Raw genomic sequence first — 113,993 nt, forward strand, 5'->3', positions numbered from 1 at the left:
GTCGGTGGTCAAGGAAGTGGGCTTCACCAACCCCGCGACCGTGGGATGGATCATGGCCTTCTCGTACCTCTGCGGCGCGGTCGGCATGATCTACAACGGCCTGCATTCCGATCGCCACCAGGAAAGCCGCCTGCACTGTGCCTTCGCGGCAGCGCTCGGCGCGGTCGGCCTCGCGCTCACCGCCCTCTTCATGAAGCAGAGCCCGATGCTTGCGCTTGCGGCGCAGACCCTTGCCATCGTCGGCACCATGAGCGCGATCCCGGTCTTCTGGCAGTTGCCAGGACGGTTCCTCGCCGGAGCCGCCGCGGCGGGCGGCGTGGCGCTGATCAACTCGATCGCCAACCTTGCAGGCTTCGGCGCTCCTTCGATGTTGGGTGCCATCAAGGCCTCGACCGGTCTCCTCTCGCCGGGCCTTTTCATCGTGGCTGCGGTCGAGATCTGCGCCGCGATTCTCATCATCGCGTTCGTTCCGCGCTTCGCGAAGAAGGCGGTGGCCCGATGAGCGCCGTACTCGCCATGGAAACGCCGGCATTGACGCTGGCCGACATCAACCGGCTCGACTGCGTGCGCTTCGTCGCGGCACTGGGCGGCGTGTTCGAGCACTCACCGTGGGTCGCAACCGGCGCATGGGCCGAACGCCCGTTCGTGAACATCGACCACCTGCACCGCGCGATGATGGATGTGGTGCGCGCAACGTCCCGCGAGGTGCGTATCGACTTCCTGCGCATGCATCCGGAACTGGCGGGCAAGGAAGCCCAGGCCGGGACCATGACCGGTCACTCGACCACCGAACAGGCCGGCCTCAACGCGCTCAGCCGCGACCAGTTGCAGACGCTGCGCTCGCTCAACGCGGCCTACGCTGCGAAGCATGGCTTTCCCTTCGTGATTGCCGTGCTCGCCAACACGCGCGCTCAGATCTTCGAGGCGCTGCGTACCCGCACTGCGCGCGACACCGACATCGAGCTCGAAGCCGCGCTGGACCAGATTGCGATCATCACGCGGCTGCGGCTCGGACGCCTGCTGGCGTCGCCGGTCATGTAGTCACCCGGAACGAAGAAGCAGGAGACAAGACACCATGACTTCGCCCGCCCTCACCCGCCGCGCCTTTCTGCCTGCGGGCCTCGCCCTCGGCAGCCTGGCGGCCGGCGGTGCCGCCGCCCAGAACGCTCCCGCCGCACTCGCGACAGCGCCGGTATCGCAGATCAATCTGAGCCCGCGCCTCACGATGCATGCGATCGACACCCACAACGGGTCGCCCGGTGCCGCGATGAAAGTGCAGCTCTCGATGCACGACGGCACCGAATACCGCGTGCTGCGCCGCTTCGAAACCAACCGCGGCGGCCGCACCGACGAGCCGCTGCTCGTCGACCAGAGCTACCAGCCGGGCCGCTACGAACTGCTGCTCCAGGTCGAAGACTATTTCGCGGCGCGCGGCACGGCGCTGCCGAAGCCGAACTTTCTCGCTCAGGTGCCGGTGCGCTTCCTGATCGCAAACCCGGCGGAGCGCATCCACCTCGCGATCCTGTTCACGCCCTGGGGCTACTCGTACTACCGCGGTTCTTGACCCGCACAAGGAGACAACGAACATGGCCGGCATTTCCACCCATGTACTCAACAGCGGCACCGGTCGCCCCGGCGCCGGCATGCGCATCGATTTCTCGGTGCGCGACGGCGACGGATGGAAGCTCGTGAAGAGCATCACCACCAACGCCGACGGCCGCACCGACCAGCCGGTGCTGGCGCCCGACGCGGCCCGCACGGGACAGTACGAATTGCTCTTTCATGTCGGCGACTATTTCCGGCGGCAACCGGGCGCCGCGAACGACACGCCCTTCCTTGACACGGTGCCGGTGCGCTTCGCGATCTTCGACACACAGCAGCACTACCACGTGCCGATGCTGTGCACGCCGTGGAGCTGCTCGACCTACCGGGGCAGCTGAGCGATCCGGCAGCGGCGCGTCAAAGGCTGCGCCAAAAATCCACGAGCAGCTGGGTGAACTCGACCGGCCGCTCGACCGCGCTCAGGTGGGCCGCCTCGATGGTCGCGAGACGCGATCCGGGGATGGCCTGCACCATCGCCTCGGACATCGAGGGCGGCGTGGCCTCATCGCGGGTGCCGGCGATCACGAGCGTTGGCACGGCGATGCGTCGGTTGCTCTCCCGGAAGTCGATGGCGGCGACGGCATCGCAGCTCGCGACGTAGCCGGCCGCATCGGTGCCCACCAGGGTGTCGTGCAGCACCCGTGCGGCGGCCGCGCCTTCCGGCGTAGCTACGTACTCCGGCGTGAGCCAGCGCGCCACGGCCCCCGGAGCAATGGCAGCCACGCCTTGCGCCTGCACGGTCTCCACGCGCGTGCGCCACGGCGCGGCGTCGGGATAGTGCGCCGACGAATTGGCGATCACCACGCTCCTGAGCAGCTTCGGATGATTGGGCGCGAGCGCCTGCGCAGTCATGCCACCCATCGACAGGCCGACGAAATGCACCGGCTCGCCCTGAGCCTCGCGCTCGATCAACTCGGCCGCATCGTCTGCCAGCATCTGCAGCGTCAGCGGGCCGGCGACCTTTTCCGAGGCGCCGTGGTTGCGATGGTCGTAGCGCAGCACCGTGTGGGCGCGTGCCAGCAAGTCCGCGACGCCGTCCCACATGTGGAGGTCGCAGCCCAGCGCGTGGCTCAGCACGACGATCGGGCCATTGCCCTCGCGCACAACGTTCAAACGGGTCATGGTGTTTCCTTTCGTGAATGAGAGACGGGCAGGCGCGGCAGCCAGAGATAGGCGATCAGCACCAGCGTGACACCGGCCAGCGCCATCGGCACCACCATCGGCCACGCACCGTTGCTGAATTGTGGATTGACGAAGCTCGCGGCGATCTGACCGACGACGAACGCAACCGCCATCATCGCAAAGCCCGACCATGAAACGGCACGCCCCGCCAGATGCGGCAGGTCGCCCACGGCGCCCGCCTGCCCGCAAGGCTGGTGAATGCCGTGGCCGACGCAGTAGATCGCGTGGCCCAGCAGCAGCGGCCATGCCGACATCGGCAACAGCCAGCAGCCCAGCGCCTGCACCAGCGGACCGGCCAGGCTCAGCACCGAGCCCATCTGCACCGTGCGGACCGCCCCGTGGCGCGTGAGCAGGCGGCGGCACATCGTGGTGCTGAAGATATAGACCAGCGATCCGCCCGCCGGAATCCAGCCGTACCAGGCCGGCGAAAGCCCGAGAAAGCTGATATAGACCATTGGCGAAAACAGCAGGAAGCAGAACAGCCCGCCGTAGGTCACCGCGGAGACGGAGGCCCAGGCACGAAAGCTCTGGCTGGCGAAGACCTCGCGAACGCTGCCCTTTGGCGCGGACGGATCGGACACCTTGATGCGGGTTTCGGTGAATCCACGAAAGCACAGCGCCCACAGCACCACCGCATACACCGCCATGCCGCCAAGCACCCAGCGCCAGTCCGTGGCTTGCACGACATAGGCGCCCAGCACTGGCGCAACGAGCGCCACCACCCCGAGCCCGGTCAGGCCACGCGCCATGACGTGCGGCCCCTCGTGTGCCGGATAGAGATCACGAACGGCCGCTCGCGCACAGACCAGGATGGCCGCCATCGAAAAGCCCTGCAGCGCGCGACAGATCACCAGCATGGGGATGCCCGTCGACAACGCACAGCCGAGAGCGGCAAGCGCGTAGCAGGCCAGGCCGGTCAAGAGCACGGGACGGCGCCCGAAGCGGTCCGACAGCGGACCACACGGCAACTGCCCAAAACCGAAGGCAAGCACGAAGACCGTGAGACTGGCGCTGGCCGCACCCAGGTCCCGGGCAATGGCCGGCAGCGCCGGAAGATAGCTGTCGGTCGCCACAGGCTGGGCGGCGAGCAGCAGCGGCAACAACAATGCGAAGGAGATGCTGCTGCGCGCAGCAGCTCCTGTCACTTCGGCGCGTCCGCGAGCAGGCCTTTTTCGCGCAGGATGCCCGTCGCGATGCCGAACGCATGGTTGGCGACCGGCACGCCGCAATAGATCGCGGCCATCATGATCACTTCCTTGATGTCGTCCGGCGTGAGGCGCGATTCGGGCGGCCCGTCGAGCGCCGCGCGCACGTGCATCGCGAACTCCTCGTAGGCATGGATGCCCAGCATCATCGACAGCACCATGTAGCGGCGCGTCTTGTCGCCCAGCGCAGGGCGGCCCCAGATGTCATTCCACGCATGGCGCGTGATGAGTTCCTGGAACTCGCTGTTGAAGGCGTTGCGATTGGCGAGCGACCTGTCGACCCACGCGTCGCCGAGCACTCGGCGCCGGTTGACGAGTCCGCTTTCGTAGGTGTCCGAAGAAGCGTTGGTCGGGATTTCGGGGGAAGTCATCTTGCAGTGTCCGGTGTGTTGAGTTGAGCCTGCAGCGCCAATGCCTGCGCGAGCGCGATCGCGCCGGCGGGCTCGGCCAATGCGGGATCGAACCATTCGTCCGCGGCATCGCGGGGCAGTTCGCCGCGCAGGCGGTCGATATTGGAACGCATCCGCCCGGCATCCACCTGCAAGCCGGGCAATGCGCCAGCCAGAGCGCGTGCGCTGCCATGCGCGGACATCAGCAGTTGCGGCCATTCGGCCAGCTCGGCCTGCCAGGCGCCGAGCGCGCGCTCGTGCTCCTGCGGCATCGCGGCCAGCAGCGCCGCCACGCGCTGTGGCGCGCGCTGTGCCGCGGCGAGCGCGACCATCGACGCCACCGGGTTGCGCTTGTGCGGCATCGCCGACGAGCCGCCGCGCCCCGGCTCGCTGGGCTCGGACAGTTCGCCGACCTCGTACTGGCCCATCAGCGCGATGTCCTTCGCGATCTTTCCGAGGCTCCCGACCATGAGACCCAACTCGCATCCGAGCGCAATCCATTCGTCGCGCTGCGTGTGCCAGGTCGCGCCGGGATCGCCCAGGCCCAGCGCCTGCGCCATGTGGCGGCGGACCTCGGGCCCCTGACCTTTCATTTGCGAAAGCGTGCCAACGGCACCGCCCAGTTGCACATTGAGCGCACGCTGTGCCGCCTCGGCAAGCCGCGCCTTGCTGCGCACGAGCGGCGCCGCCCAGCCGACGCACTTGAATCCGAAACTGGTCACCGACGCGGGCTGCATCAGCGTGCGCGCCAGGATCGGGGTGGTGGCGTACCGCTGCGCATGCTGCAGCAGCGCCTGCGCGGCCTTGGCAAGATCCGCCTCGACCAGTGCGACCGCTTCGCGCGTGACGATGGCCATTGCCGTATCGATCACGTCCTGGCTGGTGCTTCCGAAATGCACGAAGCGCACCGCCTCGGCGTTGAAGAGACCCACTGCTTCCTTCAGGCTCTTGACCAGGGGAATCGCGACGCTGCCCGCCCGGCCGCTGTCGCGCACCATCTTGGCAACATCGAACAGTTCGACCTTGCAGCTTCCGACGATGGAATGCGCGGCCGACTCGGGAATCAGCCCGACCTGCGCCTGCGCACGCGCAAGCGCGGCCTCGAAGCGCAGCATGGCGTCGACGAAATTGCGGTCGCTGAACGCGGCCAGCGTTTCGGACGTGGAGAGGAAACCTTCGAAGATGCTCATGGAAATGCTCGTCAGTAAGCGAGCGTTGCCACGGCCCGCAGGTCTTCCGACGTGGCGGTGCCGTAGCCGAAGAATTCAAGATAGGCAGGGATCATCTCGAACAACATGTCGGTGCCGACCTGCACCATGCAGCCCTTGTCGCGCACGGCGCGCAGCAGCGGCGTGTATTCGCTCTTCATCACGACCTCGCCCACAAAGGTCGTCGGCGCGATGCGGCTGACGTCGAAAGGCAGCGGGTCGTCTTCCTTCATGCCGAGCGGCGTGGCGTTCACGATCACGTCGTAGCCGGCCGGATCGCTGGAACCGGTGGTGACCTTCAGCTTGGGGTAGTGCGTGCGCAGCCGCCCTGCAAGCGCTTCCGACGACGCAGTGTTGGCATCGAAAAGCGCCATCTCGGCAACGCCGGCCGCGGCCAGCGATGCGGCGATGGCCGAGCCCACGCCGCCGCTGCCGGAAACCAGCACGCGCGCACCGTCGAGCGCACGGCCCTTGCGCAGCACCCCGCGCACGAAGCCTGCGCCGTCGAACTGGTCGCCCAGCAAGGTGCCGTCGGGCCGCTTGAGGATGGCATTGCAGGCCCCCGCGATCTTCGCGGTCGGGGTCACCTCGTCGACCAGCGACATCGTCGTGATCTTGTGCGGCATCGTCACCAGCGCCCCGCGGATGTTCGTGAGGCGGAACACCGAGGCGAGCACCTCGGCGTAGTCCTCGGCCTTCACGCCCATCGGCATGACGACCGCGTCGATGCCCTGCTTGTCGAACCACGGGTTGTAGATCATGGGAGCCTTGAAGCTCTCCGTGGGGTAGCCCAGATGGGCGATGAGGGTGGTTTTGCCGGAGATCATGATCTTCCTTGGTTAGCGCGCCGGCACACCGCCGGCAACATGCGATTCGCTGATCCAGCGCGCGCTCTTCATCGCTCGCTGGCCGACCACCACGGGATCTGAGTTCACGTAGTCGTCATTGAACACCTCGAAGGTGTAGTAGCCCCGATACCCCTTGTCCTCGAGCAGTTGCACCATGTCGCGCACGTCGTGCAGGCCTTCACCCGGAAACAGTCGCTGGTGGCGCGCGAGTTCGATCATGTCCGCCTGGCGGTCACTGTATTCGAAGAAGTAGTCGGCGAGTTGCACCAGGAAGATCTTCTCCACCGGCACCTCGGCCAGTTGCGCGAGCGTCTCGGACGTGTCGTCGCCGTGCACCGACATGTGGAAGAAATCGAGGTTCAGGCCGACGTTCTCGCGGTCGCAGCGGCGCACGATGTCCCAGGCCTGATGCCAGCGGTTGGTATGCCGGCCCCACGAAAGCGCCTCGTAGCAGATGCGAATGCCGAGTGGCGTGGCCAGGGTCGCGAGGGTGCGCAGATCCTCGGCCGCGCGGTCGGGGTCATCGATGGCAAGCGGCGACGTGGTCGAGCAGCACAGCAGCATGTCGGTACTGACCAGCGACATCTGCCGCAATTGCTCGCGCGCCATTTCGAGCCGGTGCGGGCGCATGGCGTCGGGCGCGCATTCGAAGTCGCGCAGCGGCTGGAAGTCGGTCACCTTCAGGCCACTCTCCTTCACCAGTTGCGCCGCCTTCTCGACGCCCGTCGGATGATTGATCAGGTCCCGCGCCCACAGTTCGACGCCGGCGAACCCAGCCGCCTTCATGCACTCGAGCTTGTGGCCGAGCTCTCCGCCCATGGTGACGGTGTTGAAGCCGAAGCGATCGAGGGCAATGGCCATGAAGTGTTCTCTGTCGTGAAGGCTCGGGTCAGGCCAGGAAGGCGCGGCGGGGCACATCGACGAGTTCGGGCTCCGGTTTCAGTTCGAGCATCGTCGGGGCGGCCGTCGTCGAAGCGTGCGTCAGGCCACGCTGGCCGAGTGGTAACGCAGCGGGTGATGGATTTCATCGGCCATCGCGGCCGGGTAGATGAGTTCGCGCAGGAAGTTCGCGTCGTGGCGCACGCCGTTCGCCGCGTCCTTGTGGCCGAAGAAATCGAGGTAGTGCGGCATCTGCTGGATCAGCATCTCGAAGCCGGCCTGCGCGTTGAGTCCACGCTCTCGCGCGGCACGCACCAGGGGCGTCGGCTGGTTGCGCAGCAGGATGTCGAACAGCGCGGCATGCGGCTCCATGCGGGCCACGTCGACCGGCAGCACGTCGTCGGGCGACAGGCCCAGCGACGTCGCGTTGACGACCAGGTCGTAGCCTGCCGGGTCGTTGCTGTCCACGGCCACCGTGTTCGCATCGAAGAACGAGTCGAGCTTGGCCGCGACACCCGCCGCCTTGCCGGCCGCCGTGTCGTAGAAGGCGATGTGCTCCGCGCCGTTGACCGTGCCGCCTTCGGCCAGCGCCACGCCGATGGCCGCAGCGCTGACCCCGGCACCGAGGATGAGCACGCGCTTGCCGCGGAACGGAATGTTGTAGCGGTCCAGCGCGCCGATCAGGCCCTCGCCGTCGAACAGGTCACCCTCGAGTTCACCGTTGTCGATGCGGCGCACGACATTCACCGAGCCGGCCACGCGGCCGAAGAGACCACAGCCGTCGAGCAGGTCGACCAGCAGGGGCTTGTGCGGCGGCGCGATCGCCATGCCGCGCACGTTCTTCGCGAGAAAGGCGCCCTTGACGAACACCGCCAGATCGCGGCGAGGCACCTGCACCGGCGCCATCACGGCGTCGATGCCGAAGCGCTCGAACACCGCGTTGAACATGCGCGGCAGGCGCACGTTCTTCACGGGGTCACCAGGGAGCAGATAGAGGGCAGTGCTGCCGACGATGGGAGGGAACATGGATCGTGCCTCGCTTGAAGTTTGTTCGACTATCGCGCGATTCCGGAAGAAGCGCCGCTAATGTAGTAGCCGGCGAGTCTAGCCAGTAGATCAGGAGCGCGGAAAAATGCGATCATCGAACCCATCGGTTCGATAAACGGACGAATTCAGGGTTTCTCCCGAAGCACCTCTTCATGAACACAGACCTGTCCCCTGCCCCGCCCGGCCTCGACAAACGCGACTGGATCGCCGGCCTGGAGCGCGGCGTATCGATCATCGACGCCTTCGATGACGCCCATCCCCGCATGACCGCCAGCGAGGCAGGCCAGCGCACGGGCATGACGCGCACTGCCGCACGCCGCTATCTGCTCACCCTGCAGCACATGGGCTATGTGGCGAGCGACGGCAAGCTCTTCTGGCTGACGCCGCGCGTGCTGCGCCTGGGACAGTCGTATCTGGAATCCGCCCGGCTTCCGCGCATCGTGCAGCCCTTTCTGCAGCGTGTCGCGGCCGGCACGCACGAGATTGCCTACCTCAGCGTGATGGACGGCGACGAGGTCGTCTACATCGCGCGCAACGGGCCGAACCGCAGCATGAGCACCGGCTACGTGCTGGGCGCGCGGGTGCCGGCCCAGGTGACCGCCGCCGGCATGCTGATGCTCGCGATGCGCAGCGACGAGGAGCGGGGTGCCTGGCTCGCCGAGCGTGAACTGGCGGTCTTCACGTCGCACACCATTTCGAGCAAGGAACGCATGAAGCTGGAACTCGCGCGCATCCGGGCCCAGGGCTGGGCGCTGTCGGAGCAGCAGTTGGACCTGAACTCTCGCGGCATCGCGGTGCCGCTGCGCGACCGGCACGGCGACCTGGTGGGTGCGCTCAACGTGACCATGCCGATGGGCCATGAAAGCAGTGAAGACGCGGTTGCCCGCGTCTTGCCCGTTTTGCGCGAGACCGCACAGGCCATGCGGAGTCTGATCTAGCTCGCCCCCAGGCTTGCCCACTTCGTGTGGCCGCCTTCCCCCTGCCGGGGGCAACCCCTGCGGCCCGGCAGAGCCGGTTCCGCGGGGTTTCTGGTCCGAACCTGTGCGCTGCACGCTTCAGGCAGTCGCCTTGACCATCCTTGCGTCGGCCAGGGTCTGCTCGCGCATGCGCTCGTAATCCGGCTTGGGCACCGGCACGGCGTTCGGATTGCCGAGGTCTTTCATGTGGACGCGATAGGTTTCGCGTGCGCTCAGGACGGCCAGGGCCGAGATGATCGTGATGCCGAAGGTGAGCGCGCCGATCGTGAGCGGGATGTTGGCCGCGCCGGGAGGCGCCACGGCGACGAAGAGCGCGGGCAGCAGGGCCGTGACGGCAGTGCCGAGGTTCTGCGAGATGGCCATGGCCGAGCAGCGCGAACGTGTCGGGAACAGCTCCGGATAGAAGCTGGGGAACACGGCGTTGTAGCCTTGGTACACGATGCCCCACATGAGCAGCGACATCACGATCGCCAGCGGCACGTGGTGAATGCTGATGGCATAGAGATAGCCGAAGGACAACAGCCCCGCGCCGAGCGCGCCGATGATGATGGGCGGCTTGCGGCCGATCTTGTCCGAGAGGTTGCCGACGTACGGGATGACGAGCACGGCGAGGATGTTGCCGAGCACCGGAATCCAGAGGTAGATGTCCTTCTCGAAGCCGATTCCGTAGGCGGGTTGCACCGCATAGGCAGCGCCGAAGACCGTCGCGACCACGGGGATGACGTTCATCAGGGATGCACAGATCACGCGCAGCATGTCGCGCCAGTTGTTCGTCAGCGCCTCGACGATCGGCGCCTTCTGCACTTCACCCTGGCGGACTTCCTCGGCGAACGCGGGGGTTTCGTCCACTTCACGGCGAATGATGTAGCCCGCGACGATCACCACGAAGCTCAGCAGGAACGGAATGCGCCAGCCCCACGAGAGGAACGCATCCTGCGGCATGTAGTGCGCCAGCGGCAGGAACACGGCGGCGGCGAGGATCTGGCCGGCCTGCACGCCCTGGAGGCTGAAGCTGGCGAAGAAGCCGCGGCGGCCGAAGGGAGCGTGCTCGAGGATCATCGAGCTGGCGCCGGAGATTTCGCCGGCCACGGCAAAGCCCTGGATCAGGCGCAGCACGACGAGCAACGCCGGTGCGACCAGGCCGACCTGCGAATACGTCGGCAGCAAGCCGACTGCGATGGTCGAGAAACCCATCAGGAACATGCACACGATCAGCACGTGCTTGCGGCCGCGCGTGTCGCCCCAGTGGCCAAGCACGAAGGCGCCGATGGGTCGCGCGATGTAGCCGACGCCGTACGTGGCCAGCGACGCGATGATGGCGATCTTCGGGTTGCCCGACGGAAAGAAGATCTGCGGGAAGATCAGCGACGCCGCGGTGGCGTAGATGAAGAAGTCGTAGTACTCCAGCGCGGAGCCGATCCAGCCGCTGGCGGCTGCCTTTTTGGACTGGTGTCGGCCTTGCGGCTCGTGATCCTTGGTGCTGCTCATTTGTCTCTCCGATAGGGATGGGGTCGAATGGGTCTGCAAACAATGGGGAACTGGGTTCAGTCGATTGCGACGCGGTTGACTGAGGACGCGACTTTGAAGGGCAGCCGGCTTCTTCACAACGCCGCGACCCTGCCGCCTGATCGATCATCGAACGCAGCTATTCACTGTTCGCACGCAGTCAGGGTTTATCCCAGCCTTTGACGGCGGGAGAGGGAGCGGTTCAGGCAAAGATCGCCGTGGCGATCGCAGCGGCGCCCGACGCGATCAGCGCCAGGGCCCAGACGACATCCAGATCAAGCCAGGCGGTGCGCAGCGCCCGGAGTCCGAGAAAGCGGTAGACAACCCAGGCGATCGCCAATCCGGAACCGATCATGGCGACGCTGTGCACGAGAGAAACCGTGATGGCGATGCCGACGCTCGAACGCATCAACGTCATCATGGACTCGTGATCGAAGACGCGGAGGGAGGCCGCTTCGGCCATGCCAGCCGAAAGCGGCTCGCACAGCCCGAGGAGGATCGGCAGCAGCATCAGCGCCGCGCCGTGTGCGGTCGCCATCAGGAAGGACCACAGCGCCAGCTGCGTGGGCCGGATGCGCCCGGCCCACCGGTGGCGATGCGGCAGCACCAGCCTCGACACACCGAACAGCATCACCAGCGCGCCCACGCCGATACGGATCTCCTGCCCCCATTGCAGCATCCACGCGAGCATCGCGAAAGGCACCAGCACGAGGGCCATGGCCAGCAGATGCCCAATGCCCAGCGGCACCCAGGTCGCCAACACGGCAGCATTGCGCTTTTCACCCAGGCCGTTGGCTACCGCCAGCGGCCAGCCCATTGCGGGATTCAGTCCGTGGAAGATGCCGATCGCCACCACGCCGGCCCACAGCGACGCAGTTGCGGCGGTGGTCACGATGAACCCCGCATCGGCCCGCCTCAGGCCGATGGATAGCAGAAGGAATCGGTCGAGCAGTCGCCGCCCTGCAGGCGAATCTGGTGCGCGCCGTAGTCCGGGCCGAAATCGACGACGAACTTCTTGTCGAGTTCGATGCCACCGTCCTTGCCGACGTTGCACATCACCTGCCGTCCCGGAATGCCGTCGGGATAGAACTGCGCATCCCAGCGGCTGTAGAGCGAATTGGTGAAGTACACACGCTTGCCGTCGCGGCTGATCTCTGTCATCTGCGGCCCTCCGCCGAAGGCCGAGCCATTGGGGTGCGCAGTGTGCTTCGCGATGCCGCCAATGCGAACGCTGCCGGCCAGGCGCGGATTCATCGGGTCGGTCACGTCGTACTGGCGCAACTCTCCCGTACCCCAGCACGCCACGTAGAGGAACCGGTCGTCCAGCGAGAGGTCGATGTCGCTGATCAGCGGCGGCACGGCGCCGAAGCCCTTCAGCAGTTCAGGCAGGAGCGACGCATCGGCGGGCTCCGGCGGAATGACCGCTGTCTTCTTCGCATGGAACTTGCCGCCTTCACGCCACCAGGTCCATATCGAGCCTTCGAGGTTGGTGGTGTCGACCACCACGCCGACGAATCCGTACTCGCGCGTCGGATCGTGCGCGGGCCGGATCTCCAGCGCCATCTGGTGGTTGGCGCCCAGGTCGATGGTCTGCACATGGCGGCGCGCGCGCAAGTCCCAGAAGTGAAGCTGGTGGCCGTAGCGGTTGCCCAGCAGGTCTTCGGCCACGATGCCGTTCTCGAACTGCGGTGGCAGGCCCCATTCGCTCGACACCATGTAGTCGCGCGGCAGGTTCCACCAGAAGTCGTAGTGAAGCTTCTGCGGCCCACGTTCGATCTCCCATTTGCCAAGGATCTCGAAGCTTTCGCAGTCCATCAGGAACACGCCGGGCGGCCCCTCGGTTCCATCGGCACCTGCACCGCCGAGCGTGCTGATGTAGAGACCTTCCGGCCCGCAATGCACCGTGTGAGGACGCGAATAGCCCGTCTTGCGGACGACCTCCTCGGGCTCGATCACACGCACGATCGTCGGGCGCGTCGGATCGGGCTGCGTGTCGACGACGTACACCCGCGACGAGCGTATGCCCGGGATGATCAGGTAGCGCCGCTTGAGGAATGCGTGACCCGACATCGGCGACAGGGCCGAACTGCAAGCGTTCCAGCCGAAGTGATGGAACTCGTCCCCACGGTTCGGCATGTCGAGCCGGTGGAGCACGGTGCCGTAGGTTGCAGAGGCCGGATCGACATCGACGACAGCCAGGGCGTCGGGCCGCGAGGCGTCGGGCGAGAGCAGCGCCGTGTAGGCAATGCGCTCGGGCTCGGCTTCCATCGCGAGACGCGGCGAGGGGTGGAAGGTGGGGTCGGTTCGCAGAGATTCGAGCATGGCGGGCTCCTCCAGAATTTTCGACGCGACCGGCTTGGCCACACGGCCCGGTCGCGCGACAGTATGCGCGCCGCGGGCGCCCGCCGGTAGTCCCTCGGTGCATCACAAGGTGCGCGCCGATACGGTGATGACGGGAAGCGCCCACCGGCACGCGGCGACGAGCCCGAATACATACTTTCTTGCATTTTTTCGGGTTAACCCTCAACGGTTTGAGAGGCCGCGCTCCTACTATTTATTCAACTTGAATTAATTAATGACGCCGCTTCAGCGAGGTGGCCAGGAGACAGTCAGTGAAATCAGCCGGTCCCGGTCGAGGCACGAATTCAGTCAACCTCCGCCTGTACAACGAGCGCACGCTGCTGCAGCGTCTTCGCCGTGCGGGCGAGGCGTCGAAAGCGGACCTCGCCCGCTGGGCCCAGCTCACGAACACCGCCGTCGGCAGCATCGTGCAATCGCTCGAAGAGTCGCGGCTGATCGAGCCCGCCGGCCGTCGACAGGAAGGCCAGCGCGGTCAGCCCGCCGGGCTCTACCGCATCAACCCCGAGGGCGCTTACGGCATTGGCGTGCGGCTCGACCGCACGAGCATCGAGACGGTGCTGATCGATCTCGGCGGCAAGATCCTGGCGCGGGAAGCGCACGACCTGCTTCTCCCCCACCCCGACCAGGCGCTCGCGCTGATTCGCAAGGATGTCAGCCGGATGCTGACGGCGCTTGATGCAGCGCAGCGCCGCCGCTTGATGGGTGTCGGCCTGGCGCAGCCCTACAACCTCGGCAGCTGGCTGCGCGAACTCGACCTCAAGGCGGACTTCCGTGTCTGGGACGAGGTGGACTTCGGCACCCTGTTGGCGCAGGCCGTGGAACAGCCGGTCTTCAAGGAAAACGACGGCAATGCGGCAGCGATCGCCGAGATGTTCTTCGGCGTGGGGCGCGAGGAAAGCGACTTCCTTTACGTCTTCATCGGTGCGGCGCTCGGCGCGGGCGCGGTGATCGGCGGCGAGAGCCTGCGCGGCAGCAGCGGCAACGCGGCCGACCTCGGGCTGATGCCGGTGCCACCCAGCCGCCTGGCTTCGGCGCCCGTGTCGGGCCGGCCGTGGGACATCCTGCTGTCGCGCGCTTCGCTCAATTCGCTCGCGCGCCATCTGCGGCACCACGGCGTCACGGTGCGGGGCCACGCGGACCTGGAAGCCTGCGTGCAGTCCGGCAGCGCCGAAGTGCGCGAATGGCTGGACGACTGCGTAGATGCGCTGGTGCCCTCGATCCGTGCATCGCTCGCCGTGCTCGACCTGCCCGCGGTGGTGATCGACTGCGACATCGACAACGGCATCGTGAGCGAGTTGATGAAGCGCGTCGACGCCGGCCTGCGGCTGATCGCGCCCGAGGCCCGCCAGACGCCTCGCATCCTGCGCGGCACCTTCCGCGCCGACGCCGGCGCCATCGGCGCGGCGAGCCTGCCCATGTTCTTCAATTTCTCGCCGCGCGCCGACGTGCTGCGCGGCCGTCCGCACCCCGCCAACCAGGAGACTGCCAATGCCTGACTCCCCCGCCGCGCTGCTCGAACTGCGCAAGATCTCGAAGACCTTTCCGGGCGTCAAGGCGCTGCAGGATGTGCGCCTCAGCGCGCGTGCCGGCCACGTGCACGCGCTGATGGGCGAAAACGGCGCCGGCAAATCGACGCTGATGAAGGTGCTCTCGGGCGCCTACATGCCGGACCCCGGCGCCGAGATCCTGATCGACGGCAAGCCGGTCCATATCGACGGCCCGCTCGCGGCCAAGAACCTCGGCGTGTCCGTGATCTACCAGGAGTTGAGCCTCGCGCCCAACCTGACCGTCGCAGAGAACATCTACATGGGCCGGCCCCTGCGCCGCGGCGGCCTGGTGGATCGCGCCGGCATGGCGAACGCCTGCGAGGCGACCCTCCAGCGGCTCGGCGCGGATTTCGTCGCGGCGACGCGCGTGGCGACGCTCTCGATCGCGCAACGCCAACTGGTGGAAATCGCCCGCGCGGTGCATTTCGACTGCCGCATCCTGGTGATGGACGAACCGACCACGCCGCTGTCGACCCACGAGACCGATCGCCTCTTCGCGCTCATCCGCCGCCTGCGCGACGAAGGGCTCGCGATCCTCTACATCAGCCACCGCATGGACGAGATCGACGAGCTGGCGGACGAGGTCACGGTGCTGCGCGACGGCACCTACGTCGGCACGCTGGATCGCGCCGAACTCTCGCGCGACAAGCTGGTGAAGATGATGGTGGGCCGCGACCTCTCGGGCTTCTACCGCAAGGAACACCACGGCCAGCACACCGGCGCCAAGGCGCTCACGGTGCGGGGGCTGAGCGACGGCCGGCGCGTGCATGACTGCAGCTTCGAGCTGCATTCGGGCGAGGTGCTGGGCCTGGCCGGACTGGTGGGCGCAGGCCGCACCGAACTGGCACGACTGATCTTCGGCGCCGATCCACGCACCGGCGGCGAGGTTTCGCTGAACGGTGCCGGCGCGGTGCTCAACATCAACAAGCCGATCGATGCGATCCGCTCCGGCATCCTCTATCTCACCGAGGACCGCAAGGGGCAAGGCCTGTTCCTGGATCTCTCGGTGCGCGACAACATCAACGTGATGGTGTGCCCGCGCGACGCGAATGCCGGCGGCGTGATGGACGGCAAGCGTGCAGCACAACGGGCGCGCGATGCGATATCGCAGCTGTCGATCCGCGTGGCCTCTGCCCGCGTCAACGTCGGCTCGCTCTCGGGCGGCAACCAGCAGAAGGTGCTGCTCGCACGCCTGCTCGAACTCGCGCCTCGCGTGCTGATCCTGGACGAGCCGACGCGCGGCGTCGACATCGGCGCCAAGAGCGAGATCTACCGGCTCGTCGACGAGCTGGCACGGCGCGGTGTCGCGGTGCTGGTGATATCGAGCGAGCTGGCTGAAGTGGTCGGCATCTGCGACCGCGTGATCGTGATGCGCGAAGGCCACCTCGTCGGCGAAGTCGGCGGCGGCACCGGCCAGGCCATCACCCAGGAAAACATCGTCGCGCTCGCCACGGGCGCGGTTCCCACCCACACCCCGACGCTCCACTGAGACGGCCCCCAGGAGACATGCAATGAACAAGCAAGCATCGCCCGCCATCCCGGCGGCGGAGAACCCGGCCCTCCCCTCCGCGCTGCGCGGCGCCACGGGCAAGGAGATCATTCGCGCACTCGGCATGCTGCCGGTGCTCATCCTGCTGTGCATCGGCTTCAGCTTTGCGAGCGAGAACTTCTTCAGCCTGCAGAACCTGTCGATCATGACGCAGCAGGCGTCCATCAACATCGTGCTCGCGGCCGGCATGACCTTTGTGATCCTGACGGGCGGCATCGACCTGTCGGTCGGCTCCATCCTCGCCGCGTCGGCCGTGGTGGCAATGCTGGTGTCGAACTTTCCGCAGTTCGGCATGCTCGGCATCGCGGGCGGGCTGGCATGCGGGCTGCTGTTCGGCCTGATCAACGGCATCCTGATCGCCTTCGTCAAGCTTCCGCCCTTCATCGTCACGCTCGGTTCGCTCACCGCGGTGCGCGGCATCGCGCGGCTGATCGGCAACGACACGACGGTGTTCAACCCGCAGCTGCCCTTTGCCTTCATCGGAAACGGCGAAGTGCTGGGCGTGCCCTGGCTCGTGATCATCGCCTTCGCGGTGGTGGCGCTGTCGTGGTTCATCCTGCGGCGCACGGTGCTGGGCCTGAACATCTACTCGGTGGGCGGCAACCCGGAGGCCGCGCGGCTCGCGGGCATCAAGGTCTGGGCGGTGCTGCTGTTTGTGTACTGCACCTCGGGACTGCTCTCAGGCCTCGGCGGCGTCATGGCCTCGGCACGACTCTATGCGGCGAACGGGCTGCAACTAGGGGCTTCCTATGAGCTCGACGCCATCGCGGCAGTGATCCTCGGCGGAACCAGCTTCGTCGGCGGCACCGGCTCGATCCTCGGCACGTTGATCGGCGCACTGATCATCGCGGTGCTCACCAATGGCCTGATCCTGATGGGGGTCTCCGACATCTGGCAGTACATCGTCAAGGGCCTCGTGATCATCGGCGCCGTGGCGCTCGACCGCTATCGCCGCAAAGACTCGGCAAGAACCTGACTCACCCTGCTCATCAACCCAACCACCCGGAGACTCTCTCATGCGCACCAAGCAACTCTTCACCGTCGTCGCCATTGCCGCTGCCTTCGCCCTGCCGGTGGCACACGCCCAGCAGAAGGAATTCAAGAACGTGGGCATCACGCTCGGCTCGATGGGCAATCCCTTCTTCGTCTCGCTCGCCAAGGGCGCGGAGGCCAAGGCGAAGCAGTACAACCCGAACGCCAAGGTCACGGCGCTGTCGGCCGACTACGACCTGAACAAGCAGTTCTCGCAGATCGACGGCTTCATCTCCGCCGGGTCGGACCTGATCCTCGTGAACGCGGTGGATGCCAAGGCGATCGAACCTGCGCTGACCAAGGCGAAGAAGGCTGGCATCGTGGTCGTCGGCGTCGACGTGGCGGCCAATGGCTCCGACGCGACGGTCCAGACCAACAACGTGCAGGCTGGGGAGATCGCCTGCCAGTTCATCGTCGAGAAGCTCGGCGGCAAAGGCAACGTGATCATCCAGAACGGGCCGCAGGTCTCGGCCGTGGTCGACCGCGTCAACGGCTGCAAGACGGTGCTCAAGAAGAGTCCCGACATCAAGGTCCTCTCGGACGACCAGGACGCGAAGGGTTCGCGCGAAGGCGGCCTCAACGTGATGCAGAACCACCTGACGCGCTTCCCCAAGATCGACGCCGTCTTTGCCATCAATGATCCGCAAGCCATCGGCACCGACCTCGCGGCCAGGCAACTCAACCGCAAGAACATCATCATCACCTCGGTCGACGGCGCGCCGGACATCGAGAACGCCCTCAAGGCCGACACGCAGGTGCAGGCATCGGCCAGCCAGGACCCGTACATGATCGCGCAGAAGGCGGTCGAGATCGGGCATGACATCCTCAACGGCAAGAAGCCGGCCACACCGATGACGCTGCTGCCGTCGACCCTGATCACGCGCGCCAACGTCAAAGACTACAAGGGCTGGCAAGCACCTCGCTGAGCAGGAGATCCGCCATGTTCGTGGTTTGCGGCGAAGCGCTGATGGATGTCTACATGGGTGAGGCCACGCCCACCGGCATGACGCTGGACGCACGCATCGGCGGCTCGCCGCTCAATGTGGCGCAGGGGCTCGCGCGGATGGCGCGGCCGGTGGCCTTCCTGACGGGCCTGTCGACCGACGCGCTCGGCGAGCGGCTGCTCGCATCGCTCCAGTCGGAGGCCGTCGACACCTCGCTCATCCTGCGCAGCGATGCGCCGAGCACGCTGAGCGCCGTGAGCGTCGACGCCAGCGGCGTGCCGCGCTATGCCTTCCACGGCAACGGCGCGGCCGACAGGCAGATCACGCACGACTCGCTGCCCACCCTGCCCCCGGCCACGCGGGTGCTGCAGTTCGGCTCCTATGCGCTGGCGGTCGAGCCGGTGGGAAGCGCCCTGCGTGCCCTGGCCGCACGCGAGCGCGAACGGCGGCTGATTGCCTACGACCCGAACGTGCGCCTCAACGTCGAACCCGACCTCTCGCACTGGCGGGCCGTAGTCGAGCAGATGGTGTCGATTGCGCACCTGGTGAAGGTGAGCGACGAGGACCTCGGGCTGCTTTATCCGTCGGAAACGCCGGAGCAGGTCGCCGCCCGCTGGCTCGCGCAAGGCGCTGCGCTGGTGGCGGTGACGCGCGGGCGGCACGGCGCGAGCGCGTGGACACGCACTGCGCATGCCGATGCGCCATCGCCCGAAACGAAGGTGGTCGACACCGTTGGCGCGGGCGACACCTTTCAGGCAGCGCTGCTGACCTGGCTGGACGAGCACGACGCGCTCACGCCCGATGCGTTGTCGGCCCTGGACGGCGCATCGCTCGGCGCGCTGCTTCGCTTTGCTGCGCGCGCGGCAGCCATCACCTGCTCGCGGCGCGGTGCGGATATGCCTCGGCGGGCAGAGCTGGGTTGATCGGCTCTTTTATGTCGCGCTGAACTGCTCGATGAAGGATTCGACCCCGATGATTCGAATTGGCGTCGAGCCCGCCAGCACGAGAAGGTCCCGGTCACCCGTCACAAGCGTGGCCTTGCCGGCGCTTGCAAGCTGGAGAAACGGCAAGTCGAATGGGTCACGGCAGGCAGGGACGATCGGGAGCGGATCGGGCAGCGTCATGACTTGCGCATAAGGAAGGTAGTCGGCGAGCAGTTCCTCCTGCTCCGACGGCGTCAGTTTGAATTTCGGGTAGGCGAGCACGCGGAGAAGCTCCCGGGCTGTTTCGGTGCTGACCAACGGCGCGCACTCGCCTTCCTGCCAAATTCTTCGAAGGCGACCGGTCGCAGGGCCTCCAAACAGCAACGCCGAAAGAACTACATTGGTGTCGAACACTACACGCCGGGCGCTCACGCGGCTCAGGCCTTGCGTCGAGGCTTTGTGGCCTTCGCGCCTCCGGACCGGTTAGGCGTCACGTGATATGCCGCTTCGGGCTCTGCTGCCACCGGGGCAGGCCGATCATGCGTCTGCCTCGCCCAGTCGATTGCACCCTGTACATCCGCGCTCGTCAGGCCCAGCGCCGCGAGCTTGGCGCGCAGCGCATCGCCCCGCTGAATGCGAACAGGCGTCAGCACGATCTGACCTTCGCGCACCTCGACGTCGAAGTAGTCCGTGGCCCCAATTTGGTCAGTGACGCTGCGAGGCAGCGTGAGCTGATTCTTGGACGTCATCTTGGCGAGCATGGAAAATATCGAAAAGTAAGGAATCCTTACTCTAGCCATGGCCTAGGTCGAGGTCAACCCGGGCGACTCCAGCCGCTGGACTCGCCATGCGCACACGCTGGCGATCGCCGCGAGCACCGTCGCCACCCCGAACATCGCCACGTAGCCGAATCGCTGAGCGATCGCCCCGCCCGCCGGCACACCGAGCACGCCGCCGAAGCCGTAGCCGATCACGGTGAACAGCGCCTGCCCGCGCCCGCGCAGCCGACCCGGGAAGTGGCGCGAGACCATTGCGATGCAGGTGGTGTGGTGCGCCGCGAACGACAGCGCATGCAGCGCCTGCGCCACCACAAGCGCCCAGATCCATTGCCCGCAGCTTGCCGTGATGCCCATGCGCAGCACCGCCGCGAGCCCGCACAACAGCAGCCAGCGCGGCATCGCCATCAGCCCCAGCAACCGCCCCTGCAGGAAGAACCATGCGATCTCGGCCACCACCGATAGCGCCCACAACAGGCCGATCGTGCCTTTGCCGTAGCCGAGCGAATCGAGGTAGAGCGACAGGAATCCGTAGACGGCGAAATGCGCCATCACGTGGAAGAACAGCGAGACGAAGAACCAGCGCACCGCCGGCACGCGCAGCACCGGCCCGACCGGCTCCCGGGCCTGCGCATGGGCCGCCACCGGCTCGCGCACGTCGGGCAGCCGCAAAGTCGCGATCAGCACGATGGCCAGCGTGCCGCCGGCCCACGCCGGGAAGTGCCGCATTCCGAAGCGCTCGAACCATTCGCCGGCAAAGAACACGGTAACGAGAAAGCCTGCCGAGCCCCACAGGCGGATGCGTCCGTAACGGCCCCAGTCCCCGGCAACCAGATGCGCCATCGCCGCTTCTGTGAGCGACATCATCGAGCTCGTGTGCGTGAACATCACGAGCAGCACCAGCCCCAGCCACCAGGCGCCACCGCTCCACCACAGGCCGAAGGACGACACCAGCGCCACGGCCGCACTGAAGCGCAGCAGTTTCACGCGCTCGCCCGTGTGGTCGCTGAGCGCTCCCCACGCATAGGGCGCGAAGACGCGGGTGACCGACTGCACCGACGTCAGCAGGCTGATCACGAAGATCGGCAAGCCCAGTTCCTTGAGCCAGAGCGGAAGGTACGGGTTGAAGAAGCCGATATGGGCGAAATAACTCGCCGAAAGCGCCGCAAAGGCCAGCAGGTGGCCGCGGCCACCCGCCACTTGCGGGGCGGACACTAGAGGAAGGACGCCTGGGGCGACGAGGGGTCTTGCGACACGTTCACGTCGCCGCATTGCGCGCGATTGCGCAGTGCGTGTTCCATCACGACCAGCGCCAGCATGGCCTCTGCGATCGGCGTCGCGCGGATGCCGACGCAAGGGTCATGACGGCCCTTGGTCACGACCTCGACCGGCTGGTTGTTGACGTCGATGGACTGGCGCGGGCTGATGATCGAACTCGTCGGCTTGATCGCGATGCTCACTTCGAGATCCTGCCCCGTGCTGATGCCACCGAGCACGCCGCCCGCATTGTTGGTCACGAAGCCCTCGGGGGTGATGGAGTCGCCATGCGTGGTGCCGCGCTGCGTGACGCTCGCAAAGCCGGCGCCGATCTCGACGCCCTTGACGGCGTTGATGCCCATCATGGCCCAGGCGATGTCGGAATCCATCTTGTCGAAGAGCGGCTCGCCGAGGCCGACGGGCACCTTCGATGCGGTCACGCGGATGCGCGCGCCGCAGGAGTCGCCGGCCTTGCGCAGCGCGTCCATGTAGGCCTCGAGCTGCGAGACGTCGGCGACGGGTGCGAAGAACGGGTTGTTCGGAACGTGGTCCCAGCTTTCGAAGGGAATCACGATGTCGCCGATCTGCGCCATGCAGCCGCGAAACACGGTGCCGTACTTTTCGAACAGCCACTTCTTCGCGACTGCGCCGGCAGCGACCATCGGCGCCGTCAGGCGCGCCGAGGAGCGACCGCCGCCGCGCGGATCGCGGATGCCGTATTTCTTGAAATAGGTGAAGTCGGCATGGCCGGGCCGGAATTGCTGCGCGATCTGGCCGTAGTCCTTGCTGCGCTGGTCGGTGTTCTGGATCAGCAGCGCGATCGGCGTGCCGGTGGTCTTGCCTTCGTACACACCGCTGAGGATCTGCACCGCATCGGGTTCGTTGCGCTGCGTCACGTGGCGGCTGGTGCCGGGGCGGCGGCGATCGAGGTCGCCCTGGATGTCGGCCTCGCTGAGCGCCATGCCGGGCGGGCAGCCGTCGATGACGCATCCGATTGCGGGGCCATGGGATTCGCCGAAGTTGGTGACCGCGAAAAGGGTGCCGAAGGTATTGCCGCTCATGCGGGGATTATCCCAACAAAGTCGCTTCCGCCTGCGCCGAAGCTGGCGCGGGCGGCGTTCCGACCCCGCGCAGCATGATCGCGGCCAGCAGTGCGGCCGCCAGCGCCACTGCTGCGCTGATGGACGCCGTCGTCTCGAAGGCCTGCGCGAACGCCTCGCGGGAAGCCTCCATCAACCGGTCGCCCGCCGGCCCGGCCAGCCCGGCCGCCACGTCTGCTGCTGCACCCAGGCTGGAGCGTGCGGCTTCGGCTGCCGCGGGCGGCACGCCGGCCAGTGGGGACTGCGCCAGTTCATGCCTGTAGACCCCGACGATCACGCTTCCCAGCACGGCGATGCCGAGCGCGCCGCCAAGTTCCGAACTGGTCTCGGAGATCGCCGACGCCGCACCGGCGCGCTCCGGCGGCGCGGTACCCACCAGCATGTCGACCGCCAGAGTGAAGACGAAGGACAGCCCCAGCGACAGGGTCACGTAGCCGGCGATGAGCATCGGCAAGCCGTTCTCCCGATCCAGCCGCGCCAAGAGCCCGAACCCCGCAGCGGCAAGCACCAGCCCTCCCGTCACGACAAAACCCGGACGCACCCGCCGGACGATGCGCGGAACGAGGTTGGACCCCACGATGAAGGCCAGGCTCGACGACACCGACCACAGGCCCGCCTTGAGTGGTGACAACCCAAGCACGAGTTGCAGGTACTGCGCGATCAGCAGAAAGGCGGCAAAGCCGACGAAGAAGCCCATCGTGTTGCTCACCAGCGCCGCACTGAAGGCCGGGGCGCGAAAGAGACGCAGGTCGATCAATGGGTCGGCCAGCTTCCCTTGACGCCGGATGAAGGCGAAGCCGATCGCGACGCCCGCCGCCATCGCCCCGACTGGCAGCGCGCCCACTCCCGCCTCGGCGATGCGCTTGAGCCCATAGATGACGGCCAGCACCGCGACGAGGGACAGCGCCGCGCTGAGCAGATCGAGCCGACCGGCCTTTTCATCGCGATATTCGGGCAGAAGCCAGGGGCCGAGCACGAGCAGCAACGCCATGACCGGCACGCCCACCAGGAACACCGAGCCCCACCAGTAGTGCTCCAGCAACAGGCCGCCGATCAACGGCCCAATGGCGCCACCGACTGCGAAGCTCGCGACCCAGATGCCGATCGCGACGGTGCGTTCCTCCGCGTCCAGGAACATGTTGCGGATCAGCGAGAGCGTCGAGGGCGCGAGCGTGGCACCGGCTACACCCAGCAGCGCCCTTGTGGCGATCAACATTTCCGCACTGGTCGAGAAGGCGGCGAGCACCGAGGCGATGCCGAAGCAGGCCGCGCCGATCAGCAGCAGCTTGCGCCGCCCGATGCGGTCGCCGAGCGTGCCCATCGTGATCAGCGATCCCGCGAGCATGAAGCCATAGATGTCGACGATCCAGAGCATCTGCGCGCTCGTGGGGCGCAGCGCCGCGCTCAGGTGGGGCACCGCCAGATTGAGGACCGTCAGGTCCATCGAATAGAGCAGGCACGGCAGTGCGATGACGGCAAGGCCGATCCATTCGCGCGCCGCCGCCTTGGGGTTCGCGTTCGCGGAGTTCATCGAGCGTCTCCTCGGGCCTCGCCACGCCGCGCGATCACGGGACGCACTTCGATGCTGCCCACGCGCGCCGATGGAATGCCAGCCGCCATGCGCACAGCCTCCTCGTCGCTCGCAGCCTCGACGAGGTAGAAGCCGCCGAGCTGCTCATTGGTCTCGACGAAAGGACCATCCGTCACGGACAACCGGCCATTGCGCATGCGGACGACCACCGCCTTGTCGGAGGATTCCAGCCCTTCGGAGGCGACCAGGTTCCCGCTGGCGCTCAACCGGTCGTCGTAGTCGAGGTGCGCATTCACGAAGCCCGGCAGTTCGTCGGGCGGGATCGCGTTCGTCTGCGCGTCGGTCGCGAAGATCATGCAGAGGTATCTCATGACGTGCTACCTTGCATCCGCTCGACCTTGGCAATGGGCCGCACTTCGACACTGCCCACGCGCGCCAGCGGAATCTTCGATGCGATCTGGATCGCTGCGTTGAGGTCGCCGGCCTCGACCAGGATGAAGCCGCCGAGCTGCTCCTTGGTCTCGATGAAGGGCCCGTCCGTCTGCGAGGTCTTCCCTCGCCGGACTTGCACGACCTTGGCTTTCTTCACGCGCTGCAACGCATGCGCAACGACCAGTTGGCCACGCGACTTGAGTTCTTCATCGTACGCAATCGATTCGGCCGTGAGCGCAGCGCTCGCGCCTTCGGAAAGCGCATCGAGCAGCGCTTCTTCGATATAGACCAGGCAGAGGTATTTCATGGGCATCTCCAGAGCTTCAGGTGACAGGACACCCACTGGTCGATTGGCGGGCCCTTGAATCGACATTCGCCGGTCGATACGCTCGAATATTTGTATCGGCATGCATCGCCTGCCCTGCTCCGCGGACTAGACCGGCAACGACGCCAATCGTCTTTCCAGGAACTTCCGCTCGGGCGCCTGCCGGGCGAGCGTCAGCGCACGTTCGTAGGCTGCGCGAGCCTGTGCCGTGCGGCCGAGGCGGCGGCAGAGGTCCGCGCGCGCTGCGTGGGCAAGGTGGTAGTCCCCCAGTTCGCCACGCGCGAGGATGCCGTCGATCAACGCCAATCCCGCCGCCGGCCCATCGCGCATCGCGATCGCGACGGCACGGTTGAGTTCCACCACCGGTGAAGGCTCGGCTCTCGACAGGACCTCGTAAAGGCCGACGATCTGCGCCCAGTCGGTCGCGGCGGCGTCAGCCGCTTCGGCATGCACGGCGGCAATGGCGGCCTGCAGCGCGTACGGACCGAAGCGGCGCGACGACAAGGCGCGCGTCACGAGCGTCGACCCTTCCGCGATCAGCCCGCGGTTCCAGAGGCTGCGGTCCTGCTCGTCGAGCAGCACCACGTCGCCGGAGGCGGCTGTACGCGCGGCACGTCGCGATTCGTGCAGCAGCATCAGCGCCAGCAGGCCCATCGCCTCGGGCTCCGGAAGCAGGTCGAGCAGGAGCCGCCCCAACCGGATCGCCTCGGCCGACAGATCGGGCCGAGTCAGCGTCTCGCCCGAGGACGCGGCATAGCCTTCGTTGAACACCAGGTAGATCACGCGCAGCACCGCATCCAGGCGGTCCGGCAAGTCGGCGGTCGAAGGCACCTGGTACGGAATGCACTCGTCGCGGATCCTCGCCTTGGCGCGAACGATGCGCTGGGCCATCGTGGGCGCCGGCACCAGAAAGGCGTTGGCGATGTCTTCGGTCGCGAGACCACATACCTCGCGCAGCGTGAGCGCTACCTGAGCGTCCGGTGTCAGCGCTGGGTTGCAACAGGTGAAGATCAGACGAAGGCGATCGTCCTCGAGCACCTCCGCGTCGTCGTCCCATGCGGGTGCGACATCGATGGCCGTCTCGACGGCATCCGCCGCGTCGTCCCACGCTTCGAAGCGCGCACGGCGGCGGATGGCATCGATGGCCTTGAAGCGCCCTGCCGACACCAGCCAGGCCCGTGGATGCGCGGGTACGCCCTCTGTCGGCCACTGTTCGAGAGCGGCGCGAAAGCCATCGTGCAAGGCTTCCTCGGCCAGATCGAAATCGCCGAGCAGCCGAACCAGCGTGGCAAAGATGCGGCGCGATTCGTCGCGGTACACCGCGTTCACCGTTTCGCGCACGACATCCGACGCGATCGGCCGAGGATTCATCCGTCGGCTCTCGCACTGCCCAGCAAGGCTTGCAGCTTCACCATGGAGCCGGTCCAGCCGTGGTTGTGGCCGTCGCGTGCGGCTTCGTCGAAGAAGCTCTCGTGCCTCAGCGTCAGTTCGCTGCCGCGCCCGTCAGGCTCGATCAGCACGGTGACGCGAGACACGCGTTCAGGCGTGCTGACCCACGACCAACTGAACACGAGCTTCCGGTGCGGCACGATCTCGCGATAAAGGCCGCTGACCTCATGGCGCTCGCCATCGGCGGCGACCATCACCACGCGAAAGCCACCGCCGATGCGCAGATCGACCTCGGCGACCGGCACCGAGACGATCTCCTCGGGCCCGAACCACTGCTTCAGCGCTTGCGGCTCGGTCCACGCCCGCCAGACTTTGTCGGGGGCGGCGTCGAAGCGCCGTCGGAGGGTGAGCGAGGGGCGCTCTTCGTCGCGGGTGGCTGGGCTCGCCATGCGGTCTCCTCTTGGTGGTACAGGAAGCGGGCGAGCGCGTCGAGGCGTCCGGCCCAGAACTTTTCATAGCGGGACAACCACACGGCAGCCTCCTGCATCGGCTGGGGGGACAGCGCGCATCGCACGATGCGGCCCTCCTTCGTGCGGGACACCAGGCCGGCGTTCTCCAGCACCCGCAGGTGCTTCATGAATCCGGTGAGCGACATGCCGTGCGGCTGTGCGAGTTCGGTCACGGTGAGGCCGCCCCCCTCCCCGAGTCTTTCGAGCACCGAACGGCGCGTCGAGTCGGAGAGCGCGGCAAAGATGGCATCGAGCGTGCCGTCGTCAGAGTGAACCATGCGGTTGAGTTTCGAAGCGCGACGGGCCGCTGTCAAGGCAATTTCGGGAATGGTTTATGCGTGCTGCGGCGCAACATCCATCCCCCTTTGAAACCTCCGAGGAGTGCACATGCTGGACCGTACCGACACGAAGTTCTCCCACGTCAAGCTTGGCGACACCGAGTACGTCTCGGGCGGCTTGCGCGACTTCTTCCTCTACCGCGACCTTGGCATTTCCGAGGCCACGAACGGCAAGGTGATCGCGCACCTCGTCAAGGCGAACATGGCACCGGAAACGGGCACCGGCTGGCACCGGCACGAGGCGGACTTCCAGATCGTCATCATGGTGAAAGGCTGGGCCCGCTTCATGTACGAAGACAAGGAAACGCTGGTCGAGGCCGGCGACGTGGTGCACCAGCGCCCCGGCATCCGGCACTTCCTCTTCGACTACTCGCCGGACATGGAGTACCTGGAGATCGTGTCGCCGGCGGACTTCAAGAGCGTAGATGTCGAACCCGCCTGCGAGGTGCCGTCGCCCACGCCCTGGAAGTAGGCAACGGCGCCCGTCGCCGCGCGCGTCGCGCCGGTGAGTGAAAATCCCTCGATGCCCGCACAGCCCCTGCCTCCCCTCAACCGCCAGTTCGTCGCCCACTTCGGAGAAATGGGCAGCAAGTGGGGCATCAACCGCACCGTCGGCCAGATCTATGCACTGATCTTCCTCTCCGAGCGGGCGCTCAATGCCGACGAGATTGCCGAATTGCTGGAGTTCTCCCGCTCCAATGTGAGCATGGGCCTGAAGGAACTGCAGGCGTGGCGGCTGGTGCGCCTGCGCCATCACCCGGGCGACCGGCGCGAGTACTTCGAGGCGCCTTCCGACGTTTGGGAGATCTTCCGCGTGCTGGCCGAGGAACGGCGCCGCCGCGAGATCGAGCCCACGCTGTCGATGTTGCGGATGGCGCTGCTCGAAGAGCCCTCCTCGGACGAGGAGCGCCACGCCCAGCAACGTATGCGCGAAATGCACGACCTCATCGACCGGCTCATGAAATGGTTCGACGACGTACAGCGCCTCGCGCCCGAAACCGCCATGCAGCTCATGGGCATGGGCGCCACCGTGACCCGGGTCCTCGGCCTGAAGGACCGGCTGACCGGCGCCAAGGAAAAGAAGCCGGCCGCGTAGCGCCTACGGCTTGTTCAGCTTGTCTCGACGAATCGCCTCGTCGTCCATCAGCTCGTACCACATCGCGTTGAGCACGGCGAAGGTCGCGGCAAGGGGCAGCCCCAGGATCCAGGCGAAGTACCACATGAGTGAATTCCTTGGTTGATTCTTGAAGCGGATCAGTAGGCGTGGCCGCGGTCTTCGCTGATCGCGTTGGCGTCCACCTTCCCTCGGAGCACGTAATAGACCCAGCTCGTGTAGGCCAGGATGATGGGGATGAAGATCGCGGTCACGACCAGCATGATGAAGAGCGTGAGGTGGCTCGACGACGAGTCGAACACGGTGAGGCTGGCGCGCGGATCGATCGACGACGGCAGGATGAACGGGAACATCGAGACACCGACGCTGAGGATGATGCCGGCGATGCTCAGCCCGCTGGCCATCAAGGTCAGCATCTCCGCGCGCATGCGCAGCCCGAGCAGCGCGATCAGCGCGCCGCCAAGGCCCAGCGCCGGGACGACATACAGCCACGGATATGCCGCGTAATTGGTGAACCAGGCGCTCGCGTGCACTTCGACGGTCTTCAACATGGGATTGGAGGGACCATCCGGCGGCAACGAACTCGTGACGCGGTAGCCGTCCACAAAGGACCACAGCATGAATCCGGCCAGTGCATAGAGGACGACAGTCGCCACCGCAGCGACGCTTCCGTAGGCGCGCGCGCGCTGGGAGACGAGCCCCTGTGTCTTCAATTGAAGCCAGGCGCTGCCGTGCATCACGAGCATGGCGACGGACACCAGTCCGCACAGCAGGGCGAACGGATTCAGCAGGCCGAAGAAGGAGCCGTCGTAGAAGATGTGCATGTCCCTTCCAAAGCGAAACGGCACGCCCCTGAGCACATTGCCCATGGCAACGCCGAAGATCAGCGAAGGCACGAAACCGCCGATGAACAACGCCACGTCCCAGCGCGCCTTCCAGCTCGCGTCATCGCGCTTGCCCCGGAACTTGAAGGCCACGGGCCGCAATATGAGCGCGACGAGGATCGCGAACATCGCAAGGTAGAACCCCGAGAACGAGACCGCATAGAGCTGCGGCCACGCCGCGAAGATCGCGCCGCCGCCAAGGATCAGCCAGACCTGGTTGCCCTCCCAGACGGGCCCGACGCTGTTGATGATCACGCGGCGCTCGAGGTCGTTGCGCCCGGCAAAAGGCAGCAGCATGCCCGTGCCGAGGTCGAAGCCATCGGTCACGGCAAATCCGATCAGCAGCACGCCGAGCAGCAGCCACCAGACGACACGCAGGAATTCGTAGGAAAGGAGTGTGTGCAGGATCATGGTCGTGCTCCGGGTTCAGTCGGCGGAAAGAGGCGTGGACCGAAGCGAGGCCAGCTCGGGGTCGGCTTCGGCGCGGTAGACCGAGGGCGCCGGCACGGGATGCTCCTTGGGGCCCTTGCGGATCGCCTTGAGCATGAGCTTCATCTCGATCAGGAAAAGGATCGTGTAGATCAGCACGAAGCCGAAGATGGTGATGAGCAGCGTCGTCGCGCCCAGGTTCGACACGGCGACTGCGGTCGGCAGGACGCCTTCGATCACCCATGGCTGGCGGCCGACCTCGGCCACGATCCAGCCCAGTTCGGCGGCAAGCCACGGCAAGGGAATGGCGAAGACCGCCACCTTGAGGAGCCAGGGATACGCGTCGAGCTTGCGCCGCGCCGAGAGCACGAAGAAGGTGGCCGTGAGCACGATGAAGAACATGCCGAGCCCGACCATGATGCGGAAGGACCAGTACAACTCCGCCACCGCTGGCACTGTGTCCTGGGCCGCCTGCGCGATCTGCTCGGGAGTGGCCTTGCGCGGGTCGTCGACGTAGCGCTTGAGAAGCAGCGCATAGCCCAAGGCGTGGCCGTTCTGCTCGAAGATGTTGCGGGCCGATTCCGGCACCGCGCCCGTGCTGCCGGCTTCGCGTATCTGCTGCAAGGCGTCGTAGGCCGAGATGCCGACGCGGATGTTCAGTTCGGCGCGATGCACTAGGTCGTCGATGCCGGGGATCTCTGTGGTCAGCGAGCGCGTGCCGATCAGGCCCAGCAGCATCGGGATGTGAACGGCGAAGTGCGTCTCGCGGGTCCGCTGGTCCGGGAAGCCGAAGGCCGTGAAGGCCGCGGGCGCGGGCTCGGTCTTCCACATCGCCTCCAGTGCGGCGACCTTCATCTTCTGATGCTCGGTCGAGAGATAGCCGCTCTCGTCGCCCAGCAGCACCACCGAGAGCGAGGCTGCCAGGCCGAACGAGGCCGCCACCGTCATCGAGCGCTTCGCAAGCTGCAGATGGCGGCCCTTCAGCACGTACCAGGCCGACACGCCCAGCACGAAGATGGCGGCCACCGTATAGCCCGCCGACACCGTGTGCACGAACTTCGCCTGCGCCACCGGGTTGACCAGCACCGCGAAGAAGTCCGTCACCTCCATGCGCAGGGTCTGCGGATTGAAGGCCGCACCGACGGGGTTCTGCATCCAGCCATTGGCGATGAGAATCCACAGCGCCGAGAAGTTGGAGCCGATGGCCACCAGCCAGGTGACGATCAGGTGGGCCACCTTCGACAACTTGTCCCAGCCGAAGAAGAAGAGCCCGACGAAGCTCGCCTCGAGGAAGAAGGCCATGAGCCCCTCGATCGCCAGCGGCGCGCCGAAGACGTCGCCCACGTAGTGGCTGTAGTAGCTCCAGTTCATGCCGAACTGGAACTCCATCACGATGCCGGTCGCCACGCCCATCGCGAAGTTGATGCCGAAGAGCACTCCCCAGAATTTCGTCATGTCGCGCCAGATGGTGCGGCCGGTCATCACATAGACCGTCTCCATGATCGCAAGGATCACAGCGAGGCCGATGGTCAGCGGGACAAACAGGAAGTGATACAGCGCCGTGAGGGCAAACTGCAATCGTGAGAGGGCGACGATGTCGAGGTCCATGGGGTTCCTTTCGTGTTCTGCCTATCGCTCGTTTCTCAGTCCGGTCGCAGCGCGCTCAGTGCGGCATCGAAAGCGGGCGTGCCGCGCTTCAGGTCGGCCACGATGCGGCCTTCCTTCATGCAGACCAGACGGTCCGCCAGCGCAGCCTCGCGCCGCAGATGGGTCGCGATCAGGAGAGTGCGACCTGCGGCATGGACTTCGAGGCGCTGCAACACATCGTGCGCAGCCGCAGTGTCCAATGCTTCGGTCGGCTCGTCCATTAGCCAAAGGGGTACTTTTCGCAGCAGCAGCCGCGCCAGTGCCAGGCGGCGTGACTGGCCCCCGGACAGGCCCAGGCCGCCTTCGCCGAGCAGCGTGTCGAGGCCGGAGGCCATCGCCTTCACTTCATGCGCGAGTCCGGCCGCTTGCAACGCGCGCCAGAGTCGGGCGTCATCTGCAAGGGAGTCGGCGAGCCTGAGGTTGGCGCGCAGGCTGTCCTGGAAGAGCTCCGTGCGTTGCGTCAGCAGGCAATGCGGCTGCACGAGAACGTGGCCGGATTGCAGCGGCAGTTCGCCCGCCAGTGCGGCGAGCAAGGTGGATTTGCCCGCGCCGCTGGGGCCGACAAGTGCCACGCGTTCTCCTGCGGACAAGGTCAAGGAGACGTCTTGCAGTGTGGCGGTGTGACTGCCGGCATGGGACACGGCGGCCCCGGTCAATTGCAATGCATATCCGTCACCGGGCATGCCGGTCGCGGCGCAGGCCGTCTCATCCTGCTGCGCCATGCGCGGCGCCAGCCGCCGGGCAGCCAGCCAGGCACGGCCGGTCTCGAGCGCACCGCGGCGCAGGGCGGCGAAGGGCTCGATGGCCGTCAGCGCAACCAGCAGCGCAAGCGCTGCGGCCGGCGCCCCGATCGCGCCCTCGCCGGCGAGCCAGCCCACAGCGACCAGCACGGCCGTCAAAGTCAGCGTCCCGGCCATGCCATAGGCCATGCCCGTCCCCGCCTCCAGACGATTGAGCCTCAGGTCGGCTTGCGCGAGATGACGATCAGCGGCGGCCAGCGCTTCGCGCTGCGCACCGAGCCTGCCGGCCATGACCAGTTCCGTCTGGCCTGCCACCAGGTCCACGGCGCGCGCGCGCAAGGCTTCCATGGCCTGGGCGCGTCGGACGGCGGCCGGCCGCGCACGCGCGGCAACCAGCAATGCGATGCCCCAGCCGGCGCCCGTCAGCCAGAGCGCCAGCGCGACTCCCATCCACGGGCTCATGAAGCCGAGGACGATGCCTGCCAGCAATGCGGCGCCGAATGCCGCGGCGCCCGGCACGAGCATGCGCAGGTAGAGTGACTCGAGTGCATCGATGTCGGCCGTGAGGCGGAACAGCAGCCGCGCAGGACGTGCCAGCAATTGGCGCGCCGCGTCGGGACGCGCCCATCCACGAAAGAGCCGCTCTCGCAGTGCGGCCAGCACGCCGAAGGTGGCGTCATGCGTCACCAGCCGCTCGCCATAGCGCGATGCGGTGCGACCCAACGCAAGCAAGCGGATGCCGGCCGATGGCATGAACACGTCGAAGCGGATCGCCGTCATTGCGTTGAGGCCTGCAATCGCCGTGGCCGTGATGAACCACCCCGAGAGCCCCAGCAGTGCCATGCCCATCAACACGGTCAGCGCAGCCATCCCTGCGCCGAGCGCCAGGCGGCCCGGCTCAGCGGCCAGGAATGGAAGGATGACCGGACGAAGGTCGCGCCAGAGCTTCACGCGGCCTCCTCTTCCGGCACCGCATCCAGGCGGATCACACGGTGCATTCGCGCGGCGAGCACGGGGTCGTGCGTTGCCACGATCAAGGTCTTGCCGCGCGCGAGTTCGAGCAACGCATCGGCCACGCGCTCCGCGGTCTGGGTATCGAGGTGGGCGGTCGGTTCATCGACCAGCAGCAGGTCGGCCTCGGGATTCGCGGCGACGCGCGCCAGCGCCAGCCGCACGGCCTCGCCACCGGAGAGACCAGCCCCGCCCTCCCCGAGCGCAACGCTCGGATGCGCCTGGGCGACGTCGTCCAACGCGGCGAACTGCATCGCGGCTTCGACCTGTGGCGTATGGACACCTGCGCGCCCCAGGGCGACATTTGCCTGGACCGAGCCCGCAAACACGTGTGGCCTCTGGCCCATCCACGCCATGCGGGCGCGCAGCGTGACAACCGTGCGATCCGACAGCGGAACGCCACCGATCACGATCTCGCCGTGGTGCACAGGCGCCAAGCCGGCAATCAGGCTCAGCAGGGCCGTCTTTCCCGAACCGCTCGGGCCCATCAACGCGACATGCTCGCCAGCGGCGACGCGCAGGTCGTAGCCTTCGAAGAAGGCATCCTCGCCGGAGTGCGAGAAATGCAACCCATGGACGCGGACCGAGGGCGCGCCGGCCACAGCCAGGGCGTGCGGCGATACGGTCGCTCGCGCCCCCGGCAATGGCACGCCTTCATGCGCAAGCCCTTCGAGCGAATCCAGCGCGGCCTCGCCCGCCGCGCGGTCGTGCCACACCGCCGACAGTTCGCGCAACGGTTCGAAGAACGCGGGCGCCAGCAGCAGGATGAACATGCCTTGGCCCAGGCTGAGGCGCACGCCCCACGTGCCGAATTCGAAGGTGCCCAGCAGATGGAAGCCGACATACGCCGCCACCATGGCGACACCCAGCGCGGAAAACAATTCCAGCACCGCGGACGACAGGAAGGCGATGCGAAGCACCGCCATCGTCCGTGCGCGCAGGCTCTGCGCTGCGTCGCCCAGTCGTCGGGCAGTCGCGTCGACGGCGCCGAGGGCACGCAACGTCGCCAGGCCGCGCAGGCGATCGAGCAGGAAGGCATTCATGTCGCCGACTTCGATCATCTGCGCCTCGCTGGCGGCCTTGGCGCGCCAGCCGACGATGGCCATGAAGGTCGGGATCAGAGGCGCCGCGATCAGCAGCACTAGGGCCGCAACCCACGACAGGCTCGCGACCGCCACCACGATCACGAGCGGGACCACCATGGCGCGCCAGCGGGCGGGGCCGTAGCGCACGAGATACGGCACCACCGCCTCGGCCTGTTCTGCGATCACGCTGGCGGCGAGCCCCGAAGCAGGCCGTGCCCTGTCGAGAGGCGAACGCGCAGCGAGCGCAGCGGCAACTCTTGCGCGCAGGCCGGACAAGCGTGAACGGGCCGCCGCATAGACGCGACGCATGCCCCAGGCTTCGCAAGCCGCTCGCAGAAATCCCAGCAGCAGGATGCCGGCTCCGGGCCAGATGACCGCTGCGACACCCTCGCCCTGACCCAAACGCTGCACGGCCCACGCCAGCAAGGCCGCTTGCGGAATCCAGAGCAGTGCCGCGAAGCCCTGGACCAGGCTCCCCAGTCCGGGAGAGTCAAGGGAGCGCAGGCCAGGAATCGATGCGGGTGGGTTCACTTGTTGAATTCGTGTAATTTCAGTATTTACTGAAAACTCGACAATCATAAGAGATGTCACGCTGCGTCCGCGATCTTCGCCGCAAAGCCGGCGCCAGAATGCCAAATCCCCATGACGTAACCGCTAAGCTCCAGTGTCGATCGACGGAGAACGCCAATTGAAGATCCTTTCCATCACGCCGACGTACTTCCCGGAGGTCGGAGGTATCGAATCCCTCGTGCGTGAACTCGCGACGCGCGTCTCGCGTGGCGGCACGCAGGTGGATGTGGCCCACGTCTCCGCGAACCACGCGGCCTTCTCGGTGAGCGAGATGGACGGGGTCATGGTGTACCGCGTGCCGATCACGGGCAACCGCCTCGTGGGCTACGCGCGAGGATTGGGTCGACTGGCTGCCGGCTACGACTTGCTGCACGTGCACGACCCGCAACTGATGGTGTTGACTGCGAACATCGTCCTCCAGTGCCGAGGCGTTCCTGCGGTCTTGAGCCCGCATGGCGGCTTCCATCACACGGGTCAGCACCAGGCGTTCAAGTGGCTCCACGAGCGCTTCCTGATGCGCACGCTGTTGCGGCACTACCGCAAGGTCCTGCCCGGCAGCGATTCCGACATGACCTACTTCGCCCGCTTCTCGGACAACATAGCGAAGAACGAACCCGGCATCAACTTTGCCAAGTTCCAGAGCGGCCGCACGGCCGGCACGCCGGACCCCACCCGTTGGATCTACTGGGGCCGGTGGTCGCGCAACAAGCGCATCGACGCGGTCATCGACACCGTCGCCATGGCGAGGGACAACGGCATCGCGATCGACCTGCTGATCGCCGGCCCCGATTTCGACAAGCTGGGTGAATCACTGCAGGCCCGGATCGACTCGCTCCAGCTGGGGGGCTCGGTCAAGATGCATCCGTACATCGAAGACGCGGCCTTGATGCAGGAACTGCAGCAACGCACCGTGTTCATCACGGGCAGCGAATACGAAGGCTTCGGCATCGGCATCGTCGAGGCGATGGCGGCGGGCAAGATCGTGGTCTGCCGCGACATCGCGCCGATCAACGGCTTCGTCGACAAGTCGGAGACCGGCTTCTTTCTCGATTTCGACAAGGGGCCGAAGGATCTCGCTACGGTACGGGAGATCGCCGGTCTCGCCCCGTCACGCTGCGACGCGATGTCCGACGCCGCGCAACGCAAGGCCAAGCGCTACGACTGGGAATCCGTGGCCTTGCGGTTTGCGGACCACTACGCGAAGGCGCTCTCCGGCCAGGGCCAAAGTGGCGCCCTGCGCGCCCGCTAGCTCGAAAACACCAGGCCGCAGGCCAGCAGGCCCGCGAACAGGCCCAGCACCGCACGCCATGTGGCGGGCCGCGATTCGACCCAGCGATACAGCAGCAATGCCGCCGCGATCGACAACGCAAAGGTCGCGACAAGCCCCAGCATGTCGATCCATGGGGTTGCAGGCATCAACCGGCTCACCACCGCGCTCACCAGCAAGAGCACCGGAAAGTGGATGAGGAACAGCGAATACGAGATGCGCCCCAGCCGCACCAAAGGCTCGCCCAGGGACGGCCACGCGGCAGGCTTCAGACCGTCGAGGTGCTGGACGATGGCGACGCCGAGTGCGGTCACCAGCGCCGTCGCAATGCGACTGCGCCAGTCGAGCGCCAGCGCGGCGGCCCCGAGCAGCGCGAGCAGCACGACCGCAAACCCCCAGGTGCTCGTCCGCGTCGCCCGCCCGATCCAGAAAACCAGCATGCCCAGCCCATAGGAGCCGAAGAAGTACAGCGCGGTGGTGTCGAACTCCTCGTGGCGGTTGAACACCGCCAGCGACGCGATGACCAGCGCCAGCACCAGCGCTGCCACCATCCAGCGTGATCGCTCGGGCCGCACCGACCAGCGCCGCTGCATCAACTCCGAAAAAGCGATCGCCGCGAGCGCGAGCACGAAGAGCTGGAAGTCGATGGCCACGTACCACACGCCGGTCGACAAGGCGTCGTAGCCGAGCAGATCCTGCAGCAGCAGACCATGCGCGAGCAACTGCGCCATGCCGGGCGCCGCAGGCACGGCCTCGTCGTCGAGCCATGGGCGGACCAGGGCGGCGACCAGCACGCTGAAGATCAGCGCCACGAGATACGGCATGACCAGCCGGCCGTAGCGTTGGAAGACCCGCATCAGCGGACGGTCGACGCGCAGAATGCCGTCGGGCGCGAGACTTCCCGCCGCCAGGAAACCGGCCAGCACCAGGAACACCTGGACGGCCAGTCGCCCGTCTTCCGCCAACCAGTCGAACAGCCCCGGCGCCAGCGACGATGCGCCTGCCGGCATCGGACCGTAGCGCGAGAGGTGGTGCCCGACGATGACGGCACAGGCAATGCCCTTCACTGCGTCGAGCAGCGGCATGCGTCCTGCGGCGGGTGGCACTGGGGTGCCCATCGTCATGCGCTCAGACCGCAAGACGGCGCCGCGCTTCCTGGTATTCGCGCTTGAGCTTCTCGATGAAGACCGCGGCGCTCGCGACCTCGGTGACAGCGCCAATGCCCTGACCCGAACCCCAGATGTCCTTCCACGCCTTGGCCTTGCTGCCTTCGCCACCGCCGAAGTTCATGGTCTTCAGATCGCCCTCGGGCAGGTTGGCCGGGTCCATGCCGGCCGCGACGATGCTCGGCGCGAGATAGTTGCCGTGCACGCCCGTGAACAGGTTCGAATAGACGATGTCGTCGGACGTGCCGTCGACAATGGCCTGCTTGTACTCGGCGCTCGCCCGCGCCTCTTCGGTCGCGATGAAGGCCGTGCCGATGTAGGCGAAGTCGGCACCCATGGCCTGCGCCGCCAGCACCGCACCGCCGTTGGCAATGGAGCCCGACAGCGCGATGGGGCCGTCGAACCACTGGCGGATTTCCTGCACCAGCGCGAACGGGCTCTTCACGCCCGCATGGCCGCCAGCGCCCGCAGCCACGGCGATGAGTCCGTCGGCGCCCTTCTCGATCGCCTTCTTCGCGAAGTTGTTGTTGATGATGTCGTGCAAGGTCACGCCGCCATAGCTGTGGACCGCATCATTGACATCGGTGCGCGCGCCGAGCGAGGTGATCACGATCGGCACCTTGTACTTGACGACCATTTCCATGTCGTGCGCGAGCCGGTCATTGCTCTTGTGCACGATCTGGTTGATGGCGAACGGCGCGGCCGGCTTGTCGGGATTCGCCTTGTTGTAGGCCGCGAGTTCCTCGGTAATTTCAGCAAGCCAGTCTTCGAGCTGCGACGCGGGCCGCGCGTTGAGCGCGGGCATCGAGCCCACCACGCCCGCCTTGCACTGAGCGATCACCAGCTTGGGATTGCTGATGATGAACAGCGGTGAGCCAATGATGGGCAAGGGAAGATTGGCCAGGACGGGCGGCAACTTGGACATGGGGTCTCCGGGGAAATGTTGGACGAAGCGTTATAGGGTCATGCGCGAGCCGCGCCCGTCCGCTGGGTGACAGGTGCGGAGCGCGCGTTCAGAAGGATTCGAGAGCGAGCGCGGTGACGCTTTCCGCTCCGTCGACGATGCTGTCGCGAAGGCCTGGCGCCTTGTTCAGGATGTGCTCGGCGTAGAAGCGCGCGGTGGCGACCTTCGCTTTCATGAAGGCCACGTCGGTGCCTGCCTTTGCCAGGTCCTCCGCGATCAGCAGCGAGCGCGCGAGCTGCCAGCCGGCCACCACGTTACCCGCGAGCATCAGGTAAGGCACGCTGCCCGCAAACACGGCATTGGGTGACGCCTTGGTCTGGCCCGCCACGAACTCGACCACGTCGACGAAGGCTTCGCGTGCGCCCTTCAGGCGCCTGGCCATCGCCAACGCATCGGGCGTGTCGCGCTTCGCGAGTTCGGCTTCGGTCTTCTCGATCTGCGCGGCAATCGCCTTCGCGGTCTGTCCGCCGTCACGCGCGGTCTTGCGGCCCACGAGGTCGTTGGCCTGGATCGCGGTCGTGCCTTCGTAGATCGTCAGGATCTTGGCGTCGCGCAGGTACTGCGCCGCACCGGTCTCCTCGATGAAGCCCATGCCGCCGTGCACCTGCACGCCAAGCGAGGCGACTTCCAGGCTCATCTCGGTGCTGTAGCCCTTGACCAGCGGTACCAGGTATTCATAGAAGGCCTGGTTCTGCTTGCGCGTGTCGGCATCGGCGTGGTGGTGCGCCGCGTCGTAGGCAGCAGCCGCCACGGTGGCCATCGCGCGGCAACCTTCCGTGTAGGCACGCATCGTCATCAGCATGCGCTTCACGTCGGGGTGATGAATGATCGGCGCGCTGGCGTTGATCGAGCCATCGACCGGACGGCTTTGCACGCGGTCCTTGGCGTAGGCCACCGCGTGCTGGTAAGCGCGCTCGGCGATCGCGATGCCCTGCATGCCCACGGCGTAGCGGGCCGAATTCATCATGATGAACATGTACTCGAGGCCGCGGTTTTCCTGGCCGACGAGATAGCCCACCGCGCCGCCATGGTCGCCGTATTGGAGAACGGCAGTCGGCGAGGCCTTGATGCCCAGCTTGTGCTCGATGCTCACGCAATGCACGTCGTTGCGTGCGCCCAGCGAGCCGTCCTTGTTCACGAGGAACTTGGGCACCACGAACAGGCTGATGCCCTTGACGCCTTCGGGTGCCCCGGTCACGCGCGCCAGCACGAGATGCACGATGTTCTCGGCCATGTCGTGCTCACCGTAGGTGATGAAGATCTTGGTGCCGAACACCTTGTAGGTGCCATCGGGCTGCGGCTCGGCACGGCTGCGCACCATCGCGAGGTCGCTGCCGGCTTGCGGCTCGGTCAGGTTCATCGTGCCGGTCCACTGGCCGCTCACGAGCTTCTCGAGATAGGTCGCCTTGAGCTCGTCGGAGCCGGCGGTGAGCAGTGCCTCGGTGGCGCCGTCGGTCAGCAGCGGGCACAGTGCGAAGCTCATGTTGGCCGAATTCAGCATCTCGCCGCATGCGGCGCCGATCGTCTTGGGCAGTCCCTGTCCACCGAACTCGGCCGGATGCTGGAGGCCTTGCCAGCCGCCTGCGACGTATTGTGCGAAGGCTTCCTTGAAGCCGGCCGTGGTCGTGACCTTGCCGTCCTTGAACGAGGACGGGTCCCGATCGCCCGCCACATTGAGCGGTGCGACCACGTCCTGGTTGAAGCGCGCGCATTCTTCAAGCACGGCCTGTGCGGTTTCGAGGCCGGCTTCTTCGAGGCCCGGCATCTGCGACACCTGCGCGATGTTCGCGAGGTGTTCGATGTCGAACAGCATGTCCTTGAGGGGAGCGATGTAGCTCATGTTTGTCTCCTGTGGCCTTTTGGGGCCGAACGCGAACCGATGTGAAAAAGGGCATCGCGAACGATGCCCTTTGGCTCGAACATCGAGTGGGTCTATCTCACAGTGCCTTGACCAGTTCCGGCACGGCCGTGAACAGGTCAGCCACGAGGCCGTAGTCGGCCACGCTGAAGATCGGCGCTTCTTCGTCCTTGTTGATCGCCACGATCACCTTGGAGTCCTTCATGCCCGCCAGATGCTGGATCGCGCCCGAGATACCCGCTGCGATGTACAGCTGTGGCGCCACGATCTTGCCGGTCTGGCCCACTTGCCAGTCGTTCGGCGCGTAGCCTGCGTCCACCGCGGCGCGGCTCGCGCCGAGGCCTGCGTTGAGCTTGTCCGCGAGAGGCGCCATCACCTCGGTGAACTTCTCCGCGCTGCCCAGTGCCCGGCCGCCCGAGACGATGATCTTGGCTGCCGTCAGCTCAGGGCGTTCGCTCTTGGTGACTTCGCGGCCCACGAAGCTCGACTTGCCGCTGTCGGCCACGCCGTCCACGGTTTCCACCGCTGCGCTGCCGCCGGTCGCCGCTGCCGGGTCGAAGCCCGTGGTGCGCACGGTCACGACCTTGATGGCGTCGCTGCTTTGCACGATGGCGATGGCGTTGCCCGCATAGATCGGGCGCTCGAAGGTGTCGGGGCTGTCGACCTTGGTGATGTCGCTGATCTGGGCCACATCCAGCTTGGCGGCCACGCGCGGTGCGACGTTCTTGCCGTTGGCCGTGGCCGGGAACAGGATGTGGCTGTAGTTCTTCGCAATCGCCAGCACCTGGGCTGCGACGTTCTCCGCGAGGTTCTCGGCCAGGCTGGCGCTGTCGGCCACGATCACCTTGGCAACGCCCGCCACCTGGGCGGCGGCCTTGGCGGCTTCAGCGGCATTCGCTCCAGCCACCAGCACGTGGACATCGCCGCTCGCACAGGCAATGCCTGCGGTCACGGTGTTCAGGGTCGCCGGCTTGAGCGTGGCGTGGTCGTGTTCGGCAATAACAAGTACGGTCATGATCAGATCACCTTGGCTTCGTTCTTCAGCTTGTCCACCAGCGTGGCGACATCAGGCACCTTGATGCCGGCACCCCGCTTCGGCGGCTCGCTGACCTTCAGGGTCTTCAGGCGCGGCTTGACGTCCACGCCGAGGTCTTCGGGCTTGACGGTGTCGAGCTGCTTCTTCTTGGCCTTCATGATGTTGGGCAAGGTCACGTAGCGCGGCTCGTTCAGGCGCAGGTCGGTGGTGATGACTGCGGGCAACGACAGGGAGATGGTCTCCAGGCCGCCGTCCACTTCACGGGTCACGCTGACCTTGTCGCCCGAGACTTCGACCTTGGAGGCAAAAGTCGCTTGCGGCAGATCGCCCAGCGCAGCCAGCATCTGGCCGGTCTGGTTGGCGTCGTCGTCGATCGCCTGCTTGCCCAGGATGATCAGCTGGGGCTGTTCCTTGTCGACCAGCGCCTTCAGCAGCTTGGCAACGGCCAGCGGCTGGAGTTCTTCGGTGGTCTCGACCAGGATGCCGCGATCTGCACCGATGGCCATGGCCGTGCGCAGGGTCTCCTGGCACTTCGCATCGCCGCACGAGACAGCGATGATTTCCGTGGCAACGCCCTTCTCCTTCAGGCGCACCGCCTCTTCGACGGCGATCTCGTCGAAGGGGTTCATGCTCATCTTGACGTTGGCGATGTCCACACCGGTGCCGTCGCTCTTGACGCGCACCTTCACGTTGTAGTCGACGACCCGCTTGACGGGGACCAGGATCTTCATTGGTTTGACTCCATTGAATTGCGAAACCGGGGGGGTGCAGGGCAGCCGGAGATTTTAGGCGCCGGCCTCTGCGCGAACTGTCCATTTCAATCAGGGCACACCGTCGGCGCCTCAAAAACGAACGATCGTGCTTTTTTGCAATTATAGGCGAGGCTGATCCGCCGGAATCACAACAGGTGGTAACGATTCGACGCGCACCACCCGCTGGGGGCCGGCCACAACGATGCCGGCTTCGCGCAGCCCCTGAAGAATCGCGATGTTGATGGCGGAGCGAAGGTTGTCTCGCCCCTTGTCCGGATCGGACACCCAGAGGTTGAGGCTGAACTCCAATCCGTCCGGCACGAAGTTGAGCAGGAAGGCAACCGGCGCGGGATCGGTCATCACGCGCGGCTGCGCGGCCGCTGCCGCACACAGGATCGCCTGCACTTTCGCGACGTCGCTGTCGTAGCCCACCACGATGTTGGTCGTGATGTTGAACTTGAGATCGGCCAGCGAAAGGTTCTCGACCCGGCTCGTGATGAGCGATTCGTTGGGCACGATCGATTCGCGCCCGTTGCCCGCCCGCACCAGCGTGTAGCGCGTCTTGATATCGGTGATGCGGCCTTCGAAGCCGTCGACCCGCACGTTGTCGCCGATACGGATCGACCGTTCGAGCAGGATCACAAAACCGCTGACATAGTTGGCCGCAAGCTTCTGCAAGCCGAAACCCAGACCGACGCCCAATGCACCGCCCAGCACCGACAGGGCCGTCAGATCGACCCCCACCGCCGACAAGGCGAACAGCAGGCCGATCAACAACAGAAAGGCGCGGATTGCATTCGACGCCACCTTGCGCATCGAAAGGTCGTGCACCGCCTCTCGCAGGATGCGGTTCTCGATGGTCGACGAAATCCAGAGCGCGATCACGAGCACCAACCCGGCCGACAGCAATCCGTCGAGGATCGTGCGCAGGCTCACCCGCGTCCGGCCGAAGGCCAGCGTGATCTCGTCGAGTTCCGCCAGCACCGGCGGCAACAACCCGACAATCCAGAGCACGGCTCCGATCCACGCGAACCACCAGATGGTCCGCTCCACGAGCCGCGCCATGGCCGACGCCGGAAACACGGCCCGAAGCACGAGCGCGAAGAAGCGAATCACCGCGAGCGAGACGAACACCGACACCGCGATGCGCAACACCAGCACCGGCTGGAAGGTCAATGTCGCGCGGCGCGCAAGATCGGTGAGCACCAGCGCCAGCAACGGGAACAGCACGCCATCGAAGGTCCGCGTGCCGAACCAGATCGAATCCTTCGGCTGGTCGCGTCCGAACCACCGGCAGGTCGCCCAGGCAACTCCGACGCATGCGACCAGCACGACCACTTCGATCCACACGCCCCGCGCATGGATTTCGCTGAATCTTTGGGTAAAGACGCTGAAATCCATCGGTCCGGGCTAGAGATCCGCCAGCACCCGCAGATGCTCTTCGACGCTGCGGGCCAAAGCGTCCAGGTTGTAGCCCCCTTCGAGCATCGAGACGATGCGGCCCTTGGAATGCCGCCGTGCCACGTCCACGATGCGGCTCGTGATCCAGCCGAAGTCCTGCTCGTTGAGCCGGAGTTGGCCCAAGTCGTCGTCACGGTGCGCATCGAAACCGGCGCTCACGAAGATCATTTCCGGCTTGAACTCCTCAAGCCGCGGCATCCAGCAGGCCTCGATCAGTTCGCGTACATCCATGCCGCGCGTGTACGCCGGCACCGGCAGGTTGAGCATGTTGGGCGCCGGATGCTCCGTACCGCTGTACGGATAGAACGGGTGCTGGAAGATGCCGACCATCAGCACGCGAGGGTCGTTGCTCAGGATGTCCTCGGTGCCGTTGCCATGGTGCACGTCGAAGTCGACGATGGCGACGCGTTCGAGCCCATGCTCCTCGATCGCATGGCGCGCGGCGATCGCGACGTTGTTATAGAAGCAGAAACCCATCGCCTTGTCGCGGCAGGCATGGTGGCCGGGCGGGCGCACCGCACAGAACGCGTTGTCGATCTCACCCGCCATCACTGCATCGGTCGCCGCGATCGCGGCACCGGCGGCGCGGCGTGCGGCCAGCACGGTGAACCGGGTCAGCATGGTGTCGGGGTCGATCTGCGCATGGTCCGGGCCACCGGCCGGGGCGTCCTCGATCAGCCGCTGGCTCAGCGCTTCGAGGTGCTCCATGTGCGCAACGCTGTGGGCGCGGGTGATCTGCGGGAGCGTGGCGAGCGGCACTTCACCGCGTTGCAATGCGTCGCCGACGCCGGTGACGAGCAATCTGTCCTCGATCGCGTCGAGCCTCGCAGGGCACTCCGGATGGCCGGCCCCCATGTCGTGCTTCCAGCAATCGCGGTGTGTGAAATAGCCAGTTTTACCCATGGATCGAATCGCCTCGTAGCCTCACGCGGCATGGGGCCGCAAGGCTTACGGTATTGTTTGCATATGGATACAAAAATGGACGTCGCCGCGAAGCTCGCCAGTTTGCTCGGTCAGCTTAACACGGTGATCGTGGGCAAAGAGGCGCAAGTACGCGACTGTGTGGCCTGTCTGCTGGCGGGCGGCCACCTGCTGATCGAGGACGTTCCGGGGGTCGGCAAGACCACCCTGGCGCATGCGCTCTCGCACACCTTCGGGCTGCAGTTTTCACGGGTGCAGTTCACGGCCGACCTGATGCCGGGCGATCTTTCGGGCGTAGCGATCTACGACCGGGGCCAGCAGGCCTTCGTGTTTCACCCCGGCCCCATCTTTGCCCAGGTACTGCTGGCGGACGAAATCAACCGCGCGAGCCCCAAGACCCAGAGCGCCCTGCTCGAGGCCATGGAAGAGAAGCAGGTCACCGTCGAAGGCGAGACGCGACCGCTTCCCACGCCCTTCTTCGTGATCGCCACGCAGAATCCGCACGACCAGCTGGGCACTTTCGCACTGCCGGAATCGCAGCTCGACCGTTTCCTGATGCGTATCTCGCTCGGCTACCCTGACCGCGCCGCCGAACGCGAGTTGCTCGCCGGTGCCGATCGGCGCGAGATGCTCGCATCGCTGCCCGCCTTGCTGACCGCGGGCGAACTCACGGCACTGCAGCAGCGCGTGCTGCAGGTGCATGCTGCCGAGCCCCTGCTCAACTATGTGCAGGACCTGATTGCCGCGACGCGTTCCGGCCGCTGGTTCTTGCAAGGCCTTTCGCCGCGCGCGGGCATTGCCGTGCTGCGCGCTGCCAAGGCGCAGGCGCTGCTGGCCAACCGCGACTACGTCGCACCCGACGACGTGCAGGCGGTGCTCCCGCAAACCATCGCGCACCGCCTGACGCCCGTCGGCGACGCCGGACGCGGCGCGGTCGAGCAGGTTCGCGCCATGACCGCGGCGGTACCACTGCCGTGAAGGCCCCGGCGCTGGCCCGCGCGCAGATCGCGCGCCCCTTCGCGCCGCTGCGTTCGCGTATCGACCGTTGGTTCCTGTCGCGCCGACCACCGTCGGACACGCTCGAACTCACCCAGCGCAACGTCTACATCTTGCCGACCAAGGCGGGCTGGATGCTGGCGGCCACCCTGCTCCTGCTGCTGATCGCGTCGATCAACTATCAGCTCAACCTCGGCTACCTGCTGACCTTTCTCCTGGCTGGCAGCGTGGCGGTCGGCATGCACGTGTGCCACGGCACGCTGCGTGGACTTGCGATGCGCCTCATCCCGCCTGACGCCCAGTACGCGGGCGCGGCCGCCGTCTTTCGCGTAGTACTGAACAACGCCCGGCGCACGACGCGCTACGGCATCGGCCTGGCCGTCCACCGCAGCGGGCAATGGTCGTGGAGCGACGTCCCCGCCCAAGGGAGCGCCACGGTCGAGGTGGCGTTCAGGCCCGAACGCCGCGGGCTCCATCCCGTACCGACGCTCACGGCGGAAACCCGCTTTCCGCTGGGCACCTTCAGGGTGTGGACGATCTGGCGGCCGGCGTCGCAGATGCTCGTGTACCCCGCTCCCGAAACGAATCCACCGCCGCTGCCCGCCGGCGAGCCGCTGGCCGGGCAGGCTGCTTCGGCCCCGGCGCGCACCCACCTGGCGGGCGAATACGACGGCGTTCGCGCCTACCGGCGCGGCGACCCGCTGAAACTCGTCGTCTGGAAACGTGCCGCGCAAGCCCAGGCCAGGGGCTCCGAGGACCTGGTCAGCAGGGACACACAGCAGGCGCAGCGCCAGGAACTCTGGCTGGATGCGCAAGGCGCCGGCCTGCCCGGCACCGAGGCGCGCCTGTCCCGCCTGTGCGCCTGGGTGCTCATGGCCGATCGCCTGGGCGTCGACTACGGACTGCGCGTTGCCGGGCGCACCGTTGCGCCGTCGCAGGGCGAAGCGCACAAGCGGCGGTGCCTGGAGGTGCTGGCGGTATGTTGATTCCCCGGCTCCAGAGCTTGCCCAGGGACGCGCGGGACACCCTCTTCCTCCTGGTGGTCATCGGCCTCATCCTGCTGCCGCAGGTGCCCAACCTGCCCTGGTGGTGCAGTTCCCTCGCGGCCATCGTCCTGCTCTGGCGCGGCACCTTGGCCGTGCAGGCCAAGCCCTTGCCCGGCAAGTGGTGGCGCGTCGCCCTCCTCGCCATCACGCTGATTGCCACCTATTCGACCCACCGCACGCTGCTCGGCCGCGATGCCGGCGTCACGCTGATCGTGATCCTGCTCGCGCTGAAGACGCTGGAGCTCCGCGCACGCCGTGACGCCTTCGTGGTTTTCTTCCTGGGCTTCTTCACGATGCTCACGAACTTCTTCTATTCGCAATCGCTGATGACGGCGTTCGCGATGCTGCTCGCCTTGCTCGGCCTGCTGACCGCGTTGGTGAATGCCCATATGCCCGTCGGCAAGCCCCCGCTGGCGCAAGCCGCGCGCACCGCGGGATGGATGGCACTGCTCGGCGCGCCGATCATGCTGGTGCTCTTCATGCTGTTCCCCCGCATGGCGCCGCTGTGGGGCACGCCCAGCGACGCCATGGCCGGGCGCACCGGCCTGTCGAACACGATGCGCGTGGGCACCATTGCGGAGCTTGCGCTCGACGACGGCATTGCCGCGCGCATCCGGTTCGATGGCGATCGCGTCCCGCCGCGCGCAGCCTTGTACTTCCGCGGGCCCGTGTTGTCGCGCTTCGACGGCCGCGAATGGACCGCCCTCCCCCCTTTCTCGCGCGGCTCCATGCCAGCAAGCCTACGCGTGCGCGGCGAGGTGAGCAGCTACGAAGTCACCCTCGAACCCACCAACCGCGCCTGGCTGCTGACGCTCGACGCCACGCCGGACAAGCCCTATCTCCCCGGCTACGAGATCTTCGGCACGCCTGAACTTCAATGGATCGCCTCCCGCCCCATCGGCGATCTCGTCCGCTACCGCGCGGAGAGCTTCACGCAGTTCCAAAGCGGCCCCGTGCGCCGCACGCCCGCCCTGCAACCCTACGTCGCGCTGCCGCCCGGCTCGAACCCGCGCACCGTCGAACTCGCGGCGCAGATGCGTCGGGATCCGGCGCTGGCAGGCGCGTCCACCCAGGCTTTCGTCCAGGCCGCTCTGCAACGGCTTCGCACGGGCGGCTATTCCTACACGCTCGAACCCGGGCTGTATGGCGACGACACCGCCGACCAGTTCTGGTTCGACATCAAGGCCGGGTTCTGCGAGCACATCGCCTCGGCCTTCGTGGTGTTGATGCGCGCGCTCGACATTCCGGCGCGCATCGTCACCGGCTACCAGGGCGGAGAGATCAACGACGTCGACAACTACTGGGTGCTGCGCAACAGCGATGCGCATGCATGGGCCGAGATCTGGCAGGAAGGTGCGGGCTGGGTGCGCGTCGACCCGACCGGTGCGATATCGCCCGATCGCGTCGGCCAGTTCCGCCGGCTCGCGGCACAGCCGGGCCTGCTCGCAGGCGCGATCGAGGCGATGAACCCCACGCTGTCGCAAACCTTGCGGGCCACCTGGGAGGCCGTCAACAACGGCTGGAACCAGTGGGTGCTCAACTACACGCAGAGCCGGCAGCTGGACCTGCTCAAGAACATCGGCTTCGAAGCGCCCAGCCTGCAAGATCTGGTGATCGTCTTGCTCGTGTTGATGGTGGCCGCCAGCCTCGCCGGCGCCGCCTGGACGCTGTGGGAGCGCAGCCAGCACGACCCCTGGCTGCGCCTGCTGGGCCAGGCCCGCGCGCGGCTGAAGCAGGCCGGCATCGACGTGCCCGAAGCGACGCCGCCGCGCCAGATGGCCGCTCGGCTGGAAGAACGCTTTGGAGCCGGTGCGCAAGCCGCGCGCGACTGGCTGATCAGGCTCGAGGCCCAGCGCTACGCCAAGGCACCGGGCGATGGCCTGTCGGCACTGCGCTCCGAATTCCGTCGCCTCGCGTGGCCCCGCTGAAACCACTTGTGTCCACTGGAGACGCCGTCCGCGCGAGCGGCACAATCGGCACGATGCGACGCCATCTCCCCCACGCCCTCGCGACAGCCCTCGTCGTCGCGACCACGCTTCTGCAGGCGGCGCCCGCCTCCGCCCAGCCGCCCTCCGAAAAGCGCAATGGCCCCGTGCGCGGCGGCGTTCCCTATGCCACGCGTGAAGATGCAATGCAGTTCGCGGACGAGATCGCCGCACGCCGCAATCTCGATCGCAAATGGGTGCGGGAAACCATCGGCAATGCGCGGCAACTGCCCAATGTTCCGCGCCTGATGCTCCCGGCGCCGACCGGCACACCCAAGAACTGGTACGTCTACCGCAGCCGCTTCATCGACCCCGTGCGCATCCAGGCCGGCGTGCGCTTCTGGCGCGCCAACGCCGACACGCTCGCACGTGCCGAAGCGAAGACCGGCGTGCCCGCCGAAATCATCGTCGGCATCATCGGCGTCGAGACCATCTACGGCCGGAACATGGGCAACTTCCGCGTGATCGACGCGCTTGCGACGCTGTCCTTCGATTTCCCCGACGCCCACCCCCGCGCGGCCGAGCGCCGGGCCTTCTTCCGCGGCGAGCTCGAAAGCTTCCTCAGCACCGAAAGCCGCACCGCCGAAAACCCCATGATCCCGGTCGGCAGCTACGCCGGCGCGATGGGCATGCCCCAGTTCATGCCCAGCAGCATCGCCAAGTACGCGGTCGATTTCGACGGCGACGGCCGCATCGACCTGGTCAACAACCCGGCCGACGTGATCGGCTCCGTGGCCAACTACTTCAAGGCCTTCGGCTGGAAGCCCGGCATGCCGGCGATCTTTCCGGTGAGCCTGGACGAGTCGCGGCTCCAGAAATCCGTTCTGCTGGCGCCCGACATCGTGCCGACCTTCAGCACCGACGCCTTCGTCGCCGGCGGCGCCGTGCTGCGTGGCGATGCGCTCAAGTACAACGGCCTGCTCGCGCTCGTCGAACTGCAGAACGGCGGCGAGACTGCCACCTACGTCGCAGGCACCCAGAACTTCTACGTCATCACTCGCTACAACTGGAGCAGCTACTACGCCATGTCGGTGATCGAGCTGGGGCGCGAAGTGCGGGCGGCGATGGAGCAGTGATGGATGCCATGGCGCTGCGAGTCCCGGGCGCGTTTCTTAGGCGCCAACCGCTGTATCTCACCGCCTCGATGCGCTCGAAGCTCGGCCAAGCCGATCGCGCCAATCTGAGCCAGGCAATCGCTCGCTAAGAAGCGCGCCGGCCTGTCTGGACGGGCTGGCCGCAACACGCCGTCCTGCTGCATTCGCTGCCGTCAAGCCTGTCAGTCAGCCGGCAAAAGCGGCTGCTTCTGCCATCATGAGCGCCTAGCCCGTCCGGCCGGACACCCGCCCCCTTACCGGAGCACGCACTTGCCACAAGACCTCCACCTCGACGCCTACGTCAGCTTCACCCTCGCGGTTCTGCTGCTCTTTGTCGGCAAGGCGTGCACGCGCCGCTTCGAGCTGTTGCGGCGCTACAGCATTCCGGAACCGGTACTGGGCGGGCTGGTATGCATCGTGGTTGTCAGCGCTCTGTATCTGACCCTTGGGCTGAAGGTCGATTTCCAGCTCGGTGTGCGGGACATCCTGCTCCTGTACTTCTTCGCAGCCATCGGGCTCGCGTCGGATGTTCGGACCCTGAGCCAAGGCGGGCGGCCGCTGGCGGTGCTGCTGGCGCTCGCCGCTGTCTTCATCGTGGTGCAAAACCTGGTCGGCATGGGGGTGGCGCTCGGTTTCGGGATGGACCGCCGCGTGGGGCTCCTGACGGGCTCGATCTCCCTCACCGGCGGCGTAGGCACCACCCTGGCGTGGGTGCCCCATTTCGTCCGCGACCTCGGCATCACCAATGCAGAGGTCATCGGACTGTCCAGCAACATGGCGGGGCTGATCGCAGCATGCGCGATCGGCGGCCCCATCGCCGCCTACCTGATACACCGGCACCAGCTCGTTTCGTCGGCCGAGGCCGCGCTGGAGCCCGGTGCCCACTACGAAGACGAGAACCGCACGCGTCTCGACTACAACGGGGTGCTGATGGCGCTGCTCTGGCTCAACGTGGCGTTGATCCTGGGTCGCGGCATCAGCGACCTCATCGCGTTGACGGGGCTGAGGCTGCCAGCCTTTGTCGGCACCCTCATCGCCGGCATTCTGGTCCGCAACGTGACCTCGTTGTTCACCAAGCAGAAGGGCCAGCTCTGGCATTGGGACCGCATGCGGGCCGGAGTGTCCCTGATCTCGGATGTCTGCCTCGGCGTCTTCCTGACCATGGCGCTCATGGGCCTGCAGCTCTGGCAGATGCAAGGTGTCGCGGTGTTTGTGCTGACCGCGGTGGTGCTGCAGGTGGTGCTGGCGATCGGCTTCACAGTCTTCGTCGTTTATTGGTTCATGGGGCGCGACTATGAGTCGGCGGTGATCTGCGCAGGCTTTGGCGGCATCGCGCTGGGCTCGACCGCCACCGCCATCGCGAACATGAGTGCGGTGACGCGGGACCATGGCTCCGCGCCGCGTGCGTTCATCGTGGTGCCGCTCGTATGCGGCTTCTTCATCGACCTGGTCAACGCATTGGTCATTGGGTTCATGGCGAAGTAAAGGCGACCGACCGCCTGCGCTGCCAATGCGACTGCAGAGAGGTCGCGTATAAGCCGAGAATTGACGGCCGCAAATCGTCACAACCGGAGGGAAATCAGATGCGACAAACCGCACTTGCCCTTGTTCTGACTCTCGCTGGATGCGCCACGCCTGCAATCTATCAAGACCCGAAGACGGGCCAGGTCCAGCAGTGCACCACGAATGTGCCTCCGACGCTCCCGCTTCTCGCGCAGCAGGACATCGACAAATGCGCTCAGGCGTTCGAGCGGATGGGCTGGAAGAAGCAGTAGGCCTCCTGCGTGGATCCGCTTCAGGGGCTCGGCGCCTTGCGTTTCCTCAACCTATCGGCTGGCTATACTCGGCCCCGTCACGTCGAGAGACGCGACCGGGATTGGTCTCCCGTATGCACCTCTGCGACGCAAGCCGCAGCATCTACCGCAACGTAGTCTGCGGCTTCGTCGTCTCGTGCCCCATTTTTTGGCGGCTCGGGCGGGGAGCCGCAAGGCTCGCCGGTTCTCGCAAGAGGTGCCCGGTAGACCAACCTGTTCGAGTCGCCGCCTCCGATTGGTCTCGGTAGCGGCGGCTGTTGCAAACCGCACCTCTTGGAGGCCATTGATGGTCCACCCTACTTGCGCGCTCGCGCGCCCCCCAGACGATCCCCCCGCCAGGGACAACCCATCCGCCCCCGCTCAAAGCGATCTCGCAGCGCTCACCAAGCAGGCGCTCGCCCATATCGACTCATTGCGGGAAGCCCATGAAGCGACCGCATGCATCCAGGACCTTGTCGCTTGCGCACGAGTTGCGCGCGGCGATGCGTTCCAGCCCACCACGACCGGATTGCGCTCTCTCTTGACCTTGGTCCACGACGAATACGAGCGCCGCTCCGAGCGCACGCCCGCGATCATCACCGCGTTGAGGCAATGGACTTCGCCTTGAAGCAAAGCCACGCGCGAGACGACTGCGCTCGCGCGTGCCTCGTCGCCCTGGTTACCGCACCTTGCCTTCGCGCCAGGCCGTCAGCAGCTTGGTGTAGTCGATCGTCTCGCCCTTCGGCTTCTCGTTGTCGAGCTTCTTCCACGGTGCGTGCTCGGTGCTCAGCATCTTGGCCGGGTCGCCCTTCGGCGCGAGCTTGGGCGCGCACTTGGCCATGCCGGCGCGCTCCAGGCGACCCATCACGTTGTCCATTTCCTCGGCCAGGTTGTCCATCGCCTTCTGCGGGGTCTTCTCGCCGGTAACGGCCTCGGCGACGTTCTTCCACCAGAGTTGCGCCAGCTTCGGATAGTCGGGCACGTTGGTGCCGGTCGGTGTCCACGCCACGCGCGCCGGGCTGCGATAGAACTCGATGAGGCCCCCGTACTTGTCGGCGTTCTTGGTGAAGAACTCGTGGCGGATGTCGCTCTCGCGGATGAAGGTCAGGCCCACCACGCTCTTCTTGGTCGACACGGTCTTAGAGGTCACGAACTGCGCGTAGAGCCATGCGGCGGCCGTCTTGTTGGCGTCATGGCCCTTGAAGAAGGTCCACGAGCCGACGTCCTGGTAGCCGTTCTGCATGCCCTGCTTCCAGTACGGGCCGTTGGGGCCAGGGGCCATGCGCCACTTGGGCGAGCCGTCAGGGTTGACGACGGGCAGGCCCGCCTTGGTCATGTCGGCGGTGAAGGCCGTGTACCAGAAGATCTGCTGCGCGATCTGCCCTTGCGCGGGTACGGGACCGGCTTCGCCGAAGGTCATGCCGGTGGCTTCCTTGGGCGCGTATTTCTTCATCCAGTCGACGTACTTGGTCAGCGCATAGACGGCGGCCGGCGAGTTGGTCGCGCCGCCGCGTGACACGCTGGCGCCGACGGGGGTGCACTTGTCGGCCGCGACCTTGATGCCCCATTCGTCCACCGGCATGCCGTTGGGGATGCCCTTGTCTGCCGTGCCGGCCATGGAGAGCCATGCGTCGGTGAAGCGCCAGCCGAGCGATGGGTCCTTCTTGCCGTAGTCCATGTGGCCGTAGATGGGCTTGCCGTCGATGGTCTTCACGTCGTTGGTGAAGAACTCCGCGATGTCCTCGTAGGCGCTCCAGTTGAGCGGCACGCCGAGCTCATAGCCGTACTTCGCCTTGAACTTGTCCTGCAGGTCCTTGCGGGCGAACAGGTCGGCGCGGAACCAGTAGAGGTTGGCGAACTGCTGGTCGGGCAACTGGTAGAGCTGGCCGTCCGGCGCGGTGGTGAAGCTGGTGCCGATGAAATCCTTCACGTCCAGGCCGGGGTTCGTCCATTCCTTGCCGGCGCCGCCCATGTACTCGGTGAGCGACATGATCTTGCCGTAGCGGTAGTGCGTGCCAATCAGGTCGGAATCCGAGATCCAGCCGTCATAGATCGACTTGCCCGACTGCATGGAGGTCTGCAGTTTCTCGACCACGTCGCCTTCCTGGATCAGGTCGTGCTTGACCTTGATGCCGGTGATTTCCTCGAAGGCCTTGGCGAGCGTCTTCGATTCGTACTCGTGCGTGGTGATGGTCTCCGACACCACCGACACTTCCTTCACGCCCTTGTCCTGCAGTTTCTTGGCGGCGTCGATGAACCACTTCATCTCGGCGGTCTGCTGCTCCTTGCTCAGGCTCGATGGCTGGAACTCGCTGTCGATCCATTTCTTGGCTTCCGCCTCCCCGGCCCAGGCGCTCTGCAAGGCGAAAGTCGCCGCGGCCAGTGCCAATGCTGTGTAGCGAATCTTCATGGTCGTCTCCTCGATGGCGCTTCCCGGTTCTTGCGGAGGCGGCTCCGGGAAAGCGGAGAGCCGGTCCGTTGGAAATCGAAGCTCAGCCCTTGCGCATGATCAGCACGAGAACGAGCATCGAAATGACGAAGCTGATCCAGATCGACGGCTCGGCTTCCAGGCTCATCCACTCCTGCAGCTTGCCCGCGATGCCGATGAAGATCAGGTTGATGTACGCGGCGATGAGCAGCCCGATGAAGAGCCGGTCGCCCCGGGTCGTTTCCAGCGGCAGCCAGCCGCGGCGCAAGGTGGTGGGCGACTTGAGTTCCCACACGGTCATGCCGACGAGCATCAGCGCGATGCAGGTGAAGAAGACCGCCACGGGGGTGGTCCAGACCATCCAATCGAACATGCTGCCTCCTTAGACGCGACCCATCGCGAAGCCCTTCGCGATGTAGTGGCGGACGAACCAGATGACGATGGCGCCGGGCACGATGGTGAGTACACCGGCCGCCGCCAGCGTGGCCCAATCCATGCCCGATGCGCTGACGGTACGCGTCATCGTTGCGACGATCGGCTTGGCGTTCACGCTGGTCAGCGTGCGTGCCAGCAACAGCTCGACCCAGCTGAACATGAAGCAGAAGAAGGCCGCGACGCCGACGCCCGCCTTGATGAGCGGCAGGAAGATGGTGAGGAAGAAGCGCGGGAACGAGTAGCCGTCGATGTAGGCCGTCTCGTCGATCTCGCGCGGTATGCCGCTCATGAAGCCTTCGAGGATCCACACCGCCAGCGGCACGTTGAAGAGCAGGTGTGCCAGCGCGACGCCGAGGTGCGTGTCCATCAGGCCGACGGTCGAGTAGAGCTGGAAGAAGGGCAGCAGGAACACGGCCGGCGGCGTCATGCGGTTGGTCAGCAGCCAGAAGAAGACATGCTTGTCGCCAAGGAAGGAATAGCGCGAGAACGCATAGGCAGCCGGCAGCGCCACCGTGATCGAGATGACCGTGTTGATGCCGACGTAGATCAGGCTGTTGATGTAGCCCGAGTACCAGGATTCGTCGGTGAAGATGCGCCGGTAGTTGTCCCAGGTGAAGGTCTGCGGAAAGAACGAGAAACTCGACAGGATCTCCTCGTTGGTCTTGAAGCTCATGTTGACCATCCAGTAGATGGGCAATAGCGCGAACACGATGTAGAACACCAGGAACACGCTGCGCTTGCGGAAGCGGTCTTCGTTCATTTGGTTTCCTCCACCACGTCCTGGGTGCCGACTCTCAGCATCCAGCTGTAGAGCACGAAGCACAGCAGCAGGATGATCAGGAAGTAGATCAGCGAGAACGCCGCCGCCGGGCCGAGGTCGAACTGCCCGACCGCCTTCTGCGTGAGGTACTGGCTCAGGAAGGTGGTCGCATTGCCCGGCCCGCCGCCAGTGAGCACGAAGGGCTCGGTGTAGATCATGAAGCTGTCCATGAAGCGCAGCAGCACGGCAATCACGAGCACACCGCGCATCTTGGGCAACTGGATGTAGCGGAACACCGCGAACTTGCTGGCGCCGTCGATGCGCGCGGCCTGGTAGTAGGCGTCTGGGATCGAGCGCAGGCCGGCAAAACACAGCAGCGCGACCAGCGGCGTCCAGTGCCAGACGTCCATCAGCAGCACCGTGAGCCAGGCATCCCTTGCGTTGCCGGTGTAGCTGTAGTCGATGCCGAGCTTCTGCAACGCGTAGCCGAAGAGCCCGATGTCGGCGCGGCCGAAGATCTGCCAGATGGTGCCGACCACGTTCCAAGGGATCAGCAGCGAGAGCGCCACCACGACCAGCACGGCGGACGCCTTCCAGCCGGTCGACGGCATCGAGAGCGCAAGCACGATGCCCAGCGGGATCTCGACCAGCAGCACCGCAATCGAAAAGCCGAGTTGCCGCCACAGCGCGGCGTGCAGTTCACCGTCGCGCATCACCGCGGCGAACCATTCGGTGCCGACGAATACACGGCGCTCGGGAGAGATGATGTCCTGCACCGAGTAGTTGACGACGGTCATCAGCGGCACGATGGCCGAGAAGGCGACGCAGATCAGCACGGGCAGCACGAGCCACCACGCACGCTGGTTGATGGGCTTGTTGGTTCCGTTCATGGAGCAACCTCCGTGCTTCGCGCTGCGGTGTTCGTCCTGGGTGCGGCCGGGCGGCTCATGCCACCAGCTCCTCGTCGCGGTAGAAACAGCTCTTGCGGCCGACCACCTGCAGCCAGACGGTGCTGCCGACAGGTGGGACCACGGCGTCGGACGCCAGCCGAGCCTTCAGCGCACTGCCGTCGAGCTTGGCGCTCAGCATCAGATGCGTGCCGACGTCCTGCAGCTGCGTCAGCGTCGCGGGCACTGCGCCCGGCGCATTCGGCTCGACCAGCGCGACGTACTCCGGCCGGATGCCGAGCTTGAGCGCGCCTTCAGGCAAGTCACGCGTTGAAGGCAAACGCGTGCCCGCGATGTCGAGCATGCCGCCCGCACTCTGCGCCGGCAGGAAGTTCATGCCCGGCGAACCGATGAAGTGCCCGACGAAGGTGTGGGCCGGCCGCTCGAACAGCGCCTCGGCGCTGCCGATCTGCACCGCCTTGCCGCGCGTCATCACGACCACTTCCTCGGCGAAGGTCAGTGCCTCGACCTGGTCGTGCGTGACATAGATCAGCGTGAGCTTCAGCTCGCGGTGGATCTGCTTCAGCTTGCGCCGCAACTGCCATTTGAGGTGCGGGTCGATGACGGTCAGCGGCTCGTCGAAGAGCACCGCGGAAACATCGCTGCGCACCAGCCCGCGACCCAGCGAGATCTTCTGCTTGGCATCGGCGGCAAGGCCGGCCGCGCGCTGGTTGAGCTGGCCGCTCATGTCGAGCATCTCTGCAATCTCGCCGACGCGCCTGCGGATCTGCTCTGCGGGCATGTTGCGGTTGCGCAGCGGAAACGCGAGGTTCTGGGCCACGGTCATCGTGTCGTAGATCACCGGAAACTGGAACACCTGCGCGATGTTGCGCTGCTGCGGCGTCTCCAGCGTCACGTCGCGGCCGTTGAACTTGACGCTGCCCTTCGAAGGCGCCAACAGGCCCGAGATGATGTTGAGCATGGTGGTCTTGCCGCAGCCCGAGGGGCCGAGCAAGGCATAGGCGCCGCCGTCTCGGAAGCTCATCTTGAGCGGCAGCAGCGCATAGTCGCTGTCCTGCGTCGGGTTGGGGCGATAGGCGTGGGCGAGGTCCAGGTCGATGCGGGCCATGTCAGCCTCCCTTGCGCCAGGCGGGTGCGACGGCCAGCCGCTCGCCGCTGTCGAACACATAGGCTTGCGACGCGCTGAAATACAGCGTGATCGCCGCGCCGAGATCGAAGCGATGCACGCCGGTGAGCTGCGCGACCAGCTCGCCAACCAGCGTCTCGACGTGGACAAAGGTGTCGGAGCCCGAGATCTCCGCGAGTTCCACCTTTCCCGGCAAGGCGATGTCGCCATCGCTCGCGCCGACGTTGAGGGCGCTCGCGCGCAGACCGATCGTGACCGCACCCTCGATGCCGGCCGGCAGGCCGATCGGCAGCATGGGCCCGCCTTCCGTCTGCACGCCGCCAGCCACCACGTGCCCCGCCATCAGGTTCATCGGCGGATCGCTGAAAGCGCGCGCCACGCGCAGGGATTGCGGCGCATGGAAGACTTCTGCGGTCGGGCCGTACTGCAGCAGTTCGCCGGAATCCATCACCGCCGTGTAGCCGCCGAGCAGCAGGGCTTCGCCAGGTTCGGTGGTGGCGTAGATCACCGTTGAATCGCCCGTTGCGAAGAGCTGCGTGAGTTCCTCGCGCAGACCCTCGCGCAGCTTGTAGTCGAGGTTCACCAGGGGTTCGTCGAGCAGCATCAGAGGGGCACCCTTGGCCAGGGCGCGGGCCAGGGCCACACGCTGCTGCTGCCCGCCCGACAGCTCGGCCGGGTAGCGGTCGAGGAACATGCCGATGTGCAGCTTGTCGGCCAGCTCGCGCACGCGCGCATCGATGTTCTTCTCGCCGCGCAGCTTGAGCGGCGAACCGATGTTCTCCGCGACCTTGAGCGAGGGGTAGTTGATGAACTGCTGGTAGACCATCGCCACGTTTCGCTCGCGCACCGGCACGCCCGTCACGTCCTTGCCGTCGACGAAGACCTTGCCTTCGGTCGGCGCGTCGAGCCCGGCCATGAGCCGCATCAGGCTGGTCTTGCCGGCCTGCGTGGCGCCCAGCAGCACGGTCACCGCGCCGCTCTTCGGGGCGATGCTCTGCGGGTAGAGCCAGGTCTGCGCGCCCACCTTCTTGGTGACGCGTTCGAGTGTCAGCTGCATGGAGCTCCCTCTTTCAAGCGTGCATGGGCCTGCATCCAGACGTTGACCTGGTCGCGTTCCGCCTGGGTGAAGTGGAGGCCGAGCTTGGAGCGGCGCCACAGCACGTCGTCGCCGCTGCACGCCCATTCCTCGTCGCGCAGGTAGTGCAGCTCGCGCTCGTGGAGCCCGGGCGCGACGGCCTCGCCCATGTCGTCCATCGATTGCGCGTCGCCGATGACGTCCGCCACGCGGGCGCCGTAGGCCCGTGCGAGCCGGCGAGCGAGGTTGAATTCCAGCCACGGGTATTGGATGCGGACTGCATCGACGAAGCGTTCGAAGTCGTCGTCGGGCCGCGACGTGCGGCTGGTGCCGCCAATCCACGCCGAAAGATCCCCGCCGGCCATGAACGCGCCGTCGGTCCACGCCGGCCGGGTCTCGCCAAGCATCCGCCCTACTTCGTCGGCCGCATCCTCGGCCAGCTTGCGGAAGGTCGTGATCTTGCCGCCCCACACCGACAGCAACGGCGCTGCAGCGGTGTTGGTCTCGAGCATGTAGTCGCGCGTCACCGCCGACGGGTCGCCGGACGCGTCGTCGAGCAGCGGCCGGACGCCCGAATAGGTCCAGACCACGTCCGCTGGCGTGACCGGCTTCCTGAAATAGCGGCTGGCCTGCGTGCAGAGGTAGTCGACTTCGTCATCGCTGATGCGCGCGGCGCCCGGGTCGTCGCCCTGCAGTTCGATGTCCGTAGTGCCGATCAGCGTGAAGTCGTCCTGGTAAGGGATCGCGAAGATGATCCGCTTGTCGGGGTTCTGGAAGATGTAGGCGTGGTCATGGCCGAAGACGCGCGGCACCACGATGTGGCTGCCCTTCACCAGTCGCAGATGCCGGGTCGCCAGCGCCTCGCCCTGCGCCGATTGCGCCACGCCGCGTAGAAAGGCTTCGGCCCACGGCCCGGCCGCGTTGACCACGGCGCGCGCGCGCACAGTGCGCTGGCCTTCCGGGCCTTCGAGCACGGCCGTCCAGCCATCGGCATTGCGTTGCGCTCTGACGCAGCGGGTGCGCGTGAGCACCTCGGCGCCGCGTGCGCGTGCATCGAGCGCGTTCAGCACCACGAGCCGCGCGTCGTCGACCCAGCCGTCCGAGTAGACGAAGCCGCGCTTGAACTCGGGCTTGAGCGCCGCGCCGGCCTCGTGCCGCTTCAGGTCGACGGTGCGCGAACCCGGCAGCACCTCGCGGCGGGCCAGGTGGTCGTACATGAAGAGGCCGATGCGGATCATCCAGGCGGGACGCATCGACGGATCGTGCGGCATCACGAAACGCAGCGGCCACATGATGTGCGGGGCGCTCTTGAGCAGCACCTCGCGCTCCTGCAGCGCCTTGCGCACCAGCGAGAACTCGTAGTACTCGAGATAACGGAGCCCCCCGTGGATCAGCTTGGTGGAGGACGACGAGGTGTGCGCCGCGAGATCGTCCTTCTCGCACAGCACGACGCGCCAGCCCCGGCCGGCCAGGTCGCGCGCGATGCCGCAGCCATTGATGCCGCCGCCGACGATCAGCACGTCGCAATCAGCGGCGGAGGCGCTCGGTGACGGGGGTGATTCGCTCACGAGGGATGGGTCCGTTTGAATGTGACTTAATGCACGGTTTGCGGGCTCTTCGCTTTCGAATTTTTTCATTCTGGTTCCTTATGGCGCGATTTTCTTCGGCGTTAACCCTTAAGTCCATTCGTTTCCTTTCGTTCTACAGTCGTTTGCCCCCTCGATCCGCCGCCCGTGAACTCCAATCCGCGTCAACTCAAGCTGCTCAATACCGTGCGTTCGCGCGGTTCCATCACCGTCGAACAGCTGGCCGACATGCTCGGCGTGACCCTGCAGACGGTGCGCCGCGACGTGCAGCGCCTGGCGGACGAAGGGCATCTCACGCGTTTTCATGGCGGCGTCCGGGTGCCGAGCTCGACCACGGAGAACATCGGCTACCAGCAGCGCGAGACGCTGCATGCCGAGGGCAAGGCGCGGATCGCGCGCGCGGTGGCGGCGCGGGTGCCGAACGACTGCTCGCTGATCCTCAACATCGGCACCACGACCGAGGCCATCGCGAAAGCGCTGCTCCGCCACACGGGCCTGCGTGTGATCACGAACAACCTGAACGTCGCGACCATCCTGAGCGACAACCCGAACTGCGAGGTGATCGTGGCGGGCGGCTCGGTGCGGCTGCGCGACCGTGCCATCGTCGGCGAGGCGACAGTCGATTTCATTCGCCAGTTCAAGGTCGACATCGCGTTGATCGGCGTGTCGAGCATCGAGGCCGACGGCACGCTGCGCGACTTCGACCTGCGCGAGGTGAAGGTGGCGCAAACCATCATCGCGCAGGCCCGGGAGGTGTGGCTCGCTGCCGATGCGAGCAAGTTCAACCGCCCTGCGATGATCGAGCTCGCGAAGCTCTCGCAGATCGATTGCCTCTTCACGGACGCGGAACCGCCACCGCCCTTCCCCGAGCTGATCGAGCGTGCGCAAGTCCGCTGCGAGATCGCGCGCGAACACTGAAGGACTTTTCTCCATGACCTACCTGCTCGCCCTCGACCAGGGCACGTCGAGCTCCCGCAGCATCGTCTTTGACGGCGAGGGGCACATCGTTGCCATCGCCCAACGGGAACTCACGCAGATCTACCCGCAGCCCGGCTGGGTCGAACACGACCCGATGGAAATCTGGACCAGCCAACTCGCCACAGCGCGCGAGGTGCTCGCCAAGGCCAGGCTGAAGCCGAGCGACATCCACGCGGTCGGCATCACGAATCAGCGCGAAACCACGGTGCTCTGGAACCGCAAGACGGGCCATCCGGTGCATCACGCCATCGTCTGGCAGGACCGCCGCGCAGAGCCGCTGTGCGCCAGGCTGCGCGAGGACGGCATGACGAACACCATCCAGGAGAAGACCGGCCTGGTGATCGACGCCTATTTCTCAGGCACCAAGCTGCGCTGGCTGCTCGACAACGTGCCTGGCGCACGCGCCCAGGCCGAGCGCGGCGAACTCGCGTTCGGCACCATCGACAGCTGGCTCATCTGGCAGCTGACCGGCGGCAAGGTGCATGTCACAGACGTCAGCAACGCGTCGCGCACCATGCTCTTCAACGTGCACGGCAACCAGTGGGACGCGGATCTTCTGAAGGCGCTGGACATCCCCGCATCGCTGATGCCGGAGGTCAAGCCGTCGAGTGCGCACTTCGCCGATACCGACGCGGCGCTGCTGGAGCGCAGCCTGCCGATCGGCGGCGTCGCGGGCGACCAGCAGAGTGCCCTTTTCGGCCAGGCCTGCTTCGAAGCCGGCATGGCGAAGAACACCTATGGCACCGGCTGCTTCCTGCTGATGCATACGGGCGGCGCCTTCCAGCCCTCGCACAACGGCCTGCTCGTCACCAGCGCCGCGCAGACCAGCGCGCAACCGCAGTACGCGATGGAAGGCAGTGTCTTCGTCGGCGGCGCGGTCGTGCAGTGGCTGCGCGACGGCCTCAAGGCGATCCCGGGCAGCGCGCAGGTGCAGGCGCTTGCCGAGAGCGTGCCCGATGCGGGCGGCGTGATGATGGTGCCGGCCTTCACGGGACTCGGCGCACCTTATTGGGACGCGGAGGCGCGCGGCATCATCACCGGGCTCACGCGCGGCACCACCGTGGCGCACATCGCGCGTGCCGCGCTGGAAAGCATCGCGTACCAGAGTGCCGCGCTGTTGCAGGCAATGAGCCGCGACGCGGTTGCGGCGGGCGGAACACCGGTGGCGGAATTGCGCGTGGACGGCGGCGCGTGCGTGAACGATCTGCTGATGCAGTTTCAGGCCGATCTGCTCGGAATACCTGTCGTGCGGCCGGAAGTGACGGAGACCACTGCGCTGGGGGCGGCCTATCTTGCGGGGCTGTCCACGGGCGTGTACAGCGACGTGGCGCAGCTGTCGAAGCTGTGGCGCATCGAGCGTCGCTTCATGCCCACCTTGAGTCGCTCCAAGGCAGACGAAGCGATGGGGCGGTGGGAGATGGCGGTGCGGCGGGCAACGCTGGATGGGCGGCCGTAGGGCATTGCCAAACCAGAAGGCGGTGGCCTTGGTCAGGGCTCCCCGGGAGGAACTCTGACCAAGGCCACCGCCTTTAGTCTGCTCTTCAGTTCAATAGGGCTCACCCGGCCCTACTGGGCTATCAGAGCACTGCCATGCCGGCCTGCACGTACAGCGTCACGTCGGTCAGTTGGGTGTTCTGGTAGATGTCGTAAGGCACGTCACCGAATCCGGTCTGCCCCACGATCTGCCAGTCAGCCTTGTCGGTGAGCGTCAGGGTGTCCCTGCCGTCGCCGGAGACGCGCAGCGTCTTGTCCGACGACATGCCCGAAACCACATCACCCGACAACGTCAGCCTGGTTTCGGCCGTGTCGGTCATGTTGAGATGCTCGAAGCTGCGCAGCGAGTTCGTCGCCAGCGCAGTCAGGTCGAGATCCGCCACGCCGCTGAACAGCAGGGTGTCGGTGCCGCTGCTGCCGTCGTAGATGTGGCTGGCCTCAGGCAGGGCCGTCAGCTTGGCGACGTCGTCGAAGATGTTGAAGAGGTGGTACGTCGTCTCCAACTCATCGCCATCGGCTTCGCGCACGGTCGTCACCAGTTTCAGCTCGGCCGGTACTTCCGCACCGTCATCCATCGCAAACCGCACCGGGGCATGGCCCTTCTCCAGCACTTCCGGGTTGAAGGTCCAGAGATCGGACTTTGCATCGTAAGTGCCATCGGCGGCAGAGAGGCCGACGCCCGACGGCAGCCAGACCGACATCGACAGCGTCTCGGACCCATCCGTGTCGGTGACGGCCACATCCAGGTCGATAGCTGACTGGTTCACGCGCACCACGTTCAGCTCGGGCGCATCGGCCACGCCGGTGATCTTGAAGGTCGCGGTACCGGTCGCCGCACCGCCCACGGCGTTGGTCATGGTGTAGGTCACTGTGTCCGTGCCAGACCAGTTCTCGTTGGGCGTGTACTGGACCGTACCATCGGCTGCGAAGGTTACAGTGCCGTTGGCGGCGCCCGTCACCGCGGTCAGCTGCATCCCGAACATGCCGGCGGCGGGGATTCCCGTCATCAGGTTCGCGCTCAGCGCCGTGTCCTCCGTGCCGGCGAACTGCTGGGCCGTGACGTTGCCGATTTGCACGCGTTCCCAGTTGATGACCTTCAGGTCGATGGACTTGAACTGGAACGCATCGCACGACTTCCCTGCATCCAGGTGAGCCTGGTAGGCAGCCAGGTCGGCCAGGATCGCGGGATTCTTCAGCTCGGCTTCCGTCAGCTTCAGCACCAGGGTGTCCCTGCCGTCACCGCCACCAAGGAAGTTCTTGTTCAGCTCGTTGCCGGCGAAGGTGAAGTGGCCCGTGTCATTGCCGCCGCCCGCGTACAGCGTGCTGCTTCCGACGCCGAGGATGATCGTGTCGTCGGAGTCGCTCAGCTTCAGGTATTCATTGCCGTTGCCGGTTTCGATGTAGCTGGTGTTGCCGGGCAAGCCCCACGCATAGATCGTGTCGTTGCCATTGCCGGTGAACAACTCGTTGTTGCCGCCGCCGAGCTCGATGCAGTTGTTGCCGTCACCCGCATGGATGATGCTGTTGCTGTCGGCATCATGAGCCGCGTAGATCTTGTCGTTGCCGGCGCCAGCCGTGACCAGGTTGTTGCCCTTGCCCGCGTAGACGGTGTTGTCGCCTTCGCCTGCGTGGATCTCGTCGTCCCCGGGACCGGCATGGATGGTGTCGTTGCCTTTACCAGTCTCGACGTAGTTGTTGCCTTCGCCCGCCTTGATGTAGTTGCTGCCGTCGCTGCCGTAGATCGTGTCGTCGCCCTCGTAGGCGGTGATGGTGTCGTTGCCCGTGCTTCCACGAGCGTCGACCGAGTTGTTGCCTGCACCAACGGAGATGTTGTTGTTGCCCCCGGCCACCGTCACGACGTCGTTGCCCGAATTCGTGATGATGGTGGAGTTTCCGCGACCGCTGGCGATGGTGTTGTTGCCGTGGCCTGCGTCGATGTGGTTGTTGCCGTCCCCGGCGTCGATCACGTCGTCGCCGTAGCCGCTGTAGATGCTGTCGTTGCCCGCACCCGTCGTGACCTTGTTGTTGCCCTCGTTGACGTCGACATAGTTCTTGCCCTCGCCGGCGTTGACGGTGTCGTCTCCGGAGTAGGCGTAGATGTTGTCGTTGCCGCTGCCAGCGATGACGCTGTTGTTGCCGTGGCCGACATTGATCACGTTGTTGCCGTCGCCGGCGTCGATGATGTCGTGGCCGGCGTAGGTGCTGATCGAATCGTTGGTCGAGCCTTTGGTGACCACCACTTGCTCCGCCTCCGCCTTGGGCGTGTAGGCAGCGTTGTCGATCAGCACTTCCATCTTTTCCCAGCCGTCCACCTTCAGGTCGATCGACTTGAACTGGTATGCCGAGGTATCGCCCGCGGCCAGGCGCGCACGATACGCGTCGACGTCCGCCTTGACGTCGGCCCGTTCCATCTCGGCCGAGGTGAAGCTCAGAACCAGCGTATCGACTCCGGCGCCGCCCGACAGGACGTTGCGCGCGGTCAGGTTGTCGCCAAACCGCAGGAACGCGGTGTCATTGCCATTGCCGGCGCTGAGCGTGCTGTTGCTGGCAGTGCCTTCTTCGGCCAGGTAGACGATGTCGTTGGCATCGCCGAGCACGATCGTGTCCATGCCGCCACCGGCTCGGATCACGTTGGTGTTGCCGAGGTAGCCCGCAGCATGAATGGTGTCGTTCCCCGTGCCCGTGACGACGTCGTTGTTGCCGTTGCCCACGCTCACGAAGTTGTTGCCTGCGCCGGCGTCGACGGTGTCGTGACCGAGGCCGCCATGGATGGAGTCGTTGCCCGTCCCGGCCGTGACCTTGTTGTTGCCGTAGCCCACGTCGATGTAGTTGCTGCCATTGCCGACGACAACGACGTCGTTGCCCACGCCCGCGTAGATCTTGTTGTTGCCGCCACCGAGGGTGACGTTGTTGTTGCCTTCCCCGGCTTTGATCGTGTTGGCGCCGTTGCCGGCCACGATCGTGTCGTCTCCGGTGTGGGACGTGATCGAGTTGTCGCCGGTGCCGGTCGTCACGTTGTTGTTGCCGTAGCCGACGTTGATCGTCTTCTTGCCGTCTTGCGTCACGACGACATCGTTGCCCCCACCCGCGGTGATGGAGTCGACACCATTGCCCGAGGTGATGCTGTTGTTGCCCCCGCCGCCAACGATGGTGTTGTTGCCGCTGCCGGCATCGATGGTGTCGTTGCCGTCGCACACCTCGATGCAGTCATTGCCGCTGCCGGACACAACGGCATTGTTGCCGGCGCCGACGTCGATGTTGTTGTTGCCTTCGCCGGCGGAGATGGTGTCGTTGCCGGCCAGAGCGCGAATCGTGTCGTCGCCCGTGCCGGTCACTACCTTGTTCTGGCCATAGCTCACGTCCACGTAGTTCTTGCCGTCGCCGGCATCCACGGCATCGCTGCCGTGATTGGCATGGATCGTGTCGTTGCCAGCGCCTGCGAGGATGGCGTTGACGCCGTGGCCGGCATTGATGCGGTTGTGGCCCTCGCCGGCGTGGATGATGTCGTCGTCGTCGCAGGCCGTGATGGTGTCGTTGCCGGCCTGGGTCGTGATCACGTTGTTGCCGTCGCCAGCGTCGATCGTCTTGTTGCCGTTGCCCGTGGTGATGACGTCGTGGCCATCACCTGCGACGATATTGTCGGTACCGTTGCCGGTGGTGATCTGGTTGTTGCCATGGCCGGCCTTGATGGTGTTGTTGCCATCGCCAGCATGGATCGTGTCGTTGCCAACACCCGTCTGGATGGTGTCGTTGCCGAAGCCGGTGTGAATGGTCTCGCTGCTCCCAGCGGTCTTGATGATTTTCTCGTCTGCCATGCAGTTCTTTCTTATCCCTGTTTGTCTTGCCGTTCCTTCGGCATTCGCCCAGAGCCCATCTCCGGGCGAAATGGGATGCTAGTAGGCAGGTGGCGGAATGGGTTGCTCCAGGCCCTCTCAATTGCCACGCGAAAATTCAGGGATTGAGGTTCATGCGTTCACACACCGCTCATGAGTCAGCGCGTGCCTGCCGCGCGTTCAGTTCGCCGTGCTGATCAGTTGGTCATACCGTGCCAACCCTGCATCACGGCTGTACTTCCCGGCATCGAGCTTCGCTTGCTTGCGTAGCGGCCATTGAGCCTGCGGCGTCTCGAGGACATCCACCACCGTCTTCGCGATGGCCTCGACATTGAAGAAGTCCACAAGGCGCCCGTTCACCCCCTCGTGAAGTACTTCACGTACCGGCGCGGTGTTCGAGCCGACGACGAGCGCGCCCGCAGCCATGGCCTCCAGCATCGACCAGCTCAGCACAAACGGATAAGTCAGATAGACGTGCGCGGCGGACACTTGCAGCACGCGCAAATACTGCGCTCTAGGGATTCGTCCCATGAAGTGCGTCCTCGCCGGATCCAGCACGACTTCGCGCAACATCTTCTCGCGCCAGTTCGCCGCGTCCCTGGGTGGCGACCCGTAACTGACCTCGTCACCGCCCACCACGATGGCATGGCATCCCGGGTGCGCCTTCTGGATCCTCTCCAGTGCCCGCATGAAGATGTGGAAGCCACGATAGGGCTCCAGATTGCGCGCCACGTAGGTGATGACAGGATCGCCGACCTTGAGCAAGGTCCCATTCGAGGTAGCGACAGTCGCGGCTGGATCGGGTCCCAGGCCCTCGGTGTCGATGCCCTCGTGCTGCATCACGATCTTCGGCCGCAGGATTTCGGGGTACCGGCTGCGCTGCCACTCGGTCGGGCTGACGGCGACATCGCAATTGACGAGGTTCAGCGCGTGCTGCGCGTTCCAGGTGCGGATGCGTGCGCGATCGTCGAAGCTGATGGGATGCTCCGGATCAAAGCCCAGGTCGGCACCGTCCGCGTTGTAGTACCACTCGCAGAGATGCACGAGCCGAGCGTCCGGAAAGACGTCCTTCGCGTACAAGGCCTCGCCCCAACCCGGATGCGCCAGGATCACGTCGGGAACGAAGCCTTCGCGACGAATCTCGAGCATGGCCCGAGCGGTGGCCTGGCCGTGCAATGTGGCCGCCTCCATTTGCCGGAGGTACGGGTGTTGATGCACATGCGGCTCGCGCGCAACGCGGTATCGCATCAGCTTGTCGAAGCCGGGCAGTCCGGGAGCGCTGTCGCGCCCGAGGGCCCGGACGTCCCATCCCGGTCGCGCCGCCCACGCGCGCGCAAAGTGACCGAACTGACCCGGGAAGTTCTGGTGCATGACCAGAACCCGCTTCCCATTCGCATGCGACGGCTGACCGGCGCCCGACAAGACAACGGGCGCTCGTGCGCCCGCTTTGACTACAGCCTTCTTCATGGGCCGCCTCCTTGAACCTGTGTGACAGGCGGAGACGATACATCAGGCTGTTCTTCGGAGTTCCCTCAGTGACCCGGGACCAGGAAGTCCTGGCTGATCCGCCACCCCAGTTCATTCACGCGGTCCAGGAACTGAGTCAGGTAGGCATGCAGTCCGGTCGCGAGGATCTCGTCGACGCGCGCGTATTGCAGGTCGGCCAGCAGCTTTCCGGCGCGGCGCTGGGTCTCGGCGCTTTGCTCGTTCTTCACCTTGTCGAGGTTGCTGACGACCTCGTTGAGACTTGCATGCAGCGAGCGCGGCATGTCGGCGCGCAGGATCAGAAGCTCGGCCACGCGCTCGGGCTTGATCACGTCGCGGTAGACCTTGCGGTAGACCTCGAAGGCGGAGACGCTGCGCAGGATCGCGCTCCAGTGATAGAAGTCGTACTCCTGGTCTTCCTCGGTGGCGGTGCCGAAGAACTCGCTGTTGAGCGCGTGGAACTTGACGTCGACCAGCCGCGCCGTGTTGTCCGCGCGTTCGAGGAAGGTACCCAGGCGCGAGAAGTAGAAGGCCTCGTCCTGCAGCATGGTGCCCAGGGTCACGCCGCGCGAGAGGTGCGAGCGGAACTTGACCCACTCGAAGAACTGCGCAGGGTCGCGCTCGAAGTCGCCGGCACGCAGCATGCGATTGACTTCGAGCCAGGTGGTGTTCTGCGTTTCCCAGGCTTCGGTCGTCAGCGCGCCTCGCACGGCGCGGGCATTCTCGCGCGCGGCGCGCAGGCACGAGACGATCGACGAGGGATTCGACTCGTCCTTGACCATGAACTCCATCACCTCGGCGGGCTTGAACTGGTCATGCTTCTCGTTGTAGATCGTCAGCAGTTCGCTGATGGAGAGCAGCCCCTGCCAGCCGTACTTGGCGACTTCGGCGGACTGCGGCAGCAGTGAGGTCTGGTAGTTGACGTCGAGCATGCGCGCGGTGTTCTCCGCGCGCTCGGTGTAGCGCGACATCCAGTAGAGGTGATCGGCGGTGCGTGACAACATATCTGTGGCTCCCCTGATCAGGACGACGACTGGCTTTGCGATTGCACGGATTCGCGCGGCTTGGCGCTGCGGTCCGCCTCGAGGATCCAGGTGTCCTTGGTGCCGCCGCCCTGCGACGAGTTGACGACCAGCGATCCCTCCTTGAGCGCGACGCGGGTGAGGCCGCCCGGCACCATCTGGACTTCCTTGGCCGACAGCACGAAAGGCCGCAGGTCGATATGGCGCGGCGCGATGCCGGCATCCACGAAGGTCGGCGAGGTGGAGAGGCTCAGCGTCGGCTGCGCGATGTAGCCGTCGGGCTTGGCGAGCACGGCCTTCTTGAAGTCCTCGATCTCGGCCTGGGTGGCGGCCGGGCCGATGAGCATGCCGTAGCCGCCGGCGCCATGCACTTCCTTGACGACCAGGTCCTTCATGTTGGCGAGCGTGTAGTCGAGTTCGTCCTTGTTGCGGCACATGTAGGTGGGCACGTTCTTGAGGATGGGCTTCTCGCCGAGGTAGAACTCGATCATCTTCGGCACGTAGGGGTAGATCGACTTGTCGTCCGCGACGCCGGTGCCGACGGCATTGCAGATGACGACGTTGCCCTCGCGGTAGGCGCGCATCAGGCCCGCGGTGCCGAGCGTAGAAGTCGGACGGAAGACCTCGGGGTCGAGGAAGTCGTCGTCGACGCGGCGGTAGATGACGTCCACACGCTTGGGGCCGCGCGTGGTGCGCATGTAGACGAAGTCGTCCTTGACGAAGAGATCCTGCCCTTCGACCAACTCCACGCCCATCTGCTGCGCGAGGAAGGCGTGCTCGAAGTAGGCGCTGTTGTACATGCCGGGGGTGAGCACGACGACGGTGGGCTCGGCGGTGGCCGGCGGCGCGGAGGCGCGCAGGGTTTCGAGCAACAGGTCGGGATAGTGCGCGACGGGTGCGATGCGGTTCTGGCTGAAAAGCTCGGGAAAGAGCCGCATCATCATCTTGCGGTTCTCCAGCATGTAGCTCACGCCGCTGGGCACGCGCAGGTTGTCTTCCAGCACGTAGTACTCGCCGTTGCCGCTCGCGTCCGGTGCCCGGACGATGTCGATGCCGGCAATGTGCGAGTAGACGTCGTTGGGCACCTTCACGCCGACCATTTCGGGCCGGTATTGAGCGTTGTTCAGGATCTGCTCGGCCGGAATGACGCCGGCCTTGATGATTTCCTGGCCGTGGTAGACGTCATGGATGAAGCGGTTGAGCGCCGTCACGCGCTGCACCAGGCCCTTTTCCATCGAGGCCCATTCGTGCGCCGGGATGATGCGGGGCAACAGGTCGAAGGGGATCAGCCGCTCGGTGCCGGAGCCGTCCTCGTCCTTCGCACCGTAGACGGCAAAAGTGATGCCGACCCGGCGGAAGATCATTTCCGCCTCCTCGCGCCGCGATCGCATCACCTCGCCGGGTTGCTTCGCAAGCCATTGGTCGTAGCGTCTGTAGTGGCTTCGGACCGCTGCGCCGTTGTAGGGCAGCTGCTCATACATCTCATCGAATTTGTGCATGGGACGACCAATCTCCTTGGGCATAGCTTAGCAAGTTCAAGGCCAAATACCGCCGGAAAGCTGCGGCATTTCGTGGTGCCAGTAGCGGCGTGCCTGCTGCCGCAGGCACCCTACCGTGCCCGGGGCCATGCTCGACCACGACGCCGCGCCGCAATGCGGGGTGTCGGTCAGCGCTATGCCGCGCTCGACATAGCGTCCGACCACCTCCGGCGCGGGATGTCCGAATCGGTTCCGATAGCCGGCCTGGACGAGCGCGACGCGCGGGCGGACGGCATCGAGCAGCAGATCGCTCGACGAGGTCTTGCTCCCGTGGTGCGGCACGAGGAGCAGGTCGGCGCGCAAGTCGGGCGTGCGCGCGACCAGCGCAGCCTCTTGCAGACGCTCGATGTCACCGGCCAGGAGTGCCGATGCCCGCCCGTTGGTGATTCGAAGAACGCAAGAGATCGCATTGGGCTTGGTGAAGGTCCGGTAGTCGGACGCAGCCGGTTGAAGCACCTCGAAGACCACACCGTCCCAGGTCCAGCGCTGGCCTGTCTCGCAGCGTCGGGCTGTGCGGAGCGCCTGCAGCGGATGCCCCGCCTCGATCGAACTCAGCAGCTCGGCCTGCGGCTGCATGGTCAGCACCGCGGACGCCCCGCCGGTGTGATCGCTGTCGCGATGGCTCAGCACGACGGTATCGAGCCGTTCGCCGAAGGCCCGCAGCAAAGGCACCAGCACACGCTGGCCCGCGTCGCTCTCCAGGCTGTAGCGCGGCCCGGCGTCGTAGAGCAGGCTGTGCGTGGCCGTACGCACCAGCACGGCATTGCCCTGCCCGATATCGGCAGCCAGAAGCTCGAATTCGCCCGTGGACGGACGTGGCGCCTGCCAGAGCAGCGCCGGCAGCAGCATGGGCAGGCCCAGCACGCGCATGGACCAGGGCAGGCGCATGGCGAGCAGGACGCCGCCCGCCACGCCCGCGACCGCCATCCACAGCGGGGGCGCGGGCATCGACAAGGTGGCGAACGGCAGGCGTGCGAGCCATTGCAGGAGCAGCGACAAGACCTGCACCGTCCAGGCGGCAACGTCCCACAGCAGAGGCAAGACGGCGCCAAGCATCGCCAACGGCGTCACGACAACGGTGACCCAGGGAATCGCGACCACGTTCGCCAGCATGCCGATGGCCGAGATCTGCTGGAACAACAGCAGCGTGAGCGGTGTCAGCGCCAGCGTGACCACCCATTGCTCCCGCCAGACGCGGACCAGCCGGCTGGCGACGCCGGAACGATCGCCTTGCGGCTCCCTGGCGTCCGCGGCGAAAAGAACCCCGACCGCGACGAAACTCAGCCAGAAGCCGGGCTGCAGCATAGCCCAAGGGTCGAGCGCCACCACGACAGCGCAGGCACAGAGCCAGACATGAGGCCAAGGCCAGCGCCGGCCAGTCAGACGCAGCAACGCGACGGCACCCAGCATCCACACCGTTCGCTGGGAGGGCAAGCCCCAGCCGCTGAATGCGGCATAGAGCGTGGCGAGCAGCACGCCGCCGACCAGGCCCGCATGCTGCGCCGGCCAACGGAGCATCAAGCTGCCGCTGCGCCGCCAGAGCGTCTCGACCGCCAGCGCGGCCAGCCAGGCGAACATCGTGATGTGAAGGCCCGAGATGGCCATCAGGTGGGCGACCCCTGTCGCGCGGAAGACATCCCAATCCGCTCGTTCGATCGCGTTCTGGTCACCGGTGACCAGCGCCGCGATCACCCCGGCCGGTCGTGGATCCGTCACGCGCTCGAACACGGCATCACGTACCGCCTCGCGCAGGCGCTCGATCGGGTGGTGAAAGGTGACCGCGATGCGTTCGGGACGTGGGTCGCGGGCGCCGGTGCGTACATAGCCGGTCGCGTGCACGCCCTGCTCCCACAGGCGAAGTTCCTGGTCGAAGCCATGCGGATTGAGATGGCCGTGCGGCGCCCTGAGCCGCACCGTCATGCGCCAGCGTTCGCCGGCGTGCACCGATCCGGGTGGATCGCCCCCACCGGCTCGACCCCAGAGCCCTGAGCCTTCGGCGTACCAGCCCAGCGAAATGCGCCCGGGCACGTTCGGTAGATCGGCTGATTCGACTTCGAATACGAAGCGCACCATGCCGTCGCCGCGCTGCGGCATCTGTGCAACGACCCCGACCACCTGCACGTCCCGGCCTTCGAGCGCCGGCGGCAGCGCGCCACCGGCATAGGCCGTGGCGCGCCAGCCTGCCAGACCTGCGCCGCCGATCGCACCCAGGAGCAGCGCCATCGGCAAGAGGCCTCGCCCGAGTCGTCGCGACGAGAGCAACGCCAGCCAAGCGGCCAGCGCACCGGTCGTCAAGCCAGCATAGGCAACCCAGTTCCACAGCACCGGCTGCTGCACCTGAAGCGCGGCGCCCAGCACGGAGCCGGCCATCGCGGCAAAAACGGTCAGGCCGCGCGCTTTCCCGCCCGGCATCACGAGACTACTCCCCGTCGCATGCAAATCACTCCCTGGCACCGCTCTATGGCGCGCTATTTGCTTTCTGTGTCGGCTAGTATGCGTCTCACCCGAGGCACGCTCGACGCACTGAGAACCAATGTCCATCCACGCCGCCCTCCACCACGTCACTCACTACAAGTACGACCGTCCGGTGCAACTAGGGCCTCAGGTGATCCGCCTGCGTCCTGCGCCGCATTGCCGGAGCAACGTGATCTCCTATTCGCTGCGCGTCGAGCCCGAGCAGCACTTCATCAACTGGCAGCAGGATCCGTTCTCGAACTACCTCGCCCGGCTGGTGTTTCCAGAGAAGACGCGCGAGTTCAAGGTCACCGTCGACCTCGTGGTCGAGATGGCGGTCTACAACCCCTTCGACTTCTTCCTCGAGCCGCAGGCCGAGACCTTCCCCTTCAAGTACACCGAGTCCCAGGCGCAGGAACTCGCCCCCTATCTCGTGGCCGACGAAGCCACGCCGCTGGTGCAGGCCTATCTGGAGAAGATCGACCGCAAGGAACAGCGGACCATCGACTTCCTGGTCGGCATCAACCAGCAGGTACAGAAGGACGTCAACTACCTGATCCGCATGGAGCCCGGCGTGCAGACGCCGGAAGAAACGCTCACCAACGGCTCCGGCTCATGCCGCGACTCCGGCTGGCTGCTGGTGCAACTGCTGCGCCATTGCGGTCTGGCGGCGCGGTTCGTGTCGGGCTACCTCATCCAGCTCACGCCCGACGTGAAGGCGCTCGACGGCCCGAGCGGCACCACTGTGGACTTCACCGACCTGCATGCCTGGTGCGAGGTCTTCCTGCCTGGCGCGGGCTGGATCGGACTCGACGCCACCTCCGGCCTGCTGGCCGGCGAGGGCCATATCCCGCTGGCTTGCACGCCGACGCCATCAAGCGCCGCCCCGATCGAAGGCGTGGTGGACGACGCCGAAGTCAAGTTCGGCCACGAGATGAAGGTCACGCGCATCCACGAATCGCCGCGCGTCACCAAGCCCTACACCGAGGAACAATGGACCGAAGTCCTGGCGCTCGGCGACGCGGTCGACAAGCGCCTGAAGGCCGGCGATGTGCGCCTCACGATGGGCGGTGAGCCAACCTACGTGGCCACCAGCGACCGCGACGCGCCCGAATGGAACACCGACGCGCTGGGCCCCACCAAGCGCGGCTACGCCACCGAACTCGTGCACAAGCTGCGCGCCGAATACGGACAAGGCGGTTTCCTGCACTTCGGGCAAGGCAAGTGGTATCCGGGTGAGCAATTGCCGCGATGGGCGCTGTCGATCTTCTGGCGCGCCGACGGCGAGACGCTCTGGCACAACCCCGCGCTCTTCGCCGACGAACGCAACCCCACCCACTACACGAGCGAAGACGCGCGCCGCTTCACCACCGTGCTCGCGCATCGGCTCGGCCTGACCGAGCGCTACATCCAGCCGGGCTACGAGGACGTCTACTACTACCTCTGGCGCGAACGCCGGCTGCCGGTGAATGTCGACCCCTTCGAATCGAAGCTCGACGACGAGATGGAGCGGGTGCGCCTGCGCCGCGTGTTCACGCAGAAGCTCGACGCCGTGATCGGCTACATGCTGCCCATCGAGGCCGCGAACGCCGACACCGACGCGCCCGCGCTGAAGGGCCCCGGCTGGAAGACCGGCCCCTGGTTCCTGCGCGACGACCGGATGTACCTGATCCCCGGCGATTCGCCGATGGGCTATCGCCTTCCGCTCGACTCGCAGCCTTGGGCCAGCAAGGGCGACTACCCCTACCTCGTCGAACGCGACCCGACCGCGCCGCGCGGCAGCCTGCCCACGGGCGCGGACTACCGTGCCCGCTACGCGGGTCCGCCGGCCGGTCCGCAGGCCGATCGAAGCGCGGTGCCCTATGCCTTTGGCGCGCCGCAGGCAGCCCCCGCCGCCGTGCGGCTGCAGACGCCCGGTGCAGATGCGGGCGACACGACGGACGCGGCATCCGACGACCCCACCACGCCCCGCATGCCAAGGCGTGGCGAATCGGCCCACTGGGTCACGCGCACCGCGTTGTGCGTCGAGGTGCGCGATCCGCGTCGCGCCAACGGCCCGGCCGCCGAAAAGCTCGGTAGCGCCTCGGGCGTGCTCTATGTCTTCATGCCGCCCCTGGCGCGGCTGGAGGACTACCTGGATCTCGTCGCCGCAGTCGAAGCCACGGCCGAACAACTCGGCGTGCAGATCGTGATGGAGGGCTACCCGCCCCCGCGCGATCCCCGCCTCAAGATGCTGCAGGTGACGCCCGACCCGGGCGTGATCGAAGTCAACATCCACCCGGCGCACAACTGGCGCGAACTGGTCGACCACACCGAGTTCCTCTACAACGCCGCCTTCGAGACGCGCCTGTCGGCCGAGAAGTTCATGACCGACGGCCGCCACACCGGCACCGGCGGGGGCAACCACTTCGTGCTCGGCGGCGCCGTGCCGACCGACAGCCCCTTCCTGCGCCGGCCCGAATTGCTTGCGAGCCTCCTGCTGTACTGGCACAACCATCCGTCGTTGAGCTACCTGTTCTCGGGCATGTTCATCGGCCCGACCAGCCAGGCGCCGCGCGTCGACGAGGCGCGCAACGACCAGGTCTACGAACTGGAAATTGCGCTCAAGGAAATCGCCCGCAACCGCGAGATCTACGGCCAGAACATGCCCGCATGGCTCGTGGACCGCACGCTGCGCAACATCCTGGTCGACGTCACCGGCAACACCCACCGCAGCGAGTTCTGCATCGACAAGCTCTATTCGCCCGACTCCAGCACCGGCCGCCTCGGCCTGCTGGAATTGCGCGCCTTCGAGATGCCGCCGCATGCGCGCATGAGCATCGCTCAGCAACTGCTGCTGCGCGCCTTCGTCGCGCGCTTCTGGGACGAGCCGTACAAGGCGCCCGCCACCCGCTGGGGAACCGAACTGCACGACCGCTTCCTGCTGCCGACCTTCGTGAAGATGGACTTCGACGACGTCATCAGCGAAATGCGGCAAGCCGGCTTCGCCTTCGACCCGAACTGGTTCGCGCCGCATTTCGAGTTCCGCTTCCCGCTGGTCGGGCAGGTGCAGGCGATGGGCATCGAGCTATCGCTGCGCAATGCGCTCGAACCGTGGCATGTGATGGGCGAGGAAGGCTCGGCCGGCGGCACGGTGCGCTATGTCGACTCCTCCCTCGAACGCATCGAGGTGCGCGTCACCGGCCTGAACGAAAGCCGGCACGTCATCACCGTCAACGGCAAGGTGCTGCCGCTGCAGCCCACAGGCACGGTCGGCGAGTTCGTAGCCGGCGTGCGCTACAAGGCCTGGAACCCGCCTTCGGCGCTGCATCCGAGCATCGGCGCGCATGCGCCGCTGACCTTTGACCTGGTCGACACCTGGATGAAGCGCTCGCTGGGCGGCTGCCAGTACTTCGTCGCGCATCCGGGCGGGCGGAACTACGACACCTTCCCTGTCAACGCCTACGAGGCCGAGAGCCGGCGCCATTCGCGCTTCTCGCGCATGGGCCATACGCCGGGACTGATGAGTACGCCGCCGGCGACCATCGAGCTGGCCGGAAGCCGCGAGTTCCCCTTCACGCTCGACCTGCGCCGCTAGACCATGAATACCGCGGAACCGGCTTCGCCGGGCCGCCGGTATGGCCCCCGGCCGGGGGTGGGTGGGCACACGAAGTCGGCAAGCCTGGGGGCAAGTCCTGCTTCAGCAGTGTGACAATCGGCGCACCGTGGACCCAATGAACGAATCCCTCTTCGACGCGCAGGCGCTGGAAGCACCCGCAGCGCTCGCGTCGGCGCTCGCTCCCCCGGCTGCACCTGGCCATTTCGATGAACTGCGCGGCGCCGCCGCGCCGGAGAGCGCATCGCGCCTCGGAGTGCCGTCGCAACCCGCACCGCTCTACGATGCCGCCTCGGTGCCGCCGGCGGCGCCCGCCCCCGAACAGGGCCAAGGCGGTCAGCGCGAACATGCCCCTCTCTCGCCCTCATGGGCCGGCTTCTTCGAGGAGCTGGGCCCAGGCGGGTTCGATGACCTGCCGCGGCGCGCGATCAGCCTCGAACGACAGATCCGCGACAACGGCGTCACCTACAACGTCTACGCCGATGCCGACGGCCCCCAGCGGCCGTGGTCGCTCGACCTGTTCCCGCTGATCGTCTCGCCGGCAAGCTGGGCGCAGGTCGAGGCCGGCGTGCAGCAACGCGTGCGCGTGCTCGACCGCGTGATGGCCGACGTCTACGGCCCGCAGCAGCTGCTGGCCGAAGGCCTGCTGCCGCCAGCGCTGGTGCAGGGCCATCCGGGCTACCTGCGCGCGATGCACGGCGTCCGGCCGCCCGGCGACACCTGGCTGCACATCGCCGCCTTCGATCTGGCTCGCGGGCCCGACGGCAACTGGTGGGTGATCTCTCAACGCACGCAGGCGCCTTCGGGGCTGGGCTACCTGCTCGAAAATCGGCTCGCCATCGCGCGGCAGTTTCCGCAGGCCTTCGAGAACCTGCACGTGCAGCGCCTCGCCGCCACCTACAACGCGATGATGGAAGGGCTTCAGAACATGTGCCCGGCCGGTCAGCCGCCGCACATCGCCCTGCTCACGCCCGGCCCCTACAACGAAACCTACTTCGAGCACGCCTACCTCGCGCGCTATCTCGGCGTGACGCTGGTCGAGGGCAACGACCTTACGGTGCGCGACCAGCGCCTGTACCTCAAGACCCTGCAAGGCCTGCGGCCGGTGCACGGGCTCATCAAGCGCCTGGACGACCAGTACCTCGACCCGCTGGAGTTGCGCCCCGACTCCACGCTCGGCGTGCCGGGCCTGCTGCAGGCCATTCGCGCGGGGAACGTGCTGGTGGCCAACATGCCCGGCTCGGCCTTCCTCGAATCGCCTGCCCTGCTCGGCTTCCTTCCAGCACTGGCACGGCGCCTGATCGGCGAGAAGCTGCGGCTGCCGGCGCTGCCCACCTGGTGGTGCGGCGAACGCGCCGCCATGGAAGCGGTGCTGCCGCAACTGGCGGACTGCGCGATCAAGTCCACCTACCCCGGCGACGATTCGCACACCAGCTTCGACGCAGTACTCGGCCGCCACATGGGCCGGCGCGAACTCGACGAATGGGCCGGCCGCATCGTGCGCCAGGGCGACGAGCACACCGTGCAGAGCTACCTGCCGCTGTCGCAGATGCCGACGTGGACGCAGGACCTTGGCCGCGGCCACATCGCCCCGCGGTCGGTGCTCTTGCGCGTGTTCGCCGTGAGTGACGGGCCGCGCTCGTGGCGCGTGCTCCCCGGAGGCCTTGCCCGCCTGGTCGGGCCCGATGCGCAGATCGCCTCGATGCAGCGCGGCGGCAGCAGCGCCGATGTCTGGGTGCAGACGCTCGACGAGATCGATCGCACCACGCTGCTGCACCCGCACGCAACGCCGGCGTCGCTGGCGCGGCATCGCGCACCGGTCACCAGCCGCGCAGCGGAGAACATGTTCTGGCTGGGCCGCTACACCGAGCGCGCCGAGAACGCCGTACGCCTGGCACGCCTCACCATCGACCTGCTGGGCGGCGAAGATCAGTCCTCGCGCGCCCTGCTGATCTGGCTGCATCAGCTCGCCCTGCGCAATGCACTGGTCTCGCCCGAAGTACCGAGCCTGCCGAAGTCCCGGCGCGTGTTCGAGCGCGCGCTGATCGCGGAGCTGGGCGACGTCGAAAAGGGCGGCAGCGTGGGCTACAGCCTGCGCTGCGTTCGCCAGGCTGCGGCTGCGGTGCGCGAGCGCCTGTCGCAGGACCACTGGAACCAGATCGTCCGCGCGGAGACCGACTTCCTCCGCCGCAGCGCCGAGCAGGCGAGCGAAAAAGGCGAAGGCGGCTATGCGACCGGCGCCGCGCTCCGCCTGCTCGAATCCGCGAGCACCGCGCTGGCCGCGATGACCGGCGCCCAGACCGATCGCATGACGCGCGACGACGCCTGGCGGCTGCTTTCCATCGGCCGGCACATCGAGCGCCTGGGATTCCTCTCCAGCGCCCTCGCATCAGGCTTCGAGCACGGCTCGGTGCACGAGGTGAGCGGCTTCGAGGCGATGGTGGCACTGTTCGACAGCACGATCACCTTCCATGCGCGCTACCAGCAGCGCCGCGACGTCGCGACGTTGGTCGACCTGCTGGTGCTCGACGGCGACAACCCGAGATCGCTGGCGTGGGTCACGCAGACGCTGCGCAAGCGCATCGCCCGCCTGGCGGGCAGCGCACCGGGCAAGCTGACCGCCCTCTCCCACGAGTTGCCCGACCCGGACACCTGGACGCTGGAGCATCTGTGCGAGGCCGGTCCCGACGCGCAGTATCCTGCGCTGGTCCACCTGTTCACCGCCTGCGAGACGGCCGCCTACCATGTGTCGGATGCGATCGGGACGCGCTACTTCACCCTCACGTCCGAATCGCTGCGCTCCGTGGGAGCCTGATCATGCTGCTTCACGTCACCCATTCCACGCGCTACGACTACACACCGCCGGTTGAGACGGCGCAGCACCTGGCGCATCTGAAGCCGATGGACACGGTGTCGCAGCGTTTGGTGAGCCACGCGCTGACGATCAACCCCACGCCCGCGCAGTGCAGCGAAGCGCCGGACGTCTACGGCAACACGCGCGCCTTCTTCGCGCTCGAATCGACGCACGAGGAACTCCTTGTCACGGCCGAGAGCGTGGTCGACACCTCCTCGCCGGTGCTGTCGCCGGACGTGGCCCGCGAACTGCCCTGGGAAGAGGTGCGCGAGCGTTTCCGCTACATCAAGGACTCAGCCTACGACCCGGCGTCGGACTTCGTCTTTCCCTCGCGCTATGTGCCGCGGCATGACGACTTCGCCGCCTATGCGCGGCCGAGCTTCGCGCCCGGCAGGCCGACTTTCGATGTTGCGATGGATCTCACGTTGCGCATGTACCGCGATTTCGAGTACGACTCCGAGAGCACGGAGATCAGCACGCCAGCCATCGAGGCCCTGGCACAGCGCAGGGGCGTCTGCCAGGACTTCGCGCACATCATGATCGGCTGCCTGCGCACGATGGGCCTTCCGGCGCGCTACGTGAGCGGCTACCTGCTGACGCAGCCGCCGCCGGGACGGCCGCGCCTGATCGGCGCGGATGCCTCGCACGCCTGGGTGTCGGTGTACCTGCCCGGCGACGACGGTCCGGGCGCATGGGCCGACTTCGACCCGACCAACGGCCGTCAGCCGGGCGAGGACTACGTGACACTCGCCATCGGGCGGGACTATTCCGACGTGTCGCCCATGCGCGGCGTGCTGCACGGCGGCGCCCGCCATACGCTGGATGTGAGCGTGACGGTGCGGCCGCTCGAAGAACTGCGCGAGGAAGCGGCACGCGTCGCGCAATCGCAGACACAAACGCAATCGCAATCGCAATCCCAGAACAAGGAGCCCTCATGAGCGTCTACGACAAGCTTTCCAGCCTCGGCATCACCCTGCCGCCCGTCTCCGTACCAGTCGCGGCCTATGTGCCTTTCGTAAGGACTGGCAATCTGGTCTTTCTTTCGGGCCACATCGCCAAGAAGGACGGCAAGCCCTGGGTCGGCCAGTTCGGCGCCACGATGACAACGGACGAAGGCAAGCAGGCCGCACGCGCGATTGCCATCGATCTGCTGGGCACCCTGCACGCGGCGGTCGGTGACCTGAACAAGGTCAAGCGCATCGTCAAGCTCATGAGCCTGGTCAACTCGGTCGGCACCTTCACCGAGCAGCACCTCGTGACCAACGGCGCAAGCGAACTGTTCGCCGAGGTGTTTGGCAGCGAAAAAGGCGCCCACGCGCGCAGTGCCTTCGGCGTTGCGCAGAACCCGATGGGCGCCTGCGTCGAGATCGACCTCATCGCCGAAGTGGACTGAGGCCCGCCCTCATTGGACGACACCGATCGCCACCTGCTGAGCCTGCTCCAGGCGAACGCCCGGGAGCCCGCCGCGCTGCTCGCGCGCAAGCTGGGGGTGGCGCGCACCACGGTCGTCGCCCGCATAGCCCGACTGGAGCGCGATGGCGTGATTTCCGGCTATGGCGTGCGCCTCGGCCAGCGCCTCGAACAGGCCGCGGTGCGCGCCTATTGCGGCCTGAGCGTCGCGCCCAAGATGGGCAGTGCCGTCGTCCGGGCGCTCGAACGCCTGCCCGAAGTCGAAGAGTTGTCTGCCGTCAGCGGCCAGTTCGACTACATGGTGTTCCTGCGCTGCGAAACCAACGAGCAACTCGATGCCTTGCTCGACAGGATTGGCCTGATCGAGGGCATCCAGCACACGCACACCTCGGTGGTGCTCAGCCGCAAGGTGGACCGGCGCACAGCCGTTGCACCGCCACCCGTCGCCTGAAACGGCCTTTCGGGCGTCCGGCCCGCAGGCTCAGTCGAGGCGGATCTCTCCATCGAACTTGACCTTCAGGTTCAGGCCAGGGATCTCCAGCGTCATCGTTGCCGGCAGGTTCGCGTCACCCTGGATGGTGCCCGCTGCGAGCGCCTTCGCCACGGCCTGCTCGATGTCGCGCTGCGAACTGACGCCCACCATCTTGAGGTACTTCCGGATGCTGAGATTGAAATTCTCTTCATTCATGGCGATCTCCGAAGACATGAGCTGCGGCGCTCGGACGGGATTGATTTTCGACCGCGGAAGGTTCAAATTCAACGGCAGGAGTCCTGCCCCATGCCTGCAGTGCGCCACGCCGCCGTCGATGGCCTGTTCTACCCCGCCGCGCCCAAGGCGCTGCGGGAGCAGGTCGCGGATTGCCTGGACGGCGTCGTCGTCGACCAACCTGCGCGACGCCGGCCAAAGCTGATCATCTCCCCGCATGCCGGTTACGAATACTGCGGCGCGGTGGCAGCGCATGCCTATGCCTTGCTCGAACGCAGGCGCGAACCGATCGTCAGCCGCGTGGTGCTGCTCGGACCCGCACACCGCGAATGGGTCAGGGGGCTCGCCGCGCCCGAAGCACTGAGTTTCGAGACGCCGCTGGGCCGGGTCCCCGTGGACGTCGCGGCGCTGGCCGGCCTCGACGACCTGCCGCAGGTGGTTCGCAGCGACCGTGCGCACGAACGAGAGCATTCGCTCGAAGTCCAATTGCCCTTCCTGCAAAGCGTGCTCGGCCACTTCACGCTCGTGCCGCTGGTCGTCGGCGAGGCCAGCGCGGAGGCGGTGGAACAGGTGCTGGAGAGGCTATGGGGCGGCCCGGAGACGCTGATCGTGATCAGCTCCGACCTCTCGCACTACCTCGGCTACGAAAAGGCGCGGGCCACCGACCGCGCCACCGTGCAACGCATCCTGGCATTCGACGCCGGCCTCTCGTCGCACGAGGCCTGCGGGTCGGCGGCCATCAATGGCGCGCTCCGGGCCGCGCGCCGCCACGGCCTGGCCGCTCACCTGCTCGACCTGCGCAACTCCGGCGATACCGCGGGCGACCGTGATCGCGTCGTCGGCTACGGGGCCATTGCATTCGAGGAGCCCCCTTGACGAAGCTCGAAGTAACGCCCGGCCGCTGGTGGCATCGGCTCGATGACGGTCGCGTCCAGTGCGACCTGTGTCCGCGCGACTGCCGCCTGCACGAGGGCCAGCGCGGCATGTGCTTCGTGCGCCAGCGCGTCGGCGACGCGATGGTGCTGACGACCTATGGGCGCAGTTCGGGCTTCTGCATCGACCCGATCGAGAAAAAGCCGCTCAACCACTTCTTGCCCGGCAGCAGCGTGCTGAGCTTCGGCACCGCGGGCTGCAACCTCGCCTGCAAGTTCTGCCAGAACTGGGATATCTCGAAGAGCCGCGAGATGGACCGGCTGATGGACACGGCGTCGCCCGAACGCATCGCCGAAGCGGCCCGTGCCGGCGGCGCCTCGAGCGTGGCCTTCACCTACAACGACCCCGTGATCTTTGCCGAGTACGCAATGGATACCGCCGATGCCTGCCACGCACTCGGCCTGCGCAGCGTCGCGGTGACGGCAGGCTACATGCATGCCGCGCCACGGCGCGAGTTCTACGCCCGGATGGATGCGGCCAACGTCGACCTCAAGGGTTTCACCGAAGGGTTCTACTTCCAGCAGACCGGCGCACACCTCGCGCCCGTGCTCGACACGCTGCAATACCTTCGCCACGAGACCGATTGCTGGTTCGAGATCACGACGCTGCTGATCCCCGGCCACAACGACAGCGACACCGAGATCGATGCGATGACGCGCTGGATCGCCGACCACCTGGGCCCCGACGTGCCGCTGCACTTTACCGCGTTCCATCCCGACTACCGGATGCTCGACGTGGAACCGACGCCGCCCGCCACGCTGACGCGGGCGCGCGCCATCGCGCTCGGCAACGGCCTGCACCACGTCTATACCGGCAACGTGCATGACATCCAGGGCGGCACCACCTTCTGCCCCGGCTGTCACGCAGCGCTGGTGCGACGCGACTGGTACCTCGTGCTCGATTGCGATCTCGATGCCACCGGCACCTGCCCGCATTGCGGAACACCGGTTGCGGGCCGCTTCGACACATTCGAGGGCGCGTTCACGCGCGGCTTCGGCCGGCGGCGGATTCCGGTGCGGCTCTCGGCGTAGCGCCCCGATCAGCCGAACCGGATGCCTTGGGCCAGCGGCAGTTCGGTCGAGAAGTTGATGGTGTTCGTCGTGCGCCGCATGTACTGCTTCCACGCATCCGAACCGCTCTCTCGGTCGCCGCCGGTCTCCTTCTCCCCGCCGAAGGCGCCGCCGATCTCCGCCCCGCTCGGGCCGATGTTGACGTTGGCCATGCCGCAGTCCGAGCCCGCCGCCGAGAGGAATCGCTCGACCTCGCGCAAGTCGTTCGAGAAGATGCACGACGACAAGCCTTGCGGAACGTCGTTGTGAATCGCAATGGCCTGGTCGAGGTCGTCATAGGCCAGAACATGGAGCAAGGGACCGAAGGTCTCGCGCCGCACCAGCGCGGTCTGAGCCGGCATGTCGGCGATGGCGGGGCGCACGTAGAAGGCCTTGGGAAAGCGCTCGGCGAGAACGCGATCGCCTCCGGTGAGGATGCGGCCGCCCTGCGCCTCGACTTCGGCGATGGCATGCCGCAAGGTGTCGTAGGCGGCCTCGTCGATCAGCGGGCCGACCAGCGTGCCCTCCTCCAGCGGATGGCCGATGCGCAGGCTTTCGTAGGCTGCGAGCAGCTTTGCCATCAGGGCCTCCTTGACCGCGCGATGAACGATCAGCCGGCGCAGCGAGGTGCAGCGCTGGCCCGCGGTGCCGACCGCACTGAACAGGATCGCCCGCAAGGCCATGTCGAGATCGGCCGCCGGCGTGACGATCATCGCGTTGTTCCCCCCCAGTTCGAGGATACGGCGACCGAATCGGGCCGCCACGCGCGGTCCGACCTCGCGACCCATGCGCGTGGAGCCGGTTGCCGACACCAGCGGAATATCAGGGCTGTCGACCAGCGCCTGCGACTGCGCCGCGCCACCGATCACGACCTGCGCGAGCCCCTCGGGCGCACGGTCGCCGAAGCGCGCGATCGCCCGTTCCAGCGCCCTGAAGGTCGCGAGGCCGGACAGCGGCGCCTTCTCCGACGGCTTGAAGATCACGGGGTCGCCACACACGAGCGCGATGGCGGCATTCCATGCGAACACCGCGCTCGGGAAGTTGAATGCAGTGATGACCGCGACCGGCCCCAGCGGGTGGTACTGCTCCATGATCCGGTGGCCGGGCCGTTCCGAAACGATGGTCTTGCCGTAGAGCTGGCGCGACAGGCCGAGCGCGAACTCGCAGATGTCCACGCCCTCCTGCACTTCGCCCAGGCCTTCCTGTGCGATCTTGCCGACCTCGAGCGAGATGACCTGGCCGATATCGGCCTTGGACGTGCGCAGCTCCTCGCCCCAGAGCCGCACCAGCTCGCCACGCGCCGGCGCAGGCACCTCGCGCCAGCCGCGGAAGGCGGCTTGTGACCGTGCGATCACTTCGGGCATCGACGCGGCCGGCGTCTCATGCAGATGCGCGAGATCGGCGCCGTCGATGGCCGAGCGCACGCGCAGTGCGCCACCCGACAGTTGCGCGGCGCTGATGCCGCAGCGCTCGAAAACAGCTTGTACTTCGCTCATGCCTGGGGCTCCTTCCGGGTCCGACGTCGTGCCTGAGGCGGCCAAGTATGTGCGAAGGCCTGGCCGCGCGGCGGGCTTGCGTGACCGGAGCCTGCGCCCCCTTCACCCAGGGCCGCGTAGCAGCTGCCAACGCGCGTGGCGAGAAAGGCTTCGAGCGCAACCTGCTCCTGCCCGACAAACCCGCATGCGGGCAGATGCCCATTGCGCAGCAGTTCGAACACACCCACCACACCAGCGGCAGTGGCGAGTTCGATCGCGGTACGGTCCACGCCGCGGAGCCGGCCGCCATGGATGCGCGCCGTGCGCGTTTCCTGCTCCAGGCGGCCGTGGCGCAGGCCCGATGCCGACGCGAACACGATCACCTTGTCCTCGCGGCTGTGCGGGACCGCGTGGTCCAGGACCTGCCGCAGCAGGTCGCGACGTTCGACCAGACGGAGATCGTGCAGCAGCAACGCCATGGCATCGCGGTGGCCGGGGTAGCGGAGGGTCTTGTAGTCGAGGTTCCGCACGCGGCCCGCGAGCGTCTCGCACAGCGTGCCGAGCCCGCCCGAGGTGTTGAAGGCTTCGTAGCTTTCCCCGTCGAGCACCAGCGTCTCGAGCCCATCGAGCGGCTGCACCGACACCGGATGGCCCTGCACGATGGCCGCGCATGGATGGCAGTACTCGTTGATGACACCGTCGATGCTCCAAGTGAAGTTGTAGCGCAAGCCGTTGGTGGCGTGCCGCGACAGGGCGCCGACGCGCAGGTGCAGGTCGTAGAGTTCGTCGAAGCGATTCGCCAGGTAGCCGCCCAGCATTCCGATCACGCCGGGAGCGAGACCGCTCTGCGGCATCAGCACCGTGCGCGCGCCCGTCGCCATGGCACGGATGGCGGTGGTTGCGGCGACGTCCTCCGTCAGATCGAAGTAGTGCACGCCAAGGGATCGGGCCGCCGCGGCGACGCTCGACGCGAGATGGAAAGGCAGCGCATTGATGACAACGTCATGGCCGACGAGCGCAGCGGCAAGCGCGGTGTCGTCCTCGACGTTGACGATGGTGCGCTGCACCAGACGATCGCCGGGTTCATGCCCACGGTGTTCGCGGTCCGCGAGCGTGACGGGCAGCCGGTGGTACTCGGCCACCATGTCGGCGACCGTGCCGCCGACCTTGCCTGCGCCCAGAACGAGGACCTTGCGGATGTCGACCGGGTTCATGGGGCACCTCCTTCGTCTTGAGCATCGAGTTGAAGGAACTTTAGGGGGGGCCGCTGGCAGGGAGAAGCCGGCATTGCGTCGAAGGCGTGCGGCGTTCGGTCGAAATGACGCGGTGAACGCTCGATTGGTCAGCGCGCACGCCGCGAGAAAAACCTTCGGTGTTGTAAAGCCGTTGACATACGGTGTGTGCGGGCGTTCCTAAACTGGGCCGCAACTCCGAATCACAGAATCAGCGCTCGCCGCCTCAATCCGTCCAGATCCCGAATCACGCAATGCGACTTGGCCATCTCGATCACCCCCTGGTCCTGCAGCTGGATCAGCACGTTCGAGGTCATGACGCGGCTCAGGCCCGCGATGTTGGCCATCTCCTGATGGGTGAAGGAAATGCTTATGGCAACCCCCGCCGCCTGCGCCTCGCCGTAGGTATCGGCCAACTGCACCAGGTGGTGGATCACCCGTTGCGCCGCCGAGGCCTGGCTCAGCAGCAGGTTCTGGTGAGCCAGCACGCGCAGCTTGACGTTCATCAGCCAGAGCACCTGGCGCAGGCACACAGGGTCGCGCTCCAGGCAGCGCAGCAATTGCTGCCGCTCGACCTGGCGCGCGACCACGTCCGACGAAGCGACCGCGGTCACGGAGTGCCGGCCGTCGAGGAAAGCGCTGCATTCGCCGACCAACCCGTGGGTCCCGACGATGGCCATGTGCTTCTCGTGGCCGGACTCCGACAGGAGCACCAGGCGCACGCGCCCCTCCTCGACGACCAGCACGTGGTTCACCGGATCGCCCTGCGAAAAAAGAGTCTGGCCCTTGCCGAAACGCACCGTCGGCGCGCCCTCGGCCGTCAGCGTCTTCCAGTCGAAGTGCGGCACCTCGATCCATGCCGAGGGGGAAATCGCCGTGTCGCCGTTCTTGTTCATCGCCTCAAGGCCTTGTCGTTGCACAAGGCAATTCCATGAATCATCCATTTTCTTCGTACCGCAAGCTCTTCCCCATCCTGGACAACGCGATCCAGCTCTCCAGCTGTTCGCAAAGCGCGCTCAGCCTGCCGGTGCGGCAGGCCATCGACGACTACCTCGATATCTGGGTGCGGCGCGGCGCCGACTGGGGCTACTGGATGGAGCAAGTCGCCCTGGCGCGCGTAGAGTTCGCTCGCATGATCCATGCCGATGTGGATGACATCGCGGTGCTTGGCAGCGTGTCGGATGCGGCTTCGAGCATTGCTTCGGCGCTCCGCTTCGATGCGGACCGCCGAAGCATCGTCACGACCACGCTGGACTTTCCGTCGATCTGCCATGTCTGGCTGGCGCAGCAGCCACGCGGCGCGCAGGTTCGCCTGGTGGAGGCGGAGGCAGGCAGCACAGGCACGACGGACCGCGTCGTCGGGGCCATCGACACGCAGACGGCGCTGGTGTCGGTTTCGCACGCCTGCTTCTATGACGGCCAGATCACCGACATCGCCGCGACCGGCCGGGCAGCGCGCGAATGCGGCGCCATCCAGTTCGTCGATGCATATCAGTCCGCCGGCTCCATCGCGATCGACGTTCGCCAACAGTCCGTCGACATCCTCGCGAGCGGCGCGCAGAAGTACCTGCTGGGCATCCCGGGGATTGCGTTCCTCTACGTGAGGCCCGAACTCGCGAGGCGGCTCACACCCACGGTCACAGGCTGGTTCGGCCGCGTGAATCCCTTCGAGTTCAATCCCGCCAACCTGGATTTCGCGGCCGGCGCAACCCGATTCAACACGGGCACGCCGCCCATGATGTGCGCCAGCGTGGCCCGGGCCAGCATGAGCCTGTTGAACGAGATCGGGATACCGGCGATCGAGGCCTATCTGACTCAGCTTTCGGCGGTCGCCATCGAGGAAGCGGCGCGCCTGGGCCTTTCGGTTGCCAGTCCGACCACACCATCGGCCAAGGGCGCCAACACGGCCATCCGCATTCCCAATGCGGCTCAAGTCGAGGCACAGATGCTGCAGGCCGGCTATGTGGTCTCGGCCCGCAATGACGTGATCCGGGTTGCACCCCACTTCTACAACACCGCCGACGACGTCGTGGGCGCCCTGCGCGAACTCGCGCGACTGACGCGCTGATGATCATGCGAAACGCAACCCAGGACGGCTCCAGTTCGCATTGCGCATCGGTCGAATGCCGGGTGTCCGCACCCGAGGCCCTGGCCTTCCTTGCCGATGGAGTGCAACTCGGACATTGGGCCCTCGGCTGCTGGCAGACGGAGCCGGTCGGCGCTGGCGTCGTGCGCGGCCATTCGCTGTTCGACGATCAACCGGGCTATGTGCGTCCCGTCATGGACGAGGCACTCATGAAGGTGGTCTACCACGTAGGCGCCTCGCCCGATGCATTGAGCCCCCGAATCAGCGCGGTGGTCGAGCCCGTCGCAGCAACCGACGGCGCCGGCGAGTCTTGCCGCATCAGCCTCCTCGCAACGCGCACGCCCGACATGGACAACGCGCGATGGCTGCGCCTCATGCATTGCCACGAGGTCGAAGTGCTGCTGATCCAGGCACGCCTGCAGCTTCGGACCGCGTCCCCACGTCCCACGCCACCCGCCAGTTCTTTGAAACCACGATGAGGAAGAGACCATGAATCGACGCCATTTCGGCCAGGCATTCTCGGCAGCCCTGCTTGCGCCCGCGCTCTCGTCCCCCTGGAGCGCCAACGCCGCTACCAAGGCCTATACCGGGCCCATCCGCGTGCTGGTCGGCTTCCCGCCGGGCGGCGCCACGGACGTGGTGGCGCGTGCCGTCATCGACAAGCTGGGCAAGGCCATGGACGGCCAGGTGTTCATCGTGGACAACAAGCCGGGCGCCGGCGGGCAGATTGCCGCGCAGCTTCTCAAGGCGGCGCCTCCGGACGGCTCGACCATCATGCTGTCGATCGACCACACGCAGGTGATCATTCCGCTGACCATCGCCGCCGCCGGCTACGACCCGGTGGCCGATTTCACCGCGCTGGCCGGCGTGGCGAACTACTACAACGTGCTCGCGGTCAGCGCCGCCACTGGCGTGAAGAACATGGCGGAGCTCGGCGCATGGGTCAAGGCCCATCCGAACGAGGCCAACTACGGCATTCCCGCCGCCGGCAGCGTGCCTCAGTTCATCGGCCACGTCATCGGCAAGTCCTTCGGCGTCACGATGAACTCGGTGCCCTACAAGGGCGGCGCGCCGATGGTGCAGGACCTGCTCGCGGGCCAGATCCCGATCGGCATCGCCTCGATGACGGAGCTCATCGAATACCACCGCGCCGGCAAGGTCCGCATCCTCGGCAGCTCGGGCCAGGAGCGCAGCAAGACCGCGCCGGAAATCCCCACCTTCCAGGAACTGGGCTTCAGCGGCATCGACAAGAACCCGTGGCTGGCCTTCTTCGGACCGAAGGGGATGCCGCCGGAATTCGTCGACCAGTTCGACCGCGCGATGAAGACAGTGCTGGCGCAGCCCGACCTTCAGGAGCGCCTTGCGAAGATGGGCAACGAGGTCACGGCCGCCCCGTCGAAGGAAGTCGAACAATGGGTGATCGATGCCAACCGCAACTGGAGCAAGGTGATCCGCGATTCGGGCTTCAAGGCGCAATGAACACCGGGACACACATGGGACGCGAATTCATCCAGAGCGGATCGCGCTGGGAAGAGTTGGCCGGCTACTCGCGCGCCGTCGTCGACGGCGAGTGGGTCTTCGTCTCAGGCACGCTGGGCCAGGTCTTCGCCACCGGGGAGTTTCCGGCCACGGCGCAGCAACAATGCGAGGTCGCGCTCGACACCATCGAGGCCGCGCTCGCGCAGGCGCGTTCGAGCCTCGCCGACGTGGTGCGCGTGCGTGTCTACGTTCCAGACCGCGGCGACGTGATCGCCGTCAGCGAAGTGCTCCGCCGCCGCTTCGGCGCCAACCGTCCGGCCAACACCACGCTGTGCAGCGCGTTGGCCGTCGAAGGCGCCAAGGTCGAGCTTGAAGTGACCGCGCGGCGCCAGGTTTGAGCCGCGCGACTTGTGATTTGTTCTTTTTCGATTGGATCTTCGATGACCATCCTCACGCAACTCACCCAGGCCCTGCGCGACCGTTCGGTTCGCACGATCGACCTCACGCACACCTTGAGCGAAGACTTCCCTGCCCTGCAGCTGCCGCCGCAGTTCGGCCAGGTCTCCCCGTTCAAGATGGAGCGCATCTCGCACTACGACGAAGCGGGCCCCGGCTGGTACTGGAACAACTTCTCGTGCGGCGAGCACACCGGCACGCACTTCGACGCGCCGGCGCACTGGGTGACGGGCAAGGACCATCCCCGCAACACCGTCGACACCATTGCGCCCGACAACTTCATTGCGCCGGCTGTCGTCGTCGATGCCAGTGCCGAGGTGGCGCAAAACCCCGACTGGCTGCTGACCACCGAGTTCCTGCAGGCCTGGGAAGCCCGGCACGGCCGAATCCCCGAGGGCGCGTGGGTGCTCTTTCGCACCGACTGGTCCAAGCGCCTTGCTGACCCGGCCGCCTTCGTGAACATGCGCGAAGACGGCGCCCACACGCCCGGCCCCACGCAGGCGGCGGTGGAATGGCTCATTCACGAGCGCAAGGTGCATGGCTTCGGCGTGGAGACGATCAACACCGACGCGGGACAGTCCTACAGCTGGCCGGTGGCCTACCCCTGCCACACCCTCATGCATGGCGCCAACCGCTATGGTCTGCAATGCCTGAAGAACCTCGACCAACTTCCGCCCACCGGCGCGCTGATCGTGTCCGCACCGCTGAAGATCCAGGAGGGCTCGGGCAGTCCACTGCGTGTGCTGGCGCTCGTCGAGAGCTAAAGATCGGGGGATGACGCCCGGAGTCGAATCGCCACCCCGCGGAAGCGCTTCTTCTCGGTCGGCACATCCTTGCACTTCTCGTTTCCGATCGACACCTCCCCGTCGTCGCTCAGGACATAGGCCATGCCCGGCTTCTTCCCCTTGACCTGGAAGATGGCTTCCGGATTCAAGCGGCCGAAGTCGACCTTCTTGTCTTTGACGGGCTTCGATCCGGGGCCAGCCCAGCGATAGAGCTTGAAGTCCAGCGCCTTGTCGTTGAGGGAGCGATCGTCGTGGGCGCCGGCAACGATCACGTAGCCACCGTCCATCCACTCGATGCTTCGAATCCCGCGCCGGTCCAGGTCGAGCGGAATCAGGTCCCCGAACCGGGGATCGGCAGCCGAGTCGATCACCGCGGCCGGATTCAGGAGAGGCAAGACCAGCGCCTTGCCCTCCGGTCTCGGGTTCCTGAACCCGATCAGAAGGTGTCCGTCCGGTGTCGCGGCAAGACCTTCGATGTTGAGGCCCTCGCCACTCTTGGGCGCAAACCGCGACGCTTCCTTGAGGACCGCAAAGCGCGGGTCGGCGGCGATGAAATCGAGCAGCTTCGTGTAGGGCAGCGTCGAGACCTCCTTCACGACCGGAACAGCGCCTGTCTCGTCGATGGTGGTCGCAAAGAAGCGCATCCGGCTGGGCTCGACTTTCGCATGCTTGTCCCTGCCGTGCGATGAAATCCAGTAGATGCGTTGCCCGACGCGAGCCGCGCCCTCGATATCGGAATCCTTGTCATCTGTCCCGCGGAGATAGGCCGTCAAGTCCACCTGAGCCTTGGACTCCGGGTCGCCGTAGCGGTAGACGTGGAGCACGTTGCGCTCGTCCTCGCCCACGACGAAGTGGTCCTTGCCGATTGCGATGGCAGCAGAAGCATCGCAGATGGCGCGATAGGTAGCCGGACCCGCCAGGGCGGGCTGGGCCGCGGCGCACGCCAGCACAAGCGCAACGGCACAGGGTCTCCAAGAGCGTTGAGGCAGTTTCACGTCCGCACTCCTCACGATCACCTCGTTGTGGGCGTCTTCGTCGCCGGTCGGCAACGAAGCTCTGGCGCAGCAGCGTAGAGTCTGCGCCGGGTGGCTCGGGGCGCGCATCCGCCCCATTGGGGACGCTCCGCCGAATCAGGCGGGAGTCGACGATCCGCGCACCACCAGTTCGCCCGGCAGCAGCAACTGCCGCGCAGGGCCTTCGAGGCCGCGCAGGCGCTCGATCAGGCAGGTGGCCGCGGCGCGTCCGATGGCGTCCGTCGGCTGAGCGACGGCGCTCAGGCCGGGGCCGATCAACGGCGCCCATTCGGCATCGTCGAAACCGACGAAGCCGACATCCGTACCGAAACTCAAGCCCAGCCGTGCCATGGCCGCGGCCACGCGCAGCGTGACCACCGCGTTGCCCGCCAGCACGGCGGCGCGGCGACCGCGCCTGGCCCGCTTGTGAAGGGCGCGCAATGCCGTGTCGAGGGCATCGCCATCGTCACCCGTGCATTCGAAGACCTCGCCCGCCACGCGCGGCTCGTGCGCGGCCACGCAGGCGCCGAAGGCAGCGGAGCGCTCGCGCCGCGAACTCACGCCCTTGAGCGGTTCGGTGATGTAGAGCAGCTCGCGATAGCCGCCTTCGACGAGATGCCCGCAGGCCGTCTTCATCGCTGCGGCGTTGTCCAGGGAAACGAAGTCGGTGTGCATGCCCGCGTGCCTGCGGTCGACCAGCACGGCCGGCTTGCCGTGCAGGGCATCGGCATCGACCAGCCCCGCGCCACGCCCGAGCGTGTTGAGGATGAAGCCGTCGACCTGGTAGCCGGCGAGCGCATCGATGGCCTCGCGTTCGCGGTCGATGTCGTTGCCGAGGTTGAACAGCATGACCAGGTAGCCCGCATCCTGGCAAGCCTTCTCGGCGCCGCGCAGCACCGCCACCGAATAGGGGTTGGTGATGTCGGCCACGATCAGGCCGATCAGGCGCGAGCGGCCATGGCTCAGCGCCTGCGCCATGGGGCTCGGCGTGTAGGCCAGCTGGGCCACCGCAGCTTCGACGCGGGCTGCAATGTCGGGACTCAGCAGGCGTTCGCGGTGATTGAGGAATCGCGAAACCGTGGCCTTCGACACGCCAGCCGCCTTCGCCACATCCGCAATGGTTGCGCGACCCGGGCGCTGCATGGGGGTTCTGGCGTTCAAGCGGAGGCCGTGTCGAAGACAGCCAGGGGCTTTTCACCAGCCAATGCGCGCAGCAGATTGGTGGTCGCCAGCTCGGCCATGGCATGGCGCGTCTCGTGCGTGGCAGAGCCGATGTGCGGCAGTGGCGTCACGCGCGGATGCGTACGCAGCGGCGACGCCGCCGGAAGCGGCTCGGTTGCGAAGACATCGAGACCCGCGGCGCGCAGCGTGCCTTGGTCGAGTGCTGCGAGCAGCGCCTCTTCCTGCACCGTTGCGCCCCGGCCGCCGTTGATGAAGATCGCGCCCGGCTTCATGGCGCCGAACATGCTGGCGTCGATCATGCCGCGCGTACTGTCCGACAGCGGCAGCATCGCGACGACAAAGTCGGAACGCGCGAGCAGTTCGTCCAGCGGCGTGTGTGTTGCGCGCCCCTGCAGCTCCGGTGCCTGCGCGGCCAGATCGACGGGGCGGCGCGCGTGATAGAGCACCGGCATGCCGAACCCGAGCGCTGCGCGCCGCGCGATCGCCTGGCCGATGCGGCCGAAGCCCAGCAGTCCCAGCGTCTTGCCGTGGACGTCATAGCCGAACAGGTCCTCGCCGACGTTCTGGGTCCACCGGCCCTCGCGCACGAGGTTCGAGAGTTCGACCACGCGCCGGCTGGTCGCCATGAGCAGTGCGAAAACGGTGTCCGCCACCGTCTCGTCGAGCACGCCGGGCGTGTGGCACAGCGTGATGCCGCGCGCATGCAGCGCCGCCAGCGCATAGTTGTCGACGCCGACCGAGACGCTGGACACCACTTCGAGCTGCGGCGCGCACGCCAGCAGCGCGTCGTCGACGGGAAAGCTCGAGCCGATCAGGCCATGCGCCGTCGGCAAGGCCGCATCGAAGGCGGGGCGCTGCGCCGCCGCACGCGGATTCGCGACGGTGACCTCATGCGCCGCGTGCAGGCGCGCCAGCTGATCGTCCGGCAACTCGCGGAAAACGAGGATGTTCTTGCGCGTCATAGCCGGGCCTCTTCGAGTTGCATCCGCGTGGGCAGGCCTTCCGTATCGCCGAGAACCTGCACGGCGCGTGCACCGATCCAGGCGCCGCGCCGCACGGCTTCGGGCACCGTCCTGCCCTCGAGCAGCGCGCTCACAACGCCCGCCGCAAAGCCGTCGCCAGCACCCACGGTGTCGACGATTTCCTTGACCGGGAAGCCTTCGACGCGCCCGGTACCAGCGACGTCACTGTCGTAGTAGGCGCCCTCGGCGCCGAGCTTCACGACCACCAGCTTCGCGCCGCGCTGCCGGTAGAAATGCGCGACACCTTCCGGCGTGCTCTCGCCCGTGAGGAACAGGCCCTCTTCCATGCCCGGCAGAACCCAGTCCGCGCGCGCCGCGAGATCGTTGATGGTGTCTCGCATCACCTCGGGCGAAGACCACAGCGTCGGCCGCAGGTTGGGGTCGAAGGAGATCGTCCGGCCAGCTTGGCGCATCACCTCCATCGATCGGATCGCCGCCTGCAGGCTGGTGCCGGAGATGGCCGCGAACACGCCGGTTGCGTGCAGATGCCGTGCGGAGCGCAGCCAGGCTTCGTCGACGTCGGCCGGCCCCATCTGGCTCGCAGCCGAGCCCTTGCGGTGGTATTCGACCGGCGGATCGCTGCCGTCCGTCACCCGGCCCTTGAACTGGAAACCGGTGCGCTGCGTCGCATCGGTGATCACGTGCGAGCAGTCGATGCCCTCGCCCTGCATGGTCGCGAGCAATGCGCGCCCCATCGAGTCGGTGCCGAGCCGGCTGGCCCATCCGACCTTCAGGCCCAGGCGCGAAAGGCCGATCGCCACATTGGTCTCGGCGCCGGCCGTGCGCTTGTGGAAGGCCGTCGCGTTCTCGATCGGACCGGGCTGGTCGGCCACCAGCAACAGCATGGCTTCGCCGAACAGCGCGACATCAAAGGAAGGATGGGTCATGACGTGCCTCGCAAGGAGCGGATATGCGAGATCTGGTCGCGCGTGATGGCGAACAGGTCATCGCCGATCAGGGGATATTCGATGGCGTGCGGCACATCGGCCGGAAGCGCGCGCAGCACGGCGCGCCAGGGAGCCACCGAATCGGCAAGCGGCACCGCCACCCACTTGGCCGGGAGCCGCTGCGCGCCCTTGCAATGCACGTAGCGCACGCGGCGGCCCAGCGCCTGCGCAGCCTGCAACGGGCATTCGCCGACCCAGTGCCAGTTGCCCATGTCGAAGGTCATGCCCAGATCGAGCCCCGCACGGTCCGCGGCGTCGAAGAAGGCCTGCAATGCCGGCAGCGTACCGGCCGAAACGGTCTGGTCGTTCTCGATCACGAGTTCGATGCGGGTCTCGGCGAGCTGCACCTTGAGGCCCCACAGCGACCCATGCGACGACGGACCGAAGTCCCCGATCGACATCTTGAGCCGCCTGGCGCCCAGCGTGGTCGCGGCGGCGATGCCGCGTCCGAGGGCCGCGCTGTCGAGCCAGCCACCTTCGGCCCAAAGTCCTTCCGGGCTGGAGTAGACCGAGGCAAGGCCGGCCAGCGCCGGGAGTTCAGTCGCCGGATCGCGCAGCAGTTCGCCGCGAACCTCGACACTGTCCGCGCCAGCGGCCTTGGCAAGCTGCGAACACCACAACTGGCCGTGGCGTCCGATCTCCGCGGCGCCAAACGATGAGAGAGAAATCAATACCTGCGACATACCGTTGGCGATCGGCGCGTCAATGCGCCTGGTGAGAACTGAGGATCTGACCCAGGAACTGCCGCGTCTTCTCATGCTGCGGGTTGCCGAAGAACTCCGCAGGCGGCCCCTGCTCGATGATCTTCCCGTCAGCCATGAAGATCACCCGATCGGCCACGCTGCGCGCAAAGCCCATTTCGTGCGTGACGCACAGCATGGTCATGCCATCGTCGGCAAGGCCGATCATGGTGTCGAGCACTTCCTTGACCATCTCGGGATCGAGCGCGGAAGTCGGCTCGTCGAACAGCATGATCTTCGGTGCCATGCACAGCGCACGGGCGATCGCCACGCGCTGCTGCTGGCCGCCGGAGAGCTGGCTCGGGTACTTGTGGGCCTGCTCCGGAATGCGCACGCGCGTGAGGTACTTCATCGCAACCTCTTCCGCCTGCGCCTTGCTCATGCCGCGCGAGCGCATCGGCGCCAGCGTGCAGTTCTGCAGGATGGTGAGGTGCGGGAACAGGTTGAACTGCTGGAACACCATGCCGACCTCGGCGCGCACAGCATCGACGTTCTTGCCGCCGGCCGTGAGGTCGATGCCGTCGACCACGATGCGCCCCTTCTGCACCGTCTCCAGACGGTTGATGCAGCGGATCAGCGTGGACTTGCCCGAGCCCGACGGCCCGCAGATCACGATGCGCTCGCCGGTGCGCACCGAGAGGTCGATGTCGGTCAGCACCTGGAAGGTGCCGTACCACTTGTTCACCGCCTCGAGCCGGATGATCGTCTCGGCGCCGGCGTGAGTCGCGACTGCGTCGGTCATGCGTGTTCCCTGAAAGGCCTATGGGCTTACTGCAGCTTGGGCAGGTCGGTCTGGAGCCACTTCTGATAGAGCTTGTTGAGCTCGCCGTTGGCCGTGTTCTTGGCGATGAACTCGTTCACGTTCTTGAGCAGGTCGTCCTGGCCCGGGCGCATCGCGATGCCCATGTTCTGCTGCACCAGCGTGAACTTGTTCTCGAAGGTATTGGCCGGCACACGCTTGGCGATCTGCGCCGCGACAGTGGTGGACGCGCCGATCGCGTCGACCTGGCCCGACATCAGCGCCTGCATGGCCGATGCGTCGTCGTCGAAGCGGCGGATCTCGGTGCCTTCGGGCGCGGCCTTGGTCACGGCCACGTCCTGCGTGCTGGCGCGAGCCACGCCCACGCGCACGCCCTTCAGGTCGGCAGCGCTCTTGATCGGCGCACCGGTCTTGCCGTACAGCACGATGGTCGCGGCCGCATAGGGCTGCGAGAACTGCACCTGCTTGGCGCGCTCCGGGGTCACTGCGAGCGAGGCGACCAGCAGGTCGACCTTGTTGGTCAGCAGGAAGGGAATGCGGTTCGGGCCCGTGACCGGCACGATGTTGGCTTTCACGCCCCAGTCCTTGGCCAGCAGCTTGGCGACGTCTGCGTCGTAGCCGTCGGGCTGGTTCTGGGCGTTGGTCGTGCCGTAGGGCGGGAAATCGACGAGCATGCCGATAGTGATCTCACCCTTCTTCTTGATGTCGGCCACGCTCTGGGCGGATGCGAAAGGGGCGAACGCGGTCAGCGCGGCGCCGAGGCCCAGGGCTGCAATGGCAGCGCGGCGGGTGGTCAAACGGATCATGTCGAGTCTCCTAGATTAAGAACAGAAACACAGAGGAAGGGTTCGGCGAAGCGCTCATCTCGCGAGGGCGCGCGCCCTCTTGCGCTCCATGCGCGCCGCCAGCAGCGACAGCGGCCAGCAGATGACGAAATAGATCGCGGCCACCGTCGTGAAGACGTGCAGCGGCTGGAAGGTCGCGTTGTTGATGATCTGCCCGGCGCGCGTGATCTCGGTGAAGCCGATGATGGCGGCGAGCGACGTGCCCTTGATGATCTGCACCACGTAGCCCACGGTCGGCGGCAGTGCGATCTTGAAAGCCTGCGGCAGCACCACGTCGCGCATGCGCGAGGTGTAGTTGAGGTTCAGCGCCTGGGCCGCTTCCCACTGGCCGCGCGGAATGGCCTCGATGCAGCCGCGCCAGATCTCGCCGAGGAAGGCGGCGCTGTTGAGGATCAGCGCGATGCCCGCTGCAATCCACGGATTGATGTCGAGCCCCAGCACCGGCGCGCCGAAGAAGATCAGGAACAGTTGCAGCAACAGCGGCGTGCCCTGGAAGATCTGGATGAAGCCGGTCGACAGCACGCGCGCCGTCTTGCTCTCGGAGGTGCGGGCGAGCGCAATCACCAGCCCCAGGATCGCCCCGCCGACGAAGGCGATGAGCGACAGCGCCAGCGTCCACTTGGCCGCTTCGAGGATGAACAGGAATTCGGGAAAGCCGAAGGTACGCATGGTGTTCAGCGCCGATCCGGATAGTTGAGCGTGCGCTTGTAGATCAGCTTGAACAGCGCCGAGAACGACAGCGCCAGCGCAAGGTAGATGCACGCGACCACGATGTAGATCTCGAAGCTGCGGAAGGTCTGCGACTGCAGGTTGGCCGCGACCGAGGTGAGGTCGTCGGCCGAGATCACCGACACCACCGCCGAACTCAGCATCAGCAGGATGAACTGGCTCGTGAGCGCCGGGTAGATGGCCTTGAGCGCCGGCTTGATGATCACGAAGCGGAAGATCTCCCACGGCTTGAGGTTGAGCGCCCTCCCCGCTTCGATCTGGCCCTTGGGAATGGACTCGATGCCGGCGCGCACGATCTCGGCCGCGTAGGCGCCGAGGTTCACCACCATCGCCGTGAGTGCCGCCGTGTAGGGCGACCAGCGCAACCCGATGGCCGGCAGCGCGAAGAAAAAGAAGAACAACTGCACCAGGAAAGGCGTGTTGCGGATGACCTCGATGTACGCGTTCACGATGAAGCGCAGCCAGGCCGGCCCCGAGGTCTTGCCCCACGCACAGAAGATGGCCACGACGAGGCCCAGCAACGTGGCAACGAGCGAGAGCTGGATCGTGATCCAGGTGCCCTTCAGCAGCAGCGGCCAGGCAGCGAAGACGGCGTCGAACTGGAATTGGTAATTCACGGGTGACGGTGGCTCGGATGGGGATTCAGGATGGTGCGCCGCACTGCGAAAGCACTTCATTGCGGTGCGATTCAGTATATGTGAAACCGGTTTCAGCACCACCCTAGGGATTCCCCTAATCACCCCGCGTGCCTACACTGGCGCGATGCTGATCACCGATACGTCCGACGCAAAGGCACAGCTTGCAACCGCGGCATCTGCACCCGCGGTGCATCACTTGCGCCAGACCTTGCTGTGGCCGCTGCGCCTGATGCCCACCTCCCAGCCACGGCACGCGCATCGCGGCCCCTGGCAAGTGCTGCGCGACCTCGGGGATGCATCGCCGTGGCGCGAGGAGATCGACGAATACACCGGCAGCAGCGACCGCTTCCACGAACGCCACTACAACGAGTTCGTCAGCTTCCTGCCCTATGTGCAGCGATTCCTCTACGGCGATGGCCGCAAGGGTCGGCAGGCCGGCACCGATTCCGGCAGCGATTCGCCCATGCGTGTGTTCCGGCGCAGCGACGTCGCGGCGGTACGTGTGGTGGCACGCCCCGGCGACGCGCCCATCACGCTGCAGGTGGTGCATGTCGACCTGTACTTCTTCTTCGACGTCGACGTCGTGCTGCTCAACGTCGAAGTCGGCGTCGACGACCTGAGCCTGCCGCAGGCGCAGGAGATCCTCTACCGCTTCGGCCGTGCCTATCCCGGAGGCTGGGACGCGCAGGGGCAGGCTCTGCATTGCATGAGCAGCGTCGAATGGCTCGCGGCCGACGGCAGCGTGTTGTCGAGTTCCGATGCACAACAGCGCGAGGCCTTTCTCTCGCATGTGGCCGAGCACCGCGCGCCGCGCCTCGCGGCGCATTGGGCGTGGCTGATGCGCCCGCTCGTGAGCGACCATTCAGACGAAGCCGGCGCGCTGCGCTTCCGCCAGATCGAGTACTACCGCATGCCGGTGATGGCCTATCTCGCGCTCGACGACCCGCGCCGCCTGTCTCGCGCAGACTTCGTGCGGCTGGCCCTGGTCAGCGGTGCTGCGGATCCGGTCATCTCCGGCGGCGGGCCGCTGCCCTTCGCCGAGGACAGCATGGCCGACTTCGAGCAGCGCTACTGCTACGACCGCTTCTGGGTCAACGCGGGTGCCGCGCCCAACACGCGCTACCTGTGCAACGGCCGGGCGCTGATCGTCATCGGTGATGCGAACGCGGAGTTCTTCTGCTGCCGCGACCGCGGCGTTCTGGCGCAGTTCCGGCACCAGCACTTCCTGCTCTTCCTCATCGCCCATTTCCAGAAGGCGGCGCTGCTGATGTATTCGGACCGGCTGGTCGAAGCGCTGCGCAATCTCGACATCCACGACGTCGCGAGCGTCAAGCGCTTCAAGCGCGCGATCCGGGCCAGCTTCGAAGGCTTCCTGCGGTTCACGCACCGCTACTGGTTCCACGAGATTTCCGAACAGGCGCAGGTGCGCGCGCTGTCGCACCTTTGCACCACGCACCTCGGCCTCGATCCGCTCTACGAGGAAGTCAAGGAGCGCATCGCCGACATGAACACGTACCTCGATGCCGACAGCCTGCGGCGCCAGGCCAACACGGTGGTGCGGCTCACGGTGGTCACGCTGTTCGGCCTGATCGGCACCATCACGACCGGCTTCCTCGGCATGAACCTGCTCGCCGAAGCGGATTCGCCGATGTGGCGCAAGCTGATCTGGTTCGGCCTGACCTTCGCGTTCACGACCTGGCTCACGGTCTACACCATGGTCAAGTCGAAGCGGCTGTCGGATTTCATCGATGCGCTGTCCGACGAGCGTCACACGCTGCGTACCAAGCTGGGCGTGCTGGCCCGCGTGTGGCGGCCGGGATCGGACTAGGCGCTCAGGCTCCGCCGAGTGACATCGCTAATTGGATGCCAGGACCTCGAGAAGGTCGACGTCGATATAGCGGCCGGCGAATCCTCGCTCCACTTCTCCCGTGATCCTGACGGTCGTCGTGGGCGTGACCCGCTGGCCGCGGAAGTCCTTGGGGGAAATCTCGACGCGGATGCTGCCGGTCGCGTCCTTGAACGTGAAGTAGTCTTCGCGCAGGCTCTCGACGATATTCCCCGTCAAGGTGACATTCGAGCCCACCCGCGCACTGCTGGTGGCTTGCGCCACCGTCGTCGCGCGCGCGGCAGCGCTGGGGCCTTCGAACTGGGCATGGACAGGCAGGGACAGCGCACCGGCCAATACAGTCGCGACGTACCATCTTCCTCGCATTTCTTGCTCCCGTTTGTTGAAGAGACGCGTGCAATGTAGGGTGGCTCGGCAAGCCGGGCAACCCGAACGAATGGGATCGACTCCGACGCATCGGGACGGGCCGCGCTAGGGTCTGGGCAACCACACCTCGATCGCACCGGGATCGGCGTTGATCGGGCGAGGCAGCAGCTTGACGACCCAGGGCTGCCCGGTCGGCGTCGGCGCGGTCTGGACCAGGGCCAGCGCACAAGGCCGCGATGACTCCTCGCGGATGACCACGGTCGGGGCCGGATGGCCCACGGGGGGCGCCCTGCCCTGGCGCCGCGAAGTGCTGAGCACGTCCTCGATCGGCGGCACGGACGCGCCCAGTTCGCGCCACGGCCCGCGCCACAACCGTGCCTTGTCGCGGAACGCGGTGCCGTAGGTCTGGATGTAGACGACGGCGCCTTCGCAGACATCGGGTGGGATCGGCGCCGGTGCGCCGGCCGAGCCGGCTGAACCCGTCGAGGGCGCATAGGGCGGCGGCGCGGCCGCCACGCGCGTCTCGCCGCGCCACCCCGCCACCAGGTCTCGCATCCGCACTGCAATGGCAAAGGGCTCCGGGAGGATGCCGCTGCAGTTCTGCTTCGACCCGGTCTGCCCCGTGTAGTCGCGCGCCCAATAGCGCGGCGCGCACGGCTGGGCCGGTGGAGGCTGCAGGCAGTCGATGCCGTTGCCCGGGTCGAGCAGGCGCGCACAGGCTGGCGCACGCTCCTCCGCGGCTTCATTCGTGCAGGCCTGCTTGGCGTCGTCGACGATGCGCACCGACAGGCGGAAATTCGCCATGAAGTTGTCGCTGCCTTCACGGCACAACAAATCGCCCGTGCGCAGCAGTTCGGCCGCCAGCAGGGCCGGTGCATCACCACCACCGGTCCCGCTGCGCAGGTGTGCCCAGCGTTCGGTGAGATCCTTGAAGGCACTGTTCTCCGAGCGCTCGGCCTCCGCGCGCTGCGCGCGCCAGCTATCGATGCCCTGCCAGGCTGCCACGCCGAAGGTGGCGGCAGTGCCGATGCCGATCGACGCCGTGACGGCACCGGCCTTGAGCACCCGTGCCTGAAGGCGGCTCATCGAGCCTACCGCGGCTGCGGCGGCGCTGTCCTTGTCGCCGGGCTTCGCGGCATGCGCGGTGGAATCCGGTTGGCCGTCGTCCGGTACGAACAGGCCCGGCGCGCCCGCCGCGACGTGCTCCAGCATTTCTTCCTCGAGCCGATCGCCGATCTCGGCGCCAAGGCGGAAGTAGCTCTCCCATTGCGCCTCGTCGAAGAACTGGTCGGTCGTCGGCTGCTGCGGAAACAGCGGATTGGCCGCCTTGAAGTTCACGAGATCCACAGGCAGCGCGGCCGACACGTTCGGCTTGACCAGCACGATCTGACCCGTGGCCCCGCTCGCGTAGCGCACCTGCGCCAGCGCAAGGCAGGCCTGGCTGCTGGGCGATGCAAGGTCGTTGAGCGAGCCAAAGGAGCCGAGGTGCGTCCAGTCGGCTCCCGGCCGCGGCTTCATGAAGGTGATCTCCGCGTTGAGATCGATGCGCGCACGGCGGATGAGGATCTCCAGGTCACAGAAACGGTAGTCCGGATCGGCTCCGCAGTCGGCGATCACGATCAGGGCCGCTTCCTGCCGCAGGAGTGCGTACGCGCCGGTGTTCTCGAAATGGCCGCCGTCGCTCAGGTACCAGTTCGCCGAGCTGCTGCCCGGGAACGCGCCGAAGCATTCGAGCAGCATGAAGCGTGTCTTCATCAGCAGGGGGCTCGCATGCACGACAGCGCCGCGTTGCGCGATGCCGGCATCGGCACTGTTCCACCAATAGCCCAGCCGCAGGCCCGCGAAGACCGACAGCGCCGAGATGCCGCGCTTGGTCAGCCTGCCGAGTCCCGGCGCAAAGGCCGCGCCCGAGATCGCGGTCCACGCGCCGAGCGAGAGCGCGCCGTCGCCATGCGCCTGCGTCCATGGCGCGCCGGCTGCCTGCATCCAGCCGCATGGCCCGATGGTGAGCGGCAGGCTCTTGCGATCGCGATTGAACAGCTTGTCCTTGGTGCCGTGCGTCTGGTTGATGCAGACGTTCGCAAAGTGAACCAGCCCGCCGTGGGACTGGGGCGCGTAGTGGAGTTGCGAGATGTCGTCATGCGAGTCGACCTCACCCACCGGGACCTGCGGCGGCTCGAGGCCCGAAACTTTGTCCGTCGGGCTCGCGCCGAGGCGGCGCGCATTGGCGGCACCGAGATAACCGCGAACGATGCGCGCCTTGTAAAACATGTGCAGCGACGAGACGTTGAGAAATGCGAAGTTCCGGCCCGTCACCAGCGCATAGGTGCCGAGGATCACGGCGATGGTGCCCAGCCATGCCCAGCCGCGCATGAAGTCCAGCCCCGCGGGCGTGAACACGGGCAGCAGCGCCACCGAATACACCACGCTCACCCACCACGCCGCCAGGCAGAAGGCCAGCACCAGACCGAGCAGGCTCGCAAGCGACATCACCAGGGTCTTGCCGATGCCAGGTATCTCCTGCCGGTGGGAGAGCAACATTGGCAGCACGCCCCGCAGCCCTGCGGCCACGACCAGCAGCACGGCGCCGTAGGAGATGGACTGCCGCGGTGTCTCCGCGGCCAGCCACCAGGCGCTGCGATCGAGCATGCCGAGCATCACGATCAACAGCGCCGTGTTCATCACCGACGCCAGCCAATCCGTCAGTTCGTTGCGAAGCTCGGCGGCCGATCGCACCCGGCTGCGGTACAAGACCCACAGCAGAGCGATGACCCAGCACAACGCAAAGACCTCGAATGCCGGTGCCAGCCAGGGCGGCCCGCTGTAGCGCCGCAACAGCGGCGGACCGATCCAGCATGCGCCGAGGCCGAGCGCAACCCACATCGCGACCTGAAGCAGCATCGACGAGGTCGATGGCCTGTCGCGCACCGACCAGTACGCACAAGCCAGTACCACCGACGCGATGAAGGGCCCGACGAGCGTGAACCACAGGGTCGGCCACTGCGTCGCCCATTCGACCAGCAAGCGTACGCACTGCACGCTGGTGAGCGCGCTCGCGATGTTTGCGTTGTCTGGCGAAATGCTGTTGAGGTCCACGGCCCTGAACACCGCGTCCCACAGCAGCAAGTTGGTTGCCGCGAGCACGATGCCGATCAGGCTGGCAGCGATCGCGAGTTCGATGTGCGTGCCGAGCAGGTTGCGCAGGTAGAGCGCCGCCGCAAAGAGCGTGTCGCGCATGCCGCCCGGAATCAGGTAGCGGCCATTTCCCCGCAGCCACCAGCCGAAGCGTGCGCGATCGACGTCGCCCAGCGCGCGTTCGATCTCGCGCACTTCATCGGCCGACTTGGCATTGGTGCAAAGCCGGCCGAGCGTGGCGCCGATGTAGCCGCCGCCTGAAACCGTCGACATGAGGTCGAACTTGAGCAACTGCCGGTGTGCTGCCAGCGACTTGAGCAGGCCCAGGCAGAAGGTCGCGCTGCGGATGCCGCCGCCCGACAGCGCCAGGCCCCAGGGCCGATGGCCGTCATCGGCGCCATGAAGTGCACGGCGACGCTCGGCAACCAGCTTCTGGATGGTCTCGTCCATGCGGGTCCTCGTCGTTCGGCCCCAATATTTCATGCTTGCCTCGACGCATCAATGGAGCGAACGGTCTATGCCGGACCGCAGTGCCACATTGGTTAAGCTCGCCCGGGATCGATTCGACACCGCCTTCGGGAGCCACCCTCATGACAACAAGCGCCGCGCCCGCACCACCGGCATCCACGTCGCGGCCTCCACGGCCAGGGCTGCGCGAGTGGTGCGGCGGCATCGTGGTGGCGGCGTGCGCCCTGCTCGCCAGTTGCGCCAGCCACGGCGCCTGCGAGACGCCCTACGCCGCCTCGCCACAGTTCCGGGACTGCGGGTTTCGCAATCCACCCAACCCCGATGCCCTCCCCTCGGCGAGCCAGTGGAAGATCTGGTCGCGATTCCTCGCCGGCACCAAGACCGATACGGTGCCGACCGACCCGATCCCGGTGCACCCGCTCACCCCTGCGCAACTGGATGCGCTGGACCCGCAGGCCAATCACGTGATCCGCCTGGGGCACTCGTCCCACCTGCTCAAGCTGCGCGGCAAGTTCTGGTTGATCGACCCGGTCTTCAGCGAACGCGCGTCGCCTTTCCAGTGGATCGGTCCGAAGCGCTTCCACAAGCCGCCGCTCACGCTCGAGCAATTGCCGCCGATCGAGGGGCTGATCCTCTCGCACGACCACTACGACCATCTCGACATCGCGACCATCGAATACCTCGCGAAGCGCGTGAACCGCTACTTCGTGCCGCTGGGCGTGGGCGCTCGGCTGGTGGAACTGGGCGTGCCGGCCGATCGCATTGCCGAGTTCGACTGGTGGCAGGCCGGGCAGCATGACGGCGTGCAACTCACGGCCACGCCGGCCCAGCATTTCTCGGGACGCACGCTGAACGACCGCGACAGCACGCTGTGGGCGTCGTGGGTCATCCAGAGCGGCAGCCAGCGCATCTTCTACAGCGGGGATTCCGGCTACTTCAAGGGCTTCAGCCAGATCGGCGAGCGATTCGGCGGCTTCGACCTCGCCATGATGGAAAACGGTGCCTACGATGCCTACTGGCCCGCGGTGCACATGACGCCCGAGCAAAGCGTGCAGGCGTTCCAGGACCTGCGCGGCAAGGTGCTCTTCTCGGTGCACAACAGCACCTTCGATCTCGCCTTCCACACCTGGCACGATCCGCTGGATCGCATCGCGGATCTGTCCGAGCGCCAGAAGATCGAACTTGCAACGCCGGCCATCGGCGAAGTGCTGACCGTCGGCCAGCGCCGCACCAACGTGCGCTGGTGGCAGGGCCTGAAGTAGCCCTGCCGCTGCTCGATCGCGTGGATCAGCGCCGCCGCTGGCGCTCGCGCGCGCGCCGCACCTGCCGGCTCTGCCCGGCCTCGGCGACGGCACGGGCCTGATCGGCTTTCTTCTGCCGCCGCTTGTTGGAAAGCCAGCGACCGAGCGCAAAGCTGGCAAGGCCGCTGACCACGGCGATGAGCAGACCCAGGATTCCGATGTCCATCTGAGTTCCCGTATGCCGCGCTACTGGACGCGCACGATGCTCGTCGGCTTGAAGCCGAGATCGGCCGCTTTGCCCTTGCGCGCACGGCTGGCGCGCGCGTTGTTCAACGTGCGGATCTCCAGCGTCTCCTCGCGCTCCTTGCCGCCGCGGCCGATGCCTTCGATCTTTACGCTGCGCGTGTAGGCGGCCGCACCGGCGAGCGTGTCCTTGGCTTCGAGGTCGATGAGCGTGAGCCCCCGTCCGCCCTTCGGCAGCGACTTGAGTTCGCTGATCTCGAACGTGAGGATGCGGCCGCCCGTCGAAGCGCAGGCCACGTGCGTCGCCGCCGGCAGCGGCTCGGCACCACCCGCGCCGCCGACCAGCGAGGGCCGGCACATCTGCTCGCCCTCGCCCACGTCGATGAAGGCCTTGCCGCCGCGCTGGCGCGAGATCATGTTCTCGACCGCCGCGATGAAGCCATAGCCGCCGGTGTTCGACAACAGCAGGTTCGCGCCCAGCGGGCCCGCGAAGTAATGCGCCACGTGCGTGCCGCTGTCCAGGTCGATCAGCGTGGTGACGGGCTGCCCGTCGCCACGACCGCCCGGCAGCGATGCCACCGGCACGCTGTAGACGCGCACGCCCTTGTCCTTGGCGGTGCCGAAGACGAGCAGCGTATCGACTGTTCGGCATTCGAAGGCGCCATAGAGCGCGTCGCCCGACTTGAAGCTGTATTCAGGCGGCGCGGCACCCGCCGCACGCTCGCTGGGCCATCCCTTCTGCGTGCGGACCCAGCCCTTCTGCGACACGATGACCGTGACCGGCTCGTCGACCACGCGCACTTCGGCGACGGCGCGCTTCTCGGCCTGGATCAGCGTGCGGCGCGGATCTTCGAAGCTCTTGGCGTCGGCCTCGATTTCCTTCACCAGCAGCCGGCGCAGTGCGGCCGGGCTGCCGAGGATGTCCTCGAGCTTCTTCTGTTCTTCGCGCAGGCTCTTGAGCTCCTGCTCGATCTTGATGGCTTCCAGCCGCGCGAGTTGGCGCAGGCGGATTTCCAGGATGTCCTCGGCCTGCCGATCGCTGAGGTTGAAGCGCGCGATCAGCGCAGCCTTCGGGTCCTCGGCGGCGCGGATGATGGCGATCACCTCGTCGATGTTCAGCAGCACCAGCTGCCGGCCTTCGAGGATGTGGATGCGGTCTTCCACCTTGCCGAGCCGATGGCGCGAACGCTTCTCGACCGTGATCTCGCGAAAGGCGATCCACTCATTGAGCATCTGCCGCAGCGACTTCTGCGTCGGCTTGCCGTCGATGCCCACCATCGTCAGGTTGATGGACGAGGAAGTTTCCAGCGAGGTCTGCGACAACAGCGTGGTGACGAGCTCTTCCTGGCTGATGCGCGAGGTCTTGGGCTCGAACACCAGGCGCACCGCCGCGTCCTTGCTCGACTCGTCGCGCACCACGTCGAGCACGGACAGCACCGCAGCCTTCAGCTGGGTCTGCTCGGCCGTGAGTGCCTTCTTGCCGGCGCGGATCTTGGGGTTGGTGAGCTCCTCGATTTCCTCCAGCACCTTCTGCGTGCTGACACCCGGCGGCAGTTCGTTGACCACGAGTTGCCACTGGCCGCGTGCCAGGTCCTCGATCTTCCAGCGCGCACGCACCTTGAGCGAGCCGCGTCCGGTGCGGTAGGCGTCGGCGATGTCGGCGGCACTGCTGATGATCTGAGCGCCCCCCGGATAGTCAGGGCCCGGCACGAAGGAGAACAGTTCCTCGTCGGACAGCTTGCCGTTGCTCTTGATGAGCGCCACGCAGGCGTCGGCGATCTCGCGCAGGTTGTGGCTCGGGATCTCGGTGGCCAGGCCGACCGCGATGCCGCTCGCGCCGTTGAGCAGCGCGAAAGGCAGGCGCGCGGGCAGCAGGCGCGGCTCTTCGGTCGAGCCGTCGTAGTTGGGGATGAAGTCGACCGTGCCTTCGTCGATCTCGTCGAGCAGCAGGCTCGTGATGCGGGCGAGGCGGGCTTCGGTGTAGCGCATGGCTGCTGCGCCATCGCCGTCCCGGCTGCCGAAGTTGCCCTGGCCGTCGACCAGCGGATAGCGCTGCGAGAAATCCTGCGCCATGCGCACGAGTGCGTCGTAGGCGGCCTGGTCGCTGTGCGGGTGGAAGCGGCCGAGCACGTCGCCGACCACGCGTGCGCTCTTGACGGGCTTGGCGCCCACCGTGCCGTTGGCGCCGCCGTAGCCGAGGCCCATGCGGGACATCGAATAGAGGATGCGCCGCTGCACCGGCTTCTGGCCGTCGCTGACGTCCGGCAGCGCGCGGCCCTTGACGACGCTGAGCGCGTACTCGAGGTAGGCGGTCTGCGCGTAGTCGGCCAGCGTCAGCGCGCCGTCTTCTTCAGGGCTCTGGAGATCGAGCGAAGGTTGGGAGTCCATGGAAAAAAAGTGAGAGAAGAAATGAATCGCGGGTCAGCGCACCCTTGCGCGCTCAACCCAGTGTGAATGCCTCATGCACCGCGGACTGCACGGCGCCGCCGAGGACGGCACCGCCGCCGGCGACGTAGATCCAGTCGCCGATCACGGCCGCGCCGACGGCATGGCGCGGCGTGGGCATCGGCGCGTGGCGTTGCCAGGTGTCGGTCGCCGGATCGTAGCTTTCCATTTGGCCGAAGACCTTGGCTTGGCGTGGCACGCCGCCCACGAGGATGCCGCCCTCGCCACCCATGGCGTAGTAGCGCCCGCGGTAGACCACCAGACCATGGCCCGAGCGCGCCGTGGGCAGCGGCGACCGCAGTTCCCAGGTGTCTCGCGCCGGCAGGTAGACGTGATGCAGATCGGTGTTGTATTCGAAGGTATTGAAGCGCCCGCCGATCACGTGGATCTGGCCGTTGTGCGACACGCAGCCTACGTGGTCACGTGCACCAGGCAATGCCTTGCGCGCGGACCAGCGGTCGGTCTTCGGGTCGTAGACCTCATGCCAGCCCACGCTGGCGCGCTCGCTCGCGGGCTCGGAGGCGCCGCCGATCAGGTGGATCGCGCCATCCATCACCACTGCCGCGGCTGCTCCGCGCGGGCGTGGCAAGGGCGCAATCGCCACCCAACGGTCCGCGGTGATCTCGTAGGCGTAGGCGTTGGTGTCAGACCGGCGGTTTTGCTCGACGAAACCGCCAAACGCATAGACCCGGCCGGCGTCGGCCGTGACGGCGACGTGGTTCGCGCCGCGTGGCAGTGGAGCGCCGGAGAGCCAGCGGTCGGCCGCCGGGTCGTAAATGTGGTGATAGTCGCGGTTGACCGCCCCCTCGCCGTAGCCGCCGACCACGTGCATGCGGCCGGCCGCGGCGGTCGCCCAGGCCATCTCGCTGCGCGGGATCGGCAAGGCCGCGCGCGGCACCCAACGCCCCGGCGCACCGGCCGGCGCCGGGCTCTCGGTGAAGCGCTGCGCCTCCTGCTCGGGCGTCATGTGGTGCGGCACGCCGCCCTGCAGCCGCGCGTAGGGCTCGTCGGCGGAAGGTGCCACCGGCAGCCGTGGCGATGCACCTTGCGCACGCGCGATGCCGACCACGGCGGCTGACGCAGTGGCGAGCACAAGGTTTCGACGTTGCATGGCGATTTCCTTCATCGGATCGAATGGCGCGGGCGCGCTCAAGGCACCGCGGGCGGCGCCTCGGGAATGGGCGGCATCGCCGGCAACTCCCCGGAGGCGGGCGGCATATTGCCACGACCGATGGCCCCTCCCTGCGGAACCGTCATTTCCATGCGGATGCGCGCCGGCCCCTTGCCCTTGCCACGGGGCAGGCCTGCCGATGGCTTGAGATAGGCGTAAAGCTGCAGCACGGTCTGCACGTAGTTCTGCGTCTCGGGGTAATTGGGAATCTTGTTGCCGGCACGCTGCACGGCGCCCTCGCCCGCGTTGTAGGCCGCGAGCGCCAATTCGATCTGGCCCGGGAACATGGCGATCAGGTCGCGCAGGTAGCGCGATCCGGTGGCGATGTTGATGCGCGGGTCGAAAAGCTTCTTCTCGATCGTCGCGCGAGGGTCGGCCGAGATCCCGTAGCGCTGCGCCGTCGCAGGCATCAACTGCATGAGCCCGAGCGCGCCCCTGGGCGACACCGCCTGCGCATCGAAGCCCGATTCCGTCGCGATCAGCGCCTGCAGCAGTTCGTAGTCGATGTCGTGTTTGCGCGATGCGTCGCGCAGCGCGGATTTCGCAATCTTGTAACTGGGCGAAGCTTCGAACAGCGCCAGCAAGGTCTGCGACGCTCGCGGCACCTTGCCGTCGATCGTGCCCTTGCGCGCCCGGCCCAGCGGGCTGATGCCGTTCGCGGTGTCGAAGCTCTGGCCGCCCCGAAAGAAGAGCTGGTAGCGCTCGTCGAGCTTCTCCGATGCGAAATGCGCCACGCCCTTCTGGTCGATGTAGCCATAGATGTCGGCGGCGCGGGCGGCCGACTGCCATGACAACAGCGCCAACAGCAGGGCCGGCAGCAAGCAGCCGCGAGCCAGAGCACGTGAGAAATTCATCGCCGGTGGAAGGTCAGCGCCCGTGGTGCGTCGGCAATCAGCCCGCACTGCGCCAGCGCGCAGGGTTCCCGCAAGAGGTCAACAGTCTGTCTTGAACCGTCATAAGGTGCATTGTCGTCGATGTGCCCCTGCGGCGACCGCTGGGAACAGGACAGCGCCCGCGTCCATCCAATGGGCAGAGACAACCACCATGCACAACGCCAAACCCCTTGACTCAGCCGCGTCGTCCAGCCTCCTGGCGGACGCCGAACTGGCGATGCGTGCCGCGCGAGGCGACACCCTGGCCTTCCAGCACATCATGCGTCGGCACAACCGGCTGCTGTTTCGCACCGGCCGCAGCATCCTGCAGAACGACGAGGAGACACAGGATGCGCTGCAGGAAGCCTACCTGCGGGCATGGCGTTCGCTCGCCAGCTTCAGGGCCGAGGCCAGGCTCTCCACCTGGCTGGTGCGGATCGTCGTGAACGAAGCGCTCGGAAGACTTCGCGGTCGCCGCAGCGCGCAGGTCATTCCGCTCGACACCGTCAGCGATGCTGCCGAAGCGCAAGGGGAGACATGGATGCACGCAGACCCGGACGAGCAGCCCGAACGCCAGGCGATGCGCGGCGAATTCCGCAATCTGATCGAAACCCGGATCGATGCCCTTCCGGACGCCTTTCGCACCGTGTTCGTCCTGCGCGCGGTGGAGGACATGAGCATCGAAGAGGTCGCCGCGGCCCTGGAGATTCCGGAAGCCACGGTAAGGAGCCGCTTCTTCCGAGCGCGCGGCCTCTTGCGCGAAGCGCTGTCGCGCGAGGTCGATCTTGCGATCGGCGATGCATTCTCGTTCGCGGGCAAGCGCTGCGACGACATCGTCGCCCACGTGATGTCCGCGATCGCCGGCGACGCATCGAGCCCACGGCCGCACCCGTGAATCCAATCACAAGGAGACTGTCATGTCCTTCTTTCAGATGCCCACGCCCATCGCCGCGCGCCGCCTTTTCCTGGGCCGTTCCGGCCTCGTGCTGTCAGGCGCCGCAGTCGCGCTTCTGGCCGGCAAGGATGCCCTGGCGGCCAAGGCGGACGGGGACACTGCCGGGGACGTGCAGATCCTCAACACTGCGCTCGGCGCGGAACTCGAAGCCATCGCGGCCTACCAGGTTGGCGCGGAAAGCAAGCTCCTCGAGAAGCCCGTGCTCGATCTCGCCGTGACCTTCCAGGGGCACCACAGGGCGCATGCGGCCATGCTGGCGGGGACGGTCGCGAAACTGGGCGGCAAGCCTGTGCTCGCAAAGAGCAAGTACGACTTCCCGGTCGAGCAGTTGAAGTCGCAAGCGGACGTGCTCCGCTTCGCGGCCAAGCTGGAGCAAGGCGCCGTCAGCGCCTACCTGGGTGCCGTGCCGCTGTTCGGCGATCGCGACCTCTCGAAGGCCGCAGCGAGCATCCTCGGCGACGAAGCCATGCACTGGGCCGTGCTGCGCCAGGCGCTCGGCGAGGTACCGGTGGTTCCATCGGCCTTCATGTCCTGAACCCGCCGGACGACGAGGGCACGCGGACCCGCCACCAGCTCAAGCAGGCCAACGGATCGCCCGAATGCCGCCGGTAGGCAAGCTCAGACGTCCACCTCGACGTCGTCCGCGCGCAATTCCATCAGTTCACGCCGCGCGGCGGCCTCGCCCTTGCCCATGAGCTTGGTGATCTCGCCCTGCGTGCCCAGCACGTCGAAGCGTCCCAGGCGCACCTGCAGCAGGCGTCGCGTGTCGGGATTGAGCGTGGTCTCCCACAACTGTTCGGCGCTCATTTCGCCCAGGCCCTTGAAGCGGCTGATGCTCCACGCACCTTCACGCACGCCGTCCTTGCGCAGCTTGTCGAGGATGGCGGTGAGCTCGCCCTCGTCCAGCGCGTAGACCTTCGAGGCCGGCTTCTTGCCGCGCGCCGGTGCGTCGACGCGGAACAGAGGCGGCTTGGCGACGTACACGTGCCCCGTCTCGATCAGCTTCGGGAAGTGACGGAAGAACAAGGTGAGCAGCAGCACCTGGATGTGCGACCCATCCACGTCGGCATCGCTCAGGATGCAGACCTTGCCGTAGCGCAGGCCGGACATGTCGGGCGTATCGTCCGGCCCGTGCGGATCGACGCCGATCGCGACGGAGATGTCGTGGATTTCCGTGTTGGCGAAAAGCCTGTCGCGCTCGACCTCCCAGGTGTTGAGCACCTTGCCGCGCAGGGGAAGGATGGCCTGGCTTTCCTTGTCCCGTCCCATCTTGGCACTGCCGCCGGCGGAGTCGCCCTCGACCAGGAAGACCTCGTTGTGCGCAATGTCCTTGCTCTCGCAGTCGGTCAGCTTGCCCGGCAGCACGGCCACGCCGGAGCCCTTGCGCTTCTCGACCTTCTGGCCGGCCTTCTGGCGCGTCTGCGCGGCCTTGATGGCCAGTTCGGCGAGCTTCCTGCCGTAGTCGACGTGCTGGTTGAGCCACAGCTCCAGCGCCGGCCGCACGAAGCTCGACACCAGCCGCACGGCATCGCGCGAATTGAGCCGTTCCTTGATCTGTCCCTGGAATTGCGGGTCGAGCACCTTGGCCGAGAGCACGTACGACGCGCGTGCGAAGACGTCCTCAGGCAGCAGTTTCACGCCCTTGGGCAACAGCGAATGCAGTTCGATGAAGCTCTTGACCGCGTTGAACAGGCCATCGCGCAACCCGCTTTCATGCGTGCCGCCGGCGCTCGTGGGGATCAGGTTGACGTAGCTCTCGCGCACCGGCTGGCCGTCTTCCGTGAAGGCCACGCACCATTCGGCGCCTTCGCCCTCGGCAAAGTTGTCGGCATTCTTGTCGGCATGGCCCGCGCCTTCGAAGAGCGGGATCACCGGGTCGCCGTTGAGCGTCTGCATCAGGTAGTCGCGCAGTCCGCCCTTGTAGAGCCAGGTCTGGGTTTCCTTGGTCTTCTCGACCACCAGCGTCACCGTGACGCCGGGCATCAGCACCGCCTTGCTGCGCAGCAGATGCGTGAGTTCGTTGATCGGCAGCGCCGGGGATTCGAAGTACTTGGCGTCCGGCCATGCGCGCACCGTCGTGCCTTGCCGGCGGTCGCGCGGACCATCGCCGTTGGAAGCGGCTGCGCTTTCCTGCGGCCGGAGCTTGAGCGGCTCGACCACATCGCCGGCCGAGAACGCGATCTGCGCCACCGAGCCTTCGCGATAAGAGGTCACCTCCAGACGCTTCGACAGCGCATTGGTCACCGAGACGCCGACGCCGTGCAAGCCGCCCGAGAAGCTGTAGGCGCCGCCCGAGCCCTTGTCGAACTTGCCGCCCGCGTGCAGCCGGGTGAACACCAGCTCGACCACGGGGGCCTTTTCCTCCGGGTGCAATCCGAAGGGAATGCCGCGGCCGTCGTCCTCGACGCTGACGGAGCCGTCCGCATGGAGGGTGACCTTGATCTTCTTGCCGTACCCCGCCAGCGCCTCGTCGGCGGCGTTGTCCAGTACTTCCTGAATGATGTGCAGCGGGTTGTCGGTGCGGGTGTACATGCCCGGCCGCTGCTTGACGGGCTCGAGGCCCTTGAGGACGCGAATCGACGCCTCGCCGTAACTGCCTGGTTCCTTGCTTGCCATGGCGCGGGATTCTAGGCGTTGGTCTCGTGGCCACCCGGGCGCTTTCGGGGCGAGGCGTTCGTCGATCGCATCAAAGTCGCTCGAAAATTTCACCAATCTCCAATGGGAGCGCCGCCGACGCAGGGCCTGGCTTTTCGGTACATTTGCCCGGGATGACTTCCTCCTCCAGCCAGCCTCTCAGCCTCAAGCAGGTCCTTGTTTGCGGCGCCATGATCGTCACGTTGTCGATGGGCATCCGCCACGGCTTCGGGCTCTGGCTCCAGCCGATCACGCAGGAACAAGGCTGGTCGCGGCAAACCTTCTCCTTTGCGATCGCCATTCAAAACCTGTCATGGGGCGTGATCGGCGTGTTCGCGGGGATGCTGGCGGACAAGCTGGGCGCGTTTCGCGTCCTGCTGGCGGGCGCGGCACTCTATTCGCTGGGCTTGGTCGGCATGGCGCTGTCTCCGACGCCGCTGATGTTCGCGCTTTCGGCGGGCGTCCTGATCGGCGCCGCGCAGGCCGGCACGACGTACGCCGTCATCTACGGCGTCATCGGCCGCCAGATCCCTGCCGAAAAGCGCTCCTGGGCGATGGGCGTCGCCGCAGCGGCCGGCTCCTTTGGCCAGTTCCTGATGGTGCCCGTGGAGGGCCAGTTGATCGCCCGCCTCGGCTGGCAGACCGCGCTGCTCGTGCTGGCCGCGATGGTGCTCCTCATCGTGCCGCTGGCTTTCGGGCTGCGCGAGCCCCGGCACGAAACGACCACCCATGTGCGCCGCAGCCAGACCATCATGCAGGCCATGCAGGAGGCCTTCAGGTACCCCAGCTTCGTGCTGCTGACGGCCGGCTATTTCGTCTGCGGCTTCCAGGTGGTGTTCATCGGCGTGCACATGCCGAGCTACCTGCGAGACAAGGGTCTGTCG

Annotated in this window: 101 protein-coding genes (2 of these 101 cut by a window edge); 37 read left to right on the plus strand and 64 right to left on the minus strand. The window is 66.5% G+C overall.

What is annotated here, in order from left to right; genetic code table 11:
* The 4 genes in view from QTH90_RS17625 to uraH (QTH90_RS17640) are tightly spaced (at most 34 nt apart) and all read left to right on the plus strand, a layout consistent with a single transcriptional unit that may run on beyond the window.
* Window positions 1-502, plus strand: partial view of an MFS transporter gene (locus QTH90_RS17625; RefSeq protein WP_286665857.1) — the final stretch only. Its footprint begins 833 nt before the window's first position; the window shows 502 of its 1,335 coding nt (coding positions 834-1,335); the start codon falls outside the window, past its left edge; it ends in the stop codon at window positions 500-502.
* On the plus strand, window positions 499-1,041 hold the full coding sequence (gene uraD / locus QTH90_RS17630) for a 2-oxo-4-hydroxy-4-carboxy-5-ureidoimidazoline decarboxylase (RefSeq protein ID WP_286665858.1): 543 nt from the start codon (window positions 499-501) through the stop codon (window positions 1,039-1,041). Before QTH90_RS17625 ends, uraD begins: the two co-directional genes overlap by 4 nt.
* Window positions 1,042-1,075: 34 nt before the next feature.
* The gene (gene uraH / locus QTH90_RS17635) at window positions 1,076-1,564 is read left to right on the plus strand and encodes a hydroxyisourate hydrolase (protein WP_286665859.1); all 489 of its coding nucleotides are present in this window, start codon (window positions 1,076-1,078) and stop codon (window positions 1,562-1,564) included.
* 22 nt (window positions 1,565-1,586) lie between these two features.
* Entirely contained in the window at window positions 1,587-1,940 is a 354-nt protein-coding gene (uraH, locus tag QTH90_RS17640; protein ID WP_286665860.1) for a hydroxyisourate hydrolase, read from the plus strand.
* Between the two features lie 19 nt (window positions 1,941-1,959).
* On the opposite strand, the gene QTH90_RS17645 is transcribed toward uraH (QTH90_RS17640), so the two are convergent.
* The 7 genes from QTH90_RS17645 to QTH90_RS17675 form a co-directional block, all read right to left on the minus strand.
* The gene (locus tag QTH90_RS17645; RefSeq protein ID WP_286665861.1) at window positions 1,960-2,724 is read right to left on the minus strand and encodes an alpha/beta fold hydrolase; all 765 of its coding nucleotides are present in this window, start codon (window positions 2,722-2,724) and stop codon (window positions 1,960-1,962) included.
* Window positions 2,721-3,929 carry a multidrug effflux MFS transporter gene (locus QTH90_RS17650; protein WP_286665862.1) on the minus strand — a complete coding sequence of 403 codons (1,209 nt, stop codon included), beginning with the start codon at window positions 3,927-3,929 and terminating at the stop codon, window positions 2,721-2,723. Before QTH90_RS17650 ends, QTH90_RS17645 begins: the two co-directional genes overlap by 4 nt.
* Complete coding sequence (locus QTH90_RS17655; protein WP_286665863.1) at window positions 3,926-4,360, minus strand: carboxymuconolactone decarboxylase family protein; 435 nt, start codon at window positions 4,358-4,360, stop codon at window positions 3,926-3,928. Before QTH90_RS17655 ends, QTH90_RS17650 begins: the two co-directional genes overlap by 4 nt.
* Entirely contained in the window at window positions 4,357-5,568 is a 1,212-nt protein-coding gene (gene pcaB, locus QTH90_RS17660; RefSeq protein WP_286665864.1) for a 3-carboxy-cis,cis-muconate cycloisomerase, read from the minus strand. The genes QTH90_RS17655 and pcaB overlap by 4 nt, the downstream gene beginning before the upstream one ends.
* Before the next feature lie 11 nt (window positions 5,569-5,579).
* On the minus strand, window positions 5,580-6,413 hold the full coding sequence (locus tag QTH90_RS17665) for a shikimate dehydrogenase family protein (protein ID WP_286665865.1): 834 nt from the start codon (window positions 6,411-6,413) through the stop codon (window positions 5,580-5,582).
* 12 nt (window positions 6,414-6,425) lie between these two features.
* On the minus strand, window positions 6,426-7,295 hold the full coding sequence (locus QTH90_RS17670; protein ID WP_286665866.1) for a sugar phosphate isomerase/epimerase family protein: 870 nt from the start codon (window positions 7,293-7,295) through the stop codon (window positions 6,426-6,428).
* Window positions 7,296-7,415: 120 nt separating this feature from the next.
* Window positions 7,416-8,339, minus strand: a complete 924-nt coding sequence (locus QTH90_RS17675) for a shikimate dehydrogenase family protein (protein ID WP_286665867.1) — start codon at window positions 8,337-8,339, stop codon at window positions 7,416-7,418.
* A 173-nt stretch (window positions 8,340-8,512) separates the two neighbouring features.
* Here QTH90_RS17675 and QTH90_RS17680 point away from each other — a divergent pair, with 173 nt between their 5' ends.
* The gene (locus QTH90_RS17680) at window positions 8,513-9,298 is read left to right on the plus strand and encodes an IclR family transcriptional regulator domain-containing protein (protein ID WP_286665868.1); all 786 of its coding nucleotides are present in this window, start codon (window positions 8,513-8,515) and stop codon (window positions 9,296-9,298) included.
* A 117-nt stretch (window positions 9,299-9,415) separates the two neighbouring features.
* On the opposite strand, the gene QTH90_RS17685 is transcribed toward QTH90_RS17680, so the two are convergent.
* The 3 genes from QTH90_RS17685 to QTH90_RS17695 form a co-directional block, all read right to left on the minus strand.
* A complete protein-coding gene (locus QTH90_RS17685; RefSeq protein WP_286665869.1) occupies window positions 9,416-10,825 on the minus strand; it encodes an MFS transporter in 1,410 nt (469 codons plus the stop codon).
* A 220-nt stretch (window positions 10,826-11,045) separates the two neighbouring features.
* Window positions 11,046-11,735 carry a hypothetical protein gene (locus QTH90_RS17690; protein ID WP_286665870.1) on the minus strand — a complete coding sequence of 230 codons (690 nt, stop codon included), beginning with the start codon at window positions 11,733-11,735 and terminating at the stop codon, window positions 11,046-11,048.
* A gap of 23 nt (window positions 11,736-11,758) precedes the next feature.
* A complete protein-coding gene (locus QTH90_RS17695; RefSeq protein ID WP_286665871.1) occupies window positions 11,759-13,165 on the minus strand; it encodes a selenium-binding protein SBP56-related protein in 1,407 nt (468 codons plus the stop codon).
* A 290-nt stretch (window positions 13,166-13,455) separates the two neighbouring features.
* On the opposite strand from QTH90_RS17695, the gene QTH90_RS17700 reads away from it, so the two are divergent.
* From QTH90_RS17700 to QTH90_RS17720, 5 genes are read left to right on the plus strand one after another with little or no spacing between them, the layout of a single operon-like run.
* Entirely contained in the window at window positions 13,456-14,700 is a 1,245-nt protein-coding gene (locus QTH90_RS17700; RefSeq protein WP_286665872.1) for an ROK family protein, read from the plus strand.
* The gene (locus QTH90_RS17705; RefSeq protein ID WP_286665873.1) at window positions 14,693-16,240 is read left to right on the plus strand and encodes a sugar ABC transporter ATP-binding protein; all 1,548 of its coding nucleotides are present in this window, start codon (window positions 14,693-14,695) and stop codon (window positions 16,238-16,240) included. The genes QTH90_RS17700 and QTH90_RS17705 overlap by 8 nt, the downstream gene beginning before the upstream one ends.
* Before the next feature lie 22 nt (window positions 16,241-16,262).
* Complete coding sequence (locus QTH90_RS17710; RefSeq protein WP_286665874.1) at window positions 16,263-17,276, plus strand: ABC transporter permease subunit; 1,014 nt, start codon at window positions 16,263-16,265, stop codon at window positions 17,274-17,276.
* A gap of 40 nt (window positions 17,277-17,316) precedes the next feature.
* The gene (locus QTH90_RS17715; RefSeq protein WP_286665875.1) at window positions 17,317-18,258 is read left to right on the plus strand and encodes an ABC transporter substrate-binding protein; all 942 of its coding nucleotides are present in this window, start codon (window positions 17,317-17,319) and stop codon (window positions 18,256-18,258) included.
* A gap of 14 nt (window positions 18,259-18,272) precedes the next feature.
* Window positions 18,273-19,199, plus strand: a complete 927-nt coding sequence (locus QTH90_RS17720; protein ID WP_286665876.1) for a carbohydrate kinase family protein — start codon at window positions 18,273-18,275, stop codon at window positions 19,197-19,199.
* Window positions 19,200-19,208: 9 nt separating this feature from the next.
* On the opposite strand, the gene QTH90_RS17725 is transcribed toward QTH90_RS17720, so the two are convergent.
* The 10 genes from QTH90_RS17725 to QTH90_RS17770 form a co-directional block, all read right to left on the minus strand.
* Window positions 19,209-19,613 carry a putative toxin-antitoxin system toxin component, PIN family gene (locus QTH90_RS17725; protein ID WP_286665877.1) on the minus strand — a complete coding sequence of 135 codons (405 nt, stop codon included), beginning with the start codon at window positions 19,611-19,613 and terminating at the stop codon, window positions 19,209-19,211.
* Window positions 19,614-19,636: 23 nt separating this feature from the next.
* Complete coding sequence (locus QTH90_RS17730; protein ID WP_286665878.1) at window positions 19,637-19,960, minus strand: AbrB/MazE/SpoVT family DNA-binding domain-containing protein; 324 nt, start codon at window positions 19,958-19,960, stop codon at window positions 19,637-19,639.
* 42 nt (window positions 19,961-20,002) lie between these two features.
* Window positions 20,003-21,190 (minus strand): MFS transporter, encoded by a 1,188-nt coding sequence (locus tag QTH90_RS17735; RefSeq protein WP_444814731.1) that lies wholly within the window; start codon window positions 21,188-21,190, stop codon window positions 20,003-20,005.
* Window positions 21,190-22,293 (minus strand): chorismate synthase, encoded by a 1,104-nt coding sequence (gene aroC / locus QTH90_RS17740; RefSeq protein ID WP_286665879.1) that lies wholly within the window; start codon window positions 22,291-22,293, stop codon window positions 21,190-21,192. Before aroC ends, QTH90_RS17735 begins: the two co-directional genes overlap by 1 nt.
* Before the next feature lie 7 nt (window positions 22,294-22,300).
* Window positions 22,301-23,863 carry an MFS transporter gene (locus tag QTH90_RS17745; protein ID WP_286665880.1) on the minus strand — a complete coding sequence of 521 codons (1,563 nt, stop codon included), beginning with the start codon at window positions 23,861-23,863 and terminating at the stop codon, window positions 22,301-22,303.
* Window positions 23,860-24,234 (minus strand): YciI family protein, encoded by a 375-nt coding sequence (locus tag QTH90_RS17750; RefSeq protein WP_286665881.1) that lies wholly within the window; start codon window positions 24,232-24,234, stop codon window positions 23,860-23,862. The genes QTH90_RS17745 and QTH90_RS17750 overlap by 4 nt, the downstream gene beginning before the upstream one ends.
* On the minus strand, window positions 24,231-24,602 hold the full coding sequence (locus QTH90_RS17755; protein WP_286665882.1) for a YciI family protein: 372 nt from the start codon (window positions 24,600-24,602) through the stop codon (window positions 24,231-24,233). The genes QTH90_RS17750 and QTH90_RS17755 overlap by 4 nt, the downstream gene beginning before the upstream one ends.
* A gap of 126 nt (window positions 24,603-24,728) precedes the next feature.
* Window positions 24,729-25,991, minus strand: a complete 1,263-nt coding sequence (locus QTH90_RS17760; RefSeq protein ID WP_286665883.1) for an RNA polymerase sigma factor — start codon at window positions 25,989-25,991, stop codon at window positions 24,729-24,731.
* Complete coding sequence (locus tag QTH90_RS17765) at window positions 25,988-26,458, minus strand: SRPBCC family protein (RefSeq protein WP_286665884.1); 471 nt, start codon at window positions 26,456-26,458, stop codon at window positions 25,988-25,990. Before QTH90_RS17765 ends, QTH90_RS17760 begins: the two co-directional genes overlap by 4 nt.
* Complete coding sequence (locus QTH90_RS17770; protein ID WP_286665885.1) at window positions 26,347-26,796, minus strand: ArsR/SmtB family transcription factor; 450 nt, start codon at window positions 26,794-26,796, stop codon at window positions 26,347-26,349. Before QTH90_RS17770 ends, QTH90_RS17765 begins: the two co-directional genes overlap by 112 nt.
* Before the next feature lie 109 nt (window positions 26,797-26,905).
* Here QTH90_RS17770 and QTH90_RS17775 point away from each other — a divergent pair, with 109 nt between their 5' ends.
* Window positions 26,906-27,328 (plus strand): cupin domain-containing protein, encoded by a 423-nt coding sequence (locus QTH90_RS17775; protein WP_286665886.1) that lies wholly within the window; start codon window positions 26,906-26,908, stop codon window positions 27,326-27,328.
* Window positions 27,329-27,379: 51 nt separating this feature from the next.
* Window positions 27,380-27,952 carry a GbsR/MarR family transcriptional regulator gene (locus QTH90_RS17780; RefSeq protein ID WP_286665887.1) on the plus strand — a complete coding sequence of 191 codons (573 nt, stop codon included), beginning with the start codon at window positions 27,380-27,382 and terminating at the stop codon, window positions 27,950-27,952.
* A 3-nt stretch (window positions 27,953-27,955) separates the two neighbouring features.
* Here QTH90_RS17780 and cydX read toward each other — a convergent pair whose 3' ends face one another.
* From cydX to cydD, 5 genes are read right to left on the minus strand one after another with little or no spacing between them, the layout of a single operon-like run.
* Window positions 27,956-28,078 (minus strand): cytochrome bd-I oxidase subunit CydX, encoded by a 123-nt coding sequence (cydX, locus tag QTH90_RS17785; RefSeq protein WP_286572428.1) that lies wholly within the window; start codon window positions 28,076-28,078, stop codon window positions 27,956-27,958.
* 32 nt (window positions 28,079-28,110) lie between these two features.
* The gene (gene cydB / locus QTH90_RS17790; protein WP_286665888.1) at window positions 28,111-29,265 is read right to left on the minus strand and encodes a cytochrome d ubiquinol oxidase subunit II; all 1,155 of its coding nucleotides are present in this window, start codon (window positions 29,263-29,265) and stop codon (window positions 28,111-28,113) included.
* 15 nt (window positions 29,266-29,280) lie between these two features.
* Window positions 29,281-30,891: a cytochrome ubiquinol oxidase subunit I gene (locus QTH90_RS17795; protein WP_286665889.1), complete on the minus strand. Its 1,611-nt coding sequence runs from the start codon at window positions 30,889-30,891 to the stop codon at window positions 29,281-29,283.
* A 35-nt stretch (window positions 30,892-30,926) separates the two neighbouring features.
* On the minus strand, window positions 30,927-32,621 hold the full coding sequence (locus QTH90_RS17800; RefSeq protein ID WP_444814732.1) for an amino acid ABC transporter ATP-binding/permease protein: 1,695 nt from the start codon (window positions 32,619-32,621) through the stop codon (window positions 30,927-30,929).
* Complete coding sequence (cydD, locus tag QTH90_RS17805) at window positions 32,618-34,345, minus strand: thiol reductant ABC exporter subunit CydD (RefSeq protein WP_444814733.1); 1,728 nt, start codon at window positions 34,343-34,345, stop codon at window positions 32,618-32,620. Before cydD ends, QTH90_RS17800 begins: the two co-directional genes overlap by 4 nt.
* Before the next feature lie 109 nt (window positions 34,346-34,454).
* Between cydD and QTH90_RS17810 the strand changes: the two genes are divergently transcribed.
* Window positions 34,455-35,585, plus strand: coding sequence for a glycosyltransferase family 4 protein (locus QTH90_RS17810; RefSeq protein WP_286665891.1), 1,131 nt, complete (start codon window positions 34,455-34,457; stop codon window positions 35,583-35,585).
* Here the strand turns inward: QTH90_RS17810 and QTH90_RS17815 are convergent.
* From QTH90_RS17815 to QTH90_RS17845, 7 genes are all read right to left on the minus strand, one after another.
* The gene (locus QTH90_RS17815) at window positions 35,582-36,721 is read right to left on the minus strand and encodes an acyltransferase family protein (RefSeq protein ID WP_286665892.1); all 1,140 of its coding nucleotides are present in this window, start codon (window positions 36,719-36,721) and stop codon (window positions 35,582-35,584) included. The two genes, QTH90_RS17810 and QTH90_RS17815, sit on opposite strands and share 4 nt — an antisense overlap.
* Before the next feature lie 10 nt (window positions 36,722-36,731).
* Window positions 36,732-37,694, minus strand: a complete 963-nt coding sequence (locus tag QTH90_RS17820) for an NAD(P)H-dependent flavin oxidoreductase (RefSeq protein ID WP_286665893.1) — start codon at window positions 37,692-37,694, stop codon at window positions 36,732-36,734.
* An 88-nt stretch (window positions 37,695-37,782) separates the two neighbouring features.
* On the minus strand, window positions 37,783-39,573 hold the full coding sequence (locus QTH90_RS17825) for an acyl-CoA dehydrogenase (RefSeq protein ID WP_286665894.1): 1,791 nt from the start codon (window positions 39,571-39,573) through the stop codon (window positions 37,783-37,785).
* A gap of 97 nt (window positions 39,574-39,670) precedes the next feature.
* Window positions 39,671-40,606: an electron transfer flavoprotein subunit alpha/FixB family protein gene (locus tag QTH90_RS17830; protein WP_286665895.1), complete on the minus strand. Its 936-nt coding sequence runs from the start codon at window positions 40,604-40,606 to the stop codon at window positions 39,671-39,673.
* A 2-nt stretch (window positions 40,607-40,608) separates the two neighbouring features.
* Entirely contained in the window at window positions 40,609-41,358 is a 750-nt protein-coding gene (locus QTH90_RS17835) for an electron transfer flavoprotein subunit beta/FixA family protein (RefSeq protein WP_286665896.1), read from the minus strand.
* A 141-nt stretch (window positions 41,359-41,499) separates the two neighbouring features.
* A complete protein-coding gene (locus tag QTH90_RS17840; RefSeq protein ID WP_286665897.1) occupies window positions 41,500-42,780 on the minus strand; it encodes a mechanosensitive ion channel family protein in 1,281 nt (426 codons plus the stop codon).
* Window positions 42,781-42,789: 9 nt separating this feature from the next.
* Window positions 42,790-43,743 (minus strand): histone deacetylase family protein, encoded by a 954-nt coding sequence (locus QTH90_RS17845; RefSeq protein ID WP_286665898.1) that lies wholly within the window; start codon window positions 43,741-43,743, stop codon window positions 42,790-42,792.
* 75 nt (window positions 43,744-43,818) lie between these two features.
* Here QTH90_RS17845 and QTH90_RS17850 point away from each other — a divergent pair, with 75 nt between their 5' ends.
* The 5 genes from QTH90_RS17850 to gltS all read left to right on the plus strand — a co-directional run bounded on the left by QTH90_RS17850 (window position 43,819) and on the right by gltS (window position 50,367).
* On the plus strand, window positions 43,819-44,739 hold the full coding sequence (locus QTH90_RS17850; protein ID WP_286572441.1) for an AAA family ATPase: 921 nt from the start codon (window positions 43,819-43,821) through the stop codon (window positions 44,737-44,739).
* Window positions 44,736-45,743: a DUF58 domain-containing protein gene (locus tag QTH90_RS17855; protein WP_286665899.1), complete on the plus strand. Its 1,008-nt coding sequence runs from the start codon at window positions 44,736-44,738 to the stop codon at window positions 45,741-45,743. The genes QTH90_RS17850 and QTH90_RS17855 overlap by 4 nt, the downstream gene beginning before the upstream one ends.
* Window positions 45,737-47,731 carry a transglutaminase TgpA family protein gene (locus QTH90_RS17860; RefSeq protein ID WP_286665900.1) on the plus strand — a complete coding sequence of 665 codons (1,995 nt, stop codon included), beginning with the start codon at window positions 45,737-45,739 and terminating at the stop codon, window positions 47,729-47,731. Before QTH90_RS17855 ends, QTH90_RS17860 begins: the two co-directional genes overlap by 7 nt.
* A 53-nt stretch (window positions 47,732-47,784) precedes the next feature.
* A complete protein-coding gene (gene mltB, locus QTH90_RS17865; RefSeq protein WP_286665901.1) occupies window positions 47,785-48,864 on the plus strand; it encodes a lytic murein transglycosylase B in 1,080 nt (359 codons plus the stop codon).
* 288 nt (window positions 48,865-49,152) lie between these two features.
* Complete coding sequence (gltS, locus tag QTH90_RS17870; RefSeq protein WP_286665902.1) at window positions 49,153-50,367, plus strand: sodium/glutamate symporter; 1,215 nt, start codon at window positions 49,153-49,155, stop codon at window positions 50,365-50,367.
* A gap of 987 nt (window positions 50,368-51,354) precedes the next feature.
* On the opposite strand, the gene QTH90_RS17875 is transcribed toward gltS, so the two are convergent.
* The 7 genes from QTH90_RS17875 to glpD form a co-directional block, all read right to left on the minus strand.
* The gene (locus QTH90_RS17875) at window positions 51,355-53,085 is read right to left on the minus strand and encodes an ABC transporter substrate-binding protein (RefSeq protein ID WP_286665903.1); all 1,731 of its coding nucleotides are present in this window, start codon (window positions 53,083-53,085) and stop codon (window positions 51,355-51,357) included.
* 82 nt (window positions 53,086-53,167) lie between these two features.
* Window positions 53,168-53,476: a DUF2160 domain-containing protein gene (locus QTH90_RS17880; RefSeq protein ID WP_286665904.1), complete on the minus strand. Its 309-nt coding sequence runs from the start codon at window positions 53,474-53,476 to the stop codon at window positions 53,168-53,170.
* A 9-nt stretch (window positions 53,477-53,485) separates the two neighbouring features.
* A complete protein-coding gene (locus QTH90_RS17885) occupies window positions 53,486-54,298 on the minus strand; it encodes a carbohydrate ABC transporter permease (RefSeq protein ID WP_286665905.1) in 813 nt (270 codons plus the stop codon).
* Window positions 54,295-55,188 (minus strand): carbohydrate ABC transporter permease, encoded by an 894-nt coding sequence (locus QTH90_RS17890; RefSeq protein ID WP_286665906.1) that lies wholly within the window; start codon window positions 55,186-55,188, stop codon window positions 54,295-54,297. The genes QTH90_RS17885 and QTH90_RS17890 overlap by 4 nt, the downstream gene beginning before the upstream one ends.
* A gap of 55 nt (window positions 55,189-55,243) precedes the next feature.
* The gene (locus QTH90_RS17895; protein WP_286665907.1) at window positions 55,244-56,314 is read right to left on the minus strand and encodes an ABC transporter ATP-binding protein; all 1,071 of its coding nucleotides are present in this window, start codon (window positions 56,312-56,314) and stop codon (window positions 55,244-55,246) included.
* Between the two features lies 1 nt (window position 56,315).
* Window positions 56,316-57,389, minus strand: a complete 1,074-nt coding sequence (locus QTH90_RS17900; RefSeq protein ID WP_286665908.1) for an ABC transporter ATP-binding protein — start codon at window positions 57,387-57,389, stop codon at window positions 56,316-56,318.
* Window positions 57,380-59,044, minus strand: coding sequence for a glycerol-3-phosphate dehydrogenase (gene glpD, locus QTH90_RS17905; RefSeq protein WP_286665909.1), 1,665 nt, complete (start codon window positions 59,042-59,044; stop codon window positions 57,380-57,382). The genes QTH90_RS17900 and glpD overlap by 10 nt, the downstream gene beginning before the upstream one ends.
* Before the next feature lie 96 nt (window positions 59,045-59,140).
* Between glpD and QTH90_RS17910 the strand changes: the two genes are divergently transcribed.
* Both QTH90_RS17910 and glpK read left to right on the plus strand, forming a co-directional pair.
* Entirely contained in the window at window positions 59,141-59,911 is a 771-nt protein-coding gene (locus tag QTH90_RS17910; protein ID WP_286665910.1) for a DeoR/GlpR family DNA-binding transcription regulator, read from the plus strand.
* 13 nt (window positions 59,912-59,924) lie between these two features.
* Entirely contained in the window at window positions 59,925-61,427 is a 1,503-nt protein-coding gene (gene glpK, locus QTH90_RS17915) for a glycerol kinase GlpK (protein WP_286665911.1), read from the plus strand.
* 121 nt (window positions 61,428-61,548) lie between these two features.
* Here glpK and QTH90_RS17920 read toward each other — a convergent pair whose 3' ends face one another.
* The 5 genes from QTH90_RS17920 to QTH90_RS17940 all read right to left on the minus strand — a co-directional run bounded on the left by QTH90_RS17920 (window position 61,549) and on the right by QTH90_RS17940 (window position 71,755).
* Window positions 61,549-65,280, minus strand: coding sequence for an Ig-like domain-containing protein (locus QTH90_RS17920; protein WP_286665912.1), 3,732 nt, complete (start codon window positions 65,278-65,280; stop codon window positions 61,549-61,551).
* A 198-nt stretch (window positions 65,281-65,478) separates the two neighbouring features.
* A complete protein-coding gene (locus QTH90_RS17925; protein WP_286665913.1) occupies window positions 65,479-66,765 on the minus strand; it encodes a glycosyltransferase family 4 protein in 1,287 nt (428 codons plus the stop codon).
* Between the two features lie 65 nt (window positions 66,766-66,830).
* Complete coding sequence (locus QTH90_RS17930) at window positions 66,831-67,787, minus strand: alpha-E domain-containing protein (protein ID WP_286665914.1); 957 nt, start codon at window positions 67,785-67,787, stop codon at window positions 66,831-66,833.
* Between the two features lie 17 nt (window positions 67,788-67,804).
* The gene (locus QTH90_RS17935; RefSeq protein WP_286665915.1) at window positions 67,805-69,304 is read right to left on the minus strand and encodes a circularly permuted type 2 ATP-grasp protein; all 1,500 of its coding nucleotides are present in this window, start codon (window positions 69,302-69,304) and stop codon (window positions 67,805-67,807) included.
* Window positions 69,305-69,340: 36 nt separating this feature from the next.
* A complete protein-coding gene (locus QTH90_RS17940) occupies window positions 69,341-71,755 on the minus strand; it encodes a DNA internalization-related competence protein ComEC/Rec2 (protein WP_286665916.1) in 2,415 nt (804 codons plus the stop codon).
* A 121-nt stretch (window positions 71,756-71,876) separates the two neighbouring features.
* Between QTH90_RS17940 and QTH90_RS17945 the strand changes: the two genes are divergently transcribed.
* The 5 genes from QTH90_RS17945 (at window position 71,877) to QTH90_RS17965 (ending at window position 80,107) form a co-directional block, all read left to right on the plus strand.
* The gene (locus QTH90_RS17945) at window positions 71,877-75,374 is read left to right on the plus strand and encodes a transglutaminase family protein (protein ID WP_286665917.1); all 3,498 of its coding nucleotides are present in this window, start codon (window positions 71,877-71,879) and stop codon (window positions 75,372-75,374) included.
* A 136-nt stretch (window positions 75,375-75,510) separates the two neighbouring features.
* The gene (locus QTH90_RS17950) at window positions 75,511-78,207 is read left to right on the plus strand and encodes a circularly permuted type 2 ATP-grasp protein (protein WP_286665918.1); all 2,697 of its coding nucleotides are present in this window, start codon (window positions 75,511-75,513) and stop codon (window positions 78,205-78,207) included.
* A 2-nt stretch (window positions 78,208-78,209) separates the two neighbouring features.
* Window positions 78,210-79,184, plus strand: a complete 975-nt coding sequence (locus QTH90_RS17955) for a transglutaminase family protein (RefSeq protein ID WP_286665919.1) — start codon at window positions 78,210-78,212, stop codon at window positions 79,182-79,184.
* Window positions 79,181-79,639 carry a RidA family protein gene (locus QTH90_RS17960; RefSeq protein ID WP_286665920.1) on the plus strand — a complete coding sequence of 153 codons (459 nt, stop codon included), beginning with the start codon at window positions 79,181-79,183 and terminating at the stop codon, window positions 79,637-79,639. Before QTH90_RS17955 ends, QTH90_RS17960 begins: the two co-directional genes overlap by 4 nt.
* Before the next feature lie 12 nt (window positions 79,640-79,651).
* Window positions 79,652-80,107, plus strand: coding sequence for an Lrp/AsnC family transcriptional regulator (locus tag QTH90_RS17965; protein ID WP_286665921.1), 456 nt, complete (start codon window positions 79,652-79,654; stop codon window positions 80,105-80,107).
* A 30-nt stretch (window positions 80,108-80,137) separates the two neighbouring features.
* Here the strand turns inward: QTH90_RS17965 and QTH90_RS17970 are convergent, their stop codons facing one another.
* Window positions 80,138-80,344, minus strand: coding sequence for a DUF6494 family protein (locus QTH90_RS17970; protein ID WP_286665922.1), 207 nt, complete (start codon window positions 80,342-80,344; stop codon window positions 80,138-80,140).
* Window positions 80,345-80,434: 90 nt separating this feature from the next.
* On the opposite strand from QTH90_RS17970, the gene amrB reads away from it, so the two are divergent.
* Window positions 80,435-81,238: an AmmeMemoRadiSam system protein B gene (gene amrB / locus QTH90_RS17975; RefSeq protein WP_286665923.1), complete on the plus strand. Its 804-nt coding sequence runs from the start codon at window positions 80,435-80,437 to the stop codon at window positions 81,236-81,238.
* Window positions 81,235-82,326: an AmmeMemoRadiSam system radical SAM enzyme gene (gene amrS / locus QTH90_RS17980; protein ID WP_286665924.1), complete on the plus strand. Its 1,092-nt coding sequence runs from the start codon at window positions 81,235-81,237 to the stop codon at window positions 82,324-82,326. Before amrB ends, amrS begins: the two co-directional genes overlap by 4 nt.
* An 8-nt stretch (window positions 82,327-82,334) precedes the next feature.
* On the opposite strand, the gene amaB is transcribed toward amrS, so the two are convergent.
* From amaB to QTH90_RS17995, 3 genes are all read right to left on the minus strand, one after another.
* Window positions 82,335-83,840 carry an L-piperidine-6-carboxylate dehydrogenase gene (gene amaB / locus QTH90_RS17985; RefSeq protein WP_286665925.1) on the minus strand — a complete coding sequence of 502 codons (1,506 nt, stop codon included), beginning with the start codon at window positions 83,838-83,840 and terminating at the stop codon, window positions 82,335-82,337.
* On the minus strand, window positions 83,837-85,033 hold the full coding sequence (locus tag QTH90_RS17990) for a saccharopine dehydrogenase family protein (protein ID WP_286665926.1): 1,197 nt from the start codon (window positions 85,031-85,033) through the stop codon (window positions 83,837-83,839). Before QTH90_RS17990 ends, amaB begins: the two co-directional genes overlap by 4 nt.
* Window positions 85,034-85,254: 221 nt before the next feature.
* Window positions 85,255-85,947, minus strand: a complete 693-nt coding sequence (locus tag QTH90_RS17995; protein WP_286665927.1) for a Crp/Fnr family transcriptional regulator — start codon at window positions 85,945-85,947, stop codon at window positions 85,255-85,257.
* A 35-nt stretch (window positions 85,948-85,982) separates the two neighbouring features.
* On the opposite strand from QTH90_RS17995, the gene QTH90_RS18000 reads away from it, so the two are divergent.
* Genes QTH90_RS18000 through QTH90_RS18020 form a run of 5 tightly spaced genes read left to right on the plus strand, consistent with a single transcriptional unit; the run spans window position 85,983 to window position 89,836 of the window.
* Complete coding sequence (locus tag QTH90_RS18000; protein WP_286665928.1) at window positions 85,983-87,119, plus strand: aminotransferase class V-fold PLP-dependent enzyme; 1,137 nt, start codon at window positions 85,983-85,985, stop codon at window positions 87,117-87,119.
* Window positions 87,119-87,616 (plus strand): hypothetical protein, encoded by a 498-nt coding sequence (locus QTH90_RS18005; protein WP_286665929.1) that lies wholly within the window; start codon window positions 87,119-87,121, stop codon window positions 87,614-87,616. The genes QTH90_RS18000 and QTH90_RS18005 overlap by 1 nt, the downstream gene beginning before the upstream one ends.
* 10 nt (window positions 87,617-87,626) lie before the next feature.
* A complete protein-coding gene (locus tag QTH90_RS18010) occupies window positions 87,627-88,616 on the plus strand; it encodes a Bug family tripartite tricarboxylate transporter substrate binding protein (protein ID WP_286665930.1) in 990 nt (329 codons plus the stop codon).
* Window positions 88,613-89,014, plus strand: coding sequence for a RidA family protein (locus QTH90_RS18015; RefSeq protein WP_286665931.1), 402 nt, complete (start codon window positions 88,613-88,615; stop codon window positions 89,012-89,014). The genes QTH90_RS18010 and QTH90_RS18015 overlap by 4 nt, the downstream gene beginning before the upstream one ends.
* Window positions 89,015-89,056: 42 nt before the next feature.
* Window positions 89,057-89,836: a cyclase family protein gene (locus QTH90_RS18020; RefSeq protein ID WP_286665932.1), complete on the plus strand. Its 780-nt coding sequence runs from the start codon at window positions 89,057-89,059 to the stop codon at window positions 89,834-89,836.
* Here the strand turns inward: QTH90_RS18020 and QTH90_RS18025 are convergent.
* The 9 genes from QTH90_RS18025 to QTH90_RS18065 form a co-directional block, all read right to left on the minus strand.
* The gene (locus QTH90_RS18025) at window positions 89,833-90,852 is read right to left on the minus strand and encodes a DUF3616 domain-containing protein (RefSeq protein WP_286665933.1); all 1,020 of its coding nucleotides are present in this window, start codon (window positions 90,850-90,852) and stop codon (window positions 89,833-89,835) included. The two genes, QTH90_RS18020 and QTH90_RS18025, sit on opposite strands and share 4 nt — an antisense overlap.
* A gap of 135 nt (window positions 90,853-90,987) precedes the next feature.
* Window positions 90,988-92,013 (minus strand): LacI family DNA-binding transcriptional regulator, encoded by a 1,026-nt coding sequence (locus tag QTH90_RS18030; RefSeq protein ID WP_286666286.1) that lies wholly within the window; start codon window positions 92,011-92,013, stop codon window positions 90,988-90,990.
* 14 nt (window positions 92,014-92,027) lie between these two features.
* On the minus strand, window positions 92,028-93,014 hold the full coding sequence (locus tag QTH90_RS18035; protein WP_286665934.1) for a 2-hydroxyacid dehydrogenase: 987 nt from the start codon (window positions 93,012-93,014) through the stop codon (window positions 92,028-92,030).
* Window positions 93,011-93,961 carry a sugar kinase gene (locus QTH90_RS18040; protein ID WP_286665935.1) on the minus strand — a complete coding sequence of 317 codons (951 nt, stop codon included), beginning with the start codon at window positions 93,959-93,961 and terminating at the stop codon, window positions 93,011-93,013. The genes QTH90_RS18035 and QTH90_RS18040 overlap by 4 nt, the downstream gene beginning before the upstream one ends.
* On the minus strand, window positions 93,958-94,704 hold the full coding sequence (locus QTH90_RS18045; protein WP_286665936.1) for a sugar phosphate isomerase/epimerase family protein: 747 nt from the start codon (window positions 94,702-94,704) through the stop codon (window positions 93,958-93,960). Before QTH90_RS18045 ends, QTH90_RS18040 begins: the two co-directional genes overlap by 4 nt.
* Before the next feature lie 19 nt (window positions 94,705-94,723).
* Window positions 94,724-95,503 (minus strand): amino acid ABC transporter ATP-binding protein, encoded by a 780-nt coding sequence (locus QTH90_RS18050; protein WP_286665937.1) that lies wholly within the window; start codon window positions 95,501-95,503, stop codon window positions 94,724-94,726.
* A 26-nt stretch (window positions 95,504-95,529) separates the two neighbouring features.
* Complete coding sequence (locus QTH90_RS18055; protein ID WP_286665938.1) at window positions 95,530-96,327, minus strand: transporter substrate-binding domain-containing protein; 798 nt, start codon at window positions 96,325-96,327, stop codon at window positions 95,530-95,532.
* A 54-nt stretch (window positions 96,328-96,381) separates the two neighbouring features.
* Window positions 96,382-97,035 carry an amino acid ABC transporter permease gene (locus QTH90_RS18060; protein ID WP_286665939.1) on the minus strand — a complete coding sequence of 218 codons (654 nt, stop codon included), beginning with the start codon at window positions 97,033-97,035 and terminating at the stop codon, window positions 96,382-96,384.
* A 5-nt stretch (window positions 97,036-97,040) separates the two neighbouring features.
* On the minus strand, window positions 97,041-97,712 hold the full coding sequence (locus tag QTH90_RS18065; RefSeq protein WP_286665940.1) for an amino acid ABC transporter permease: 672 nt from the start codon (window positions 97,710-97,712) through the stop codon (window positions 97,041-97,043).
* Between the two features lie 145 nt (window positions 97,713-97,857).
* On the opposite strand from QTH90_RS18065, the gene QTH90_RS18070 reads away from it, so the two are divergent.
* Entirely contained in the window at window positions 97,858-99,561 is a 1,704-nt protein-coding gene (locus QTH90_RS18070; protein ID WP_286665941.1) for a magnesium transporter CorA family protein, read from the plus strand.
* A 27-nt stretch (window positions 99,562-99,588) separates the two neighbouring features.
* Here QTH90_RS18070 and QTH90_RS18075 read toward each other — a convergent pair whose 3' ends face one another.
* On the minus strand, window positions 99,589-99,945 hold the full coding sequence (locus tag QTH90_RS18075; protein ID WP_286665942.1) for a YgiW/YdeI family stress tolerance OB fold protein: 357 nt from the start codon (window positions 99,943-99,945) through the stop codon (window positions 99,589-99,591).
* A gap of 105 nt (window positions 99,946-100,050) precedes the next feature.
* Window positions 100,051-103,530, minus strand: a complete 3,480-nt coding sequence (locus QTH90_RS18080; protein ID WP_286665943.1) for a patatin-like phospholipase family protein — start codon at window positions 103,528-103,530, stop codon at window positions 100,051-100,053.
* A gap of 140 nt (window positions 103,531-103,670) precedes the next feature.
* Here QTH90_RS18080 and QTH90_RS18085 point away from each other — a divergent pair, with 140 nt between their 5' ends.
* Entirely contained in the window at window positions 103,671-104,810 is a 1,140-nt protein-coding gene (locus QTH90_RS18085; RefSeq protein WP_286665944.1) for an MBL fold metallo-hydrolase, read from the plus strand.
* Between the two features lie 25 nt (window positions 104,811-104,835).
* Here the strand turns inward: QTH90_RS18085 and QTH90_RS18090 are convergent, their stop codons facing one another.
* The 4 genes from QTH90_RS18090 to QTH90_RS18105 are packed head-to-tail and all read right to left on the minus strand — an operon-like array spanning window position 104,836 to window position 109,502.
* Window positions 104,836-105,015, minus strand: coding sequence for a hypothetical protein (locus QTH90_RS18090; RefSeq protein ID WP_286665945.1), 180 nt, complete (start codon window positions 105,013-105,015; stop codon window positions 104,836-104,838).
* 20 nt (window positions 105,016-105,035) lie between these two features.
* The gene (parC, locus tag QTH90_RS18095; RefSeq protein WP_286665946.1) at window positions 105,036-107,420 is read right to left on the minus strand and encodes a DNA topoisomerase IV subunit A; all 2,385 of its coding nucleotides are present in this window, start codon (window positions 107,418-107,420) and stop codon (window positions 105,036-105,038) included.
* 52 nt (window positions 107,421-107,472) lie between these two features.
* Window positions 107,473-108,588 carry a Kelch repeat-containing protein gene (locus tag QTH90_RS18100; RefSeq protein ID WP_286665947.1) on the minus strand — a complete coding sequence of 372 codons (1,116 nt, stop codon included), beginning with the start codon at window positions 108,586-108,588 and terminating at the stop codon, window positions 107,473-107,475.
* Window positions 108,589-108,626: 38 nt separating this feature from the next.
* The gene (locus QTH90_RS18105; protein WP_286665948.1) at window positions 108,627-109,502 is read right to left on the minus strand and encodes a lytic transglycosylase domain-containing protein; all 876 of its coding nucleotides are present in this window, start codon (window positions 109,500-109,502) and stop codon (window positions 108,627-108,629) included.
* Window positions 109,503-109,692: 190 nt separating this feature from the next.
* Between QTH90_RS18105 and QTH90_RS18110 the strand changes: the two genes are divergently transcribed.
* Window positions 109,693-110,415 carry an RNA polymerase sigma factor gene (locus tag QTH90_RS18110; protein WP_286665949.1) on the plus strand — a complete coding sequence of 241 codons (723 nt, stop codon included), beginning with the start codon at window positions 109,693-109,695 and terminating at the stop codon, window positions 110,413-110,415.
* Window positions 110,416-110,437: 22 nt separating this feature from the next.
* Complete coding sequence (locus tag QTH90_RS18115) at window positions 110,438-111,010, plus strand: ferritin-like domain-containing protein (RefSeq protein WP_286665950.1); 573 nt, start codon at window positions 110,438-110,440, stop codon at window positions 111,008-111,010.
* Between the two features lie 83 nt (window positions 111,011-111,093).
* Here the strand turns inward: QTH90_RS18115 and QTH90_RS18120 are convergent, their stop codons facing one another.
* A complete protein-coding gene (locus tag QTH90_RS18120) occupies window positions 111,094-113,091 on the minus strand; it encodes a DNA topoisomerase IV subunit B (RefSeq protein WP_286665951.1) in 1,998 nt (665 codons plus the stop codon).
* A 152-nt stretch (window positions 113,092-113,243) separates the two neighbouring features.
* Here QTH90_RS18120 and QTH90_RS18125 point away from each other — a divergent pair, with 152 nt between their 5' ends.
* On the plus strand, window positions 113,244-113,993 hold the 5' portion of the coding sequence (locus tag QTH90_RS18125) for an MFS transporter (RefSeq protein WP_286665952.1). It continues 471 nt past the right edge of the window; only the first 750 of its 1,221 coding nucleotides appear in the window; the start codon lies at window positions 113,244-113,246; its stop codon lies off the right edge, out of view.

Source organism: Variovorax flavidus (genome assembly GCF_030317145.1).
Classification (GTDB): domain Bacteria; phylum Pseudomonadota; class Gammaproteobacteria; order Burkholderiales; family Burkholderiaceae_C; genus Variovorax; species Variovorax flavidus.

What these genes read in the sequence shown, in the direction of transcription:
- QTH90_RS17780 (WP_286665887.1), top strand. Translation starts at nt 27,380, where the DNA reads ATGCCCGCACAGCCCCTGCCTCCCCTCAACCGCCAGTTCGTCGCCCAC.
- QTH90_RS17955 (WP_286665919.1), top strand. Translation starts at nt 78,210, where the DNA reads ATGCTGCTTCACGTCACCCATTCCACGCGCTACGACTACACACCGCCG.
- QTH90_RS17745 (WP_286665880.1), bottom strand. Translation starts at nt 23,863, where the DNA reads ATGAACTCCGCGAACGCGAACCCCAAGGCGGCGGCGCGCGAATGGATC.
- QTH90_RS17655 (WP_286665863.1), bottom strand. Translation starts at nt 4,360, where the DNA reads ATGACTTCCCCCGAAATCCCGACCAACGCTTCTTCGGACACCTACGAA.
- QTH90_RS17705 (WP_286665873.1), top strand. Translation starts at nt 14,693, where the DNA reads ATGCCTGACTCCCCCGCCGCGCTGCTCGAACTGCGCAAGATCTCGAAG.
- QTH90_RS17900 (WP_286665908.1), bottom strand. Translation starts at nt 57,389, where the DNA reads ATGCAGCTGACACTCGAACGCGTCACCAAGAAGGTGGGCGCGCAGACC.
- QTH90_RS17720 (WP_286665876.1), top strand. Translation starts at nt 18,273, where the DNA reads ATGTTCGTGGTTTGCGGCGAAGCGCTGATGGATGTCTACATGGGTGAG.
- cydB (WP_286665888.1), bottom strand. Translation starts at nt 29,265, where the DNA reads ATGATCCTGCACACACTCCTTTCCTACGAATTCCTGCGTGTCGTCTGG.
- QTH90_RS17875 (WP_286665903.1), bottom strand. Translation starts at nt 53,085, where the DNA reads ATGAAGATTCGCTACACAGCATTGGCACTGGCCGCGGCGACTTTCGCC.
- cydD (WP_444814733.1), bottom strand. Translation starts at nt 34,345, where the DNA reads ATGATTGTCGAGTTTTCAGTAAATACTGAAATTACACGAATTCAACAA.
- QTH90_RS17880 (WP_286665904.1), bottom strand. Translation starts at nt 53,476, where the DNA reads ATGTTCGATTGGATGGTCTGGACCACCCCCGTGGCGGTCTTCTTCACC.
- QTH90_RS17950 (WP_286665918.1), top strand. Translation starts at nt 75,511, where the DNA reads ATGAACGAATCCCTCTTCGACGCGCAGGCGCTGGAAGCACCCGCAGCG.
- QTH90_RS17815 (WP_286665892.1), bottom strand. Translation starts at nt 36,721, where the DNA reads ATGGGCACCCCAGTGCCACCCGCCGCAGGACGCATGCCGCTGCTCGAC.
- QTH90_RS17860 (WP_286665900.1), top strand. Translation starts at nt 45,737, where the DNA reads ATGTTGATTCCCCGGCTCCAGAGCTTGCCCAGGGACGCGCGGGACACC.
- QTH90_RS17685 (WP_286665869.1), bottom strand. Translation starts at nt 10,825, where the DNA reads ATGAGCAGCACCAAGGATCACGAGCCGCAAGGCCGACACCAGTCCAAA.
- QTH90_RS18120 (WP_286665951.1), bottom strand. Translation starts at nt 113,091, where the DNA reads ATGGCAAGCAAGGAACCAGGCAGTTACGGCGAGGCGTCGATTCGCGTC.
- QTH90_RS17890 (WP_286665906.1), bottom strand. Translation starts at nt 55,188, where the DNA reads ATGAACGGAACCAACAAGCCCATCAACCAGCGTGCGTGGTGGCTCGTG.
- QTH90_RS17765 (WP_286665884.1), bottom strand. Translation starts at nt 26,458, where the DNA reads ATGGCGAGCCCAGCCACCCGCGACGAAGAGCGCCCCTCGCTCACCCTC.
- QTH90_RS17930 (WP_286665914.1), bottom strand. Translation starts at nt 67,787, where the DNA reads ATGTTGTCACGCACCGCCGATCACCTCTACTGGATGTCGCGCTACACC.
- QTH90_RS18005 (WP_286665929.1), top strand. Translation starts at nt 87,119, where the DNA reads ATGATCATGCGAAACGCAACCCAGGACGGCTCCAGTTCGCATTGCGCA.
- QTH90_RS17895 (WP_286665907.1), bottom strand. Translation starts at nt 56,314, where the DNA reads ATGGCCCGCATCGACCTGGACCTCGCCCACGCCTATCGCCCCAACCCG.
- QTH90_RS17645 (WP_286665861.1), bottom strand. Translation starts at nt 2,724, where the DNA reads ATGACCCGTTTGAACGTTGTGCGCGAGGGCAATGGCCCGATCGTCGTG.
- QTH90_RS17730 (WP_286665878.1), bottom strand. Translation starts at nt 19,960, where the DNA reads ATGCTCGCCAAGATGACGTCCAAGAATCAGCTCACGCTGCCTCGCAGC.
- QTH90_RS18090 (WP_286665945.1), bottom strand. Translation starts at nt 105,015, where the DNA reads ATGGACATCGGAATCCTGGGTCTGCTCATCGCCGTGGTCAGCGGCCTT.
- QTH90_RS18110 (WP_286665949.1), top strand. Translation starts at nt 109,693, where the DNA reads ATGCACAACGCCAAACCCCTTGACTCAGCCGCGTCGTCCAGCCTCCTG.
- cydX (WP_286572428.1), bottom strand. Translation starts at nt 28,078, where the DNA reads ATGTGGTACTTCGCCTGGATCCTGGGGCTGCCCCTTGCCGCGACCTTC.
- QTH90_RS17760 (WP_286665883.1), bottom strand. Translation starts at nt 25,991, where the DNA reads ATGAATCCTCGGCCGATCGCGTCGGATGTCGTGCGCGAAACGGTGAAC.
- QTH90_RS17795 (WP_286665889.1), bottom strand. Translation starts at nt 30,891, where the DNA reads ATGGACCTCGACATCGTCGCCCTCTCACGATTGCAGTTTGCCCTCACG.
- amrB (WP_286665923.1), top strand. Translation starts at nt 80,435, where the DNA reads ATGCCTGCAGTGCGCCACGCCGCCGTCGATGGCCTGTTCTACCCCGCC.
- QTH90_RS17715 (WP_286665875.1), top strand. Translation starts at nt 17,317, where the DNA reads ATGCGCACCAAGCAACTCTTCACCGTCGTCGCCATTGCCGCTGCCTTC.
- QTH90_RS18075 (WP_286665942.1), bottom strand. Translation starts at nt 99,945, where the DNA reads ATGCGAGGAAGATGGTACGTCGCGACTGTATTGGCCGGTGCGCTGTCC.
- QTH90_RS18010 (WP_286665930.1), top strand. Translation starts at nt 87,627, where the DNA reads ATGAATCGACGCCATTTCGGCCAGGCATTCTCGGCAGCCCTGCTTGCG.
- QTH90_RS18050 (WP_286665937.1), bottom strand. Translation starts at nt 95,503, where the DNA reads ATGACCGACGCAGTCGCGACTCACGCCGGCGCCGAGACGATCATCCGG.
- QTH90_RS17695 (WP_286665871.1), bottom strand. Translation starts at nt 13,165, where the DNA reads ATGCTCGAATCTCTGCGAACCGACCCCACCTTCCACCCCTCGCCGCGT.
- QTH90_RS17920 (WP_286665912.1), bottom strand. Translation starts at nt 65,280, where the DNA reads ATGGCAGACGAGAAAATCATCAAGACCGCTGGGAGCAGCGAGACCATT.
- aroC (WP_286665879.1), bottom strand. Translation starts at nt 22,293, where the DNA reads ATGAGCGGCAATACCTTCGGCACCCTTTTCGCGGTCACCAACTTCGGC.
- QTH90_RS17935 (WP_286665915.1), bottom strand. Translation starts at nt 69,304, where the DNA reads ATGCACAAATTCGATGAGATGTATGAGCAGCTGCCCTACAACGGCGCA.
- QTH90_RS17755 (WP_286665882.1), bottom strand. Translation starts at nt 24,602, where the DNA reads ATGAAATACCTCTGCCTGGTCTATATCGAAGAAGCGCTGCTCGATGCG.
- QTH90_RS17680 (WP_286665868.1), top strand. Translation starts at nt 8,513, where the DNA reads ATGAACACAGACCTGTCCCCTGCCCCGCCCGGCCTCGACAAACGCGAC.
- QTH90_RS18055 (WP_286665938.1), bottom strand. Translation starts at nt 96,327, where the DNA reads ATGATCCGTTTGACCACCCGCCGCGCTGCCATTGCAGCCCTGGGCCTC.
- QTH90_RS18030 (WP_286666286.1), bottom strand. Translation starts at nt 92,013, where the DNA reads ATGCAGCGCCCGGGTCGCGCAACCATTGCGGATGTGGCGAAGGCGGCT.
- QTH90_RS18040 (WP_286665935.1), bottom strand. Translation starts at nt 93,961, where the DNA reads ATGACCCATCCTTCCTTTGATGTCGCGCTGTTCGGCGAAGCCATGCTG.
- QTH90_RS17770 (WP_286665885.1), bottom strand. Translation starts at nt 26,796, where the DNA reads ATGGTTCACTCTGACGACGGCACGCTCGATGCCATCTTTGCCGCGCTC.
- QTH90_RS18000 (WP_286665928.1), top strand. Translation starts at nt 85,983, where the DNA reads ATGAATCATCCATTTTCTTCGTACCGCAAGCTCTTCCCCATCCTGGAC.
- uraD (WP_286665858.1), top strand. Translation starts at nt 499, where the DNA reads ATGAGCGCCGTACTCGCCATGGAAACGCCGGCATTGACGCTGGCCGAC.
- QTH90_RS18060 (WP_286665939.1), bottom strand. Translation starts at nt 97,035, where the DNA reads ATGCGTACCTTCGGCTTTCCCGAATTCCTGTTCATCCTCGAAGCGGCC.
- QTH90_RS18035 (WP_286665934.1), bottom strand. Translation starts at nt 93,014, where the DNA reads ATGACGCGCAAGAACATCCTCGTTTTCCGCGAGTTGCCGGACGATCAG.
- QTH90_RS17825 (WP_286665894.1), bottom strand. Translation starts at nt 39,573, where the DNA reads ATGAGCTACATCGCTCCCCTCAAGGACATGCTGTTCGACATCGAACAC.
- QTH90_RS17990 (WP_286665926.1), bottom strand. Translation starts at nt 85,033, where the DNA reads ATGAACCCGGTCGACATCCGCAAGGTCCTCGTTCTGGGCGCAGGCAAG.
- QTH90_RS17995 (WP_286665927.1), bottom strand. Translation starts at nt 85,947, where the DNA reads ATGAACAAGAACGGCGACACGGCGATTTCCCCCTCGGCATGGATCGAG.
- QTH90_RS18070 (WP_286665941.1), top strand. Translation starts at nt 97,858, where the DNA reads ATGCTGATCACCGATACGTCCGACGCAAAGGCACAGCTTGCAACCGCG.
- QTH90_RS18020 (WP_286665932.1), top strand. Translation starts at nt 89,057, where the DNA reads ATGACCATCCTCACGCAACTCACCCAGGCCCTGCGCGACCGTTCGGTT.
- QTH90_RS17885 (WP_286665905.1), bottom strand. Translation starts at nt 54,298, where the DNA reads ATGAACGAAGACCGCTTCCGCAAGCGCAGCGTGTTCCTGGTGTTCTAC.
- QTH90_RS18115 (WP_286665950.1), top strand. Translation starts at nt 110,438, where the DNA reads ATGTCCTTCTTTCAGATGCCCACGCCCATCGCCGCGCGCCGCCTTTTC.
- QTH90_RS17750 (WP_286665881.1), bottom strand. Translation starts at nt 24,234, where the DNA reads ATGAGATACCTCTGCATGATCTTCGCGACCGACGCGCAGACGAACGCG.
- QTH90_RS17820 (WP_286665893.1), bottom strand. Translation starts at nt 37,694, where the DNA reads ATGTCCAAGTTGCCGCCCGTCCTGGCCAATCTTCCCTTGCCCATCATT.
- QTH90_RS17850 (WP_286572441.1), top strand. Translation starts at nt 43,819, where the DNA reads ATGGACGTCGCCGCGAAGCTCGCCAGTTTGCTCGGTCAGCTTAACACG.
- QTH90_RS17925 (WP_286665913.1), bottom strand. Translation starts at nt 66,765, where the DNA reads ATGAAGAAGGCTGTAGTCAAAGCGGGCGCACGAGCGCCCGTTGTCTTG.
- uraH (WP_286665859.1), top strand. Translation starts at nt 1,076, where the DNA reads ATGACTTCGCCCGCCCTCACCCGCCGCGCCTTTCTGCCTGCGGGCCTC.
- QTH90_RS17970 (WP_286665922.1), bottom strand. Translation starts at nt 80,344, where the DNA reads ATGAATGAAGAGAATTTCAATCTCAGCATCCGGAAGTACCTCAAGATG.
- QTH90_RS17830 (WP_286665895.1), bottom strand. Translation starts at nt 40,606, where the DNA reads ATGACCGTACTTGTTATTGCCGAACACGACCACGCCACGCTCAAGCCG.
- parC (WP_286665946.1), bottom strand. Translation starts at nt 107,420, where the DNA reads ATGGACTCCCAACCTTCGCTCGATCTCCAGAGCCCTGAAGAAGACGGC.
- QTH90_RS17835 (WP_286665896.1), bottom strand. Translation starts at nt 41,358, where the DNA reads ATGAAGATCCTGGTCCCCGTCAAGCGGGTCGTCGACTACAACGTGAAG.
- QTH90_RS17945 (WP_286665917.1), top strand. Translation starts at nt 71,877, where the DNA reads ATGTCCATCCACGCCGCCCTCCACCACGTCACTCACTACAAGTACGAC.
- mltB (WP_286665901.1), top strand. Translation starts at nt 47,785, where the DNA reads ATGCGACGCCATCTCCCCCACGCCCTCGCGACAGCCCTCGTCGTCGCG.
- uraH (WP_286665860.1), top strand. Translation starts at nt 1,587, where the DNA reads ATGGCCGGCATTTCCACCCATGTACTCAACAGCGGCACCGGTCGCCCC.
- QTH90_RS17665 (WP_286665865.1), bottom strand. Translation starts at nt 6,413, where the DNA reads ATGATCTCCGGCAAAACCACCCTCATCGCCCATCTGGGCTACCCCACG.
- QTH90_RS18105 (WP_286665948.1), bottom strand. Translation starts at nt 109,502, where the DNA reads ATGAATTTCTCACGTGCTCTGGCTCGCGGCTGCTTGCTGCCGGCCCTG.
- pcaB (WP_286665864.1), bottom strand. Translation starts at nt 5,568, where the DNA reads ATGAGCATCTTCGAAGGTTTCCTCTCCACGTCCGAAACGCTGGCCGCG.
- glpD (WP_286665909.1), bottom strand. Translation starts at nt 59,044, where the DNA reads ATGAAAAAATTCGAAAGCGAAGAGCCCGCAAACCGTGCATTAAGTCAC.
- amaB (WP_286665925.1), bottom strand. Translation starts at nt 83,840, where the DNA reads ATGAGCGAAGTACAAGCTGTTTTCGAGCGCTGCGGCATCAGCGCCGCG.
- QTH90_RS17840 (WP_286665897.1), bottom strand. Translation starts at nt 42,780, where the DNA reads ATGGATTTCAGCGTCTTTACCCAAAGATTCAGCGAAATCCATGCGCGG.
- QTH90_RS18015 (WP_286665931.1), top strand. Translation starts at nt 88,613, where the DNA reads ATGAACACCGGGACACACATGGGACGCGAATTCATCCAGAGCGGATCG.
- QTH90_RS18045 (WP_286665936.1), bottom strand. Translation starts at nt 94,704, where the DNA reads ATGTCGCAGGTATTGATTTCTCTCTCATCGTTTGGCGCCGCGGAGATC.
- QTH90_RS17710 (WP_286665874.1), top strand. Translation starts at nt 16,263, where the DNA reads ATGAACAAGCAAGCATCGCCCGCCATCCCGGCGGCGGAGAACCCGGCC.
- QTH90_RS17960 (WP_286665920.1), top strand. Translation starts at nt 79,181, where the DNA reads ATGAGCGTCTACGACAAGCTTTCCAGCCTCGGCATCACCCTGCCGCCC.
- QTH90_RS18085 (WP_286665944.1), top strand. Translation starts at nt 103,671, where the DNA reads ATGACAACAAGCGCCGCGCCCGCACCACCGGCATCCACGTCGCGGCCT.
- QTH90_RS17675 (WP_286665867.1), bottom strand. Translation starts at nt 8,339, where the DNA reads ATGTTCCCTCCCATCGTCGGCAGCACTGCCCTCTATCTGCTCCCTGGT.
- QTH90_RS17775 (WP_286665886.1), top strand. Translation starts at nt 26,906, where the DNA reads ATGCTGGACCGTACCGACACGAAGTTCTCCCACGTCAAGCTTGGCGAC.
- glpK (WP_286665911.1), top strand. Translation starts at nt 59,925, where the DNA reads ATGACCTACCTGCTCGCCCTCGACCAGGGCACGTCGAGCTCCCGCAGC.
- QTH90_RS17940 (WP_286665916.1), bottom strand. Translation starts at nt 71,755, where the DNA reads ATGCCGGGCGGGAAAGCGCGCGGCCTGACCGTTTTTGCCGCGATGGCC.
- QTH90_RS17670 (WP_286665866.1), bottom strand. Translation starts at nt 7,295, where the DNA reads ATGGCCATTGCCCTCGATCGCTTCGGCTTCAACACCGTCACCATGGGC.
- QTH90_RS18080 (WP_286665943.1), bottom strand. Translation starts at nt 103,530, where the DNA reads ATGGACGAGACCATCCAGAAGCTGGTTGCCGAGCGTCGCCGTGCACTT.
- QTH90_RS18100 (WP_286665947.1), bottom strand. Translation starts at nt 108,588, where the DNA reads ATGCAACGTCGAAACCTTGTGCTCGCCACTGCGTCAGCCGCCGTGGTC.
- QTH90_RS17845 (WP_286665898.1), bottom strand. Translation starts at nt 43,743, where the DNA reads ATGGGTAAAACTGGCTATTTCACACACCGCGATTGCTGGAAGCACGAC.